General features: G+C 44.6%; 98 protein-coding genes (2 of these 98 cut by a window edge). 40 read left to right on the top strand and 58 right to left on the bottom strand.

Going from position 1 to position 115,343, the window contains the following annotated elements; all coding sequences use genetic code 11:
- From udk to AC0L6N_RS00715, 3 genes are all read left to right on the top strand, one after another.
- A protein-coding gene (gene udk, locus AC0L6N_RS00725) for a uridine kinase (protein ID WP_006992736.1) crosses the window boundary here: on the top strand, positions 1-330 show its 3' portion. 294 nt of this gene lie to the left of the window's left edge; 330 of the gene's 624 nt are visible here — the last part of the coding sequence; the start codon falls outside the window, past its left edge; the stop codon is at positions 328-330.
- 45 nt (positions 331-375) lie between these two features.
- The gene (locus AC0L6N_RS00720) at positions 376-1,584 is read left to right on the top strand and encodes a NupC/NupG family nucleoside CNT transporter (protein WP_006992735.1); all 1,209 of its coding nucleotides are present in this window, start codon (positions 376-378) and stop codon (positions 1,582-1,584) included.
- A gap of 66 nt (positions 1,585-1,650) precedes the next feature.
- Positions 1,651-2,490 (top strand): 2OG-Fe(II) oxygenase family protein, encoded by an 840-nt coding sequence (locus tag AC0L6N_RS00715; protein ID WP_473477983.1) that lies wholly within the window; start codon positions 1,651-1,653, stop codon positions 2,488-2,490.
- 62 nt (positions 2,491-2,552) lie between these two features.
- On the opposite strand, the gene AC0L6N_RS00710 is transcribed toward AC0L6N_RS00715, so the two are convergent.
- From AC0L6N_RS00710 to AC0L6N_RS00680, 7 genes are all read right to left on the bottom strand, one after another.
- Positions 2,553-3,731 carry a tetratricopeptide repeat protein gene (locus AC0L6N_RS00710; protein WP_473477981.1) on the bottom strand — a complete coding sequence of 393 codons (1,179 nt, stop codon included), beginning with the start codon at positions 3,729-3,731 and terminating at the stop codon, positions 2,553-2,555.
- A gap of 150 nt (positions 3,732-3,881) precedes the next feature.
- Positions 3,882-4,556: an exonuclease domain-containing protein gene (locus AC0L6N_RS00705; protein WP_011573442.1), complete on the bottom strand. Its 675-nt coding sequence runs from the start codon at positions 4,554-4,556 to the stop codon at positions 3,882-3,884.
- A 32-nt stretch (positions 4,557-4,588) separates the two neighbouring features.
- On the bottom strand, positions 4,589-6,424 hold the full coding sequence (locus AC0L6N_RS00700) for a DUF294 nucleotidyltransferase-like domain-containing protein (protein ID WP_473477978.1): 1,836 nt from the start codon (positions 6,422-6,424) through the stop codon (positions 4,589-4,591).
- Between the two features lie 228 nt (positions 6,425-6,652).
- Positions 6,653-8,470 carry a putative bifunctional diguanylate cyclase/phosphodiesterase gene (locus AC0L6N_RS00695; protein ID WP_473477976.1) on the bottom strand — a complete coding sequence of 606 codons (1,818 nt, stop codon included), beginning with the start codon at positions 8,468-8,470 and terminating at the stop codon, positions 6,653-6,655.
- Positions 8,471-8,511: 41 nt separating this feature from the next.
- Complete coding sequence (locus tag AC0L6N_RS00690; protein ID WP_473477973.1) at positions 8,512-9,654, bottom strand: FIST signal transduction protein; 1,143 nt, start codon at positions 9,652-9,654, stop codon at positions 8,512-8,514.
- Positions 9,655-9,850: 196 nt separating this feature from the next.
- Positions 9,851-11,572 (bottom strand): sodium:solute symporter family protein, encoded by a 1,722-nt coding sequence (locus AC0L6N_RS00685; RefSeq protein ID WP_011573438.1) that lies wholly within the window; start codon positions 11,570-11,572, stop codon positions 9,851-9,853.
- A 10-nt stretch (positions 11,573-11,582) separates the two neighbouring features.
- The gene (locus AC0L6N_RS00680) at positions 11,583-11,849 is read right to left on the bottom strand and encodes a DUF4212 domain-containing protein (RefSeq protein WP_006992727.1); all 267 of its coding nucleotides are present in this window, start codon (positions 11,847-11,849) and stop codon (positions 11,583-11,585) included.
- 181 nt (positions 11,850-12,030) lie between these two features.
- On the opposite strand from AC0L6N_RS00680, the gene AC0L6N_RS00675 reads away from it, so the two are divergent.
- Positions 12,031-15,468, top strand: coding sequence for a PAS domain-containing hybrid sensor histidine kinase/response regulator (locus tag AC0L6N_RS00675; RefSeq protein WP_473477970.1), 3,438 nt, complete (start codon positions 12,031-12,033; stop codon positions 15,466-15,468).
- Here the strand turns inward: AC0L6N_RS00675 and AC0L6N_RS00670 are convergent.
- On the bottom strand, positions 15,416-16,075 hold the full coding sequence (locus AC0L6N_RS00670; RefSeq protein ID WP_473477967.1) for a response regulator transcription factor: 660 nt from the start codon (positions 16,073-16,075) through the stop codon (positions 15,416-15,418). The genes AC0L6N_RS00675 and AC0L6N_RS00670 overlap by 53 nt on opposite strands.
- Before the next feature lie 19 nt (positions 16,076-16,094).
- Entirely contained in the window at positions 16,095-18,035 is a 1,941-nt protein-coding gene (gene acs, locus AC0L6N_RS00665; protein WP_473477964.1) for an acetate--CoA ligase, read from the bottom strand.
- Between the two features lie 316 nt (positions 18,036-18,351).
- Between acs and AC0L6N_RS00660 the strand changes: the two genes are divergently transcribed.
- From AC0L6N_RS00660 to AC0L6N_RS00635, 6 genes are all read left to right on the top strand, one after another.
- Positions 18,352-20,037 carry a methyl-accepting chemotaxis protein gene (locus tag AC0L6N_RS00660; protein ID WP_473477961.1) on the top strand — a complete coding sequence of 562 codons (1,686 nt, stop codon included), beginning with the start codon at positions 18,352-18,354 and terminating at the stop codon, positions 20,035-20,037.
- Positions 20,038-20,218: 181 nt separating this feature from the next.
- Entirely contained in the window at positions 20,219-21,385 is a 1,167-nt protein-coding gene (locus AC0L6N_RS00655; RefSeq protein ID WP_473477958.1) for a DcaP family trimeric outer membrane transporter, read from the top strand.
- A 245-nt stretch (positions 21,386-21,630) separates the two neighbouring features.
- Positions 21,631-22,338: a 5'-methylthioadenosine/adenosylhomocysteine nucleosidase gene (locus tag AC0L6N_RS00650; protein WP_473477956.1), complete on the top strand. Its 708-nt coding sequence runs from the start codon at positions 21,631-21,633 to the stop codon at positions 22,336-22,338.
- A gap of 12 nt (positions 22,339-22,350) precedes the next feature.
- Positions 22,351-23,316 (top strand): cobalamin biosynthesis protein CobD/CbiB, encoded by a 966-nt coding sequence (locus AC0L6N_RS00645; RefSeq protein ID WP_473477955.1) that lies wholly within the window; start codon positions 22,351-22,353, stop codon positions 23,314-23,316.
- Between the two features lie 180 nt (positions 23,317-23,496).
- On the top strand, positions 23,497-23,940 hold the full coding sequence (locus AC0L6N_RS00640) for a hypothetical protein (RefSeq protein WP_473477954.1): 444 nt from the start codon (positions 23,497-23,499) through the stop codon (positions 23,938-23,940).
- 81 nt (positions 23,941-24,021) lie between these two features.
- Positions 24,022-24,438: a DUF2721 domain-containing protein gene (locus AC0L6N_RS00635; RefSeq protein WP_011573428.1), complete on the top strand. Its 417-nt coding sequence runs from the start codon at positions 24,022-24,024 to the stop codon at positions 24,436-24,438.
- A 43-nt stretch (positions 24,439-24,481) separates the two neighbouring features.
- Here the strand turns inward: AC0L6N_RS00635 and tyrS are convergent, their stop codons facing one another.
- Entirely contained in the window at positions 24,482-25,681 is a 1,200-nt protein-coding gene (gene tyrS, locus AC0L6N_RS00630) for a tyrosine--tRNA ligase (RefSeq protein WP_011573427.1), read from the bottom strand.
- A 210-nt stretch (positions 25,682-25,891) separates the two neighbouring features.
- Between tyrS and AC0L6N_RS00625 the strand changes: the two genes are divergently transcribed.
- Together AC0L6N_RS00625 and AC0L6N_RS00620 are read left to right on the top strand one after the other, a co-directional pair.
- On the top strand, positions 25,892-27,190 hold the full coding sequence (locus AC0L6N_RS00625; protein ID WP_041714196.1) for a peptidoglycan DD-metalloendopeptidase family protein: 1,299 nt from the start codon (positions 25,892-25,894) through the stop codon (positions 27,188-27,190).
- Positions 27,191-27,416: 226 nt separating this feature from the next.
- Positions 27,417-27,914 carry an Lrp/AsnC family transcriptional regulator gene (locus AC0L6N_RS00620; RefSeq protein WP_473477953.1) on the top strand — a complete coding sequence of 166 codons (498 nt, stop codon included), beginning with the start codon at positions 27,417-27,419 and terminating at the stop codon, positions 27,912-27,914.
- Positions 27,915-27,931: 17 nt separating this feature from the next.
- Here the strand turns inward: AC0L6N_RS00620 and AC0L6N_RS00615 are convergent, their stop codons facing one another.
- The 4 genes from AC0L6N_RS00615 to AC0L6N_RS00600 form a co-directional block, all read right to left on the bottom strand.
- Entirely contained in the window at positions 27,932-29,050 is a 1,119-nt protein-coding gene (locus AC0L6N_RS00615) for a M14 family metallopeptidase (protein WP_473477951.1), read from the bottom strand.
- 8 nt (positions 29,051-29,058) lie between these two features.
- Positions 29,059-30,723 carry a carboxylesterase/lipase family protein gene (locus AC0L6N_RS00610; protein WP_473477949.1) on the bottom strand — a complete coding sequence of 555 codons (1,665 nt, stop codon included), beginning with the start codon at positions 30,721-30,723 and terminating at the stop codon, positions 29,059-29,061.
- A gap of 62 nt (positions 30,724-30,785) precedes the next feature.
- The gene (parC, locus tag AC0L6N_RS00605; protein ID WP_473477947.1) at positions 30,786-33,098 is read right to left on the bottom strand and encodes a DNA topoisomerase IV subunit A; all 2,313 of its coding nucleotides are present in this window, start codon (positions 33,096-33,098) and stop codon (positions 30,786-30,788) included.
- 82 nt (positions 33,099-33,180) lie between these two features.
- Positions 33,181-34,296 carry a PQQ-dependent sugar dehydrogenase gene (locus AC0L6N_RS00600; RefSeq protein WP_011573421.1) on the bottom strand — a complete coding sequence of 372 codons (1,116 nt, stop codon included), beginning with the start codon at positions 34,294-34,296 and terminating at the stop codon, positions 33,181-33,183.
- Positions 34,297-34,455: 159 nt separating this feature from the next.
- Here AC0L6N_RS00600 and AC0L6N_RS00595 point away from each other — a divergent pair, with 159 nt between their 5' ends.
- Positions 34,456-37,593 carry a hybrid sensor histidine kinase/response regulator gene (locus tag AC0L6N_RS00595; protein WP_473477944.1) on the top strand — a complete coding sequence of 1,046 codons (3,138 nt, stop codon included), beginning with the start codon at positions 34,456-34,458 and terminating at the stop codon, positions 37,591-37,593.
- 48 nt (positions 37,594-37,641) lie between these two features.
- Here AC0L6N_RS00595 and AC0L6N_RS00590 read toward each other — a convergent pair whose 3' ends face one another.
- Entirely contained in the window at positions 37,642-38,322 is a 681-nt protein-coding gene (locus AC0L6N_RS00590) for a DUF2982 domain-containing protein (protein WP_473477942.1), read from the bottom strand.
- A gap of 457 nt (positions 38,323-38,779) precedes the next feature.
- On the opposite strand from AC0L6N_RS00590, the gene AC0L6N_RS00585 reads away from it, so the two are divergent.
- The 4 genes from AC0L6N_RS00585 to AC0L6N_RS00570 all read left to right on the top strand — a co-directional run bounded on the left by AC0L6N_RS00585 (position 38,780) and on the right by AC0L6N_RS00570 (position 43,258).
- Positions 38,780-41,455 (top strand): reprolysin-like metallopeptidase, encoded by a 2,676-nt coding sequence (locus AC0L6N_RS00585; protein ID WP_473477940.1) that lies wholly within the window; start codon positions 38,780-38,782, stop codon positions 41,453-41,455.
- Positions 41,443-41,973 carry a hypothetical protein gene (locus AC0L6N_RS00580; RefSeq protein ID WP_473477937.1) on the top strand — a complete coding sequence of 177 codons (531 nt, stop codon included), beginning with the start codon at positions 41,443-41,445 and terminating at the stop codon, positions 41,971-41,973. Before AC0L6N_RS00585 ends, AC0L6N_RS00580 begins: the two co-directional genes overlap by 13 nt.
- Positions 41,974-42,281: 308 nt before the next feature.
- Complete coding sequence (locus tag AC0L6N_RS00575) at positions 42,282-42,737, top strand: hypothetical protein (protein WP_473477936.1); 456 nt, start codon at positions 42,282-42,284, stop codon at positions 42,735-42,737.
- Positions 42,738-42,919: 182 nt separating this feature from the next.
- Positions 42,920-43,258 carry an FKBP-type peptidyl-prolyl cis-trans isomerase gene (locus tag AC0L6N_RS00570; protein ID WP_473477934.1) on the top strand — a complete coding sequence of 113 codons (339 nt, stop codon included), beginning with the start codon at positions 42,920-42,922 and terminating at the stop codon, positions 43,256-43,258.
- 116 nt (positions 43,259-43,374) lie between these two features.
- Here the strand turns inward: AC0L6N_RS00570 and AC0L6N_RS00565 are convergent, their stop codons facing one another.
- Positions 43,375-43,968: a LysE family translocator gene (locus AC0L6N_RS00565; RefSeq protein WP_473477932.1), complete on the bottom strand. Its 594-nt coding sequence runs from the start codon at positions 43,966-43,968 to the stop codon at positions 43,375-43,377.
- A 117-nt stretch (positions 43,969-44,085) separates the two neighbouring features.
- On the opposite strand from AC0L6N_RS00565, the gene AC0L6N_RS00560 reads away from it, so the two are divergent.
- From AC0L6N_RS00560 to AC0L6N_RS00550, 3 genes are all read left to right on the top strand, one after another.
- Entirely contained in the window at positions 44,086-44,538 is a 453-nt protein-coding gene (locus AC0L6N_RS00560; RefSeq protein ID WP_011573413.1) for an Lrp/AsnC family transcriptional regulator, read from the top strand.
- 304 nt (positions 44,539-44,842) lie between these two features.
- Positions 44,843-45,904 carry a M12 family metallopeptidase gene (locus AC0L6N_RS00555; RefSeq protein WP_473477930.1) on the top strand — a complete coding sequence of 354 codons (1,062 nt, stop codon included), beginning with the start codon at positions 44,843-44,845 and terminating at the stop codon, positions 45,902-45,904.
- Between the two features lie 220 nt (positions 45,905-46,124).
- Positions 46,125-46,841 (top strand): SGNH/GDSL hydrolase family protein, encoded by a 717-nt coding sequence (locus AC0L6N_RS00550; protein WP_473477928.1) that lies wholly within the window; start codon positions 46,125-46,127, stop codon positions 46,839-46,841.
- Positions 46,842-46,901: 60 nt separating this feature from the next.
- Here the strand turns inward: AC0L6N_RS00550 and AC0L6N_RS00545 are convergent, their stop codons facing one another.
- Positions 46,902-47,414 (bottom strand): AAA family ATPase, encoded by a 513-nt coding sequence (locus tag AC0L6N_RS00545; protein WP_473477927.1) that lies wholly within the window; start codon positions 47,412-47,414, stop codon positions 46,902-46,904.
- Positions 47,415-47,561: 147 nt separating this feature from the next.
- Between AC0L6N_RS00545 and AC0L6N_RS00540 the strand changes: the two genes are divergently transcribed.
- From AC0L6N_RS00540 to AC0L6N_RS00530, 3 genes are read left to right on the top strand one after another with little or no spacing between them, the layout of a single operon-like run.
- Positions 47,562-48,566 carry an aspartate carbamoyltransferase gene (locus AC0L6N_RS00540; protein ID WP_473477924.1) on the top strand — a complete coding sequence of 335 codons (1,005 nt, stop codon included), beginning with the start codon at positions 47,562-47,564 and terminating at the stop codon, positions 48,564-48,566.
- A gap of 54 nt (positions 48,567-48,620) precedes the next feature.
- Positions 48,621-49,916 (top strand): glutamate-1-semialdehyde 2,1-aminomutase, encoded by a 1,296-nt coding sequence (gene hemL, locus AC0L6N_RS00535; RefSeq protein ID WP_473477921.1) that lies wholly within the window; start codon positions 48,621-48,623, stop codon positions 49,914-49,916.
- A 44-nt stretch (positions 49,917-49,960) separates the two neighbouring features.
- Positions 49,961-51,055, top strand: coding sequence for an adenylate/guanylate cyclase domain-containing protein (locus AC0L6N_RS00530; protein ID WP_473477919.1), 1,095 nt, complete (start codon positions 49,961-49,963; stop codon positions 51,053-51,055).
- Positions 51,056-51,419: 364 nt separating this feature from the next.
- On the opposite strand, the gene AC0L6N_RS00525 is transcribed toward AC0L6N_RS00530, so the two are convergent.
- From AC0L6N_RS00525 to AC0L6N_RS00515, 3 genes are all read right to left on the bottom strand, one after another.
- Positions 51,420-52,340, bottom strand: a complete 921-nt coding sequence (locus AC0L6N_RS00525; protein ID WP_011573407.1) for a Dyp-type peroxidase — start codon at positions 52,338-52,340, stop codon at positions 51,420-51,422.
- A gap of 262 nt (positions 52,341-52,602) precedes the next feature.
- Entirely contained in the window at positions 52,603-53,736 is a 1,134-nt protein-coding gene (locus tag AC0L6N_RS00520) for a hypothetical protein (RefSeq protein WP_473477917.1), read from the bottom strand.
- A gap of 88 nt (positions 53,737-53,824) precedes the next feature.
- On the bottom strand, positions 53,825-57,508 hold the full coding sequence (locus AC0L6N_RS00515) for a hypothetical protein (RefSeq protein WP_473477915.1): 3,684 nt from the start codon (positions 57,506-57,508) through the stop codon (positions 53,825-53,827).
- Positions 57,509-57,839: 331 nt separating this feature from the next.
- On the opposite strand from AC0L6N_RS00515, the gene AC0L6N_RS00510 reads away from it, so the two are divergent.
- Positions 57,840-61,001 (top strand): ligand-binding sensor domain-containing protein, encoded by a 3,162-nt coding sequence (locus AC0L6N_RS00510; protein WP_473477912.1) that lies wholly within the window; start codon positions 57,840-57,842, stop codon positions 60,999-61,001.
- A gap of 41 nt (positions 61,002-61,042) precedes the next feature.
- Positions 61,043-61,846 carry a response regulator gene (locus AC0L6N_RS00505; RefSeq protein ID WP_473477909.1) on the top strand — a complete coding sequence of 268 codons (804 nt, stop codon included), beginning with the start codon at positions 61,043-61,045 and terminating at the stop codon, positions 61,844-61,846.
- Between the two features lie 128 nt (positions 61,847-61,974).
- On the opposite strand, the gene AC0L6N_RS00500 is transcribed toward AC0L6N_RS00505, so the two are convergent.
- A complete protein-coding gene (locus AC0L6N_RS00500; RefSeq protein ID WP_011573406.1) occupies positions 61,975-63,243 on the bottom strand; it encodes an ammonium transporter in 1,269 nt (422 codons plus the stop codon).
- A gap of 20 nt (positions 63,244-63,263) precedes the next feature.
- Entirely contained in the window at positions 63,264-63,602 is a 339-nt protein-coding gene (glnK, locus tag AC0L6N_RS00495) for a P-II family nitrogen regulator (RefSeq protein ID WP_006992692.1), read from the bottom strand.
- A gap of 435 nt (positions 63,603-64,037) precedes the next feature.
- Between glnK and AC0L6N_RS00490 the strand changes: the two genes are divergently transcribed.
- Positions 64,038-64,904, top strand: coding sequence for a hypothetical protein (locus AC0L6N_RS00490; RefSeq protein ID WP_473481215.1), 867 nt, complete (start codon positions 64,038-64,040; stop codon positions 64,902-64,904).
- Positions 64,905-64,920: 16 nt separating this feature from the next.
- On the opposite strand, the gene mrcB is transcribed toward AC0L6N_RS00490, so the two are convergent.
- A complete protein-coding gene (gene mrcB, locus AC0L6N_RS00485) occupies positions 64,921-67,266 on the bottom strand; it encodes a penicillin-binding protein 1B (protein ID WP_473477907.1) in 2,346 nt (781 codons plus the stop codon).
- A gap of 129 nt (positions 67,267-67,395) precedes the next feature.
- Entirely contained in the window at positions 67,396-69,876 is a 2,481-nt protein-coding gene (gene hrpB / locus AC0L6N_RS00480) for an ATP-dependent helicase HrpB (RefSeq protein WP_473477905.1), read from the bottom strand.
- A 101-nt stretch (positions 69,877-69,977) separates the two neighbouring features.
- On the opposite strand from hrpB, the gene thpR reads away from it, so the two are divergent.
- Positions 69,978-70,508, top strand: coding sequence for an RNA 2',3'-cyclic phosphodiesterase (gene thpR / locus AC0L6N_RS00475; RefSeq protein ID WP_473477903.1), 531 nt, complete (start codon positions 69,978-69,980; stop codon positions 70,506-70,508).
- Positions 70,509-70,611: 103 nt separating this feature from the next.
- Positions 70,612-71,466 (top strand): formyltetrahydrofolate deformylase, encoded by an 855-nt coding sequence (purU, locus tag AC0L6N_RS00470; RefSeq protein ID WP_011573401.1) that lies wholly within the window; start codon positions 70,612-70,614, stop codon positions 71,464-71,466.
- Between the two features lie 41 nt (positions 71,467-71,507).
- Here purU and AC0L6N_RS00465 read toward each other — a convergent pair whose 3' ends face one another.
- Complete coding sequence (locus AC0L6N_RS00465) at positions 71,508-72,077, bottom strand: hypothetical protein (RefSeq protein ID WP_041713205.1); 570 nt, start codon at positions 72,075-72,077, stop codon at positions 71,508-71,510.
- Between the two features lie 284 nt (positions 72,078-72,361).
- On the opposite strand from AC0L6N_RS00465, the gene AC0L6N_RS00460 reads away from it, so the two are divergent.
- From AC0L6N_RS00460 to AC0L6N_RS00450, 3 genes are read left to right on the top strand one after another with little or no spacing between them, the layout of a single operon-like run.
- Entirely contained in the window at positions 72,362-73,630 is a 1,269-nt protein-coding gene (locus tag AC0L6N_RS00460; protein WP_473477899.1) for a hypothetical protein, read from the top strand.
- A 1-nt stretch (position 73,631) separates the two neighbouring features.
- A complete protein-coding gene (locus AC0L6N_RS00455; protein ID WP_473477895.1) occupies positions 73,632-74,060 on the top strand; it encodes a type 2 periplasmic-binding domain-containing protein in 429 nt (142 codons plus the stop codon).
- Between the two features lie 21 nt (positions 74,061-74,081).
- A complete protein-coding gene (locus AC0L6N_RS00450) occupies positions 74,082-74,660 on the top strand; it encodes a paraquat-inducible protein A (RefSeq protein WP_473477893.1) in 579 nt (192 codons plus the stop codon).
- 130 nt (positions 74,661-74,790) lie between these two features.
- Here the strand turns inward: AC0L6N_RS00450 and AC0L6N_RS00445 are convergent, their stop codons facing one another.
- Positions 74,791-76,287, bottom strand: a complete 1,497-nt coding sequence (locus AC0L6N_RS00445) for a catalase (RefSeq protein WP_473477891.1) — start codon at positions 76,285-76,287, stop codon at positions 74,791-74,793.
- 132 nt (positions 76,288-76,419) lie between these two features.
- Entirely contained in the window at positions 76,420-77,601 is a 1,182-nt protein-coding gene (locus AC0L6N_RS00440; protein ID WP_473477888.1) for a sensor domain-containing diguanylate cyclase, read from the bottom strand.
- Between the two features lie 243 nt (positions 77,602-77,844).
- Between AC0L6N_RS00440 and AC0L6N_RS00435 the strand changes: the two genes are divergently transcribed.
- Complete coding sequence (locus AC0L6N_RS00435; protein WP_473477886.1) at positions 77,845-79,533, top strand: S41 family peptidase; 1,689 nt, start codon at positions 77,845-77,847, stop codon at positions 79,531-79,533.
- Positions 79,534-79,635: 102 nt separating this feature from the next.
- On the opposite strand, the gene rpsQ is transcribed toward AC0L6N_RS00435, so the two are convergent.
- Genes rpsQ through rpsJ form a run of 11 tightly spaced genes read right to left on the bottom strand, consistent with a single transcriptional unit; the run spans position 79,636 to position 84,563 of the window.
- Positions 79,636-79,887 (bottom strand): 30S ribosomal protein S17, encoded by a 252-nt coding sequence (rpsQ, locus tag AC0L6N_RS00430; RefSeq protein WP_006992677.1) that lies wholly within the window; start codon positions 79,885-79,887, stop codon positions 79,636-79,638.
- The gene (rpmC, locus tag AC0L6N_RS00425) at positions 79,887-80,078 is read right to left on the bottom strand and encodes a 50S ribosomal protein L29 (RefSeq protein ID WP_006992676.1); all 192 of its coding nucleotides are present in this window, start codon (positions 80,076-80,078) and stop codon (positions 79,887-79,889) included. Before rpmC ends, rpsQ begins: the two co-directional genes overlap by 1 nt.
- Positions 80,078-80,488, bottom strand: coding sequence for a 50S ribosomal protein L16 (gene rplP / locus AC0L6N_RS00420; protein WP_006992675.1), 411 nt, complete (start codon positions 80,486-80,488; stop codon positions 80,078-80,080). The genes rpmC and rplP overlap by 1 nt, the downstream gene beginning before the upstream one ends.
- A 2-nt stretch (positions 80,489-80,490) precedes the next feature.
- Complete coding sequence (gene rpsC / locus AC0L6N_RS00415) at positions 80,491-81,189, bottom strand: 30S ribosomal protein S3 (protein ID WP_006992674.1); 699 nt, start codon at positions 81,187-81,189, stop codon at positions 80,491-80,493.
- A gap of 9 nt (positions 81,190-81,198) precedes the next feature.
- Complete coding sequence (rplV, locus tag AC0L6N_RS00410; RefSeq protein ID WP_006992673.1) at positions 81,199-81,531, bottom strand: 50S ribosomal protein L22; 333 nt, start codon at positions 81,529-81,531, stop codon at positions 81,199-81,201.
- Between the two features lie 10 nt (positions 81,532-81,541).
- Positions 81,542-81,817, bottom strand: coding sequence for a 30S ribosomal protein S19 (gene rpsS, locus AC0L6N_RS00405; RefSeq protein WP_011573392.1), 276 nt, complete (start codon positions 81,815-81,817; stop codon positions 81,542-81,544).
- 15 nt (positions 81,818-81,832) lie between these two features.
- Positions 81,833-82,657: a 50S ribosomal protein L2 gene (rplB, locus tag AC0L6N_RS00400; protein WP_006992671.1), complete on the bottom strand. Its 825-nt coding sequence runs from the start codon at positions 82,655-82,657 to the stop codon at positions 81,833-81,835.
- 14 nt (positions 82,658-82,671) lie between these two features.
- On the bottom strand, positions 82,672-82,974 hold the full coding sequence (rplW, locus tag AC0L6N_RS00395) for a 50S ribosomal protein L23 (RefSeq protein WP_006992670.1): 303 nt from the start codon (positions 82,972-82,974) through the stop codon (positions 82,672-82,674).
- Positions 82,971-83,576, bottom strand: coding sequence for a 50S ribosomal protein L4 (gene rplD / locus AC0L6N_RS00390; protein WP_006992669.1), 606 nt, complete (start codon positions 83,574-83,576; stop codon positions 82,971-82,973). Before rplD ends, rplW begins: the two co-directional genes overlap by 4 nt.
- A gap of 18 nt (positions 83,577-83,594) precedes the next feature.
- A complete protein-coding gene (gene rplC, locus AC0L6N_RS00385) occupies positions 83,595-84,233 on the bottom strand; it encodes a 50S ribosomal protein L3 (RefSeq protein WP_011573391.1) in 639 nt (212 codons plus the stop codon).
- An 18-nt stretch (positions 84,234-84,251) separates the two neighbouring features.
- Positions 84,252-84,563, bottom strand: a complete 312-nt coding sequence (rpsJ, locus tag AC0L6N_RS00380) for a 30S ribosomal protein S10 (protein ID WP_006992667.1) — start codon at positions 84,561-84,563, stop codon at positions 84,252-84,254.
- Positions 84,564-84,919: 356 nt separating this feature from the next.
- On the opposite strand from rpsJ, the gene AC0L6N_RS00375 reads away from it, so the two are divergent.
- From AC0L6N_RS00375 to AC0L6N_RS00355, 5 genes are all read left to right on the top strand, one after another.
- Positions 84,920-87,130: a GspE/PulE family protein gene (locus AC0L6N_RS00375; protein WP_473477879.1), complete on the top strand. Its 2,211-nt coding sequence runs from the start codon at positions 84,920-84,922 to the stop codon at positions 87,128-87,130.
- 154 nt (positions 87,131-87,284) lie between these two features.
- Entirely contained in the window at positions 87,285-90,626 is a 3,342-nt protein-coding gene (locus tag AC0L6N_RS00370) for an amidohydrolase family protein (protein ID WP_473477877.1), read from the top strand.
- A 146-nt stretch (positions 90,627-90,772) separates the two neighbouring features.
- Positions 90,773-91,795, top strand: coding sequence for a GGDEF domain-containing protein (locus tag AC0L6N_RS00365; protein WP_473477874.1), 1,023 nt, complete (start codon positions 90,773-90,775; stop codon positions 91,793-91,795).
- Between the two features lie 273 nt (positions 91,796-92,068).
- Positions 92,069-94,156 (top strand): elongation factor G, encoded by a 2,088-nt coding sequence (gene fusA / locus AC0L6N_RS00360; protein ID WP_011573387.1) that lies wholly within the window; start codon positions 92,069-92,071, stop codon positions 94,154-94,156.
- Positions 94,157-94,337: 181 nt separating this feature from the next.
- The gene (locus AC0L6N_RS00355) at positions 94,338-95,996 is read left to right on the top strand and encodes an amidohydrolase (RefSeq protein ID WP_473477872.1); all 1,659 of its coding nucleotides are present in this window, start codon (positions 94,338-94,340) and stop codon (positions 95,994-95,996) included.
- A 96-nt stretch (positions 95,997-96,092) separates the two neighbouring features.
- On the opposite strand, the gene AC0L6N_RS00350 is transcribed toward AC0L6N_RS00355, so the two are convergent.
- The 15 genes from AC0L6N_RS00350 to AC0L6N_RS00280 form a co-directional block, all read right to left on the bottom strand.
- Positions 96,093-96,971, bottom strand: a complete 879-nt coding sequence (locus AC0L6N_RS00350; protein ID WP_473481213.1) for an MBL fold metallo-hydrolase — start codon at positions 96,969-96,971, stop codon at positions 96,093-96,095.
- A gap of 78 nt (positions 96,972-97,049) precedes the next feature.
- On the bottom strand, positions 97,050-97,265 hold the full coding sequence (locus AC0L6N_RS00345) for a DUF1653 domain-containing protein (RefSeq protein ID WP_473477869.1): 216 nt from the start codon (positions 97,263-97,265) through the stop codon (positions 97,050-97,052).
- 123 nt (positions 97,266-97,388) lie between these two features.
- Positions 97,389-98,459, bottom strand: coding sequence for a DNA polymerase IV (dinB, locus tag AC0L6N_RS00340; protein ID WP_473477867.1), 1,071 nt, complete (start codon positions 98,457-98,459; stop codon positions 97,389-97,391).
- Positions 98,460-98,554: 95 nt separating this feature from the next.
- Positions 98,555-98,788, bottom strand: a complete 234-nt coding sequence (nqrM, locus tag AC0L6N_RS00335; RefSeq protein WP_011573382.1) for a (Na+)-NQR maturation NqrM — start codon at positions 98,786-98,788, stop codon at positions 98,555-98,557.
- 34 nt (positions 98,789-98,822) lie between these two features.
- Complete coding sequence (locus AC0L6N_RS00330; RefSeq protein WP_473477865.1) at positions 98,823-99,848, bottom strand: FAD:protein FMN transferase; 1,026 nt, start codon at positions 99,846-99,848, stop codon at positions 98,823-98,825.
- Between the two features lie 87 nt (positions 99,849-99,935).
- Positions 99,936-101,162 carry an NADH:ubiquinone reductase (Na(+)-transporting) subunit F gene (gene nqrF, locus AC0L6N_RS00325; protein WP_011573380.1) on the bottom strand — a complete coding sequence of 409 codons (1,227 nt, stop codon included), beginning with the start codon at positions 101,160-101,162 and terminating at the stop codon, positions 99,936-99,938.
- A 24-nt stretch (positions 101,163-101,186) separates the two neighbouring features.
- Complete coding sequence (gene nqrE / locus AC0L6N_RS00320; protein ID WP_006992654.1) at positions 101,187-101,795, bottom strand: NADH:ubiquinone reductase (Na(+)-transporting) subunit E; 609 nt, start codon at positions 101,793-101,795, stop codon at positions 101,187-101,189.
- A gap of 4 nt (positions 101,796-101,799) precedes the next feature.
- Positions 101,800-102,432, bottom strand: coding sequence for an NADH:ubiquinone reductase (Na(+)-transporting) subunit D (locus tag AC0L6N_RS00315; RefSeq protein WP_006992653.1), 633 nt, complete (start codon positions 102,430-102,432; stop codon positions 101,800-101,802).
- Between the two features lie 11 nt (positions 102,433-102,443).
- On the bottom strand, positions 102,444-103,205 hold the full coding sequence (locus AC0L6N_RS00310; RefSeq protein ID WP_011573379.1) for a Na(+)-translocating NADH-quinone reductase subunit C: 762 nt from the start codon (positions 103,203-103,205) through the stop codon (positions 102,444-102,446).
- Complete coding sequence (locus AC0L6N_RS00305) at positions 103,195-104,406, bottom strand: NADH:ubiquinone reductase (Na(+)-transporting) subunit B (RefSeq protein WP_011573378.1); 1,212 nt, start codon at positions 104,404-104,406, stop codon at positions 103,195-103,197. The genes AC0L6N_RS00310 and AC0L6N_RS00305 overlap by 11 nt, the downstream gene beginning before the upstream one ends.
- Positions 104,407-104,409: 3 nt before the next feature.
- On the bottom strand, positions 104,410-105,750 hold the full coding sequence (locus AC0L6N_RS00300; protein WP_473477861.1) for a Na(+)-translocating NADH-quinone reductase subunit A: 1,341 nt from the start codon (positions 105,748-105,750) through the stop codon (positions 104,410-104,412).
- Positions 105,751-106,227: 477 nt separating this feature from the next.
- Complete coding sequence (gene fabV, locus AC0L6N_RS00295; RefSeq protein ID WP_473477859.1) at positions 106,228-107,409, bottom strand: enoyl-ACP reductase FabV; 1,182 nt, start codon at positions 107,407-107,409, stop codon at positions 106,228-106,230.
- Positions 107,410-107,504: 95 nt separating this feature from the next.
- A complete protein-coding gene (locus tag AC0L6N_RS00290; protein ID WP_473477857.1) occupies positions 107,505-107,675 on the bottom strand; it encodes a YqaE/Pmp3 family membrane protein in 171 nt (56 codons plus the stop codon).
- Between the two features lie 97 nt (positions 107,676-107,772).
- A complete protein-coding gene (gene bolA, locus AC0L6N_RS00285) occupies positions 107,773-108,087 on the bottom strand; it encodes a transcriptional regulator BolA (RefSeq protein WP_473477854.1) in 315 nt (104 codons plus the stop codon).
- 45 nt (positions 108,088-108,132) lie between these two features.
- Entirely contained in the window at positions 108,133-108,765 is a 633-nt protein-coding gene (locus AC0L6N_RS00280) for an alpha-ketoglutarate-dependent dioxygenase AlkB family protein (RefSeq protein ID WP_473477852.1), read from the bottom strand.
- A gap of 25 nt (positions 108,766-108,790) precedes the next feature.
- On the opposite strand from AC0L6N_RS00280, the gene AC0L6N_RS00275 reads away from it, so the two are divergent.
- Positions 108,791-109,945, top strand: coding sequence for a methyltransferase (locus AC0L6N_RS00275; RefSeq protein ID WP_473477850.1), 1,155 nt, complete (start codon positions 108,791-108,793; stop codon positions 109,943-109,945).
- Positions 109,946-109,958: 13 nt separating this feature from the next.
- On the top strand, positions 109,959-110,555 hold the full coding sequence (locus AC0L6N_RS00270; protein ID WP_473477847.1) for a peptidylprolyl isomerase: 597 nt from the start codon (positions 109,959-109,961) through the stop codon (positions 110,553-110,555).
- Here the strand turns inward: AC0L6N_RS00270 and AC0L6N_RS00265 are convergent.
- From AC0L6N_RS00265 to efp, 5 genes are all read right to left on the bottom strand, one after another.
- Positions 110,541-111,071, bottom strand: a complete 531-nt coding sequence (locus AC0L6N_RS00265) for a GNAT family N-acetyltransferase (protein ID WP_473477845.1) — start codon at positions 111,069-111,071, stop codon at positions 110,541-110,543. The genes AC0L6N_RS00270 and AC0L6N_RS00265 overlap by 15 nt on opposite strands.
- Before the next feature lie 3 nt (positions 111,072-111,074).
- The gene (locus tag AC0L6N_RS00260) at positions 111,075-111,530 is read right to left on the bottom strand and encodes a hypothetical protein (protein WP_473477843.1); all 456 of its coding nucleotides are present in this window, start codon (positions 111,528-111,530) and stop codon (positions 111,075-111,077) included.
- Between the two features lie 67 nt (positions 111,531-111,597).
- On the bottom strand, positions 111,598-112,734 hold the full coding sequence (locus AC0L6N_RS00255; protein ID WP_473477840.1) for a GGDEF domain-containing protein: 1,137 nt from the start codon (positions 112,732-112,734) through the stop codon (positions 111,598-111,600).
- An 84-nt stretch (positions 112,735-112,818) separates the two neighbouring features.
- Positions 112,819-113,802: an elongation factor P--(R)-beta-lysine ligase gene (gene epmA / locus AC0L6N_RS00250; RefSeq protein ID WP_473477838.1), complete on the bottom strand. Its 984-nt coding sequence runs from the start codon at positions 113,800-113,802 to the stop codon at positions 112,819-112,821.
- A 68-nt stretch (positions 113,803-113,870) separates the two neighbouring features.
- Positions 113,871-114,440: an elongation factor P gene (gene efp, locus AC0L6N_RS00245; protein ID WP_006992639.1), complete on the bottom strand. Its 570-nt coding sequence runs from the start codon at positions 114,438-114,440 to the stop codon at positions 113,871-113,873.
- Between the two features lie 37 nt (positions 114,441-114,477).
- Here efp and epmB point away from each other — a divergent pair, with 37 nt between their 5' ends.
- Positions 114,478-115,343: the 5' portion of an EF-P beta-lysylation protein EpmB gene (epmB, locus tag AC0L6N_RS00240; protein ID WP_473477836.1), read on the top strand. The gene runs 160 nt beyond the window's last position; 866 of the gene's 1,026 nt are visible here — the first part of the coding sequence; the start codon lies at positions 114,478-114,480; its stop codon lies beyond the right edge, outside the window.

The following is a 115,343-nucleotide window of genomic DNA, read 5'->3' as shown; positions in this document are numbered from 1 at the left end:
CAAACCGAAAAGCTGATGTCAGCACCTGTTATCATCATTGAAGGGATCATGTTGCTAGCAAATCAAGAGCTTCAGCCTTTGTTTGATATTAAGATTTTCGTAGATACACCGCTAGACATTTGCTTATTGCGTCGAATGAAGCGAGATATAGCTGAACGAGGACGCACGTTAGATTCGGTTGCAAAACAATATGAATCAACCGTCAAGCCCATGTATCACCAGTTTATCGCGCCGAGTCGTTTTACTGCTGATGTTATTGTGACCCAGGGTGGAAAAAACCGTATTGCATTGGATGTCATTAAATCTCATATCCAGCAGACGCTACTTTAGCCATTAAAATAACGACGATATAAAAACAATAATTAAGGAGTTAGAATGGTCAGTTTGATTGGCATAGCTGTTCTGTTCATACTTGCGATTTTGCTCTCAGCGCATCGTAAGTCGATAAATTGGCGCACTGTGGGTGGCGCTTTTGCTATTCAGGCGATTATTGGTGCTTTGGTCCTGTACTTCCCCCCAGGGAAAGAATTTTTACTGGGCTTGACCGTCTATGTAAAAAATATAATTGAATATAGCCAACAAGGCATCGATTTCATTTTTGGTCAGTTAGGCAATAAATCACTTGGCTTTATCTTCGCCTTTAACGTGCTCCCTGTTATCGTTTTTTTCTCGTCCTTAATTACCGTGCTTTATCATCTTGGTGTGATGTCTTGGATCATTCGTCTGATCGGCGGGTTCTTGCAAATTGCCCTTAAGACAAGTCGTCCAGAGTCCATGTCTGCTGCTGCGAATATATTTGTAGGTCAAACCGAAGCCCCATTGGTCGTTAAGCCATTTATTCCTCATATGACACGCTCAGAGCTGTTTGCCATTATGGTCGGTGGGCTGGCGTCTATTGCTGGCTCAGTTATGGCTGGTTACGCCGGAATGGGTGTTGAAATTAAATATCTACTTGCGGCTAGCTTTATGGCGGCACCGGGCGGCCTGTTGATGGCAAAGATCATCATGCCTGAAACCCAAGAATTTAAAAACGAGTTGACTGAGGTCAACAACGAAGAAGACAAATACGCTAATATTTTTGATGCTGCAGCAAGCGGTGCAGCCTCGGGTATGCATCTCGCGTTGAATGTGGGCGCCATGTTACTTGCTTTCATTGCATTAATTGCACTATTAAATGGCCTTATTGGGTGGGCCGGTGGTCTTGTAGGGGTCGAGAACCTAAGCTTCGAAGTCATTCTTGGGTATGTGTTCCAGCCGCTCGCATGGGCACTTGGGGTACCTTGGGATGAGGCCAATCTCGCTGGTAGTTTTATCGGGCAAAAAATGGTGGTGAACGAATTTGTAGCTTACGTGGACTTTTTGAAATACCAAGCTGACTTATCGCCGGGCACCCAAGCTATTGTTATTTTCTCGTTGTGCGGCTTCGCTAACTTTTCATCCATCGCTATTTTAATGGGTGGCATTGGTGCATTAGCACCAGGGCGACGTAAAGAAATCGCGCAAATGGGCCTAAAAGCAGTGCTGGCCGCCACTCTCGCAAACTTAATGAGTGCCGCTCTAGCTGGCTTGTACCTCAGCTTATAGAAATTGAAAAAGGAATGACTGCCAAGGTGGGCAATCCATTCACACTTAAAGACAGGAAAGATTATTATGCAATTGCTCGCCGTCGATTACACAGCACCAGACGCGGACAAAAAGTTCGTTGAATCACTGCGCCAAACCGGCTTTGGAGTGCTAAAGAACCACCCTATCGAACAATCAACGGTAACCAGTATCTACGAAAACTGGCAGGCGTTTTTTAATTCTGATGACAAACTGCACTACGCGTTTGATAACCAAAGTCACGATGGCTTTTTTTCAACCAAGGTTTCAGAAACCGCCAAAGGGTTTAAAAAGAAAGATATCAAAGAGTACTTTCATTATTATCCTTGGGGGAAATGTCCTCCTGATTTAAAGCAAGAACTGCAAGACTATTATCAAGCAGCTAACAATCTAGCATCTGAGTTACTCGGTTGGGTTGAGAAATATTCACCGGCAGATGTTGCTGCACATTACAGCGAACCACTTTCTGGCATGGCAATAGACAGTGATCAAACACTACTTCGTGTTTTGCACTACCCGCCAATTACAGGAAGCGAAGAGCCGGATGCTATTCGTGCCGCCGCCCATGAAGACATCAACCTTTTAACGATACTTCCTTCAGCTAATGAGCCAGGATTACAAGTGAAAGGCACTGGTGACGAGTGGATTGATGTGCCCTGTGACTTCGGGACTTTGATTGTGAATATTGGTGATATGCTTCAAGAGGCATCCGGTGGCTACTTCCCATCGACGTCTCACCGGGTGATTAACCCTAAAGGTGCAGATCAAACTAAATCGCGAATTTCACTGCCCTTATTCTTACACCCTCGTCCAGAAGTGGTCTTGTCTGAACGTCACACAGCCAAAACCTATTTAGCAGAGAGATTGCGAGAATTAGGCGTAGCCTAGATATATCTATAGATACGCCAAAAACCTACTTCAATGTGAAGTAGGTTTTTTTTGGCCTAAAATTATATTGATGAACGAGAAAGAAGGTCCAGCTTCCCTTGGTATAACTCCTTCTCTTGCAGGTTTTTAGTGGTGCGTTTGGCCTTCTTCAAGTAGCGCTCACTTAGCGTCATTTGCCCCATAGCATGATATGTTCTGGCTAACGCAAAGAAGATTTCGTGGCGATCTTTATCAATCGCTAGTGCGCGATTAAAATGCGCTAGTGCTCCCTGTAAATCTCCTTGGTCAAACTCACGTCGGCCTAGATCGAGATGATAAAAGGGATTTCGCAGACGTTTACTTTCAACTCGCGCAAGGATCTCCTGAGCCTGCGTCATTTTATTAGAATAATTATATAAATATGCGAGATTTTCCCAAGCGGTCAAGTTATCAGGTGACGACGACAGCGCTTTCAAATACGCTCTTTCAGATAGAGCGTATCGCTCTGAAACTCGGTACAAAAAGCCTAAGTTCACTAACGCTGAATCGAAATTTGGTTCAACTTTCAGCGCCGCTGAGAAATACGCGTATGCTCGGTCTCTGTCATTGGATAAGAGGGCATCCGCGCCTTTGTTATTATAAAACATGGCAATGACTTGTTGTTTTGTTAGCTGCGTTTTTGGGAAGTGCTGTCTCAACGCTTGGGGGTCAAAATCAATTTGGTAACCGCGTTTGTAAAAATAAAAGGAATTAGCACTTCGCGACCTAGGTATTATCTGTAAGTTTATATGCCCATTTAGCAAGCTAATACCGTCTCTGCGAGTCCAATACTCCGGGATCTGTACATCTTGAAACCGAACGCTTAAATCAGCCTCATTGGCTAATGCGTAGGTCATAATTGACAAAGAAAGGCAATTTGCTGCTCGGTTGTGAAAGGTTTCATTGGCCGTCGTATTAGCATCGCCACGATAGAGTAAATCAAAACTTAAGCGCTTGAATATACTGCGCGCCAGTGTTTCCGTTCGTTCGATAGGATCGTCTATGTGCCCCACCGTGCGCTTTACATAGTTCCGCGCATCCTTGTCTAAACGGAAAATGTCTTTTTCAGATTCGATATAGACGTCTTTCGCCAAAGGAAAGGCATCATCATCTAAAATAGAGCCAGATACCTGTTGTACTGTCGGGGCGCTTTGGCAAGCCGTTAAACTAAACAATACTAGTAGCGTTAACCAGAATGAATGCTGCTTCGTAAGATAATTCACGATACTTCTCCTCTTTGCTTCTCCTTCAAATTTAGTTAAAAAGGCAGCATTAAGCTATAACAAAGAGAAAAAATAAGTAACAACTTATTAACAATCAATTAACGGGAAAGTATCTCCGTATTGTAATCTACGTCGTCCTGTATCACCCGCTCAATCAGTAGGCGCAGGAAAGACTTCAAGTGCATCAGTCACCATCAACGTCTTTAACGTATCGGTATTTTTCGGCGCAAATTTTTGGATTTGCGCAAACAGTAATTCCAAAGTCGCCATCGCATCGTCCAGAGCATTGTGTGCCGGTACCGCTGGCAAATTATAACGCGCGCGACACACGGGTAACACCACAGCATTTGGCGGGGGCGGACGTAAATTCTTAGTCAGTTGATACAGTCCAAAACGCAATGTGTCTAGCGTTACGACTGTGGGAAGAGGGATATTCAACTTTTTAAATACACCGTTTAACACCGTCATATCAAGATGGGTACAATGGAACACCCATACATGACTACTGGCAAATTGTTTTAGCGCCTCCAACGCGATACGCAACGGTTGCCCTTGGGCAATATGATCAGCGGTTAAACCGTGGATTACCGGGCTTTGATTTAACGAGGCTGTTGTTGATATCACCTGATAATAACAACTTTGCAGAGAAATCTGCTTGCCCTTACCCTCAACCCACCCTATCGATAGAATTTTAGTGTCATTCAAATCAAGGGACGTGAGCTCTAAATCAATACATAAAAAAGGAATGTCAGCCAGTGGCATGCCTAACCAAGCTTCTGGGATAGGTGGCTTAGGTGCAAACCACTTTTTTAGTTTTTTAAACATCAGTCTTTCTCTCTGGGCATACTCGGTTTGCGTTAACCTAAACCACCGGCAAATTTAAACACAGCGGCTTGCTGTGTTCTTCGGATAACGCGCATTGCCTCTTTCAATTGATATTTCTCGATAGACGACAAATCGCTGATCGAAACATAGTTGTCAGTCACCTTATTTTGAATTTGATGACGCCACCGTAGGCGATTAAGAAACAGCCATATATCGCGCAGATTTTTGACGTCTTTGCTCGATAACCCAGCATGTGACAGCAGCCCCTCTAATCGATGGGGAATGGACGGCATGGTTAAGCCATTGGCTAAGGAGTAGATTCTCACAAGGTTGTTGATAATCGCCACCCCACTATTTTTCATATCGATGCAATCTTTTTTAGGTAACCCTTTTTTATATACAAATTTCTGAAACATAGACAAAGGAACATGCCCATCACTGGCGTGACGCGTAAGCGCGGCAATAAACCTCGATTGTTTGAGTAACTCCTTACGCTCCACATGTAATTGGGAAAGCAAAAATCGATTTCCTGCCACTGCGCGTACATCAAGAAATATATTGCAGTTTAAAATAGCTTCTGGGCTCGGCTCCCGCACCCAACTTTGCGCTTGCTGAACAGCTTGCTTTATTGACAAACGCAATGCTGGGTTACTGGCCATAATATTTCCAGTGCACAATTTAATACCGCATTTATCTAGGCCCCTGCATACGTACTCAGCCATATCTGCAAAATAGGCAGATTGCTCAGGGCTCGGCTCTGTGGCGAACAGTAATCCGTTGTCTTGATCAGATCCCATGGTCTGGTCTTCTCGCGCTTGAGAGCCGTAAACAAGCCAGCAAAATTCCATCGGTGCTTCACCATGTTGTTGCTGATAAAAGCCAATGAGTTTTCGCGTCATAATATCCGTTGCCTGAGACAATACCTTGCCGGCAATATCAAAGTCGCCGAGACGTTTAGCGTGTTTCGAAAAATAATGTGGTAGTTGCCATGAAAGTCTTGTTAATTCGTACAAAGACGGCGCTTTTGTTAACTCGTTAATAACGAAAAGCACATTCCCTCTTTGATGACGTATCATATCGCTCGCCGTCAACATCCCAAGGGGAACTCCGCTGTTTTTGTCCACGACGGGTAAATGGTGCACATTGTGCTCGGTCATGACGCACAAGGCATCGAATAATGTCCGCTGATCGCTAATTTTCACTGGGTCTCGTGTCATTATTTCGCTAACCGCAAGGTTCACATCGGTTTGCTGCGCCACCACGCGATTTCGTATATCTCGGTCAGTTAGTATACCCACCAGTAATTGGTTATCCGTGATCACAAGAGAAGAAACGCCGCTTTTTGACATAACTTGCACCCCTTGCAAAATTGAGCTGTTGATATCCTCGCTCACAACCCCGTCAGAAATCACTTCACTTATCGGCTTGTAAAGCCACATAGATTTTGAGTCATCTACATGGTCACTATAAATTTGTTCAGAGGTATAATTTCGAAAGAAAACTTCAATACTTGGGTGGCTAGAAACACATTGGGCGAAACTTTTTTTCGGGATGCAATACACTAACCCTGGGCTATCGACAGTGACTGCTATTTTATTGGGCTGTTTTTGCCATAAGTTGTCACAGCCGAAATAATCCCCATCACTTACGTGGCGTTCTGATTCAGCGGAATCCTTAACTGAATACTGCCCACTGTAGATAAGAAATAATCCCCCTTGCTGCTGTTTCAGAATATTCGTTACATCTTCTTGGCTAAAGTAAGCGACCGTAATGGACTGCGCCAACCTATTCATTTCATGCTCATCAAGCACCTCAAAAGGAGCGGAATCGCGCAAAAACTCTAAGATGTGCTGAGGGATATGATTCATTGAAACTCCAAAATAAATAACTGATGGTGGCGCATTTCAATTCTACAAATCTATTGCAATGAAACGTTTTGCCGATACGCTGCGCAAACCTTGATTTGACCAAAGCAGGTCCTGTTTAACAAGAGAATTTCTTATACCAATTTCACGAAATAATTAATCACTCTGCGAAAATGTAAAAGGAACTAACCAAAGCGCTTTTTACTCGATGTATTCACTGTCGTGTAATGTTCAATTGGTCGACTCAAGCAAGTTGACAAACGCTTCCCTTGGTAAGGGTTTATAGAAATGAAACCCTTGAATAGCTGCAACATCCTTTTCATGAAAATAAGCGTGCTCTTGAGATGTTTCTAGGCCCTCTACAACACATTCTAATGAAAAGTGCTGAGAGATATAAATAATCGCCTCAACGATAACTTGGTTATCCGTGTTTTGATCTATTTTCGACACAAAACTACGATCTATTTTGACTGACTTTAGCGGCAACTGATGTAAATAAGAAAGCGACGAATAGCCGCTACCAAAATCGTCCAACATAAAAAACAGCTCATGCACAATTAACGCATTCATAATATAAATAGCGCTAGTAATGTTTTCCATCGCAACGCCTTCCGTTATTTCCAAGCGTAAATACGAATGGGGGAACGTGAATTCCTCAATTATCTCCAACACTTGAGCAACGAAGTGGGGTTGACTAAACTGTCGCGGGCTAATATTGATACTAATGTAGCGCAAATTTCCTTCAGAAAACCAATCAAGGTGCTGCGAAATCAATACACACGTCTGGCGCAAGACCCATTGACCGATTTCTACAATCAAACCGCATTCCTCTGCCACTGGAATGAATTCCTGAGGCCCAACCCAGCCTAGTTTTTCATCATGCCAGCGCAGCAATCCCTCTGCGGCCACTATCTCGCCTGCCACATTAACCATAGGCTGAAAATACAACTCGAATGCTTCTTCACGTAAAGCCACATGCAGACGCTGCTCTACCTCAGAGCGAAAAGTCGCCATGATTTGTAACTCGTGACGGTAAAATAAATAATCATTGCGACTAGTGTGTTTAATTTTGTACATGGCAATATCAGCGTGTTTTATAAGTTGCTTAGCTTGCTCAGCAATTGACTTATTGGCATTGAGCTCAGGTGATGGAAACAGGGCGATGCCGATACTAAAGCTGGTAAACACAGCGCAACGGGATAACTCAATACTATCCCGAGTGAGGCTAAGCATTTTATCCGCTACTTTGGTAGCCTTGCCAACTGCGCTCTGTTCCGTCGGCCCTATGTCGCCAAGTAGCAAGATAAATTCATCCCCGCCTACTCTGGCCAAGGTATCATCACGGCGGATACAGGCTTTTAATTTGCTTGTGATATTAATCAGCAATTCATCACCAACAGAATGCCCTAGAGTATCGTTTATTAACTTGAAACGGTCTAAGTCGATAAAAAACACGGCCCCATATTGACCATGCTGCTGAGCATTCGTCAGTAAACTTTGTAAGTTGATATTAAGCATTTTTCGGTTAGGTAAGCCAGTCAAAACGTCTTGATAAGTTTGCAATCTAAGCTGCTCTTCTACCGCTTTACGATTACTAATTTCATCCACCAAATTTTGATGCTCTAAGCAAGCTTGGCAACTCACAGCCAAGCGACCAAATAGGGGTATTAGCGCATTAAGAACGATGTCATCGATAGGCGTCCGTTTGCGTTCGAAACTGATTGCACCAAATTTAGGAATTTTAAACAGATAATAATAAGTATCACCGCGCTGACGGCAGACGCTTTGCACGTTGAGCTGGCTAAACTCGTACACCTGCTCGGTTAACCAGTCATTTGTATCATCTGGGCGATGATTATAGGGATAGCAGAGTATGTCTGAATCATTTCTTGAGCGCGGTGCTTCTTTAAATACTACTGCGCTGCGTAAACTCAGACGTTTTTTGGCTCTATCGAGAAATAGCTGAAGCATCTTATCTAGGTTGAGATCCAATCCGATGCTCATGGCAAGCTCGTGCTGAATAGAAATAATTTGTAAGGTGCGACTCATTTCACTCATTCACAGGCCCCAACTTAAATATAAAACGCCATTCATATCACATCCTGCCTGCTCGCTCGAGCTAAGGCAGCAACAGCCGTTTTATTATGTAAACTGAGAATCCCCCCGGCACCTAGCTCTATCTCGCCTAATACTAGCGCCCCAACGGTGCGGTACGGCGGTGCTATCTCTCGGTGAATCAAATCGAGTTCTGTGGCAAATTTATCTTGCAAAAACAACTGCCTACTAACGCAATCAAACAAAAAGCAATCCGTTACTTCATGCGTATCACTTAGTGTAGAAAGCGCTTGATTTACTGCGCCAGAAGCCGCAGCGATTAATTTTTCAGCATCTCCACACATGATGTACAGCATGGTGTTCTCAGGTATATCTCCTGCACAAACAAGCCCGCTGCCCTCCAGTTTAAGAGGATCACGAATAAGCACTTCATCGTCTAGCCTAGCCAACCCGAAAGGGAACGTTTTCGCTATGTCAAAAAATTCGTGCTTGTCGAAACTCAGCTTACTATGCTCCTGGACGACTCGCTCGTATAGCTGCGCAGCAGGCTCAAAATTTAACTCTAACACACAGTTATCATCAGTGCTGTTAGCCAGAAATGGGCCTGCAAGTATTTCCCAACCATGGCCCACTGACAAATCCCAATGAGTCGACATTTCGACTAAAATCATCGCATCTTGATGCATGCCGGCAGCACTAAAGAGGCAAGGTTGCGCCTTGAATTCAAGCGTTCCCGCTCCACCTCCAAAGACACTGCAATCTTCTGGTAGAAATCCCAGTACATGTTGCAGATAACCATCAATCTGCCTTGATAGCGCATCAGTCAATATCATTACGGAATTCACAGACTGAGACATATAAGCCATGTTTGACGACACTGGAGCACAAGTTGAAACACTCTCAATGACGCAAACACGAATATTGTTGCGCAAACCAACCACTAAAATACCGCGGGGCTCAAAGCGCGAGTCGAGGATAAGACCTGGAAATATCCCGCCGAAGATAGGCACATCTAATGTACCCACATATTGCTTAAAATCGTCTCCCCAAGAAGCCGCTTCTTCGCTGCACAGGATCATGATCCCCTTTGGCTGTGACAGCATCAATTCAGCAACACTATCGGCTAGTGCTTTAACCGTAACGTTTGAGGTAAATTGCACATCACTGAAAACTGCCATCCATATCCCTAACACCTCAACGAGATTGTTAAACGTTTGATATGCAGACAATAATAGCTAATAGCGTGCAAATTACCAGCAACGAAATTTTGTTATTTTTCTTTCTTGAGGCTCACATAAAAAAGCGCCCAACGAGGTGGGCGCTATTGTAGTAAAAGGCTATTTCATTCCTTTTTGAATGGTAGTTTTTAGCAAATTAATGTGCAGTTGCATCTCCAGCACCTTTAGGATAGCGAATATCCTCTACTAACTGTTGAATCTCTTGTGGCGCTTCCTCCGTCATTTTGAATACTAATAACGCCACGGCGAAGTTCACCAACATACCAATTGCACCTATTCCTTCAGGTGAAACGCCAAACCACCAGTTCTCTGACACATTCGCCGCAGGGTTAACAAACTTAAAGTAAATAATGTACGCTGCGGTAAAGCCAATCCCCGCTAACATGCCAGAAATCGCCCCTTTGTCATTCATACGCTTCATAAATATTCCCATTATGATGGCAGGGAAGAATGACGAAGCTGCTAAGCCGAATGCGAATGCGACCACCTGCGCGACAAATCCAGGGGGATTGACCCCAAAGTACCCCGCTATAACAATCGCTACGCCCGCAGCCAAGCGTGCATAAAACAGCTCTTTTTTGTCGGTTATGTTGGGCATTAGGTTGCGTTTAAGCAAATCGTGTGAGACCGATGTAGAGATAACCAATAACAGCCCGGCGGAGGTTGATAATGCGGCAGCAATACCACCTGCAGCGACCAACGCAATAACCCATGCCGGTAAATTGGCAATTTCAGGGTTGGCCATCACCATAATGTCACGATCTACTTGCATCTCGTTTCGCTCATCACCTGAGTAGAACATTTTACCGTCTTGGTTTTTGTCATCCCAGCTAATCAGCCCAGTTTTTTCCCAGTTAGTTATCCAGCTAGGAGCTTCGCTATATGGCGTGCCAGTGGGCGCTTGCTCGCTGACGGTTGGACCATTGATGGTCTCAATCATATTAACTCGCGCAAATGCGGCAATAGAAGGGGCTGTGGTATATAAAATAGCGATAAACAGTAAAGCCCAACCAGCACTCTTACGCGCATCACGTACTTTAGGTACGGTGAAGAAGCGCACTATTACATGGGGCAGACCTGCAGTACCGACCATGAGTGCTGCCGTGATGCAAAATACATCGAAGGTGCCCTTAGTACCGGAGGTGTACTCGTTGAATCCTAGTTGTGTCGAGAGACCATCTAGTTTTTCCAGCAGATACACCCCCGACCCATCGGCTAAACTCGCACCAAAGCCGGTTTGCGGCAGTACGTGCCCCGTGACCATGATGGAGATAAATACGGCGGGTACTAAGTAAGCGAAAATAAGCACGCAGTACTGCGCGACTTGAGTGTAAGTAATGCCTTTCATGCCACCTAGCACAGTATAGAAGAACACAATCGCCATACCAATCACAACACCCGTAACGATGTCGACTTCAAGGAAGCGGCTAAACACCACACCGACCCCACGCATCTGGCCTGCGACATATGTGAAGCAAACGAATATGGCACATACAACAGCCACTGTACGCGCGGTTTGTGAGTAGTAACGATCGCCGATGAAATCCGGAACCGTAAACTTCCCAAACTTACGTAAATATGGCGCTAAGCAAAGGGCTAATAGTACGTATCCGCCAGTCCAGCCGAGTAGATATACAGCCCCGTCGTAGCCCATAAATGAGATCAACCCAGCCATTGATATGAACGATGCTGCTGACATCCAATCAGCGGCTGTTGCCATGCCGTTTGCTATAGGGTGAACACCGCCACCAGCTACATAGAATTCTTGTGTTGACCCAGCTCGAGCCCAAATCGCAATAGCGATGTACAGAGCAAAAGAAGCTCCTACGATTAAAAATGTGAGTACTTGAACATCCATCTTAACGCTCCTATTCTTCGTCGACGCCGTAGCGCTTATCGAGTTGATTCATTTTGTACATGTAGATAAATATCAACGCGACAAATACGTAGATTGCTCCTTGCTGCGCAAACCAAAAGCCTAACTTAAAGCCGAACACTTGAATTTGGTCGAGTAAATCCACTAATAAAATTCCGAAACCAAAGGACACGACAAACCAAACAACTAGTAGTTTTGTCATAAGAGCGAGATTTTCCCGCCAGTATGCTTTTTTATCTTCTTCGTTTTTAAATGCCATCTTGTTTTTCATCCAAGGTTAATAAGATGTAAATAACTGTAGACTCATGTTTTACAAGACGGAATGAGACCATGGTCTTACGGGTTAATTAAATACAGCGACCTGTGCTACAGTCCTTATAAATCGCAGCCTCCGGTTGCAAAATAAGTTTTAATCTGCGTCACTGCTATTAGGAAAATGTATGGCTTTAGGTTGGATGGTATTAGCCATCGTCTATTTGATGGGATTGTTTTGGGTAGCCAAATGGGGAGACGGGAAGAGCCCTCTGGCCAAGCGTATTAGCTCACACCCTGCAATTTATTCGCTGGCACTGGCAATTTACTGTACCGCGTGGACTTTTTTTGGCTCTGTCGGCGAGGCATCAAGAGATACATGGGATTATTTGCCTATCTTTTTAGGCCCCATGTTGTTGTATTTGTTCGGGTATCGCTTCTTGCGCAAACTGATTGCGGTGAGTAAACGTCAGCACATTACCACGATTGCCGATTTCATTTCGTCTCGTTACGGTAAGCGTCAAACTATCGCCTTACTCGTCACCTTAATAGCGCTGTTAGCCATTATTCCGTATATCGCTTTGCAACTAAAAGCCGTTGGTTCAGCATTTTTAATGGTATCAGGCCAGACTCATGCGGAGCTAGTGGTGCTAGGCGCCACCACGTTTATTGCTTTGTTCTCTATCTATTTCGGTACTCAGCACACAGATGTGACTGAGTACCGGCGCGGGTTAATGGTAGCAATTTCCTTTGAGTCGGTGATTAAATTATGCGCTTTGATTGCCGTGGCTAGTTTTGGGTATCTAACATATTCACAACATTCCGATACTCCGTTACTGCAAGAGTTCACCACCCTTAACGCACTGGGCAATATATGGTCATTCTCATTTTTTGCACAAACCCTCATGGCCGCTGGCGCAGTAGTATGTCTGCCTCGCCAGTTTCACGTCGCTATTGTAGATAACTTAAAGCTCAGTCACTTAAAAACCGCTCGTTGGTTATTCCCACTGTACTTATTGTGTATCGCGATCCTGATCCCAATTATTTCTGCGGCAGGAGACGACATGTTCCGCTTAACCAGCCAAGAGCCAGATACATACGTGCTAGGCATGGCGATGAATAGCGGCAATATGTTGTTGCAAGTACTGGTATTTGTAGGTGGCCTATCTGCTGCCACAGCGATGATCATCGTCGCCACGTTAACCCTGAGCACCATGCTGACCAACGATGTAATTTTGCCGAATTTGTTAGCGGAGCATCGCGGCGCAGGTGTTCCGCCCAATTTCACTAAACGCATTCTGCTTATTCGCCGTTTGGTTATCGCTGCTATTTTGTCTTTAGCCTATTTGTATTATCAACAAATGACTGACAGTCGCACTCTTGCCTCTATTGGGCTGATCGCATTTTCTCTGGTCATACAGTTGTTACCCGCCATTGTCGGCGGTTTATATTGGAAGCGAGGCCATGCGCAAGGAGTTTACGCTGGTCTAATGGCTGGTATTGGCTCATGGATATTGTGGTTAATGCTGCCTTTGTTAAATGACGCAGGGCAAAACCTGATACTTAACGACACCATTAACGCCGTCGCCATTTATAGCTTGCTCGCCAACACCTTTGCTTATGTGTTGTTTTCCTATGTGGCAGATGTTCGTCTAATTGATCGCATTCAAGCGGAGGCCTTTGTCACCACCACGGATGACAAGTCAAAACACCACAACGCGCCTCGCACCCACACCACAGTTGAAGATTTACACACGTTATTAAGCACCTTCTTGGGGGAGAAACGGTGTAAACAATTGCTCAGTGATTACCAACAACGTAACGGCCACATTCTAAATCCAGCGGAGTCTGCCACTGAAGAGTTTGTGCTCTTTAGCGAACGAGCCCTTGGCGGCGTAATAGGCGCTTCTTCTGCAAAAGCGTTAGTCGACAGCGCTATAAGTGGTAAAAAGTTGAATTTCGAAGAAGTCGTTAACTTTTTTGACGATACCACCCAGGCAATCCAATTTAATATGAGCGCCTTGGTCGCCTCATTAGAAAGTCTCGAACAAGGAATAAGCGTGATTGACCGAGACTTAAATTTAGTCGCGTGGAACAAAAGCTACTTAGCGCTCTTTAGTTACCCAGCAAATATGATCCGCGTGGGCCGACCTGTAGAAGATCTTGTTCGATACAATGCTCAGCGTGGTGAGTGCGGTGCGGGGGAAGTAGAAATCTTAGTACAAAAGCGACTTGAGCATATGCGCAAAGGCACCAGCCATCGTTTTTTGCGGCAGCGCAGTGACGGCAGAACGTTAGAGATGATCGGTACCCCATTACCTGGAGGCGGATTTGTGACCAGTTTTAACGATGTAACAGAGCACATTGAAACCCAACACGCCCTAAAAGAAGCCAATATCGATTTAGAAAATCGAATACAAAAACGCAGTCAAGAAGTGCAAACCATTAATGCTGAGTTGCGTTTGGAAATACAGCGCCGGGCGGACGCTGAAACCCAATTGGTCAGTGCGCGTAAGGTAGCAGAGCAGGCTAACGCCAGTAAAACGCGCTTTTTGGCGCTTGCCAGTCACGACATTTTGCAGCCGTTAAATGCCGCTAAGTTATATCTTGGTGCGTTAGAAGAAGCTAAGCTAAATGACGATGCAAGGCAAACCGTTGGCAAACTATCCAATAGCATCCAGGCCAGTGAAGCACTCATCGCCACGCTGTTAGATATTGCGCGTATTGACCAAGGTGAGTTAAAGCCAGAATACAAAGCGATTAACGTACGCGATGTGCTACAACCGCTTATCGCTGAATTTGAACTCATTGCCGAACACAAAGGTTTGCAACTGCGTTCCCGGGTGGCTGATGTATGGGTAAAAACCGATCGTACATATCTTTATCGCATCATGCAGAACTTTGTTTCTAATGCCCTGAAATATACCCAGACTGGAGGCGTATTGGTCTCTGTTCGAACGAAGGGAGAAAATGTAGCGTTCGACGTTTTTGACACGGGCTCTGGCATTGCGCCAGATCAATTAGACAAGATATTCGGCGATTTTTATCGTATATCCGGCCATCAACAACAAGGCGTGGGATTAGGACTTGGCGTTGTACAAAGACTTGCCAGTATTCTGGATGCAAATTTAACGGTCGCTTCGCGTATCAACCGTGGAAGCCGTTTCAGCATTCAATTACCCTCCAGTCGGCCGATTGAAACAAACAGCCCAGTGCAAATAAATAAGGTGGGGTTTCATGACCTGAAAGTGCTTTGTGTCGACGATCAAAGTCAGAACCTTGATGCACTGCAATCGTTATTGGCGAAATGGAAAGTGGTTTCTCACTCTGAGCAAACCCCTAGCGCTGCGTTGGCATCCTTAGGGCATTTTGTACCAGATGTGATCTTAATGGATTTTCAGTTGAGCAGCGATATAGACGGGCTACAGCTTATTGAGCAGTTAAGAGAGCGTATCTGTGATATTCATGCCAATAATGTTCCAGCGATCTTGATTACCGCTAATATTGAACTTGAGTTAGTGCAACGCTGTAAAGAGCAAGGTTGTGGCTATTTGTCTAAACCTGTGAAGCCGGCTAAGTTGAGGGCGCTGCTGCAGGCGGCTCAAGCTGAAGTTGTGAGGCAATAAGCACGGCTTGAGTTCGATTATTGATGTGTAATTTCTTGAAGATAGCCGTCACGTGTGCTTTCACCGTGGCGGTTGCTATATCTAGGTTGTAAGCGATTTGCTTGTTTAATAAGCCATCTCGCATATAGCACAACACCTTATATTGCGCAGGTGTTAAACTGGCCACATTATCAGCCAGCTCAGCAAATTCATTGTCTAATTCCACTTCATCACTGGCATAACTCTCGGGTAACCAAATGTCACCTTCTAGCATACTGGTTACCGCATCAGCGATTTGTGAAGCCCCAGTGGTCTTAGGCACAAAACCTAAGGCGCCTAGATTAATCACTTTGGTGATAATCATCGGATCTTCTAAACCTGACACCACGGCCACTGGTAATTCAGGGAATAGCTTACGAATATGTATCAGACCAAACAAATCACCACTGCCTGGCATGTGTAAATCTAAGAGCAACAAATCAATGTCTTTATGCTCTTCTAATAAGGCTACTGTTTGCATTAAATCGGCTGCTTCAAGCAACGTTAAATCGCTGAACGACAGTGTTAAGGCTCCGCGTAAAGCATCCCTATACAAGGGATGATCATCTGCAACCAGTAGCGTTATCATAGATGGCTATTATCCATTTTTATCGGTTCAAACGTTGCTCTATTAGGGTATCAACCACACTTGGGTCAGCTAACGTAGACGTATCACCGAGTTGTTCATATTCATTGGCAGCAATTTTGCGCAAAATCCGGCGCATAATTTTACCAGAGCGTGTTTTCGGTAACCCTGAGGACCATTGTATCAAGTCTGGTGTCGCAATGGGGCTAAGTTCTTTACGTACCCAATTAGAAACCTCTTTTGTAAGCTCATCCGTTATCTCAACACCTTCATTGGGCATCAGATATACATAAATACCTTGGCCTTTCAAATCATGGGGGTAGCCTACCACCGCGGCTTCAGCTACCGCATTATGGGAAACCAGTGCACTTTCAATTTCAGCGGTGCCTAAGCGATGGCCCGACACATTGAGTACATCATCTACTCGCCCTGTGATCCAGAAGTAATCGTCCTCGTCGCGACGAGCACCATCACCGGTGCAATAAGTACCTGGGTAAGTGGTAAAATACGTTTGCACAAAACGTTCGTGATCGCCGTAAACGGTGCGCGCTTGACCTGGCCAACTATCGGTAATAATTAAATTGCCTTCAGTTGCGCCAGACAATTCATTGCCTTGGCCGTCTACCAATGCGGGCTGCACACCGAAAAATGGATGGCTAGCAGCGCCTGGCTTCATCGCTGTGACACTGGGGAGAGGTGTTAACATGGCAGCGCCCGTTTCAGTTTGCCACCATGTGTCCACAATCGGGCATCGTGACTGGCCAACAGTCGTATAATACCAATGCCATGCCTCTGGGTTAATGGGCTCACCCACTGAGCCAAGTAAGCGTAATGATTCGCCACTAATCCCCTCAGTGGGGAAATCACCGTGGGCCATTAATGCACGAATAGCAGTAGGCGCCGTGTAAAGGATATTCACCTTGTGCTTATCAACGATTTGGCCAATTCGGCGTACATCAGGGTAAGTAGGTACCCCTTCAAACATAACACTGGTCGCGCCGTTGGCAAGAGGGCCATATACGATATAACTGTGACCTGTCACCCAGCCAACATCGGCTGCACACCAGTAAATATCTCCTGGTTTATAATCAAAAACGTATTTATGGGTGATGGATGCCCATAGCAAGTAACCCCCGGTGGTGTGCACTACTCCTTTAGGCTGGCCGGTAGAGCCGGATGTATACAAGATAAAAAGCGGATCTTCTGCGTTCATTACCTCTGGCGGACAATCGGTAGAACAATCATCCGTTAAGTCATGCCACCAAACATCATCTTTACCCCAGCTCACGTGACTGCCGGTATGTTTGAATACGATAACTTGCTCCATGCTAGGGCAGTCATGTTCAGCCAATGCTGTATCCACATTGTCTTTTAATGGAATATGCTTACCAGCTCTTAGCCCTTCATCCGCGGTAATCAACACCTTCGCTTGACAATTATTCACTCTGTCGGCAATTGCGTTAGGCGAAAAGCCGCCGAAAATGACGGTGTGTACAGCGCCTATCCGCGCGCATGCAAGCATGGCATACACAGCCTGCGGGATCATAGGCATATAAATCGCAACTCTGTCGCCCTTGCCTACACCTAGCTTGCGCAAGCCGTTGGCGATTTTCGCGACTTCGTCATGTAAACGATGGTAAGTGATAATGTCGTGGCTATGAGGGTCGTCACCTTCCCAAATAAAGGCTGTTACGTGACCTCTTTTCGCTAAGTGACGGTCAATACAGTTGTATGCCACATTCAATTCGCCGTCTTCAAACCACTTGATACTTACATGATGAGCATCAAAAGACGTGTTTTTGATTTTGGTTGGGGTTTTGACCCAATCAAGTGATTTAGCTTGCTCAGCCCAGAATACTTCAGGTTGCTCTACTGATTCTGCGTACATGCGCGCGTAATCGGCTGGCGTAAGGTGGCTATGCTCTTTAGCGTGTGCTGGAACGGGATAAATTTGTTGCGACATAATGACTCCAAAAACTGAATACACAAATAAGAATACTGAGCACTGTACTCGTAAGCACACAAACCGGAATGAGACCTTGGTCTTATCCCTGCGTTACATATGAGTAATCAAAATAATACAATTGCCGACATCATTTAACAATTACCCTTGCTTTATTTCGTTATGCGAGCGCTTTAGGCTCAGCCCTCGTCACTTTGGGCATTTTACAGAAACATCACAATACAGATCCATGAGCTAAACTCTGTTTCAGCAAACAATCACTTCGCCATCGCTTTTGTCTTTCTAAAAAGCTTGTGCTCTACCCTAAGGTGCGCAAATGTTTAGTTATATATCCATTAAGAATCGCCTTCTGATCATCTCAATTGTTCCCTTGGTCAGTCTGGTATCAATCCTCTTGCTGATTATTATTTCACAGGTCACTGCGCTGACGGGGACCGTGGAAAAGTCCGCGCAAACTTTACTCATTGAGAGCAAAAAAGGGGAACTTAAAAACACCGTAGAATTAGCTTACAGCGCGGTAAAACCGATTTATCAAGAAGGTGGCGACAAACGCGAGGCTATTGAGATACTTAAGCGACTAACATTTGGTAAAGATGGATATATATTTGGTTATGATGATAAAGCAGTACGTCTATTTAACGGTGAAAATGAAGCAGGTATTGGCCAGAGTTATTATGACTTTAAGGACGTAAACGGGATCTATCTGATTAGAGATTTAATTGCTGCGGGTCGCAATAACAAATTTGCTCAAGGGAATGAATTTGTGACTTATCATTTTCCTCGATTGGGGGAAAATACGCCAGCCGCAAAACTGTCTTACGCTATTTACCTTCCAGAATGGAAAATGATGCTTGGTACTGGCTTGTACATCGACAGCATTGATGACCAAGTAAGCGTATTTTCGCAACACATTGATGAATCCCGCGCAACATTAATCACCTCAGTCACCCTAGTCTCAGGAATATTACTGCTGCTGTTACTGATGCTTGGACTGCTTTTAGTCCGCTCGATCCTTTCACCGTTAAACACCGTGACCCAATCGATAAAAGAGCTCTCTAGTGCTGAGGGAGACCTAACCCGTCGTCTAAATCTCAACGACAACCACGAGCTAGGTGAACTCGCGAGTCACTTAAATACCCTACTGAGCAAACTACAGACAATCATTGGTAATGTGCGCGATATCAGCTTACGAGTGAAACAAAATAGTGATGAGCTTGGCACGCAAACGCTTTCGATAAAGGATTTGAGTATTAAGCAACATAACGAAATTGACCAAGTCGCCAGCGCTACCTCACAGATGTCAGAAACAGCCCATCAAGTTTCTGTTAACGCTGATGCCGCCGCTTCAGCAGCATTAGAAGCGGATAACAATGGTCACCAAGCGATGCGAAGTGTCGAGCAAAGCTGTCACGAGATGTCGCTTTTACTCAATGAGTTGTCGGCCACGGAAGAAGTTGTCACACAAGTAGGTGATGACGTAGAAAACATCGGTGCTGTGCTATTAGTTATCGAAAGTATTGCAGGGCAAACAAACTTGCTGGCGCTGAACGCGGCTATTGAAGCCGCTAGAGCAGGAGAACAGGGCCGAGGCTTCGCAGTTGTGGCTGATGAAGTAAGGAACTTAGCCAGTAAAACACAAGGAAGCACCGAAGAAATACAAAATATGATCGCCAAGTTACAAAGTGGTTCGCGCGCTGCAGTGGTAGTGATGAGCGATAGCAAACAACGCAGCAATGAAACCGAAAAAAGCATTAGCACCACGGCCGTATCATTGGGCGAAATATCTAAATCAGTTGCCACAATGAATAATCTTAATGTTCAAATAGCCACCGCCGCCCGAGAACAAAGTATTGTAGGCAAAGAAATCAGTCAGCGTATTATTGATATATCAAACCAAACAACAGAGCTCAGTGGTATTGCGGTTAAAAATGGTAAAACTGCGGAAAGTTTGCGCCAAAAAACGGCCGAGCTAGAAGGGCTAGTCGGCCAGTTTAAAGTATAGCGATTGCGCCCGATTGAATTAATTCCATGATGGATTAAACAATAAATTGCGATAAGCAAACAAAAGTTAAACTCAAGTAAATATTGTTAAGACCTTGGTATCATAGACCATGAGCTTATAGCCGTTTTTTTGAACATGTCCCAGAGTAGGTAACGTAAATAGCGACTAAACGGACAGACAAATGAACATAAAACGCATATCACTCACAAGTTTAGCTTTAGCATGCTCCACCGTGTCATTTACTTCTCTTGCTAACCCGTTAGATAAAACCACATTTGGTTTCAGCGGTTACGTCAAAGCAGATGCCATGGTGAGTCAATACAGCGATGGAACATTACCCTCTGGTACTATTGGACGTGACTTCTACATCCCAAGTCTGACACCCACGGGCGGGGAAAAAGAAAGCGCCCAATTTGATGCCCATATTAAACAATCTCGCTTTCGCTTCACCACCAATACCCTATTGAGTAACAACGAAAAAATCACCGGTGTACTTGAATTTGATTTTCATACCACGCCAGATGGTAACGAGCGGATCAGTAATTCATATGAGCCCAGAATTCGCCATGCTTTTATCAAGTACAACAACTGGTTGATTGGCCAAACCTGGTCCACATTTCAAGACGTTAAAACCCTGCCTGAATCTTTAGATTTCATTGGGGTAACTGACGGCACCATTTTCGCGCGACAAACCATGGTGAGATACACCTCGGGAGCCTTTGAAGTTGCCTTAGAAAACCCGGAAACCACAGTGACACCTTTTGGCGGCAGTGGTCGTATTGTCGCTGATGACAACTCAGTGCCCGATTTAGCAGCGCGTTACACGTTAAATCAATCCTGGGGACATGTGTCATTTGCCGGCTTAGTGCGTCAACTCTCTTATGTCGAAAAGCAAAATGGCAGTGATATTGATACAGACGACGTTGGTTATGGCCTTAGCATCACCAGTAAGATTAATTTCGGTCAAGACGATGTGCGCGTGATGGCTAATATCGGCAGCGGACTGGGTCGGTATATCGCCTTAAATGCCGTTAACAGTGCAGTATTAGATGCGAATAATGAGCTCGATACTATCGATGTTCGTGGTTTCACGGTGGCTTATCGTCACTTTTGGGATCCTCAGTGGCGCAGTACCTTCAGCTACGCCATGTTCAGCGCAGATAACGATACTGACTTGACGGGCTTAGGTGTCATTAAGGAAACCTACAGTGCCAGAGCCAATATTCTTTACTCCCCATCACCTGAGCTAACCTTTGGCGCCGAATATGCCTACGCTAAGAAAACCCTTGAGTCAGATGAAGACGGCGATATGAGTCGCTTACAGTTTTCAGCAAAGTATGCATTTTAAACTTGGTTAAAACGGTTATTCACGTTTGAAAGAGAGGCAAATCCCAACTTGCCGCTTGCTTGCGCTACCTTAGAAGCTCTTTGTTAAGACAAATAGCCTCTAAGGATGGCGCTTTTTTACGTCACCTCCGCCCTATTCGTATTCATCTCTGGTGACTGTTTATCTTTGATTACAAATACCTCTAGTTTCATCTTGATGCCATCCGTAATAAACTGCGCTCATTATTCGAGTGAGAAGAACTACATATGAAAATTGCCATTTTAGGTGCCATGGATGAAGAGATTACCCTTCTGAAAGAATCAATTAGTGGGCTTGTTGAGCATCAACATGCGCATTTAACACTTTACACTGGCCAGTTACAGGGTGCCGACGTCGTCTTAGTTAAATGTGGCATTGGCAAAGTTGCGGCAGCAGTTGCCACGACCATAGTCGTGGATAAATTTGCTCCGGATTTCGTGGTCAACACCGGCTCAGCGGGTGGATTTGACCAAGCATTGAGCATAGGTGATATCGTGATCGCTAATGAAGTTGTACACCACGACGCCGACTTGACCCACTTTGGTTATGCTTTGGGCCAATGTGCTGGTATGCCAGAAACCTATTTATGTGATGCCGCACTAATTGAGGCGGCCGAGAAAGCCGCAATCACCTTAGGTGAAGCCAAGACTAAGCGCGGGCTAATTTGTACTGGTGATGCTTTTATCGGCAGCGACGAAGCAGCCGCTAAACTACGAACCGATTTCCCCGCTATCGCCGCGGCAGAAATGGAAGGCGTCGCGATAGGCCAAACCTGTCACTTGCTTAACGTGCCGTTTTTGGTGATCCGCTCTTTGTCAGATATTGCAGGCAAAGCTTCGACCGTATCCTTTCAAACATACTTAGAGCAGGCAGCAAAACACTCAGCCATGCTGGTGATGGAAATGCTCACCGTACTGCAAAACCAAACTAAATAAGTCACATAGACCTTGCCAAGCGATATCGATGTGTTCTTGCAATCACCCGCGCTGCAACCAATTTGGGTGCTGGGCGTGGTGATGTTAGTTGAAATGCTATTACATTGGCCTGAGCGCTATCACCCGCTTTTTTTTGCGAAACTCGTCGCCACAAGAATGGCTGACAAGGTGAACCCCTGTGCCGACAGGGCCCCGCTGCAATTGCGTATATCAGGGACATTAGCGCCATTGGTGTTAATAAGCCCAGTCGCAGTCATACTGGCTATTTTTATCAACATGGCTGAATTCCCGCTCTTCTTTGACGCCATGCTGCTTCTCGTCGCCTTGCAGTATCAGCATGTAATAACCCGTGGTAAAAAAGTGTACTCTGCTTTGCTATCTGGGAAGAAAACCCTTGCCAGACAGACTCTAAAACCTATGGTGCTGCGAGAAACTGAGCTTCTTTCAAGGTTGGGATTAGTGAAAGCCACCATTGAGAGTATGACTCTGCGTTTTCATCAACAGTATCTGTGTACTGCGATGTTGTTTCTTTTATTCGGGCCGGTTACGGCACTGTGTTATCGCCTCGTGTACGAATTTTCTCATTGCTGGAATACCAAACTCACTCAATTCACCTACTTCGGTCAACCTTCTGCCAAGACGCTTCTCGTTGTGCAGTGGGTTCCTCTGCGTTTAACCTCGTTTCTATTTACATTGATGGGCAGTGTCACCAGTGCCATTAGCGCGTGGCGCGCGCTTCCTCGTTCTAGCAGCGCCCATCAGGTATTACTCGCTTTGCACGGTGGGGCATTGGGTATAGAGCTCAGTGGCCCGGCTATTTATGAAAACACCAAAAAGCGCTCTATAAAGTGTGGCGGGAAACGCCAAGCTGACACCATCGATATAAAGCGTCTTTCCAACCACATTGTTTTATGCAAATTCGCTTTTTGGGTACTGTGCTTATGTATTGCCGTGGGCCTTTATCGCTTGCACCTTTAGGGAGGTTGATTTTAAGGCGAGTTTAGCCATTGAAAGTCATTGGCTACCAGTATTATCCTGCGCATTTTCGTATAACCAATTACCCTTACATGTTATATTCTCGCCTGATTAACGAGTCCTGCCATTTTATCAAATTGACGTTTTAATCGTTTTTTCGTGTAAACATAATTCGAGTTGTATATGACCCCAAAATTTTCGTATTCCACAGCATCAGGTAGTTATTCATTTGAGGTTTCAAGTAATGTCGTGATGTGCACGTTCAATGGTGCTTGCTGCGACCAAATTGCTCAGCGCTATCTTGCAACGTTGTGCAAAATTGTTAGCGATTTTAATGGGGAACCTTGGGCCTACCTAGGTAATGCTCAATTACATCTGGCCGCGACCCCGCAAGCAGAACAATACTTACTCGAATGCTTTGTTATGAGCGTAAAAAATAATTGCATTGGTGACGCCTATTGTTTGACGTCTGCTGTGGGCATATCTCAATTGAAGTCTATTCGGCAAAAAGCGGGGCTCACAGCCACCCTTGAAGAGCGCATGTTTGGCAGCCAGCAAAGCGCTTTATCCCAGTTAACCAAAGAATTGAAGCAATATAGCGCTGTCGATAACAGTCAAGAAAAGTAATTGCGTATTCACTCAGTGGGCGCAAAGGTAAACTGTGGCATAATCAATATAAATATTAGCGGCTAGACACACTTCCTTATTATGACCATCACTTTGACAACTCCAGCGATGCTCTTTCCGGCAATTTCGTTATTATTATTGGCTTATACCAATCGATTTTTGACGTTAGCCAGCACAATCCGAAATCTTGACCCCACGCAGGATCAAGAGAATACCCATGCCCAAATTAATAATTTGCGTACTCGTATTCAACTGATTAAACGCATGCAAGAATTTGGCGCCTTTAGCTTTTTTCTGTGTGTTTTATCCATGTTAGCGATTTACGCTGAATATCAAACGATAGGCAGTACTATTTTCGCAGGCAGCCTTGTATTGCTGCTTTATTCACTAGGTTTGTCGGTGAGGGAGATAAATATTTCGGTAGAAGCGCTAGACTTACATTTAAGTCACTTCAATCTAGATAGGAAAAAGCGTAAACCTTCTCGCGAAAAACCTTAAGAAAAGCGGTTCGCTCACCATATGAGCAAACCGCCTATTGGACTTAGCTTAGCGTCACTCGCGCAAATTTGCGTTTGCCCACTTGGAAAACGGCTTCTTGTAACGAGGTAAAAATCGCTTTTTGGTCTGCCACTTTTTCACCGTCCATTTTAACCGCGCCCTGTTTAATCATACGCATCGCTTCTGAAGTCGATGCCACTAAAGCAGCCTCTTTAAGCAAGTTGGCAACAGCCATACCTTCTGCACCTGCCTCAAAAGTGAATTCAGGCATCTCATCTGGGATGGCATTTTTCTGGAAGCGTTGGATAAATTCATGGTGAGCGGCTTCTGCAGCAGCATCATCGTGAAAACGCGCAATAATCTCCTTAGCCAGCGCAATTTTTATGTCTCTTGGGTTCGTGCCTCCAGCGACTTGCTCTTTATAAAGCGCAATTTCTTCAATGGCCTTAAAGCTAAGTAAATCATAGTAGCGCCACATCAAATCATCTGAAATCGACATGATTTTACCGAACATATCGCTTGGTGAATCGGTGATACCAATATAGTTTCCAAGGGACTTCGACATTTTCTGTACGCCGTCTAACCCTTCAAGCAACGGCATCATCAAAACAGTTTGTGGTCGTTGCCCCTGCCCTTTTTGCAATTCACGGCCCATCAATAAGTTGAAACGCTGATCTGTTCCGCCTAATTCAACATCAGACTCAAGGGCAACAGAATCCCAGCCTTGAACGAGCGGATACAAGAACTCATGAATAGCGATAGGTTGGCCGTTGGCATAGCGCTTTTTAAAATCATCTCGTTCTAACATACGTGCCACAGTTTGACTGGAGGCTAACTTGATCATACCAGAGGCCCCTAGGCCTTCCATCCACTCTGAATTAAAACGGATCGTGGTTTTAGCCGGATCAAGAATTTTGAATACCTGCTCTTTGTAGGTTTCAGCATTCGCTAGTACGTCTTCTCGGGTCAATGGCTTACGAGTAACATTTTTGCCTGTGGGATCACCTATCATTCCGGTGAAATCACCGATCAGAAAAATAACTTCGTGCCCAAGCTGCTGAAAAGACCGCAGTTTATTAATTAAAACCGTATGACCTAGGTGTAAGTCTGGCGCTGTAGGATCAAAGCCTGCTTTAATTTTTAACGGTTTGCCTTCTTTTAGCTTGGCAATCAGTTCTTCTTCCAACAATATTTCTTCAGCACCACGCTGAAGCTCAGCAAATGCGCTTTGCCAATCTGCCATTTTGAACCCTTATAAATATGATAATACGAATAAATTTAATCGATTATTTTACGTTGCAGCGTCTGCTATTGAAAGGGCGTATAAGGATTAATCAATGGATTCTTATACTCATATCATACTAAAGATGTACAAAAAACGACCTTCCTCTAGAAAATCCCGTTCAATCATTATATTCTGCACACTTAACAGTTGTATGAGTTGAATTTTCCTGTGGTAAAAAAAGCCTTTTCACAATTACCTAAAGCACATAAGTGGGCGGTTGCTTCCCTCGCGTCTATCGTGCTAATTCTTGCCCTATTCCCATCAGACCGTGCCAGTGCTTCCCGTAACACCGAGGCCGCTTTATTAGAGATCGGTAAACGCTACGAACTGCCTATTAGCACAGATCATTTATCGGTCAGCAGTGAAGAACACGTTAGCGATGACGTTGAATGGAACACTTATCAAGTTAAGCGCGGGGATACGCTGGCCAAGATTTTTAAGCGCGCCGGGCTGTCCGCTCGCGACACTTATAATGTGAGCAGCGCTGGCGAACTCGCTAAAATGCTTTTAAAGATCCGCCCTGGTCAACTCGTATCACTGCAAGTTGATGAAAACGGCTCATTTGCTGGCTTAAGTTATGCGTTTTCAAATACCGAAACCCTACTTATTCATCCTGATGAAAAAAATCAACTCACCGCTCGCGTGGACAAAAAGAAAGTCGATACCCGCTTGAACTACGCGCAAGGCGAGATTAACAGCAGTTTCTGGAATGCTGGTGTAAAAGCCCACCTATCTGAAAGTCAAATCATGAGCCTAGCGGCGATATTTGGCTGGGATATCGATTTTGCTTTAGAAATTCGCCAAGGTGACAATTTTAATGTTGTCTTTGAAGAAAAATACATAGACGGTGAATTCGTGGAATACGGCGATATTGTTTCAGCTGAATTTACCAACGGTGGCAACACCTTTACCGCTATCCGATACTCTGATGGCAATTACTACACCCCAGAAGGGCGTAGTATGCGTAAAAGTTTTTTACGCGCACCGGTTAGCTTTAAATACATCAGCTCTAGTTTCACAAAACGTCGCTTTCACCCAGTCCAAAAACGCTGGAAAGCCCACCGCGGCGTGGATTACGCAGCAAATCGCGGCACCCCCGTAATGGCCGCTGGCGATGGTAAGGTTATTCGCTCTTCATACGATAAGTACAATGGTAATCACGTTTTTATTCAACACGGTGAAAAGTACGTGACCAAATATTTGCACTTTACCAAGCGTAAAGTCAAAGTGGGACAAACTGTTAAGCAAGGCGATGTTATCGGCACTGTTGGCTCTACAGGGTTAGCTTCTGGCCCGCATTTACATTACGAATTTTTAGTGGATGGCGTACATCGCAACCCTAGAACCGTTTCTTTACCTAAAGCCCTCCCTATCGCCAAGAAAGAGCGCAGCGCATTCGAACTCGTGGCAAAAGAGCAACTTGAGTTACTGACTAATAGCAAGCGAATTATGTTGGCGATGAATTAGTAGTAGTGTATGTGCCTAGCTTTCATCTTGTCTGCTAGGCAACGTTAAAAATCAAATCGATAGGAGCCCATGCTTAAGCTATTTATTGGGCTAATGTAAGGCACCAGCATTGATGCTGCCCTTACCACACGTTCTGACACTCTTTTACCCAATTGACCTATGCGAAGCCTGATGCCTATTCACGTAGTGAAACTCGTCATTTACAGTACCTATCCATAGAGAGCATATGATGCCTAAGAAAAATAGCCGGCCCCTAGACAGCATAGATTTGGATATTCTTGCATCCTTGTACGAAGATGCTCGTACCACCAATAAAGAAATAGCTAAACGGGTGGGTTTAGCACCCTCATCTTGTCTTGAGCGTATCAAGCGCCTGCAAGCAGATGAGATCATTCAAGGCGCATCGTTACAGATAGATTTGAATGCCTTAGGCGGTCATATACAAGCGATGATTTCGATTCGATTGTCTGATCACAACCGTTTAGCGGTAGATGACTTTGTTACTGACTTATTACCTCAGCCCGAAGTGCTTAGCGTGTTTCACATGGGTGGCAACATCGATTTTTTATTGCACGTCACCGTGACTGACTCTAGTCATTTGCGAGATTTTGTATTTAACCAACTTACCGCTAGGCCTGAAGTGAACCATGTTGAAAGCGCGTTAGTTTACGAGCACAGATGTTCACAGCAATTACCTACTTTTTACCTCCAAGGTACGACCTAAAAGCGGCGGCTAATTGTTTAAAGTTCGAAGTAGTGAGTAAAGCACTTGTATAGCTGAGTACCACTCAATATCGAAGCTGAAGGAAAGTGCAAAATGGGGATAAGATCACATTGTGCCACTACCAATTCAGTGGCATTTTCTGTATCAAGTTCATCCACATTCAGTAATTTAGCTAGCGGCTGGCCTTTTTTCACAACGTCGCCCGGCTTGGCTAAATATTCCACCATACCGCCTTGTTGAGTATATAAAACTTTGTAGTTCTTCAAATAGGTGGCCACTCGGCGCATCGCTTCCGGGTGAATATCACTTTGTAATAAACAGCCTTTTCCATTGAGATAGGATAAAATGCTATTTGCATCGTACTCTCCCTCAGAAAAATTAATCACCTCTTGGCTACCCATTTCCAACGTGAATGCCTCAACCCCAAAGTCAACATCTTGCTGGCGCTTGTGACTAACCAAATCTTGCAACGTCCACCATGGGCAAAAAGTTGCTTCATCCAAGGCTCCAGCAAATTTATTTGGGATCAAGATGACATGAGGAATATTGAACAAACTTGCCGATTTTTGCGCATATTCAGGCACATAAATATGCCGCGTAGAAACAGGCCCATTATGTAAATCGAGTACAAAATCGGCGTCAAAGGCCAGTTGCTGTAACTTTAAATTCAGCCGTTGTGCTAGGCCGATACCCCACGGCTCTTCCAGTTTAGACGCCAGAATATGCTTAATTTGCTGACGAAAGCGCTGTTTAATTTGAGAGATAGACTCATCGTTTTGCACTGTTTGTGCGAAATCTTCAATCAAGCTCGCATCGTAAAAATACCCACGATTCCAATTCGTACCGTTGACAGGATCAAATCGCCCTAAGGTGTATTCCCCCGCCTTTATATTGGTGCCAACTGGGTTACAATTGGGCACCAGTATCACTTCGCCGCAAATAGGCATTTGTTTTAACAGTTGAATAAGGTGGTAGATCACCACATTTCCCTGCACTTCAGCACCGTGTATTGAGCTTTGAATGTACACTTTAGGGCCTGGCTTTTCGCCAATAAAGCGATACAGAGGCACGTTCATGTTTCGCCCAGACGCATTTTGCGCCACCACTATATAATCTTTCTTAAATTGATTGCTCACGGTCGAACTCACTGGGGTGTGCTGCTTTTTTCAATGATCCCTTTCAAACTGTCTTTTTCGAGTTGGGCTTTTTCAAAGAAATAGCGACGATGAAAAGCATGTCGCTCTTGCAGGTAACGAATGTCTTCCACCTTAGGCTGCGCCTTTAACACCATACGTTTATGCTGACTAAATTGTGGCCAATGAGGCAAAGCGTGATTGGCGTCGTCAGTCCCATTGGGCACACCTGTTTTAATAAAATGAGCAAAGTACTGCTGCATAATCTCTGAAACTTGATAATCCGCGTCTTGCCATTCGTATAATGGATTGGCATCTAAATTACCTAAGGCGTATTCAATTTCAGCAGAGTGCACAGCACCTCTTGGTTTATTCACAGGCAGAACGTTCTTTGCCCCAACCATGGCTGGGCGAATATGGTCATAAAAATAGTAAAAGCTTGGAGCTGTATTAGTCTTAACGTTTTGATAAGCCCAGTTGAAGGTTGCTATCCCCATGAAACGATCACTGGCCAGCGCCTGCGCAGATGCAATAACTTGCGCACTATTTTCGCCAGGATAGAGGCTTAGCACCTCCTTAAAATCATCTGGGTAAAGGCGTTTTATTTTATCAACATAATGCTCAACAGTGGGTGCCCCATCAACCATGATCTGCTGATAGCCGCCTTCTTGCGAGTTATCCCCAAGCAGCAAAGGCACTTTTGCTTGTGTCCCCTTGGCGAATAACGCATCAGGTGATTCAGGAAAGAAGGCGCCATCAATGTTTGGTTTAAAATAAATGAAACCGCCTTTAGTGACCTTATCTAACAAGGTTTGTGCAGGTATCTTTCTTAGCGCTGCAATGCGCGCTTCAGCAAGAACTACGTTTTGCTCAGGAGTATCTTTAAGTGCAGTCGTTGCCACTTTCTGACCGTACTGTTCGGCATCTTTGAGTGCTAACGGGTCAAGTGGTGGTCCAACAATCGAGCCGCTTTCACCAATTGCACCGGCGATATATGGTTTTGCCGAAGGTGCCACCATAAGCGCTGAAACGGAAATCGAGCCTGCAGACTCCCCTGCGATCGTTATACGCTTAGGATCGCCCCCGAACTGTTGAATATTCTCGGCCACCCATTTAAGTGCTGCTTGTTGGTCCATTAAGCCGTAATTACCCGAGCCGTGATAGTCTGTTTGTTTAGACAAACCTTCATGTGCGAAAAAGCCAAATACACCAAGCCGATAATTCGCTGTAACGACCACGATGCCTTTTTGTGCCATAGAGGCGCCGTCGTAACGCTTTTCATCGCCACTGCCTGCAATAAAGCCTCCGCCATGAAAGTACAGTAACACCGGCAATTTGGCGCTATCACTTGTGTTCGGTGTCCACACGTTAAGGTACAAGCTGTCTTCGCTAACCTCTTGTGAGCGAAACTGCATATCGCTATAGATGGGATTTTGCATTGGACGAGGGGCGAACTTTGTCGCGTCTCTGACACCTTGCCACGCACTAACCGGTTGAGGCGGCTGCCAGCGAAGCTCACCCACCGGCGGCGCAGCAAATGGGATCCCTTTAAATGAAAAGATCTGAGATTTATTGTTTTTTTGACCCGATAGCAAGCCATATTGGGTCGTGATTTGCTCTGCTATGGCGGCGAAAGAACTGATGAATAAAACGAAGGCGACTAAGGCGAATTGCATGAATATTCCTTTTATGAAATAACCATCGGCTATAGAAAAAACCTATAGCCGATCAAGCAGGATTATAGGGATGGCTCATTAGGTAACTCACCTGCATCGTCAGCTTGGTCGCTAACACCGGTACCCGCTTCAACTTCAATACCATCGACACGCTGTAAGCCTCTGGGGAGTTTGTTGCCGCGGCGTCCTCTCTCACCTTGATAGTGAGTTAAGTCGTCAGCGGTTAATGTCATACCGCGTTTGCCCGCCAATACTTTTATATTGGCACCTTGAGGGACGACAGCGAGCACCTTGACGAACTCTTCCCGAGCTTGTGATTTAGCCGAAGGGATGCTGATAATTTTATTCCCTTTACCTTTTCCTAGGCTGGGTAAGTCTCGTAACGGGAACATTAACATGCGCCCTTCATTGGAAATCGCTAAACACCAATCACTGGATAAGTCGTGCACTGCTTGAGGCGCGATGATTTTGGCGGCTTTGGGTAAAGAAATATAAGCTTTCCCAGCTCGGTTTTTACTGATCATGTCGGCAAATTTGCCGACAAATCCGTAGCCCGCATCAGAGGCAATCAGATATTGCTGCTCGTCTTGTCCCATTACCACGTGCTCAACGCTTTCCCCACTGACGATACTAAAACGTCCCGTTATGGGCTCACCTTGGCTTCGGGCTGAGGGCAGTAAATGGGCATCACAGGAAAAGGCCCGCCCGGAGGTATCCATAAATACGGCTTGCTGGTTACTTCGTCCTTTGCTGCTGGCGAGGTACTTATCCCCCGCCTTGTAACTTAAACCGGCCACGTCTACATCATGCCCTTTGGCGCAACGTGCCCAACCTTTTTCTGACAGTACAACGGTGACAGCTTCTGATGGAATAAGCTCTTTCTCACTCAAGGCTTTGGACTCAGAACGTTCAATAATCGGTGAGCGTCTATCATCACCGTACATTTCAGCTGCGGCTAAAATTTCTTTTTTGATCAGGGTCTTAAGACGGCGGTCAGACCCGAGGATAAGTTGCAGCTCGTCACGCTCTTTGGCCAATTCGTCTTGCTCACCTTTGATTTTCATTTCTTCAAGCTTGGCTAAATGACGTAGCTTTAACTCTAGAATAGCTTCCGCTTGAATGTCTGATAGCGAGAAGGTATCCATCAGGACAAGCTTTGGTTTGTCCTCGTAGCGAATGATACGAATAACTTCGTCAATATTTAGGAAGGCAATCATCAAGCCTTCTAAAATATGTAAGCGCGCCAATACCTTATCTAATCGATATTGCAGGCGTCTAACCACCGTGTCTTTTCTAAATATCAACCATTCAGACAAAATCATGCGCAAGTCTTTGACTTGCGGGCGACCATCTAGCCCAATCATATTGATATTGACGCGGTAATTTTTCTCTAAATCTGTGGTGGCAAACAGGTGCTGCATTAATTGCTCAACGTCGACGCGGTTTGAGCGCGGTGTGATCAATAAACGGGTTGGGTTTTCGTGATCCGACTCATCACGTAAATCACTGACCATAGGCAGTTTTTTTGCCTGCATCTGGGCCGCGATTTGTTCTAACACTTTGCCGCCAGAGGCTTGATGTGGCAACGCCGTGATAATAATATCGCCAGCTTCTTCATAATACACAGCGCGCATTTTAATTGAGCCACGACCGGTTTCATACATTTTACGAATGTCGCTTTGTGGGGTGATTATTTCAGCATCAGTGGGGTAATCAGGCCCTTGTACAAACTCCAATAATTCGTGCAATTCCGCTTTGCTATTATCCAATAAATGGGCACAGGCATTGGCCACTTCTCGTACATTATGTGGCGGAATATCAGTGGCCATACCGACCGCGATGCCGGTAATACCATTGAGCAAAATATGCGGTAAGCGTGCTGGCAATATTTTGGGCTCGTCTAACGTGCCATCAAAGTTAGGTTGCCAATCAACCGTACCTTGCCCAAGTTCGGTCAACAGCACTTCGCTAAACTTAGACAATCGAGATTCGGTATAGCGCATGGCAGCAAATGATTTAGGGTCGTCTGGCGCCCCCCAGTTTCCTTGCCCATCCACCAGCGGGTAGCGATAAGAGAATGGCTGCGCCATCAATACCATAGCCTCATAACAGGCAGAATCGCCGTGGGGATGAAATTTACCTAATACGTCCCCCACTGTACGCGCCGACTTTTTATACTTAGCATTGTTACTCAAGCCAAGTTCTGACATGGCGTACACAATACGCCGCTGCACTGGCTTTAATCCGTCGCCGATATGGGGCAAAGCCCGATCCATGATGACGTACATGGAATAATTGAGGTAAGACTCTTCGGTGAATTGACGCATCGGAAGCTGTTCGATACCGTCTTTATTGATAATGATTTCTTGACTCATAGTGTGCTATATCGGCCGCTGTTATTATTGTTGGGGAGCGAAAACCAACGTTTTCGCTCCCGCTTTAAACGTAAAAAGTGGATTACTTCTGGTAGGTTACCCTATAAATAACATTCGCGAAATCATCGGATACTAACAAGCTACCATCTGGCATGGTGAGCATAGCAACTGGGCGCCCCCACGATGTTTCATCCGCTTGCAACCAGCCTTCAATGAAGGGTTGATATTCAACAATTTCGTTATCTTTCAATATCGCTCGCATGACTTTGTAACCAGACTTTTTGCTCCGGTTCCATGATCCATGTTCAGCAACAAACAGATTGTTTTGGGCATCTGCTGGAAACATATCACCATGGTAAAAATGGATACCTAATGGCGCAACATGCGCGCCCAAATTCAATGCGGGTGCAACATAGTCTGCGGCATTTTTGTCTGTACCGAACTCTGGGTCGGCTATGGTGCCACCATGATAATAGGGGTAACCATAGTGAGCACCTATCTCGTCAACACGATTGATTTCACACGGTGGAATATCGTCTCCCATCATGTCGCGGCCATTATCGCTAAACCACATTTGGTTGGTTTGCGGGTGCCAATCAAACCCCACACTATTTCTTACCCCTTTTGCTACCCAAACTCGCTCTTTGGTTTTTAAGTTGTATTTTAAAATCGAGGCAAATTCAGGATTATCAAACTTCTCACCGCCATTGGTTTCACATATATTACATGGCGCGCCAACAGGAACGTATAACCAATCATCTGGCCCAAAATCAATGTTCTTCCAGCCATGGTGTTTTTTATCAGGCAAGCCATCAATGACCACTTCAGGCTCAGGTAATTCGCGAAAATTCTGCTCAATATTGGCGTATTTCAGAATTCGGCTGACCTCTGCCACATATAAGTCACCATCTTTGATGGTGAGCCCTGAGGGCATGGTTAAATCTTTGGCAATTTGCAGTACCTCGTCCACATTGCCGTCTTGGTCTTTATCCACAACAGCAGTTAAAAGCCCACTGTCTCGGCTACCAACAAATAAAATGCCGTTATCACTGAGCGCCATCTGGCGAGCATTTTTGACATCTGAGGCGTAGACTTCAATGCTGTACCCAGTAGGTAGAGAGAGCTTTTCTAACGGTAACGACTTAGCTATGCCAGCAAAACTGACAAAAGAAAGTAGAATCAAACGGCGAAGTATCATAGATTATTTCCAGTGATGGTAAGAACATAACAATTATAAAGATATCTATGTTAACTACAAAGATTGTCGCCAATTAGCAAAATATTTTCGACGGGCCTTTGGGTTAATTCTAGCTGTGCAGGAGACACTTTGAGGCTTCACGACTTTTTAAAACACCCTATGCAGCTTTGGCTGGCTCTATTGGTTTGCTTGATGGCCTTGGGGGGGGTATCAACTGGCAATGCCCAACAAGTCGAAAGTCTTGTGCAACTAATCTCTAAAGATCAGGAAGTTAGCCTGTCATCATCTATCAGCGTCATGCAAGAAGACGGCATTGAGCTCAGCGTGACACAAGCCCGAGACATGCTCTCCCAGTTTGTTTGGCACTCAGGCGGCAACCCCAATTATGGTTTTTCTGAACACGGTGTATGGCTATACACCACCTTGAGTAATGTGACTACCACAGACAAATGGGTGGTCAGTGTTGCGTTTTCGCAGCTTGATAATGTCGATATGTACCTGATGCAAGATGGGCAGATTCTTGCTTCGAGTTTTCAGGGCAAGCTAGGCATGAAAACTCACTATCGCTTACCTATGATGAAAGTCGAATTGCCCTATGCACAAACTGTTGAATTGTTTGTGCGCTTGCAGAGCCAGCATAGCAGTTTAGTTGCACCCATTAGCATCCAATCCAGTACTTCTCACGAAATGCAGAGCTTTTATGATAGCTTGTTGTGGGGGTTATTTTACGGTGGCTTGATTATTTTAGCCATATACAATTTGGTAGTCTATTTTGCTCTTCGTGAGTCTAGTTTATTGGCCTATGTTGGGTATATCTGCACAGTCATTGTTTGGCAATTCGTGTGGGGTGGGCACGCCAATATGATGCTCCCCCAAGCATTATCGCATTGGTTCGACACGCATACGGACATCATTTTTGTGCTGATTGGTATTGGCTCTGGGTTATTCACGATTGTGTTTTTAGAAGCCAAAGTTACGGCACCTAAAACACTCCCCTTCATTAAAGTCAGCATCGGGCTTTTAGCGTTAATGGGCTTATGCTCTATGGTGAATTTGTTTCCGCCCGTTTGGCAAAATGCCGCCGTGTATGTTGTCAGTATGCTGGCCATTAGTTGCTACACCTATGCTGGGTTCGAAAGCTACTCAAATCAGTTTTATGCTGCGCGCTATTTTATTTTCGCATGGAGTATTTTAGCCACATGCGCATTAATAGGTATGTTTAGCTTAGTGGATATGCTGCCCTCTAATTTTTTCACTACCTATTGTTTTCAGTTCGGTGTGTTCTTTGAATCCGCATTATTTTCACTGGCTTTGATGGACAAAAGCCGCCACCAACTTGAGATTGAAGTACAGCAAGCAACCAATGATTTACGTAACAATATTGAATTGGTGGAAGAACAAAACGTTCGACTAGATATTGCTCGTAAAGAGGCAGTGGCTGCGAGCAACGTTAAATCTCAGTTTCTGGCTAACATGAGCCACGAAATTAGAACTCCTCTCAATGCAATCCTCGGTTTTAGTAAAGAGTTGCAACAAGGCGATTTTTCTGCCGATAAACGCGACCAAATCAACATTATTAACGCTGCCGCTGACAACCTGATGACCATAGTTAACGACGTGCTGGATGTGTCGAAAATTGAAGCGGGTAAGCTCCAAATTAACAGTCATCCTTTTTCAATAAACGAGTTACTCGAAGAGATGATAGGCGTGATGGCCAAATCCGCTCATCTAAAAGGCCTTGAGTTTGTGTATGACATAGAGCCATTGCCACTCAAGCTGATAGGCGACAGCTATCGAATACGCCAGATTCTCAATAACTTGTTGGGCAACGCCCTGAAATTTACCGATACCGGACACATTGGTTTAGCGGCGTCTGGTAAAGTATTAGAGCACGGTATTTTTGAGTTAAACATTAAAATTGAAGACACGGGTATCGGTATAAGCCGAGAAGATAAGCGCAAACTATTTACCGCATTTTCGCAGGTTGATGATGCGCTCAATCGCTCTTACCAAGGCACTGGGCTAGGTTTGGTTATCTGTAAAGAGTTAGTCAAATTAATGCACGGGCAATTGTCGCTGCAAAGCTCCCCCGGTCAAGGCAGTACCTTTAATGTCACGGTTCGCATGAATATTTTAAACACCAAACCCAGTATTTCGCCAAAAAGCGACTGGCAAGATCAAACGGTATTGCTGTACGAGCCTTACCCCAACGCGCGCTTCACTGCCAGTAAATTACTCAAATCCCTGGGGGCAATTGTCACCAGTGTCGACTCAATTGCCTTTTTGCAAACCTGCACTAAAGCTTTTGATTGCATGATATTTTGCATACACCCACATAATCAAGCCGCCAATGAACAGGCCTTTTCTAGCGCGAGCAACATTGTAGCTAAACATAAGGTGTTATTGTGCTCAGGCGAGGACTCTTGTTGCCGCTTTTCTCAATTTACTGGGCAATTTACCCCTCAACTGCGCTTACCTCTGACCCCAGGTAAGCTGAAAGAAATTATGCACAAGCCCACGCATGCACCGGTTAATGAGTTGCAGAAGCGTTTGCAAGATTTACCTGCAGTTACCGTACTGGCGGTAGATGATATGGAAATGAATTTACGCTTGTTGAGCACGTGGCTTAAGCCATCACGCCTTGAGCTTAAACTCGCGTTCAGTGGTCAAGATGCAGTCAATTTATGCAAAGAAAGCGAATTTGATCTGATATTGATGGATGTGCAAATGCCCAATATGGATGGCTTACAAGCAACCAAACTAATTCGAGAAACGAAACTTAATTTCGGCACCCCCATTATTGCAGTAACGGCCCATGCGTTTAAGGAAGAACAGCAGCGCCTATTAAATAGTGGGATGGACGATTATTTGCCAAAACCTCTCGACCTTTCCGACCTAGTTGATTTGATTAATCGCTGGTGCCATCAAGGGGTGGAAGAAGACGAACACATTGAGGTGTTTAATTGGCCCTTGGCACTCAAACGCGCCAATCAAAATGCTGACGCTGCCAGAGATCTGTTCAACCAATTCATTAAGCAACTTCCTTCATTCGAAAGCAAATTTGAACGGCTACAGGCGCACCCTGAACACAATGAACTGCAACAAGTTGTGCATGCACTGCACGGTGTATGTTGCTATACAGGGGCGGTAGCGCTGCATAGCAGTTGTTCAGAATTAGAGAGCCAGTTGAAGCGAGAACAATTTGATAAGGTGCCCTCGACTTTGGCCAGACTGATTAACGATGTTAAAGCCCTGCTGAAACAAGAGAATGACATCAAACACAACATCAGGGACTAGTCATTTCCCCCCCTGATGACGTCAAAATGTTAGCCAATACTAAGCAGGTTATTTCTGTTGGTTCTGCACAAACTCCTGGCACTCACGCAATAGCGTAACGAACTCTTGCTCACTGCGGTCAAGCTCAGACACGTTGATATACAAGTCGTAACCTAATCGTTCACGCAACTTTGTCATTCGGTTAGCTAGCATGGCCTGTGTGCCAGTAAGCACAGTTCCATCGGGTAACTTATGTTTATCATCTTCTACAAGGTTAGCACTGAAACTCAGTCCTGAGGCACTGTCAGCTTTATCCCCTAATAACAGCAGAGAACGCTGTTCCATCAACAAATGAATCATCAACTTGATCGGTGTTGTGGTTAAAAAGGGCCGATAGTCTTTAAGTTTTATGCCCACCAAGCTCAAATCTTCAAGTGCTAAGTCTCGATGCGCGCGAGGGACGTCAATACGTTGGATATTGTGCCAACTCACATGCCATTGTCCTTTTCGATGCTGGTAACAAATAGAATCATGGGATAATTCTAAGCTGAAAATAGGCTCACGAAATTTAAACCAAGCAATCAACAGTGCCACTATTGAAGCACTCGTCACAAACACACCGGCTAAAAAGAATGCCTCGGGCAGCCAAGCGAAAATACCTGCAGCCACAAAAATGCCGGCAACACCGAATAAACTAGTGGTGAGAACATTACGTTTCGCAGAAGCGCGGATCTGTATTACATCTTGCATTTTGTTCCTTTATTTAACCCCAAAACCAGAAGTACATCACAGCCATGAGTATGCCCCAGAAAATGATATAGCGCATGCGCATACATTTTGGACAATCTGTTTTTAACATGCTGAACAAGGTGAATTTTGTCGGTCGCGTATCACGCTTTTCTGTTGGCATAAGCTTTATTGCTCGGGTCGATAGAATAGGGATATTCTACCTGATTCCCGTGTTGGTAAAATACGCTATTTGCTAATTCATACTCTGTTCAGCCAGTAAAACTCAAGATTTGTGATACAAGTTTCACGATTTATCACTAGAATAAGGCTCGTGTAACTGTTCAGGCTTAACCTTTTTGTTGGGTCGGTATCAAGTGAAGTAGAACAAGCAAGGATCAGACTGTTCTTTAATTTTAAGCTGGCCGCTTAGCTTAATCGGGACGCTTCCCGAAAGCAGTCAATTGTTCAAGGTTGTTTTATGCAGGTAGTAAACAAATACAATTTCAGTAAATTTGCCCAACGTATGTTACTTATCGCGGCCTCTGGCATCGGTGCACTTAGCGCAGGCACTGCTAGTGCTGAATCATTGTGGGTAGCTTCAGCCCAAGCTAAATTTAGCGCTGAGGACACCGCGCCAAAAGTGGCCGTCGTTAAAGGTAACTATCAGTCCCTTGCCAGCGACTCATTGCAACAACGTTTCTCAGATAAAACCGCCGCTATCACCTTAGCTCTGCCCTTGCCTGATGGCACCTACGCTGACTTTACACTCACGCCTTCTCGCGTGATGTCAGACGATTTAGCTGCACGCTACCCTCAGTTTATGTCCTATGACGCGGTACAAGTGAACGCTCCGCAAAATGTTGGCCGTTTCAGCCTGACTCATAAAGGGCTGACGGGTATATTTCGCCAAAATGGTCAGTGGGCGTTATTAAGCCCAGTTTACGAAAAAAACGATGAACAATATGTTAGCTATTATTACCTCGACTCTGACGGCAAAAGCCTGCTACCACAAGGTATGGATGATTCAATTAGCGCCCTTTCAGCGCAGAAAGAAGCCAACACCGATTTAATCACCGCTCAGAAAACCACAGGCGACACCCTAACCACCTACCGTTTAGCCTTCAGTGCAACCGGTGAATACACTCAAGCAGTAGGTGGAACAAAAGCCGACGCAGTGGCAGAAATGATCACTTTGGTCAACCGAGTGAATCAGATTTTACTGGTGGATACTGCCATACAATTTGAGTTGATTGATAACGAAGATATTATTTATACAGATGCCGCTACTGACCCCTTTACCAACAGTGATGCAAACGAAGATTTAGACACCAATCAACAAGTCATTGATGATGCTGTAGGCTCTAGCAATTACGATATAGGGCATTTACTTGCCACTAATCCAGGCGGGCTAGCGTTCGTTGGCGTAGTATGTTTGAGTACTCACAAAGCCAGAGGATATACAGGCAATACTTCTCCCCAAGGGGAGCGCTTCTATATTGATTTGGTGATCCATGAATTGGGCCACCAACTGGATGCGGAACACTCTTTTAACGCACAAGATTTTGACTCCTGTGACGAAGAACAGCGCAGTAGTTCGAGCGCATTTGAACCGGGCAGTGGCTCTACAATTATGTCCTACGCAGGTATATGCGGCACTCAGAATTTACAAAACACCAGTTCACCTTATTTCCACGCGGGCTCAGTAGAACAAATACGTGACTATGTTGAGACAGGACGAGGCCGACTTTGTGGCACCACAAGCAGTTTGAACAATGCTGCGCCACAAGTCTCTTTGACCTCAACAAATTACTCTATTCCAGCGAACACGCCGTTTATACTCGATGCACAAGCAACTGATGATGAAACACTAACCTATACCTGGGAGCAAATTGATGCCGGTGGCGACACGGGTGGAACGGCCACCGCCAGCGGCATGCGCAGCGATAATGGCGCGAATCCACTGTTTCGCTCGTACTCTGCAGTCAGTGAGAGCTATCGTTATTTCCCTGCTTTAGAGGATGTGTTAGAGAATACCGTTAGTTTTGGTGAGGCTTACCCTACAACCGATCGAGAACTAAACTTTCGCGTTACGGTAAAAGATAATAGAGGCGGCGTAGACACTGCTGATATTATGCTGAGTGTCACAAATACGGGCACCGCATTTGCGGTCACTCAACCCACAGCGACCAGTGTTTGGCAAGGTAATGCAGCTCAAACCATTGCCTGGAATACCGCCAGTACACAAAATGCACCGATTAGTTGCCCCTCGGTAGACATCACAGCAGATTTAGACGGTGATAATACTTTCGACAGTATTCTTATAAGCGACACCCCCAATGATGGCGAACAAGTGGTATTTTCACCAAACACCAACACCACCAACGCACGTATAAAAGTCAGTTGTGTAGACAACGTCTTTTACGCTGTAAACCCTGCCAACTTTGCGATTACCCAAGGAGGCTCAAATGTCGCCCCTGTCATTGATGGTCAGTCTGTATTAAGTCTCAATGAAGACGATACACTTACCCTGACGCTAACTGACTTACAAGTCACTGACCCAGACTCTAGCTACCCAGATAACTTCACCTTAGCATTGCAAGCAGGCAGTAATTACAGCATCGAAGATGGTGTAACCCTAGTACCTGATGCGAACTTTAGCGGCGAGCTGTCAGTCTCGATCACGGTCAATGATGGTATCGAAGACTCAAGTGCTTTCCCATTGGTCGTGAATGTTGCCCCAGTTAATGATGCCCCACAGGCAAGTGACGACAGCCAAACCGTTGAGCAGGATAGCGCAGCTACGCTTATCAGTGTGCTGGATAATGATACGGATATCGATGGTGACAACCTCAGCATCAGCGACATAAATTACACTGGCTCAGGGACTGTTAGCATCAGTGGCAACCAAGTACGTTATCAACCAGCTAGTGGGTTTTCGGGCAATGAAAGCCTGACTTACATTGTAAGTGATGGCATTGCCACCGACAGTGCAACCCTGACGATAACGGTTACAGCAACGCCTACGACTACTGCGCCAACGACTGGCAGTAGTTCTGGTGGCGGTGGCTCGTTTAGTTACCTGTGGCTTGGTTTAGTGAGCGTGATGATGTTCATAGGCAGGCGTTCACGTGAGTCAGCAAAATGCGCTTGTTAATTAAACGCCTATCAGTGCTTGGCCCTATCATGTTGATTGGGCTGACAAACCTCACTGCTTGCGCTTGTTTCGGCAGTGCTGATACGCCGGAACGTAGCCAAGCTGGGCATGCTCCCAGCCAGGTTCCGCCCGCAGCCAACATCGAAGTCAAGAATGCATCTGGCGTATCAACAGCTCAACCCCAGTCTCCTTCAAGCCTGAGTAATGCGAAAATGAATGTACATCCCCTGAGTTGGGTAACAGATGCAGTTCCGCTCAATGATGCCAAGCAGGCCATTCGCAATGGCGATCTACGATTATTAGCTTTCGCAGGGCGCGCTATATCCATACCTGGTGTTGATTTAGCCCTGCATCCTCTGGCTCGAATTCAGCAACATTGTGGCTATCGTACCTTAAAAGGCACTGGAGATACGCTGCGCGTCGGTGAGCGAACATCATTGCGTTCAAAAGCACATGACTACGCGGTGATCTATAACCAGAAAGTCATAGCAGCCTGCGTGTTACCGCAAAATACATAACCAATCGTGAAGCAATAAGCCTACCAAGGGACTTGCTTGGTAGCTCCCCATCTTCTCAAAAGTTGCTCAAAAACAGCTCAATTTTTCCCTAAAAATACAATGGCGCGTAAACTTTTTTGAAGCGCGACATATCATTTATACCACTGCGTGCTGTATGAGCAGCAAATATAGCCTCGCTGTATTCCTCCTCTTGTGAACGGTACTTTGATTTTAAGCGCCAATTCGTTAACTGATTCGCTTGCGTCTTTTCGGCGAACGTTAATACCAAGTCATCTCAGGGTGAGGTGATATTAAAAAGGACAAACAATATGAATAATATAAGAATGGCAGTATTTACTCGCATGTTGATAAGCAGCATGTTGGCGTTTGGTATTTCAACTACAGCAATTGCCCAAGAATCTAGCTACTCATATGGAACCGTATGGGAAGCCAATGGCATCAGAATTTTGCCGGGGCAATTTGAAAACTATATGGATCATTTAGCGGGAAGTTGGAAGGATGTTTACGAGTTCGCTAAAAAAGAAGGCCATGTGGTGGATTATCACGTGCTAGCAAACATCCATGCCCGAGAAGGTGAACCTGATCTTATTTTAGTCGTTGAATATAAAGACTATATCAAGACAGCAGAGTACGAAGCGTTTCAAAAGAAAGTGGACGAAATGATGTCAACCAATGAGCGCAAAGCAGATAAAGAGTTTGGCGAGCGAGAAACCATGCGTAAAACGCTCAGTTCCAGCCAATATCAGGAGTTAGATCTCAAGTAATCCACCAGCAACTAATCTGAAGTGAATAACTTGTTATGGCTAGTGAAGCTGGGCACGCTTGCTAGCCCCCTTCTTTTACATCCATTTTCCCTTTATTATTGATGACTAAACTGGCGATTGATTATTTCACTGACGCCGGTCTTTTTAAATCCCACTTATTTCATATAGAGCGAGTCATAAACGTGCAACAGGATGTAAAAATTGAAGATTTGGTCGAAGGTAGTGGAAAGGCAGCCGAGCGCGGTGCGCTTATCACGGCGCATTATCGCGGCTTCTTGGAAGATGGCACCGAGTTCGACTCATCCCATAAAAACAACGCACCTTTTCAGGTAGTGCTAAGCAATAAACGTGTGATACAAGGTTGGGTACTCGGCTTGAAAGGTATGAAAGAAGGTGGAAAACGTAAGCTTTGGGTACCTGCAGCTCTTGCCTATGGTGAACGTCAAATAGGTAACATGATCCCGCCCAATTCCGACTTGACGTTCGAAATTGAATTACTCGAAGTGTTGACCCGAGACTAATCTCTAGCATGATTTTGGCTAGTGCGAATCAATACCCTCACCTATTCCAATAAATCATTCCCCTCATTCCGTGGTTATTATTTACGGGAATTGGCGTGACTCTGTATTAGCCATGGTTATAAAAACACAGGATAAAGAGATAACACCAACAGCCCCGCCATGGTGAAGTTGAACGCCCTAAGGCGCTTGTTATCCGTTAAGAAGCCTTGTATTTTTTGGCCTAAAATTGTCCAGCCACTAATGCAGGGGAAATTCACCGCACCAAAAACACCTGAAACCATCACCACAGCTAACACACTTTTCGAGGGTGCATAGACGCTAATAGCCGTTAATGCCATCGTCCACGCTTTGGGGTTCACCCACTGAAACATCACCGCTTGAAAAAAGGTCATCGGCTTTGCATCAGTTGTATTGCTCTGTTTAGCGTTTGAAGCCGTGGCAATTTTATAGGCCAAGTAGAGTAAATAAGTAACACTCATCACTTTTAAAATTTGGTAGGTAACAGGAAACATATCAAATATTTGCATGATCCCTAACCCCACCAGCGCCACCATTAAGGTAAATCCCAGTGACACACCGAACATATGCGGCAGTGAACGCTTAACACCATAGTTGGCGCCTGATGCCATCAACATTAGGTTGTTCGGACCAGGTGTAATTGAGGACACAAGTGCAAACAGCATAAGCGCGGTGAGAATGTCAAACGTCATTGAATGTTGATCCCTGTTAGAGGTGGTTTTACCGAAAAGCTAAGTATGCAATTATAAAGAGCTATGATTGAAATTACTGCGCTATAAACAGCGGAAAACCATGCAAGAGCACAACAAATGAATCTAAAAGACAAATATAACGAAAGAATATTGCATGAACTTAGCCAGCAAGGGAGGATCGCCAATACAGAGCTTGCTGACAAAATTGGCCTATCTGCCTCGGCGTGTTTGCGCCGCGTGCAAGAACTCGAAAATAGCGGTGTGATTAAAGGCTATCGCGCTATTTTAGACAGCGAACTACTCGGTAACGGGTTTATTGCCTACGTTACGGTTGGCTTAGGAAAACATACCAAGGGCTCACAAGATGCTTTTGAGCAGGCGATCGCAAGCGCTGACGAGGTAAAAGAGTGCCATAATGTCACAGGCTCTTTCGAATACATTTTGCGCGTAGAAACAACCAATTTGAAAACCTACAAATCTTTCCACACTGATATTCTGGGCACTTTGCCTCAAGTCAGCACGATCACTACTCATGTTGTTATGGACTCGCCAAAAGATCAGCGCACCTAGTTTAATCGTTTCGATCACATTGGCGCAGATATGAGACCAACAGCGTCTAAAGTAGGCTTATCAAATAACGCTTAAATTGAGTTAAATTAATGGAAGGTTTTGACGCAATGTTCTAGGGTATTATTGTACGCTTACAAGCATGAGTAAGCGCATAGACTGGCGTTTGCGCAGTTTCGAAATACCCGCCTAAACCTAGTATGAAACAGTGCGTTTCTTTCATACACGACGCGTTTAACCTACTCGCTATTAGCTCTGCGTTATCGCGTCGGCCTGTGTGCTGTTTCTTTTCCAGAAGGATTTGAACATGAAAACATGTGAGCATAGTGCCCCCAGTATCTGTAACTTACCCTTGGTAGAACCCCGTAAACTAGACCCGAATATTGATAGGAATCGCGAATCTTTAGTGCGCTATATCGAAAAAAAATGGGTCAATCACACCGTGTTGCACTACTACTTTATGCAGAACCAAGCCCAACTAGCGGGGCAAGCCAACCAGCTGCAAGCGGTCAGAGAAGCCTTTGATGAATGGAAGAACCTAGGTATAGGCCTAGATTTTATTGAGGTTGCTGACTCAGCCCAAGCAGAATTTAGAATTGGGTTCGCCCCTGGCAGTTCGTGGTCATATGTGGGCAGAGACTGTATTGATCTGGTGCCAAATCACGAAGAGCAAACCATGAATTTTGGCTGGGACCTAACGACCCCTTACGGCCGTGACACAGCGCTACATGAAATTGGCCACGCCATGGGTTTCCCCCACGAACATCAAAACCACAAAGCAGGTATTGTTTGGGATGAAAACGCCGTTTATGCAAACTTTGCGGGCTCACCTAATTACTGGGATGATGCAACGACTTACCACAATATTATCCGAAAATTGTCACCACAAGATGCTACTGGTTCCCCTTGGGACCGAGATTCTATCATGCATTATCAATTTGATGCTGGCCTGATCCTTTCTCCTGCGGAGTATCAACAACAGCCCCTTATTCCTGCTCCTGGGTTGTCAGAAATGGACATACAAGAAGCGCTTAAGTTTTACCCAGACAATAGTGTTGCTCAATGGCCTGAACTAGCGCCCTTTCTATCCCAAAAGCTCGACATTACTCCCGGCCAGCAGTTGGACTTTACGATAGAGCCAAATATTAGCCGCACCTATAACATACAAACTTTCGGCACAATGGATACCGTCATTGTGCTGTTCGAAGATGACGATGGCGAGCCTATTTACTTAGCAGGGGATGACGATAGCGGCACAAATTATAATTCGAAAATAACCCTCAGATTGATTAACGGCCGCCGCTATTACTTACGTTTACGATTATACAGCGCAGGCGCATCCGGCGAAGGTGGTGTGATGCTCTGGTAAAAGGAATGTAGCCAGTTTTTTAACAGTTCATAACTGGCTAAATTCCTTGAGTGCAGCTATTTTTTACGGCCAATCTAGTCGCTTAATCATGCTTATTAAGCACTTGTCACCATCGCCTTATGCGACTAATTGACTACCTTTAAATGCCCCTATAAGGCTTGCTCCCAATGGCGTTGCTTTATAGGATGTCCACCGCCTATTGACTTAACATGGACGTGCTATGCTCTATCACCTTGCTTCTGTTTTTCTCGCTTTACTGTTCATCGTACAGGGGAAATACGTTAGGCGAGTAACGCCTAAATTACCCGAGCCGGAGGGATGTCGAGAAGGCACATTCGGCAGTGGCCCCCCGTTGTCGCTATTGATCATTGGCGACTCAGCCGCCGCTGGAGTCGGGGTTGAATTACAGCGATACGCCTTGGCGGGCAACATGTTAAATACTCTTGGGCCACATTACCAAGTTGCTTGGAAGCTCATGGCGAAAACGGGGGATACTTCCGCAGAATTACTGAAAAAAATCCAACACATTGAATCTACTCAAGCGTATGAAACGGTCGTTATCTCTATTGGCGTGAACGACGTAACTGGGCTTACATCGTCTCGTAAATGGTTAAGCAATCTTGCTTTCATCTCCCAAGCCTTACAGGATAAATTCGGCGCAAAGCGCGTACTTTTTTCAAGCCTGCCACCTATGCATTTATTTCCAGCTTTACCCCAGCCCTTGCGTTGGTGGTTGGGCGTTAGAGCCAAGCACTTAAATGATCTTGCAGAAAAATTCTGCCAAACCAATCCCCAATGTCATTTTGTCAGTGCCCCCTTCCCCATCGATCAGCGCTTTATCGCTGATGATGGCTTTCATCCTGGTGCCCTTGCCTATCAATTGTGGGGCGAATACTTGGCACGCGTATTACAAGAAAAACTCATTCGACATGCATGAGTAATATACGATAAAACATATATATTATCACCATACGTTACGTAATATGCCCTTCTATTGTCATTCCGCGCTATTTGCGACAATCCGTTTTTTATTACCTTGGTAAGCGTCAAACAGAGCTTTGTGCGCGCCTAATGAAAATGTATCGCTGCGGGCGGCGTAATCAGTGATCCAGTCGATCAACATCGGCAAATTTGCATCTTGCGCTTCTTTAGATGGGTATTTATGCGGCTCCCAAGGTCTGTTTCGGGCATTTTTAACGCAAGCTGCTATTGGTAAATCCATAAAAATTAACTCACTTGCATGGCCAGTAAGCTCGGCGAGTAGATCACTGTAACAGCCTTCGATAACCCAGTTTTCTTGGGTACGAATAAATGCGTTAATACTGCGCATAGAGTCAGCAACAGGTGCCCGCTCTGGTACTTCTGTAGGTAGCCAAGCCAGCGTATCTAGATCCAGATGCGCTATGTTCAATGTACTGGCTAAGTGCTTTGCCAAGGTAGATTTACCTGATCCAGAATTACCAAATATGATAATGCGTTTTGGCTCGCTAGCGTATGTACTCGTAGTCATCCTTGGAAGCCCGTTAAAATGATTGGCGATTAAAATTAATTTATCACGGCTTAATGACAAATTGACGATTCATTACAATAGATTTCGCCCTATTCATCATAAGTTTGATAAAATCCCCGCGGTTTTCTCAACATAGGCGCAGCGCAAATGAAATTCGAAGGTAGTCATATTCTTTCCGTTAATCAGTTCGACCGTGAATCGATAGAACGCGTATTCGATGTCGCTAATCAAATGGCGCCCTATGCAAAACGCCAAAAACGGACCACGGTACTTGATGGTGCGATCCTCGGAAATTTATTTTTCGAGCCTAGCACACGTACTAGAGTCAGTTTCGGTACCGCTTTTAACTTACTCGGTGGTGAGGTACGTGAAACCACTGGTATGAGTAACTCCGCGTTAGCCAAAGGCGAGTCTTTGTACGATACCGCTCGTGTACTCAGTGGCTACTCCGATATCATCACTATGCGCCACCCTGATTCAGGCTCAGTCGCTGAATTTGCCCAAGGTAGTCGTGTGCCAGTGATAAATGGTGGTGATGGCGCTAACGAGCACCCTACGCAAGCCCTTCTTGATTTATATACTATTCAAAAAGAACTGCTATACCATGGCGGCAACATTGACGGCCTGCATATCGCCATGATTGGTGATCTGAAATATGGCCGAACCGTACACTCGTTAAGTAAACTACTTTGTCTGTTCAAAAATATTCGCTTTACGCTTATTTCACCCAAAGAGCTGGCAATGCCGGATGCGATTCTAAGTGTCATTGAAAATGCGGGGCACAGCTACACTATCAATGAGACCTTAGAGGGTAACTTTGATGCGGATATCTGTTATCAAACCCGAGTGCAAGAAGAACGTTTTGGCTCACAAGAAGAGGCAAATTTGTACCGGGGGAAATTCCGCTTGAATCAGCAAATTTACACCAAGCACTTTCAATCTAAAACAGTGATTATGCATCCGTTACCGCGAGATTCACGCACGGAAGCCAATGAGTTAGACAACGATTTAAATATGAACCCAAATCTGGCCATCTTTCGCCAAACCGACAATGGCGTACTGGTAAGAATGGCGTTGTTTGCCTTGACCTTAGGGGTTGAAAATATCGTTAGCAAATTCGACAAAGAAGTGCATTGGTACAGCGGCCACTAGCGCCCTATTTATCCACTTAGCCATTTCACAAAGTAATAGAAGAAGATTAATAATATGCAAAAATCAGAACAACTTTTCGCCCGCGCTCAAAAGCACATTCCTGGTGGGGTTAACTCTCCCGTGCGCGCATTTAAAGCCGTTGGTGGCACTCCCCCTTTCATCGAAAAGGCAGATGGCCCTTATTTATACGACGCCGACGGCAAACAATACATTGATTACGTGCAGTCGTGGGGACCAATGGTACTAGGCCACAACAACCCCATTATTCGCCAAGCAGTGATTGATGCCGCGCAAAATGGTTTAAGTTTTGGTGCACCAACTGAGGCAGAGGTTACCATTGCTGATTTAGTCAGCGAATTGGTGCCATCTATGGAAATGCTACGCATGGTCAACTCAGGTACCGAAGCCACTATGAGCGCTATTCGCCTAGCTAGAGGGTATACCAAGCGTGATAAAATCCTTAAATTCGAGGGTTGTTATCACGGTCACGCCGATGCCCTGCTGGTAAAAGCAGGATCAGGCGCGTTGACTTTTGGTGTACCTAGCTCACCTGGTATTCCAGCTGACTTTGCTAAACACACTCTGACAATGGAATACAATAATATCGACTCGGTATTTCAAGCATTTGAGCAATACCCAGACGACATCGCCTGTATCATCGTGGAACCCGTTGCTGGAAATATGAATTGTATTCCCCCAGTCCACGGCTTCCTTCAAGGGTTGCGTGATGTGTGCGATAAATACGGCGCAGTGCTGATTTTTGATGAAGTCATGACCGGATTTCGCGTCGCGTTAGGCGGCGCACAAGCCAAATACAATATCGTGCCGGACTTAACGTGCCTCGGTAAAGTGATTGGCGGCGGCATGCCGGTAGGCGCTTTCGGTGGTAAACGCGACATCATGCAACACATCGCGCCTTCAGGCCCTGTGTATCAAGCGGGTACGCTATCTGGCAACCCAGTGGCGATGGCAGCAGGTTTAGCTGCCCTAAATCAAGTCAAACGCCCGGGCCTTTATGAAGAGTTAAGTGAAGCGACCAAAACCTTGGCAGAAGGCATAAAAGCCATCGCCAATGGACTGGGTATCCCCATGGCTGTTAACTATGCTGGCAGCATGTTTGGTCTGTTTTTCACTGATGTAGAGTGCGTCACGAACTACCAACAAGCGATTAACTGCAATACCAAGCAGTTTAATCATTTCTACCATGGCATGTTAGAAAACGGCGTTTATCTGGCACCTGCATCTTACGAAGCAGGCTTTGTATCGGCTCAGCATAGCCCTGAAATTATTCAGCAAACACTACAAATTGCTGAGAAGGTTCTGGCTGACGTAGCAAAAAAGTTCGGTTAATGTAGCTGTACCTAATCAATCGCTAGCGAAGCAATGTAAGTGTTATGTTGGAATTTATCTCTGAGTCCCTACTCGTTGTTTTGCTGGCGTTTTGTGTTGTTTGTTTGGTTGTCATCGCATTTTTACTGAAAAAGCTTAAAGCGTTAAGCCATGAAAAGATGTCTGATGTTACCCCAAAGCCTCGCGCGGTTAATCAGAAGTCTTTTGAGGAATTGCCCACCGAACGTTTCGAGCAACGAGCTGATGAAGCTTTGCGCCTGCGTCATACCTTTCAAAAATTTGTGCCAAAACAGTTTGTTGACCATTTTGCCAAACATGGGTCCAGCGTGCTTGAATTAGGCCACGCGGTGGAAGACGATGTAGCGATTTTGTTCTGTGACATTCGTGGCTTCACAGGTTTATCAGAAAATATGAGTCCGCAAGAACTGATGCGTTTTCTGAATTCATATTTCTTACGTATGAACGACCCCATTCATCTCAATGGCGGCTTTATCGACAAGTTTATCGGCGATGCCATCATGGCATTATTTGATCACCCTGATGGCTGCGACGAAGACAAAGCCAGAGATGCACTGTGTGCTGCCCTCGACTTGCGCCAAGCACTGAGTATATATAATCAACATAGACAAAACAGTGGTTATCCATCAATTGAAATCGGCATAGGCATTCACTTTGGTCCTGTGGTACTTGGCACCGTTGGCTCTGATGATCGCATGGACACCACCGTAATCGGTGATAGCGTTAACATCGCTTATCGTTTGGAGGCATTAGCCCCTATTTATCACTGCGATATCGTAGTGAGCGCACAAGCATTGCAACAAGCCGCACAGCCTGAACGTTTTAACGCTCGCTTGCTGGATTGGGTTAAAGTAAAAGGGCGAAGCAATGCCATTGAAATACACGAAGTGATTGCTCACTTACCCAAAGAGCTTCAGCAGCTAAAGTTAAGTAACATGGCACTTATCAAGCAAGGCCTAACGTATCGATTTGAGCGAAACTGGGCACAAGCCATTAATTGCTTTGAACAAGCTGCCACACTCTCACCAGATGATTACTTACCTAAACTGCACATCAGTCAATGCCAACAATTAGCCGAGCAAAAACTACTTGCCGACTGGGATGGAACCGTTCAGCTATAGTATTAAACGGCATTCATACCAATCCACATGAGTAAATGACCAACCAGAATTCATCCAAGGGATTTTAAACAAGGCGTCGGTGTACAGAATAGTTGTACCCTTTCAACTAATGAGAGTGCAAAAAAAAGGCAGCGGGGGCATTTCTTTTAAACAAGCTGAATAATGCGAGAAAGTAAAAAACAGGGCAACCAGAGTGTTGCCCCTAAAAGTCCACGGAACACATACATTTAGCCTACAAGGCGAAAGGATAATAGAAGGGTTTTATGACAAAGCCATGGCGGCTACGTTACGATATCGTGACAAGGTTAAGCCACCTTATTGACCACATTCTCGCAGGCGCTCTCGTTCTCTGACCGCCGTTTAATTAATTTGCGCGCTGCTTAATAAAGGTAAGCGATGGAGCAAAAAACGCAGCGCCAGTTTCAGCACTGGTATAATCCAAAAAGCGGTCATATTCACCGTTTTCATCATTCATGATCATATTGCGTAGCATATGCTCGAATGGCTTAGGACTGCGAGCACAACTGACAAAAAACAGCCCCTGCACATGCATATCTCCATAGGGCATGCTCTGGCGCAAAATCCGCATAGGTCGGCTTTCATTGTCTGTAATCTGGGTGCAATCGTAATGACTACGAGGTGATTTAAAGGCATCACTCAGGGGGCTGTTATCCGATTTTTTACGGCCCATTATGTATTCTTGATGATAGGCAGACAATTGCTCCCACTTAGCAATATTGTGACGGTACCTTTGCACATGTATGTAACTGCCACCAGCAAAGTCTGGATCGAGCTCCCCCACTAACGCGATATCTAACTTATGCATACCTTTGGGGTTGTCGTCGGCGTAAATAAATCCAGTTAAATCACGACCATCTAAATATCTGAATCCGCGTATATCTTCAATCAAATCCACATGGCTGCCAAGCAAACGCATGATTTCCATGGCAAGGGCATGGCAAATATCCGCCCTGTCAGCGCGAATTTGAATAAATAAATCACAAGGTGCGACAGGGGCACTGCGGTCATCGCAGTGCATATCAGGAAACGGCGCTAATTCGACAGGAATTAATCCCGGATAAACGTCGTGCCAATAGCTACTGCCTATGGCAACAACGCCGGTGACCATTGCCTCATAATGCTCTTCATCATAATGGGCAAATAAGTCGACAATTTGTGCGATCTTGATGCGCATGACTGAATCATCATCATCGTTCACATTGAGCAGTAAATACAGGGCATGCAAGCTTGCTTCAGCACAAATCCCTTTTTGTGGTTGTGGCATATATTTCTTAGTGTCAGTGTAGTTTTAGTCAAGCGCTGTATTCATCTAAGGGGGATACCCAATAAATATTAATACCCTCTTACATGGGGCTTGGCGCTACCGGCTAATATACGCGATTTTGCACCTTAGGCATAATCCACACATTAAGAACGCCCAATACCGCTAAGGAAATGGCCGAAACTTAGCCACTTTAGCCCTTGGATTATAAAAAGGTTACTCACTAAGCAAGCGTAGACTCTTCGCAGTTGTTAAATAATCAGACTCAGAATGTGCAATATAGTCTCACGCCTAGGTTAAGCTGATATGCACTTTCGGCTTTTAATTTGTCGAGGGCGAGGGTGATATCTAACCATTTTGTTTCAAGCATTACCTGCGGTGTTGCTCGCTCTACATCCACCAACATGGTTAAGCGGCTCTTTTCAGCAAAAGAAAAGCTCGCTCCTAGTAGATAAAATTCATCGTTACCTATCGTTTTTAACTGGCTGTGTATTCCAATAGTTTCCATTTGATAATCGACTCGCAGATTAACTCGTTTAGGTATGTAGTAGTCATGGCTACTGCTGGTTTCGATACCGCTGTACAAGGGCTTGAAACCTGTAATTCCACTGGCTTTAATGTATTGATTATCAGTATCAACCACGCCATCACTAAAGCCCGCGTCATCCAAAGTAAAATGCGAGTACAGGTCCTGCGCGTCAAGGCGTAACATAAGTTTGGATGTAACCTGCCACGCTAAGGCGATATCCAAGGTGTAGCCGGTTCCACTGTTATTCCAGCGCTCACCATTGATGTTGGGGCGTTTCAAAAAATTGTTGTCAGTGTAGTACTCGGTTAACTGACCGCTACCTTGTAATTCACCTTCGCTGTTTTGGGAAAGCACACCGCGTAATGTGGAATCACGCGCACCAGTAATCGCCCAGTAGCCCAGTTTAATATGACTGAAAAAATCATCATTCTGCCACTGGTAACCTAAGCGTAAGCCTTTCGCGCGACTTTCTCGAAGTGAGAGTGCAAGGTCGTACGTTTGCTGGGCGTCGGCCGGCAGGTCGGCTCGATCGGCATAAAAGGCGTAAGCGGTATCAGGATTTGTATCGACAAAATAATCGACTCGGTACGCGAGGTTAATACTCCAATTATTGATTATTATTTCGCTGCCCAGCTCATTTTGGCTAAACGCGAGATCCGCATCATGCTTAGGCTGAGTAAGCCACTCATCCTCGACCAATTGCTTGATTGGTAAGATATGACTGTAGGACTCACTCGTGAAATACGCGCTGACTTGGCTCGAGGGAGAAAACCTGTGAGATTGCTCTTGTGCAAGTGCATCACCGCAGCATATTGCTACACCAGTGCACGCCACCGGAATATATTTAAATATGTTTAGTTTTAGCATCATCTATTACGAAGGAATTAACTACGAAAGAAGCATGCCACTCACAAAGTGAATGACATGCTTTTAAAGGTTATGAAAATGAGTGAGGTAATTACAGGCTTTCTACTGTTTCATCAGCGTAAAGCACCATAATGACACCGTCTCTGTCAACGATCTCAGCAGCAACTTCTGCGTTTGAGCCCACAATAATTTGACCAAGACTCGCTTCGCCTTCGGCATCAGCCTGAGCTTGTACATTACTCAGTACTAAAGTCACATTTTCGTTGTTTTTGACGACGTAAGCATTTTCTTGCTCAGTGTTGGCGTTAACCGTGAACGAACGCTGAGTGTCCTCATCTGGGATTCGATACTGCACATCTAATGAGAACTGCCCTTCTTCACGTGCACTGCGTTGACCTTGTAATGTCAAGTCGAGTACGTAGTCGCCTAATATCACTCCTACAGACAAGGCCGCATTTATATCAAAATAGGTTTCATCGTCTTCTAACTTAGTTTTTGAGTCGGGCTCAGCAATAACGGCATCAAAACGGGTACTCGCTCCGGCTGCTAAAGTCGAGAGTTCTTCGGCATTTAAGCGAATGTTATAAACTCCTTGCTCAGCAACGCTATAATCATCAAAGCTGTATTGAAGCTCTGTAAACGAATCACCATCCTTGTACTCCATCAAACCGGAGAATACATCTAAGGCATTGCTTGCTGTTAGCGGGTCATAGCCGATAGTAATTTCATCAAAAAAACTATCCCATTGTTCGTTGGCAGAAAGATAATAATTAGAGCTCGGGTTTTCGACTATGTCATCCGTGCCATAGTCAATTAAATTACCTTCGCTATCAAAATACTCACCATAAAACACATTGACTGCATATCCATCAGCAATACCGTCACCGTCGTTGTCTCCTGGGATCAGAATCAAACGTTGAGCTTGACGATACTGCTGATAGAACGTCGCCTGCATATTCACCAATAGCAATGGTTTATCAAGGTTTCTAGCTGTTTTGTCGACACTAATGTGCTGCTTAAACACCTCGCCATTTTCATCTGTGGATAATATCGAAACCTCATGGTTCCCCGCTTCATCTTCAACATAACCTGTGGTCACCGTTAATTGATCGGCTAACGTAGCGGTCACCGTATTGGCATCGTCACTGACGTCAACGGCTAAGGCATCTTCAATACGTGCTTGATAAAGTATGCCGCTGAAAGACACATCCGCCCCAGGTGTGACTTGAGCTATATTTTCTTCTGTCCACAGCACAGCTACGTTGCCCAAATCAGGGAAATCAAATGTTGCCGGATAAGGACTGCCAATACGCATCTTAGTAAAACGTTCAGCAGCATTGCTCGCAACGTCCATCAAGTCACTAAATAGCCATCCAATGTGTGATAGCTCTTCAAAGCTATAATAAAATCCCACTGAGTTTGTCGTGCGCGATATCACAGCACCTTGAGCGTCAATGATCTCGCCCTCAGCGTTTAGCATCATGTCTCGGTTGATTTCAACATCTTGTGGGCCATCAGAGCTCAATTGCATTGAAAAGACTTCAAATCCCCCTACGCTGCCGTCATCGTTAAATGCAGGCACTATGGTTTGTGACCGAATTGAGTATCCGTCTTCCCCATACTTGTAGGTTTTTGTCATAAAGAAAGACTCGGAACGGTTACCGTTAAATCCCCCACTGCTGAGCACAGTTTCCTCATAACCATTACCGAAGAAATCTTCTGTTGGCTCACTCGGCACAAAAGTCCGTACTTCTTTATAGGCTCCTTCGCTGAAAGTGAGCACCTCAAATACCCGAGTGCTGATATAACCTGGGTGATCCGCTTCTGGTGGTACGATGGTTTTTAAGGTCAAACCATCTTCTGACACTTGAATGCCATACACATCATCTATTTCACGGCCAATATAAGTAAATTCAGGAGCTTGGTAACCATCAGCATTTGCCACATCAACCGTGAGTGAAGCACGAACCTCATCACCGCTAAGTGAGCTGAAGCTACCAGCTAAACTGAGCATCTCTGGCAGGGCGACAACTTCGGACTGAGGGACATACAAATTCCCATTGTTGACTTGATGGTCGTAATCTTCACTTAGACGAGCAATCTCTAGCGGCAGTAATCTAGCCGAGACTTGACCGCTAAATGTCACAGGGTCTGTTACCGTATCACTGGTTTTTTGCGCCAAGGTAACATCAAGGGCTAATTCCCCTGCAATGGGCATGACGTCCACATCTCGACCTTGCAAGTAATCTAGGCTTTCGGCAGCGTCTGCCAGTTCAAGCACTATTTGACTGCCTTGTGCTATCGAAAAACTCGCTTGGGAATTGTCCAATGTTCCGTCAATCGCCAGCGTCACCTTCGTGCCAGTTTCGTCTAATACAACGCTTGCATTGAGACTAACCACTTGCCCGTCCGGCGAAGATGCGTCAACGGCAAACAAATAGTTGGCTTCATCATAGGTAATATTGCCAACCACACCTTCAGCGTCGATAAGCTCGCTAATAGTAAAGACGGTTTGCGTTTCGCTCTCATCTTCTAGCGCTATGCTGAGTTGCGTGACAGCTTGAGCCACTTGACTGAGCAGCACAAAGTCATCCGCTTGGGCTTCAATCATTTGCCCTGCATCATCAAGTAAGGTTAGATATTCTTCACCTAACGTGGCGACCGCTGCATTTTCGTCACTTTGTAAATCAAACAAATTCGCCAATACGCGCACGTCATCAACCATGGCTTTGGCTTTGGCTACAGCATCACCTTGGGTGACTGTATCTGCCCCTACTGCTACGCGACCACTTTCACCGGCCAGTAGGTTATTATTCTGTTGTTCGTTTGCTAGTTTTACCTCCAACTGCGATAACGAGGTCAATAGCGCTTGGGTATCTGTTAATTCAGCGTTGTCGGCAACGTTCTGAGCAACCGTGTCGGCCGCAGATTGTGCACCCGATAATACATCGCTAATCGCCAATTCAAAATCGTCATCTTCATCTTGGCTATTAAGCAACTGACCATTGCCTTCAACCAGATCTATCGCAAGTGCCGCAAATTTTTCAGACATCACGTTTTCCGCACTACTCTCGCCGGCAAACAAAGCTTGAGCGATACCGGCGTTAATAAGCCCATAGCGTAATTCATTATCGTTATCTTCAGCGGCAACTTGTGCGCTGTCTTCAATTGAAGTAGGTGTTTGGCTAGTTAAACTGCCTTGAATACCGAAAGTATTGGCAATAATTGCGCTTTGTTCGCTGATGACCTCTGCGCTGATCGATTCTTGTTGCTCAACCAAGATGGTGGCTAAGTGGGTTAGCGCAGAAACATTAAGTTGCGTTTCTTCCCCTGAAGTCACATTGGTCACAGACGATAAAGTAAAATTTGGGTCTAGCGCAGTTAGATCAACCGTTTCGCCGAATTCTGCGCTGCCGCAGCCTGCTGGCGCATCACATACCATGGTGGTTGGTGCATCGCTGTCTACGGATAACTCAATTTTTATTGGCCCGCTGTAGTCAAGCACAGTAAAGGTATATATACCTTGAGCGTCGGTTTTAATTTCGCTGTCTTTAAGCTCATCATTGGTTAGCGGCACCGCTGCGCCATCAACATATTTGAATACCGTTACGAGCGCATTGGCTAATAAGCCTTTGATCGCTTGGCCATTAATGGTGGTTTCCACTGGGGCTGGGGCCTCAACAACCGGCGCATCGACCTTACTATCTGAGGAGCCGCCACAGGCGCTGAGCAATGCAGCTACAGATACCGAAACTAACGTTTTGTGTGCTTTCATACTTATCCTTAATCAACTTTGGGCTGTTTTTATTATCTTCCGCTGCTTTTAACCCCAAACCATCCCATAAGCGCTTCTCAAAATAGAATGGGGTAACTGCCAGTGGATTTTTACGTTTGAGCAAGTGTCAAAATGTAAATCGCTGGCCAGTATTGCATCGTTTTATGTGTCGCTAAAAAGTCACTAATAGTCAGAGAAACAAAGGGTTGTGAGCATTTAAAAGGCGGAAATAGTTGAATTAGCACAATAAAAGAGTGAATTTTAATAGTTTCTTAGGCAGCAGAAATTTTGCATACTTATCAGCTATAAGCTATTGATACATGGACGTTTAGTGCAGTTTTTTACTCTTTTACTTAGCCTAGTTTTGTACAGTTTTTCTGCGCAATCTATACAGCAAACCGAACAGCATGCGGTGCAGCGGGACTTTTACTTTGACAATGTTTCTCTGGAGCAAGGACTAAATCAAGCCTCCGTTTATAGCCTAGCCAATGACCAATATGGCTTTACCTGGATAGGTACTCAGGATGGTCTTCATCGCTTTGATGGCAATACCGTCACGTTAGTTGATCTTAGTCCAAGCTCTTTGCCAAAATATCGCTACATTCGAGACATCAAAGCCTTTTCTGAGCATCTTTTTGTAGCAACCCTTGATGGCTTAGTCGTGGTTAACCAACTCTCTGGTGAGATACGATACGCTGAGTTATCAGGCGCAGGGGTGTACTCCATCGCTCAGATAAAGGATACATATTGGTTAGGCACAGACCGAGGTATTTATGTACTGGACGATGCATTGCAAATTCAAGCATTTTATGGAGGACAGAGCTCACCTCAGGCCCTGCCAGCAAGCTTTTGCGATAATATTTCGCAGACCGATAAGTGTCATATGTTTGTGCGCAAGATTTTGTACGACCCAACGCAAGACAAGATTTGGTTGAGTGTCAATAACGCCCTATTCAGTTATAGCTCGAAGGAACAGCAATTTACGGCTCAGTTTTTTAGCGATAATCCTACGCAAAAAAATCACATACAAGACATGTTACTCGATAACGATAACAGGCTATGGTTGGGCACCGATAACGGCCTACACATAATCGACCAGTCTGGCGCTAGCCAACATATATATGCACAACCATACATAACTGATAGCTTGTCAGCCAATCGCATACTTACCTTGGCTATTGATAACGAAAACACCCTATGGGTCGGTACGCGCTCAGGGCTAAACTACCGTTCCCTCAATGCACCACAACCATTGCAAAAAGGCTGGACTAGTATATTCAACAATAATTTAAGCAACCATTCACTTCTTAGCAACACGGTTCGAAAGATATCTTTGGATGACTCAGGCCGCATTTGGATAGGAACAAACCGAGGTTTGTCGGTGACCAATTTACAACGTAAGCAAGTGGCTATTTACCGAGCAACAGACAGCCAAACATACAATAATTATATTTTGTCACTCACTGAACAAACGTCAGGCGCGCTTTGGGTGGGTACGCTTGCGGGCTTGTATAAATTTGACGGCGTCAGTGCGCAGCCAATTCCGGAATTAGCGAAAGTTGTGGTCTACGATACCTTACAAATTGACAATTTTTTGTGGGTTGCTGCGCGCAATAATCTTTATCAAATTGACTTGTTATCTCATAAAGTCATCCAGCATTTTGACGAAACAAACTCTCCTATCGGTGCTGCCTATAATTATAAATTAGCCGCAAAGGACGGTGTGTTGTGGGTCGGTTCAAGCGCAGGTTTGATCTCATTCGATATCACTGAGCGCAAGTGGCATGTGTGGGGTCCCAAACATACGCTTGGTAGAAAAGATATTTACACCCTCTCCATCAGCGAGAACACTATACTCATAGGCACCGGCAGTGGTCTAAGTACGTTTGAGATTAGCAGTCATCAATTTCGCCATTTCGATGAGCTAAACTCAGAGTTAAAGACAGACTGGGTATTCGATATTACCCCGAGGCACGATGATCAGTATTTTATTGCCACTGATGGTGGCGTGTACATATTTGATGCAAAGCACAATAAGTTTGAGTATCTGGGGATCACACAGGGCAATGCTTATTCGGTTTTGATTCAAACGGCTAACACAGAGCAACAAGACGAGACCCTGTGGGTAACTTCTAATAACGGTGTTTACCGATATTCCGTAAAAACAGGCTTAGCGCAGGTATTCAAAGAGGAGCATGGATTATCAAGCAACGAACATAATCTAAATGCAGCCTTACTTGATAGTCAAAACCGCTTGGTGTTGGGAACAATCAATGGTTTTGTTGTGTTTGAACCTGAAACCTTTATCAGTAATGAAGTTCCGTCTTATTCTCGGGTAATTTCAAGTGTTGATTATGCCGGTGATACCTATGGCCTCTGGGAAAAAGTACCACAGATAACCTCTCGTCCACTGTTTTTGACCACCGCTTTGGACCTCGATTGGACGGTTGAAAACTTCACTCTCACGTTTAATCAGCCTTATTTCGGCCTAGAAACCCCCAAAGCAACAAGCATTGATTACCGAAATACCAGCCTTAGCTTAAGCAGACTGGCAAACGGACAATTTGATATCCCCTTATCAGACAAGCCCGGTGACGTGCTAAGCGTGGCAAAGAAAGGCCACCCGCTGCTTTCTACTTTCGCCTATATCAGCTATTTAATTTTAGTGTCTTTGCTAGTCTTTTTAATACTCAAATGGCTATATGATCGCCGATATACCCGTATGCTGTTAAATAAAAATCATATGATTTTGGAGCAACACAAGCAAATTAAGCAACACTTGTCATTCAAGGAAAATTTGTATTTACAGATACAACACAGCTTTAAATCACCCGTATTTGCCAGTATCGGATTATCCAAGCAGATCGATAAACGTTTGCAGCAAGACTACCCACTGTCTGCAAGTGACATCGATAGCCTTAAGCGCAAAAACCATAAGCTACAAAGTGCCCTAACGGATACGTCTGAGCTAATCGATGAATTATTGCAATTGAGCAAACAAGGCTTTCAAGCGCCAGAACTGACCGACCAGCCGATACGACAAACGATGATGCAAACGATCGAACTTATTCAGCCTATTGCCCATGATACCAATGTTTTTGTTGAGGTAGACATTGCCCAGTCAGTGACAGAAGAACTAGTGTTGCATGCACCTGAGAAAGCACTTTTTCTGATTATTGAAAACATATTAACCAATGCCATAAAGTTTTCAGAGCGACAGGGAATTGTGAAACTATATGCCGATGTGAAAGAGCATATCCTGCGGATAAATGTTCGAGATCAAGGCTGTGGATTTGATGAGCAAGATTTAGATAAAATTTTTCAGCTACATTATCGCTCTGATAGTAACTCATACAAAAGTAGGGGGTCCGGTGTGGGATTAACCAATGTAAAGTCCTTGCTCGACCTGCTCAATGGTAGCATTGAATTTGTTACTCAAAACAACGAGAAAGGTACAAATGTGTGGGTCCATATACCCTTTGTTAGACCTTGAACAAGGCTATATGTTGATTATTTTTCACTTACGTTTTTTAAATGCAGTTACTAAGAATGTTAATCGATCACTATTTCACCGAGTTAAATAAACTAACCGAGAATAATCAAAAAGTGATGATCGTCGACGACGACAGCTCAATGACAGATTATCTCGAAGAGTTATGTTTAGATTTAGGTATCGAGCCCTTTGTCTATCACGATGCTCTAATAGCACTTGAGAATATGTCACTAGTAAGCCCATCGCTCATTATTGTCGATTGGCTTATGCAGCCTATGAACGGCTTAAATTTTATGCGAGCCGTACGAAGAAAATATTCTAAATCGGTCTTTATACTGTTTTTAACCGGCTCAGCCCAAGACGACACCCATAAAAAAGCCCTACAACATGGTGCAACCGTATTCTTAGAAAAAGCAGAGCGATACAGTGATATTTTGGAAGAGCAGATTAAAGCGCTTACCGGTGCCATACCCAATAATGAACACAGTGAACAAGTCCATTTAAGTGCCTTAGGTATGAATGAAAAAGAATTGACGGTATTGCTCGATTTCCATCAAGCGGCACAGAAGCGGATTAAATCGGGGGCTAAACTCAAAGATATATACTCCCTAATGACTCAGCCCAAAAATAAGTTAAACCTAATTCTGAGCAATTACTTCCAACTATCAAGCCAAGAATACATCATCAGTTATCGCTTATTTTTAGCATCTAAACTACTACACCAATTACCGTCTACCCAAGAGGTCGCTGACGTTTTGGGTTATTCCAACTCTGCGAATTTTAGTAATGCTTTTAAAGCAAAATATACTGTACCTCCGCTAAAATTTCTTAAAAATACCCTTTGATAAAAATAAAAAGCCTCGCTGAGCGAGGCTTTTTATTTTTGCATATATCCCCCGATTCAGGGGGTTTAGGTGAGTATTGTTATTATTATTGACCCACCTTTTGTGTGTTTTACTTATTTAAGCGTTGATTAACGGCCGCTGGTGAAGTCTGGATAGGCTTCTAATCCACATTCGCTAATATCAACACCTTCGAACTCTTCTTCTTCAGTCACTCTGATACCCATCACAGCTTTGAGGATTGCCCAAACAATCAAGCTAGCGAAGAATACCCATACGAAGATAGTCATAGCACCAACGAATTGACCAAGATAAGTCGCGCCATCATTCGTTGCAGGCACCACCATTACGCCGAAGAAACCTACTACACCGTGTACAGAGATAGCACCTACTGGATCATCAATTTTCAGCTTATCAAGGCTAATAATAGAGAACACTACAATCACACCACCAATAGCACCAATAATAGTTGCGCCCAATGCCGATGGTGTTGAAGGCTCAGCCGTAATGGCGACTAAGCCAGCCAATGCACCGTTAAGCACCATGGTTAAATCCGCTTTCTTAAACAAGATTTTAGCCAGGACTAAGGCCGCTACTGCGCCACCTGCTGCTGCTGCATTTGTGTTTAAAAACACCATAGCCACTGAGTTAGCATTAGCAATGTCGCCCAGTTTTAATACTGAACCACCGTTGAAACCGAACCAACCCATCCACAAAATAAACGTGCCCAATGTCGCCATAGGTAGGTTTGCACCTGGGATAGCGTTTACTTTGCCATCAGCAGTATATTTGCCTTTACGAGCACCCAGCAACAATACACCTGCAAGCGCTGCAGCTGCACCAGCCATGTGCACGATACCTGAACCTGCAAAATCAGAGAAACCAAAGTCATCGCCTAGGCTATATAGACCAAATACAGAGTTACCACCCCATGTCCAGCCACCTTCCATAGGATAGATGAATGCGGTCATTACAACGGCGAAAGCAAGGAAAGCCCAAAGTTTCATACGCTCAGCTACCGCGCCAGATACAATTGACATAGCAGTTGCTACGAATACAACTTGGAAGAAGAAATCTGATGCGCCCGAGTAAATCGAACCACCTTCAAAACCATCTTCACGACCAGCAAATTCGCCTAGAGTTTCTGTAACATCAACACTTTCGATGCCTGTTAAGAAGTAATCGCCGCCGTACATAATGGCGTAACCGCACACTAAGTACATAAGACAAGAAATCGCGAAAAGCGCGATATTTTTAGTGAGTATTTCGGTAGTGTTCTTTGAGCGAACTAAACCTGCTTCCAACATAGAGAAGCCAGCGGCCATCCACATTACGAGTGCGCCACACACTAGGAAATAAAACGTATCCATAGCGTATTGAAGGTGAAATGCTTGTTCCATTATTATTATCCTCTGTATCTCTAAATAGCTTCGCCGTCGGTCTCACCCGTACGAATTCGAACTGCGTGCTCTAAGTCATAAACAAAGACCTTGCCGTCACCGATTTTGCCGGTTTTAGCGGCGCCTACGATGGCCTCAACCAAACGTTCCACTTGGTCGTCTTGAACCGCGACCTCTAGCTTCACTTTTGGTAAGAAATCCACTTGATACTCCGCACCACGATATAGTTCAGTGTGACCTTTTTGACGCCCAAAACCTTTGACTTCGGTAACGGTTAACCCGTCAATCCCTATTTCAGAAATGGCTTCGCGCACATCATCTAGCTTGAATGGCTTGATGATCGCTGTGACTAGTTTCATATTGCTGCTCCCGATATTTATTATGATAATTGCGCTACGTTTGCAGAAGATAGAACAAGAGACATGCCATAAATTTTAAACTAATAAAATCATTAACTTACGTTGAAAAAGTATTAACTTAAGAACACACCCCGCACAAAACTGGTTCAATTTTGGTCAATTGCACCGAATTAGCGCACAAGGCCAGTATTAAATTTTGTATCATCACGTTTCAGTGAATAATCGCGGTTGAGTGGAAGTTGTTTGAACAGGGTATAAGCAGATATCGCGTGTAAGGAAATGGTGGTGCGTAGAATCAAACTAGGTCGAACGACACTGCGCCTTCCATCTTTACACTACCTTTACATAGCGGCTGCTGAACTTAACAGGCGATCTGTTACTCTACTCTGTTTTTAATCCATTAATGATCACGTGCTTATAACAGACCACTACCCAATGAAAGCGGATTTCAGCCCCAGCTTACCGCCAAGACCAAAAGCGAAAATGGGAACATTATGGATAATTTTAGTGTCTTTACTGTTACACGTTATTATTTTCGCGCTCATTGCCCGCACGCCAAACGAAATACCGAATTTCGAAACATCACAAGACAGTACGCCTCAAATTAAGCCTATTACTGCCCGGTTGATCTTTCCCACTATCAGCGTGCCCCCTGAACCCGCACCTGAGCCTGCGCCAGTCGATAAACCTGCGTTAGAGTCAGAGACGGTACCCGAGCCTAAAGCCGGTGCCCAACTCGAAGAGCCGGCAGTGGTAGAGCAAACCCCACCAGCGGTTGTGACGCCAGAACCTACGCCTACGCCGTTAGCTGAAATAGCGCCTGAGCCCACCCCAGAGCCTGAACCGACGCCAGAGGTAGCACCACCAGAAACGAAGAATGAAGCCAGTTTTATGCAGCAAGATCCCATGGCGCTTCCAGAAAGCAACAAGAGACCAAAGCTCGCTGAAGGGCAAGAACAAACTGTAGCGGATAAGGTTAAAGATCAACTTCACAGCTCTACCCAACAATCTATCGCGGATTTAGCAGCCGAAGAAGCCGCGCGTTATCGACGTGAGCAAACATCGCCAAGCTTGTTTGATAAGCCTGAACTAAGTCAGTTAACGGAAGACGAAAAGCTGGAAAAAGAAAACGAAGTATTGGCAGATTGCTCTAGTTACACCAACAAAGGCGTAGCAGTATTGTCAGGGTTGATGGGTGGCAATATTAAATGTACTAACACCAATGGTGCTGAATCGTTTATCCAAGACAGGCTGAATAAAACAGCCCATCTACCTGCCATGAAAGACAAAAAAAACAACTAACCTTGCGGGTCAACGCTTAGTTACCGAACAGCCTTTCCCATAGTGATTTCTTGAGTGGGCCTCGTACTTCCCCGTTGCAGGTTTTTGGCACAGGAGGAAGGGCGTCCAAAATCGCCGGAACACTAATGGTATTCGCACAACCTGGGCGGCTAAGCGCACCGCTTTGCTCTTCAAAATGGGCAATACCCAACCCTTTAGGATAGCGTCTGACGAATGACTTAGGTTGCTGCAGCTTCTGGTAACCAATAAATAACTGCATAGCACCACTGGCACCGCTCAAATTAATAGGTTCGTTGTTATCTTTCCCCATCCAACTGGTTACTAAAATATTATTATCAAATCCGCTGAACCAACTGTCACGATAATCATCTGTGGTGCCGGTTTTACCTGCCATATTGATATCGCCGAAGGTCTGTTTTATCTGTCTTGCCGTCCCTTCACGCGTCACTTTATGTAGTGCGTAGTTCAATAAGTAAGTAGCTTTATGATCTGCTCGCTGCTCCCCTCTTGCACTAAAACGCCATAATGGCTTGTTCTTCGGAGATAAAACGGCCGTTACCGCGTGCAAAGGAATGAATCGCCCATTGTTTGCGATGGTTTGATACATCTGATTGACTTGAATAGGAGATAAATTCACCGCCCCTAACGTCATTGCTGGATAGATATCCATCGGCTCGTTCACGCCTAAACGCTCCACGGTGGCAGCAATATCGTCTAGCCCGACTTCCATGCCCAGGTTTACCGTTGGAACATTCAAGGATTGTGTTAACGCTTCCACTAAACTGACTTGACCGCGGAATTTTTTATCGGCGTTTTTCGGCTCCCACATTTTTCCATAGGTACTTTTTAAGCTAATGGGTTCGTCTTTTAACGGAGTCGCCAAATTATATTGCGCCGCACGCTCTAATGCGGTCAAGTAAATGGCAGGTTTTATCAGTGAACCGATAGCTCTTTTGGCGTCGAGTGCCCGATTAAAGCCTTGAAATTGCGGATTAACGTCACCGACGATGGAGCGTACTTCACCGCTTTTAATATCCGTTACCACCATAGCTGCTTGCAAAGCGGTCAGTTTCATACGCTTTTGCTGGACTTTTACTCCCACTTTTAGGGCTTGTTCGGCTTTTCTCTGGGCCACAGAGTCCAAGGTCGTGAAGACTTTCAGACCAGACTCTCGCATGTTTGGGTCCGACAAAACCGTTTTTAATTCTCTGCGCACCATGCTCATAAAGGCAGGGTGCTTTCCAGAGGTTAAACTTGCCCCGGTTGCCAAATTAAGAGGTTGATTAATAGCGTATTCGTATTCGTTTCTTTGCAGTTCGTTGTTTTCAAATAAGATACGCAGTACCAAATTTCTACGCTCAATGACTCGCTCAGGATGACGTCTTGGATTGTAATAAGACGGCCCTTTTATGATACCAACCAAGGTCGCTATTTCCGCTACGTTTAATTCAGCAATCGGACGGTCGAAATAAAACAAGCTGGCTAAACCAAAACCATGTACACCTGTGTTGCCATTTTGACCGAGAAAAACTTCATTGAGATACGCTTCGATAATTTCATCTTTGCTGTAACGTGCGTCGATAATCAACGCCATTAATGCTTCTTTAGCTTTGCGTACTAGTGACTTTTCATTGGTTAAAAACAGATTTTTAACCAATTGCTGGGTCAAGGTGCTGCCGCCTTGAACCGCTCGCCCTGCGGATACATTGGCAATAAGTGCGCGTAATATAGAAAGCGGTGCAATACCATAATGTTTGTAAAAATCTTTATCTTCAACCAACACCAACGCCTTGATAAGGGACTGCGGTACGCCGTCTAAATTGACCAACATGCGATCTTCTCGCCCACTGCTCATTAGGCGAGTCACAAGCCAAGGCTCCAAGTAAACGTCATTTAAGGCTTGGTTATTATCTAAATTGCGTAAGCTTGCAACCCGGCCATTGGCCAGTGTTATATCCAGTGCGACTTCAGATTCTTTGCCATGAGGAAAATGAAAAGCACGACGTTGAATACGTACCCCTGTGGCCTTTAATTGATATTCTCCGGTATCGTCTGCGTGGCGTACTTTGCGATAACCCAGTAGTTCTAGTTCCTCAACTATCTCTTGAGTCGTTATCTCTTGTTTAAGCTCAAAATGCATTGGGCGCGCAAAAATTTGAGCAGGCACCTGCCACTTATTACCACTAAATTGCTTCACAATTTGTGCGTCTAAATACACTCCGTATGCAGCTACAACGGCGGTCAAAATAATGAGTAAGCGCCAGCAATTGCGCTTAAGCCACGCCCAAGGATGTAAACGCCTGAGCTTGGATGATGCCCCTGACTGGCTGGATTTAGACTTATTTTTAGCGGTTTTTTTCATAATATTTTGTAAATCACCTTAAATATCGCACCGTTACTCAAATCCCGTATTATTGAGATGAACAATGATATTTATCTGTTGATGGATAAGAGAAAAAGAGGGAGGTTCGCTCGCGCATATCCTAGCAGTTCACTGGGTATTGCTCATCTTCTTTTTTGTCTTACTGGTAGCTTGTGCATTAGCCGGATCGTCAGGCCAAAAATGCTTTTGGTAACGACCTTTCATTTCTTTTTGTACTTCTTTGTAACTGCCTTTCCAAAAACCGGCTAAATCTTGGGTCTGCTGCAGTGGGCGACCCGCCGGTGAGAGCAAAATCATTTGTATTTTTACTTTACCTCTAGCGACACTAGGGGTGTCCGCTAAACCATAAACTTCTTGCATCCTGACAGATAGAGACGCTCCACCTACAGCATCATACTGTACGCTAATACGACTGGTGCTTGGCACGGTTATTTTAGTGGGAAATAACTGATTGAGTGCCTGCTGCGAGGCGTAATCTAGTTGATTAAATAATAACGAATAAAAGTCTAATTTCGACAGTTGTTGCCAACTCAACACGTCATGCAAATATGGCATTAGCCAGTGATAAAGATTGCTTAAGAGCCCAGACTCACTGACATCCGGCCATTGCCCATCGGTTAAGTACTCTTTAGCCATCCGTAAACGATAGATAAGTTGCAATGCGGCGTCGTTAAAAGGCAGGCTCATCACGCCCCGCTCTTTAATTTGCTTATGCCATAAAGCAGTTATTTGCTCAACGCTCGGCTTAGCGCTGGGCATTTTCTTAAGCACAATTCGGCCCAATCGCTGCACAGATTGAGTTACGATGGCCGAGCGAGAGCTATCCCACTCGCAGCGCGTTTCAGAGTCGATAAGATGATTGAAATATTTGTCTATTTGCTGTCGACTAAGAGGCTCTGCTAGCATGATTTTAGCGTTGCTTTGCGCACTATTGGTGAGCATCATCTGCCCTATCGCTAACCATGATTGGCCTATTAGCGAGTCATGTTCACTGAGCTGAGCCCCCGTCCCATCAACAAGCCCGTAGCGACCTGAGTCACTTGCTTTAGCAATCCAGTGTGGGAAAGCAAAGCCAAGTAGTACACCTGTATCTTCTAAAGGCCAATGAGTGACATCACATGCTAGTTTTTTATGCCACTGGCGAATGGCTCGCCACAAAGGGTGACTTTTCTGTTGCTGTAATAGGGTCAGTCGATCGTAACAAAGGCTGCCAGCTTGAGCCCCAAGCGGATCCTTATCTTCTAACAGCGCCGCCAAAGCGCAGGCTAAACTTCGATGCCCTGCACTGAGCTCGCTGCTCTTGAGTAACATAGTCGCAATATGCGCCTGGCTGCCAAGCGAGTGAACCTCTTTGCCATGAGGAGTAACCTGAAAATTAGCATCGATGATTTGCAAGCCCATTAACACGCTGTGAGCTTGAGCAATTTGTGCATCACTTGGCATATCAATAAGCGCAAACTCAGAAATTTGCGCCCCCCAAACGCAGGCTTCAAGTAAGAAAGGAGATATGTCGCTAGTGAGGATCTCGGCTTGGCCGTGTTCAGCTAAACGTTGGTGTTGCTCTTTGCTCCACAATCTATAACACACTCCCGGCCCTAAACGCCCTGCACGGCCAGCGCGCTGAATAGCTGATGCTTTTGAAATCATCTGACTGCGCAACTGAGTAAGCCCTTTATTTAGCTGGTAAATCGCGCCTTTTTGCATACCGCTATCAACCACAACACTCACACCTTCAATGGTTAGGCTGGTTTCAGCAATATTGGTAGCGAGTATGATTTTACGTCGCCCTTGGGGGTCGGGTAGCAACGCAGCTTCTTGAGCCGCTAAGGTTTGTTGAGAGAACAAACAATGTATTTGGCAGCCTTTGGAAAGTGATTGGGCAAGTATTTTTTCACAACGACGAATTTCAGCTTGGCCGGGTAAAAAGACCAATATGTCTCCTTGATGCTCTGCGGCTGCGAATAACGTCAAACGTGCTGTTTTATCTACAATAGAGCCCGCAGTGGCATCTGGCCGGTAGTAGGTTTCAATAGGGTAACCTCTCCCCTCACAAGCGATAGAATCAGCGTCAGGCAACAGTTTTTCTAAGCTTGAAACGTCCAAGGTGGCTGACATCACCAATAAGCGCAAGTCGTCGCGTAAGGCGTCTTTCACTTCTAGGCACAATGCCAACGAAAAGTCGGCGTGCATGCTGCGCTCATGAAACTCGTCGAAAATAACCAGACTCACGCTCGATAATTCTGGGTCATTTTGCAACATGCGGGTCAGTATGCCCTCAGTAACAATCTCGAGACGGGTCGCCTTGCTAACACGGCTATCACCACGTATACGATATCCTACTGTTTGCCCTACTTCCTCCCCCAGTTGCTTGGCTAGATAGTGGGCGATATTTCGTGCGGCAATACGCCTTGGTTGCAACATAATGATTTTTCGTGTGGCAAACGTACTGTGCTGCAATAAAGCTAATGGCACACGGGTTGACTTGCCTGCGCCTGGCGGGGCAACCAGTATGACATCATTGTTGTTCAGGCCATCGTGCAGTGCCGGTAGGATATCTTCGACGGGTAATTGTGTGTTCACTGAAAACAAAGCGGTATCTCATGCAAATTAACGGGATAGGCCGAGCACTAGCGCCTTCGCTTAGTGTATCCTGTGGTGATTTTCATTGCAGAAGTTTTCAGGAGTATCCTATGCGCGCTTTTTTCGCTCTTACCCCACCTGGCACCACTAAGTTAGCCATAGAAACTTGGCGCGATAAAGCATTCCCGCAATTTTATAGTCCAGTCAAAGCGAGTAATTTTCACATTACCTTGGCCTTTTTAGGTAATATAAACGAATCGCAACTTGACTCTCTCAGTCAGTATATTGATGCGCACTTAAATACCCAATGCTTTTCACTCACCTTGGATTATGTTGGCTATTGGTCGAAACCCAAAGCGTTGTGGCTGGGTAACACTCAAGTTTCAAAAGAACAACTCGATTTGGTGGCATTACTACAAAAAGCGTCACCAGCGTGTGGCATTACCATGCAAAAGCGCGATTATATATCTCATTTAACGTTGGCTAGAAAATGCAGTGAAAATCCACCGGCTGCGTTAATAGAGCCTAATTTTGCATTTCAAGCAACCGAACTGACCTTATACGAATCGGCTTCAAGTGCACATGGCGTCACCTATCGGCCAATACTAACCTGGCCGTTTTCACCCAGTTTCTCCTTTTGAGCACAAAATAATACAATTTGAGCTAATCCATAACGATTCGCTATTTACCTTGCTTCGCTAGCAAGGTAAAACAGGTGCAAATTTTTGAAGTGATGATTTCCCCATGGAACAAACATTAAGACTGGTCATCGATTGTCCAGATCAAGTTGGCCTTGTCGCTAGCGTGAGCCAATTTTTAGCCCAACATAACGCGACAATCGTTGAAGCAAGCCATCATACTGATTTGCAAACAGGGCGCTTTTTTATGCGTCATGAGATTTCTACTGACTCATTAACCATGGATATTGAACAGATCCGCTTGGGTTTCGCTCCGATTGCGGAAAAATACTCAATGAATTGGAAATTAGTAGATTCGAGTAAGAAACCAAGAATGGCACTACTGGCCAGCCATGAATCCCACTGCTTAATGGATTTGTTACACCGCTGGCACAGCAAAGAGCTTAACTGTGAAATCCCCTGCATTATTGCCAACCACCCGCAGATGAAACAATTTGCTGACTGGCATAGCATTCCTTTTCATTGGATAGATTTTAAATCACTCGGTAAAGAAGCGGCATTCGCTCAAATCAGTCAATTAATTAAACAATACGATATTGATTTGACGGTCCTTGCGCGCTTTATGCAAATTCTACCTGACGCTTTGTGCAAAGAGTTAGCCGGGCGAGCGATTAATATTCATCACAGTTTCTTACCATCGTTTGCCGGTGCAAAACCTTATCAACAAGCCTATGACAGGGGGGTAAAGCTGATTGGTGCTACTTGCCATTATGTAACAAGTGACTTAGATGAAGGCCCTATCATCGAGCAGGAAGTAATGCGTATTAGTCATAGTGATTCAGCGCAAGATATGGTGCGTAAAGGCAAGAATTGTGAAAAAACAGCGTTAGCGAATGGCGTTCGCTATCATTTGGAAGACAGAGTGATTATTCATCATTCGAAAACCGTGGTATTTGCTTAAGTTAACAGTAACGCTGTCAGGCGGTCATTAGCTAAAGTTCGCTAGAAGTTCGCGACGTATACCAAATTAATCTGTTTGTCTGCTCGCCCTTGACCTGCCCACGCCTGACTAGCATCGTTTGCTTGCCAAAGGGCTCGGGATACAGCAACTTCTACGTACTGTTTCTCAGAGTCCAACATAAAGCGCGAGCTCAATAGCCATTGATTGCTCGCAGGAAGTTGAATATCAGCACCTTGAGAGGTTTCAAGGTTGGTGTCCATCTGGCGAACGTATCCTAAGCCTAAACTCACGCGATGATTCAAACGATAACGGGGTAAAATGGCCCATTGACGAGTGGTTGTTTTTTGATTGTGAGCGCCCCAACTCAGTTCACCTTTCACATATCCAATTTGAGTATCAATAGAAATACCCTCACCAAGTTCTTGATGAAATGTGAGTTGATAATCACGTTGATGACACCCATCGAATTTGATGCTTTTTTTATCGAAGTCTAATTCTGCACTTTGCGGTAAGGTTTGCTTTAACCATTGCAATGTTTGCTGCCAATTCAATTCTGTGGCGGCCCCCTGTGAGGCATAAACAATGGCTATAAAACAAATGATGATTCGCAATGGAGTGACTCTATCAAAAATACTCAGGATGTAACTGTAGCTCGCAAATCGCGGCAATGGGTATTGAAGTGCATTATTTAGTATTTTTTTTAATACCTAAAACACGTTATTGCCCGCTATACTAACGGTCTAACACGCTGCAAATAGGTATATCCACTGGCCATTTTGTTATCACTAAGACAAATTACCTAGATGATTCGCCAGACTATTATGTAATCATGTTATTTGAAGCTTTGGCATCAAGCCTATTACGGCCACCCTGAATTTAGAGAACATTATTAACCATGCCTAACTACACTACACTAGCTCGAAGCACGTTTACGTACTTACTACTCAGCATAGTCAGTATAGATATGGCACTCGCTGAAAGTGACATGATTAAATTCAATGGCTTCGCCACTTTGGGAGCTATTTATAATGACAGTGATGATTTGGGATTCCATACCAATTTTAAAACACCAGCCCGTAGCGGTTTTTCGTTCGCACCAGATTCGCTAATAGGTGCTCAAGCGAATATTAGCTTCGCCCCCCAATGGGATGCGATTGTGCAAGCCGTCTATAGAGACAAACAAGATTCTTCTGTACTCAATTATATTGATGTGGCCTTCTTACGATACAAGTTAGACAGTCGCTGGGAATTTCGTGCAGGTCGAATGAACACCGACATTTACTTTTTATCTGAATATAAATCAGTGGGATATGCTTACCTCTGGGCACGCCCACCTGCTGAGTTCTATAGCAAGGTCACATCCGTATCTCAGTTTGAAGGGGCTGATATCGCCTATAAGCACTCCCTAGGAAATGGCTTTTTACAGCTAAAAGCTGGATTTGGTGAGTCTGATGCCCGTATTGCTACTACGGGACGAGCATATGATATCGATTTTACTGATGTGTTAACCACTTCAGTTTCTTATCAGCAAGATAATTGGCAGCTAAGAGCTTCATATCTAAGTGCAGAAGTAGACAACTTTAGCGCAGATTTAAGCGCTTTCGATGCCGCAATCGCGCTGTTTCCACCAAGCGTTTGGCCAGGCGGCCCTGAATTACTTGATAGAGTAAGTTTCGAAAGCAAAGATCAACAATTTTTCGGTCTTGGGTATCAATATGATAACGACTTATGGTTAGTGCAAACTGAATTAGGATTCATTAAATCTGACTGGGAATTAGAGCGAGATTCTGTCTCTGGTTATCTCAGTATAGGGTATCAACCTGAGGGTATTACTTATTTCGTGACCGTGTCCGCCATCGAGCCAACAAAAGATAATGTGGATGACGGTGTAGGTGAAATATCCCCATTTGCTCCTGCCGAAGTCGTGGCAACCATCCAGTCATTTGGTCCTAGCATAACAAACTTATTTAATCAGAATAGGACCAAACAACATACGTTTAGCTTAGGTACAAAATGGCAACTATCAGCGTCCTTAATTGCGAAATTTCAGATGGATTACAGCGTTATTGCTGACGATGGGTTCGGCATATGGAAAGTTAATGTTCAACCAGATTCGGGGGAGAGCGTCACAGTGACGAGCCTTAACCTGAATTGGGTATTTTAGCATGGGTGCTCTCATCACTCGTTTTTTTAGTATTGTTGCACTGATTGTCGTTTCTCACTCAAGCCTCGCCTTGGTGGTTGTAGTCGGGAAAGGTAATACCCTTGATTCGTTGAGTAAAACGCAGGTCATTGATATCTACATGGGTCGATATAATACCTTCCCAAACGGTGTAGTAGCAAAACCGTTAGATCGCACTACTGGCAGTAATGAAAAGCAGCAGTTTTATCAATTATTAGTCAATAAAAGTGAAGAGAAGATTAATGCTTATTGGGCTCGCCTTCTGTTCTCAGGCCGCGCAAGTCCACCGAGTAATTTTCCTTCAAATGATGAAATGCTTGATGAGCTTCGTCGCTCAGATAAAGCGATTGGGTATGTTCTAGAATCAGAGGTGGATGATTCGTTAAAAGTCGTTTATCGTTTCGAAGAGTAGCGCTACATACGAGACGATTTTTTGAAAAAGCACCTATCATTCGCCCTGAACATCATGGCTATCGCACTTTTTATTCCAGGCATTACCCTGCCCATGTTCGCATTAAGCATGGAAATGACCGCACTGTTAAATACTGCAGGCATGACATCCAATCTTATCGACAAAGAATTATCTATTTTGAGCATGGTGCATGAACTTTGGGACAGTGAACGTTTTTTAGTTGCCGCTCTGATTTTCTTATTCTCAGTGTGTATTCCAATTTTAAAGACCACTTTGATGAGCATCATGTATTTTACTCGTAACCATAATTTGGCTCGCCAAGTAACGCAATTTGTGGCAACTATTGGTAAGTGGTCAATGGCTGATGTGTTCGTAGTTGCGGTCTTTTTAGCTATTTTATCCACCAATCATGCAGATACCTTGTCCCAAGAAACTCTCAATTTATTTGGCTTCACCATAGGTATTGATATCAGTACCCAAACCCTATCAGCCGCGGGTGACGGCTTTTTCTATTTTGTCGGCTATTGCTTAATATCATTGCTGGCCAGTCATATAGCCACATCGCCCTATACACTGCAACGCGTCGAAATCGATGTATAAAAACTAAAAAGGCCGCTAATGCGACCTTTTATACCAATCCGCATTAATAAGTGTCCGCCTCAGAATGCGTCCAGCGGTTTTGATTAAGGCGTCGCTATGGCGTAATGGTATTAAAAGCTAACGACTTACACTATCTAACAGGTGTGTCATCGGTAACCGGTACTGCATTTGTGTCACTGTCTAGATTTTCATTCGCTAAACGCACACCTCTTGCATATTCTGGATGCACTTTTTCTAACACTGCATACCAACGCTCTTTCACCGAGGAGGAACAAGGCCCCATCGCTGCCGCGTAATTGTCGTATAAGCGCTGCTTTTGCGCATCATCAAACATTTCATACAAAGCCCTAGGCTGAACATAATCGGCATCACTCTCTTGTTGTTCGTAGCGAGCGGCGTCTCCGTCAATACGCAACGGCGGCTCTTCAACGCTAGCATCAGCGACGGGTCCATTATGTTGATTTGGCTCATAGTAGGCGTCTGGATTACCAAAGTCATTGGTGAAAAAACGCATTGAACCGTCCTTATGATAATGCTGTATGTTAGATGCCTTAGCCGCATTGGCCGGTAAAGCTTCGTAATGCGTCCCTAAGCGGTAACGATGAGCATCTGCGTATGAGAAAACGCGCGCTTGTAGCATCTTGTCTGGGCTATAGCCAATTCCAGGTACTACATTTGATGGACTGTAAGCTGCATTTTCAACCATCTGAAAATAGTTCTCAGGATTTTCATTCATTTCCAGCTCACCCACTTCAATGAGCGGGAAGTCAGCGTGAGGCCAAATTTTTGTGATGTCAAAAGGGTTGAAAGGTTGATTCTCTGCTTCTAACTCGGGCATAACCTGAATGTACATGGTCCATTTAGGGAAATTTCCTTCCTCTATCGCGTTATACAAGTCTTCTTGATAAGCCTCTCGGGTTTTGCCCGTTAACGCTTCTGCTTCAGCATTGGTGTAATGCTTATGGCCTTGCTGTGTTTTAAAGTGAAATTTAACCCAGTGGCGCTCAGCATCTTTATTCCACATGCTAAAAGTGTGGCTACCATAACCGTTCATGTACATCGGATTAACTGGGATCCCACGATCTGACATAAGAATAGTCACTTGATGCACGCATTCTGGCTGGGCCGCCCAGAAGTCGAACATGGCTTCAGGAGAGCGTAAATTTGTTTTTGGGTGGCGCTTTTGGGTGCGGATAAAGTCAGGAAACTTGAAACCGTCTCTTATAAAGAATACTGGGGTATTGTTACCCACCATATCCCAATTACCTTCTTCGGTATAAAACTTGAGACTAAAGCCACGTACATCACGTTCTGTATCTGCCGCGCCGGACTCTCCTGCCACTGTAGACCAACGGCTTAACACTTCAGTGGTCTTGCCTACGCTGGAGAATAATTTCGCACAAGAATATTGGCTAATATCATGGGTAACAGTAAATTTGCCTTTCAAGCCCCAGCCTTTGGCGTGAACTGCGCGTTCAGGAATACGTTCACGGTTCTGATGAGCTAGTTTTTCAATCAGTTGATAATCAGTGAGCAGCAGCGGTCCGCGTTCGCCTGCCGACCTTGAAGTACTATTTGAGGGAACTGGTGCACCAGCACTGGTGGTTAATCTTGGTTTATCTGACATACGCTTCTCTCCATTGCTTCAATTATCAAATCTACGCTTACATAGTTTCAGTAGATCGTTATCAAGAATTGTAGCAGTGCCATACAAGAAAGTGTCATGAACAAACTAGATGGGATTAATCATGGTACTCAATCAGCCCACGCAAACTCGCCCGTGCTTTAGACTAGAATGAAGAGTTAATGCGTGAAATGCCCGAGTGATAATCGGCTGCAAGACGCTATCGTCAACGTCAAGTTCACTAATACCAATGCTCACCGACGGAATAACCTCCCTTAACTGCGCATTGCTTTTTAGCTGCTCAAAGTACGAGCTAATTTTATTCGCTAAACACATGGCCTGTTTGGCTGACGTTTTTGGTAACAAAAGAACAAATTTTTCATCTTCTATTTGACCAAGATAGTCAGAGTCGCGACACACAGTTGAGATTGATTTTGCAACTTGGTTCAATACTTCATCCGCGGTGTCCCGACCGTAATTGGTGAGTATTTGTGGGAAGCGGTCGATATCAAACGCGAGAACACTCATTGACTCGTTGTGGCGTCGTGCTGTGGCGATAAGCTTGCGTGCCGATAACTCTAGCGCATTGAGATTAAAAACTGGCGTTTCTTGCCCAGAATCCCCCCCCAAGGATTTTGCGGCTAATTCGATGTGAGCGTGCTTGTTAAAGTTAAACATCATCAGACATAAACCGAGAAGTAAGATAGCTATCGTCATCCAAAACACCACTCGTTGAACGGACCTCAAGGCATCAATTCGCTTGTTATCCTGGATCTCATATTGCCGCGTGACATCCTCAAGTTTCTGTAATAATGGTGTATACGCCATCTCCATCAATGCCTTAGCATCTAACTTCGCCCCATTCTGAATTTTCTCTAGATTCAAAGCGAAGTAGAGTTGATCACCAAATATAGTTAATTGTTCGGTAACATTATTATCAGCAGTGAAATAAAGCGCTTGTAGCTCAGCAGACAAAGGGGACGCTTGGCCTTTTTCTAATGCGCTGAAATGAGGCTCTGTTAAATGCTGATGGTTGACCTGCATTTCTCCTAAAGCCTGCAAACTGGTTTGTTTGGCTGCAATATCTTCACTGTATAGGTAAGCTGAAGCAAATAAACTCGCTCTTTGAAGCAACATGCGTTGCTGCCCGCTGATATTGACTTCGTGGGTGATCTTTGCTTGCGCTTGAATGACTCTATCTAATGTTAAAAAAACAAACACAGCAAGTAATACACCGAGTAATAAGTATACCGTACTGGATATTGCGGCGCCTCGTGCATAACCCGGTGGATAATGTGAAGAGCGATTTGTAGTCATACTTTTGTGCCTCCAAGGCATAGTGAAACGCTCAGTCGAATTTACTGCGGTGATAGAGGTTAAGTCATAGTTTTAGTGTGTTAAGTGGCAAAATTTTAGTCTGCAAAGAGCGTTTTAAACATTGGACTTTAGGTTATTCGACAAAAGTGCAAGAACGCTTGTAACAATCTATTTTGATTTAATTCGGTACTTAAAATCGCACTTTAATTTAGCGCCGGGATCAACACACTAAAATCGAAATGGATGAATAAATTTGCCTCCACAAACAATTTGTCGCGTAATAACGTTAGATTTATAAAAAGTGAGTTTTTCGTGAATTTAAAATTGCTGTGCCAACTTACATTAATAAATGTAAGTGTATTCTTAATGTCTTGCGGTGGGGGAAATGGAGGTGCAAGCTCGAGCTCTTCAACCCCCACTGTGCCTTCCTCTGAAGCACGCTGGGTATCCGGGGTCTACGAAGACGAGTCTCTATTTAAAGATAGCTGCGCCATCCCTAGAAGCGGAGTCAGCAGCGTAACGGGGGAAGCTTTTACCGATGCTGCTGGTGATGCTCTTGATGAAAAGCTTTGGCTTCGCTCTTGGACCAATAACACTTACCTTTGGTATGACGAAGTCGACGACAATAATCCGGCTGATTTCTCAACTTCAAAATACTTCGAGCAACTGAAAACAGATTTTCGGTCCGACGCGGGATCATTTAAAGACAACTTTCACTTTTCTCAAAACACAGATGAGTATTTAACCCGCACTCAACGAGGCCTGTCCTTTGGTTACGGTATCAGTTGGGAGTTTATTCAAGCGAGCGCGCCAAGACGCATTATTGTGCGCTACACACAACCTGGCTCTCCTGCAGAAAACACTGGGATTGAACGTGGTGATGAGTTGATTGCAATAAACACAATCGATTTTATTAACACTGAGAATAATGATGACGTTGATGTAATCAACGAGGCGCTCTTTCCTTCAAGCGCAGGGCAAGTGTTTCAGTTTACCTTGCAAAAGAAAAGTGGAGTTCAGCGCGACTACTCATTAACACCCAGTAATGTTGAACTTTCGCCCGTACGAAACTCGACGGTATTATCAACAGAGATAGGTTCTGTCGGTTACGTTCAGTTTGATAGCCATATTCAGAGCGCACAGGGTCCTTTGATATCCGCTTTTAATCTATTTAGCCAAAACAATGTGCAAGCCCTCATACTGGACTTGCGCTATAACGGCGGTGGCTTGCTGTCTATGGCCTCACAATTGGCATTTATGGTCACAGGAGAACAGCAAACAGATGGCCTCATCTTTGATGAACTCAAGTTCAATGATAAGCATCCGACTTTTGATCCAGTCACAGGCAGGCGACTTCAACCAACCCCATTTTATAACCGCGAAATAGATTATGAACGGAATGTGTTTACGTCAAATGCCCTACCCAGCTTGGGCTTAAATACGATATATATACTGACCAGTGGTGCAACCTGTTCAGCAAGCGAAGCGGTTATAAACGGTTTAAGAGGCATCGATGTTGAGGTGGTGATAATTGGCGATACAACATGCGGCAAACCCTACGGCTTTTATCCTACAGATAACTGTGGCACCACCTACTTCACAATACAGTTTCAAGGCAGTAATCAAAAAGGCTTTGGCGAATATTCAGACGGCTTTATTCCTACCCCTAACCCCATATTTGAAGCTGATGTGCAAGGCTGCTTAGTGGAAGATGACTTTAGTCACGCATTAGGCTCTACTGATGAACGCATGCTCAGCGCAGCGGTGAATCACTTACAAACTGGCCAATGCCCAGTACAAGCTAAAGCGAAAATACCCGTAGCCCAATTTCCTGTCAGTCAAGGTCCGAGCATTCAAACCTCTGTTAGTATTCTCGATGCCATCATGCTTGAAAATGCCCTTAACCAACCTATTGGTGAGCCACAAAAGTAAATCCTGCGTGAATAGGATCCTTGCAAAAATATTATAAGAACACAGAAACAAAAAAAGCGCGACTCTTACGAGGCGCGCCTTTTAAATTGTATCTAAAACTGATTAAGCTTTAGTAACGATATCTACCAACATCCAGTTTTTGGACTTAGACATAGGACGACATTCACGTACTGTTACTACGTCGCCTGTGTTGCATTGGTTAGTCTCGTCATGAGCGTGTAGCTTAGTAGTACGCTTAATGAACTTACCATAAATAGGGTGTTTCACTTTACGCTCTACTGCAACAGTAATGGTTTTATCCATTTTGTTGCTGACCACACGACCTTGTACTGTACGACTTGATTGTTCAGTCATTATGCAGCAGCCTTTTGAGTCAGAATGGTTTTAACACGCGCAATACTGCGACGTACTTTACGAATTTGGTCAGTTTTTTCAAGCTGGCCAGTACTCGCTTGCATACGTAGGTTGAATTGTTCACGAAGCAAGTTTAATAGCTCAGTGTTCAATTCTTCTACGCTTTTATCTTTCAGTTCTGTGGCTTTCATTACATCACCGTCCGAGTTACAAAGGTGGTTTTAAACGGCAGTTTTGACGCGGCCAATTCAAACGCTTCGCGAGCTACTGACTCTGGAACACCTTCCATTTCATATAGAACACGACCTGGTTGAATTTGGCAAACCCAGTATTCAACGTTACCTTTACCTTTACCTTGACGCACTTCAAGAGGCTTCTCAGTAATTGGCTTGTCAGGGAAAACTCGAATCCAAATTTTACCTTGACGCTTAACGGCACGTGTCATAGCACGACGAGCTGCTTCGATTTGGCGAGCAGTCATACGACCACGGCCAACGGATTTTAGTCCGAACGTTCCAAAACTCACACTGTCACCAGCGGCATAGCCACGGTTACGACCTTTGTGCATTTTACGGAACTTCATACGTTTAGGTTGTAACATAATTAGCCCTCACGCTTAGGTGAACGGCCTTTCTTCTTAGGCTGAGCTGGTTGCTCTTGCGTAAGAGGCAATCCGCCCAATACTTCACCTTTGAAGATCCAGACCTTCACGCCAATGATACCGTAAGTCGTGTTAGCTTCTGATGTTGCATAGTCGATGTCAGCACGGAAAGTGTGTAATGGAACACGACCTTCACGATACCACTCGGCACGCGCAATCTCAGCACCGCCTAAACGGCCACTTACTTGAACTTTAATACCTTTGGCACCAATTCTCATCGCGTTCTGTACTGCGCGCTTCATAGCACGACGGAACATTACACGACGCTCTAACTGACTAGCAATGCTGTCAGCAACCAGTTGACCGTCTAATTCAGGCTTGCGTACTTCAGCGATGTTAATCTGAGCTGGCACGCCGGCCAACTTAGATACATGCTTACGTAGCTTCTCAACGTCTTCACCTTTCTTACCGATTACAACGCCAGGACGAGCAGTGTGAATAGTCACACGGATGCTTTTCGCTGGACGCTCAATAACGATCTTAGAAAGAGAAGCAGTCTTAAGTGCCTTTGTCAGATACTGACGTACCTGATGATCATTAAACAAGTTATCTGCATAATCTGCAGTATTAGCGTACCAGGTAGATGTCCATGGTTTGCTGATACCCAGGCGTATGCCTGTAGGATGTACCTTCTGTCCCATTATCTTCTCCTAGTTATCAGCCACAACAACAGTGATGTGACTGCTACGCTTAAATATACGATCAGCACGGCCTTTGGCTCTTGGCTTGATACGCTTCATAGTTGGGCCTTCATCAACGAAAACTTTTGAGACAGTCAATTCATCGATGTCTGCGCCTTCGTTATGTTCAGCGTTCGCAATTGCTGACTCTAATACTTTTTTGATTAGATCGGCACTTTTCTTAGGGCTATAAGCCAAAAGTTCAAGTGCTTTTTCAACATGTAAACCGCGAATTTGATCTGCAACCAAGCGTGCCTTTTGAGCCGAGGTACGGGCATGGCGATGTGTAGCTAATGCTTCCATATTTTATCCCCTATCTCTTAGCTTTCTTATCCGCGACATGGCCGCGGTAAGTACGCGTTGGTGCAAATTCGCCCAACTTATGGCCGACCATTTCGTCACTGACGAAAACTGGAACGTGCTGGCGACCGTTATGGACCGCAATGGTCAACCCAATCATATCTGGGATGATCATAGAACGACGAGACCAAGTTTTGATTGGTTTCTTGTCGTTCTTTTCCACTGCAGCCTCAACCTTCTTCAGCAAGTGTAGGTCTATAAATGGACCCTTCTTGAGAGAACGTGGCATGGTGAATCCTCGCTGTTACTTATTACGACGACGTACGATAAGTTTATCGGTACGCTTGTTACTACGGGTTTTCTTACCCTTAGTTGGAACACCCCAAGGTGATACTGGGTGACGGCCGCCTGATGTGCGTCCTTCACCACCACCGTGTGGGTGATCTACTGGGTTCATGGCAACACCACGAACTGTTGGGCGGATACCGCGCCATCTGTTCGCACCGGCTTTACCAAGTGAACGTAGCATGTGTTCTGCATTACCGATTTCACCAATAGTGGCACGGCAGTCTGCTAATACTCGACGAACTTCACCAGAACGTAAACGAAGAGTTACATAACCCTCGGCACGCGCTAGGATTTGAGCGTACTGACCAGCAGAACGAGCAATTTGTGCACCTTTACCAGGCTTCATCTCAATAGCGTGTACCGTAGTACCTACTGGGATGTTACGCATTGGTAAAGAGTTACCAGCTTTGATCGCAGCGTCTGAACCAGATTGAATCTGATCACCTGCTTTAGCGCCCTTAGGTGCCAAGATATAGCGACGTTCGCCGTCTGCGTACAACACCAAACAGATGTTTGCAGAACGGTTAGGATCATATTCTAAACGCTCAATTTTAGCTGGAATGCCGTCTTTGTTGCGTTTGAAATCTATAACACGATAGTGTTGCTTGTGGCCACCACCAACGTGACGTACTGTGATACGTCCGTTATTATTACGGCCACCAGATTTGCTGTTCTTTTCAAGCAAAGGAGCGTAAGGAGCGCCTTTGTGTAGATCAGGGTTAACAACCTGAACTACGTGACGACGACCAGCAGAAGTCGGCTTAGCTTTCAATAATGGCATGTCTAGTCCCCTTCTTAGCCTTCGCTGCCAGCAAAGTCGATGTCTTGACCTTCTTTAAGCACAACGTAAGCTTTTTTCCAGTCTTTACGCTTGCCGAAAGATGCACCGTGACGCTTGGTTTTACCCTTTACGTTAACAGTACGAACAGAATTAACTTCAACTTCGAACAATTTTTCAACTGCCGCTTTGATTTCTTCTTTGTTCGCATCTTTAAGCACTTTGAAAACAACAGTGTTGTTAACTTCAGCTGCAAGCGTTGCTTTTTCAGAAACATGTGGTGCTAAAACCACTTTTAAAAGACGTTCTTCGTTAATCATGCTAACGCCTCCTCTAATGCTTTCACTGCATCAGCAGTTATCAACACTTTTTCGAATGCGATCAGGCTGACTGGGTCAATGCCTTGTACATCACGTACGTCAACTTTGTATAAGTTGCGAGCTGCTAAGAACAAGTTCTCATCAACTTCAGACGTTACGATTAGTACATCACTTAGCTCAAGGCCATTTAACTTAGAAAGTAATTCCTTAGTTTTAGGCGCTTCAACTGAAAACTTTTCAACCACGATTAAACGTTCTTGACGTACCAATTCAGACAGGATGCTTTGAATCGCACCACGGTACATCTTCTTGTTAACCTTTTGGCTGTGATCCTGTGGCTTAGCAGCGAATGTTACACCACCAGAACGCCAGATAGGACTACGGATAGTACCAGCACGGGCACGACCTGTTCCTTTTTGACGCCAAGGTTTGGCACCACCACCACGAACTTCAGAGCGTGTTTTTTGTGCTTTAGAACCCTGACGGGCGCCTGCACCGAATGCAACTACTACTTGATGTACTAGTGCTTCGTTAAATTCACGTCCAAAGGTTGCTTCGGATACTTCAAGAGCGCTTTGCGCATCTTTCAATACTAATTCCATCACTTAACTCCCCAGACGTTACGCTTTAACTGCAGCTTTGATGATGACGTCGCCACCTGGCGCTCCAGGAACATTGCCTCTTACTAGAAGAAGGTTGTTCTCTGCGTCAACACGTACTACATCCAAAGACTGAACTGTCACACGTTTATTTCCCATCTGACCGGCCATTTTTTTGCCTTTGAAGACTTTACCTGGTGATTGGTTTTGGCCAATTGAACCAGGAGCACGGTGAGACAATGAGTTACCATGTGAATTACGTTGGTGGCTAAAGTTCCAGCGCTTAATAGCACCTTGGAAACCTTTACCTTTAGAAGTTCCTGCAACGTCAACCATTTTGGTTTCAGCAAAGATTTCAACAGTGATTTCACTGCCAACTTCTATGCCTTCGCCTTCGTTGCCGTCTAAACGGAATTCCCATAAACCACGACCAGCTTCCACGCCAGCTTTAGCAAAATGACCTGCTGCTGCTTTATTTACGCGGTTCGCTTTTTTGTCGCCAGCGGTTACTTGAAGCGCTGTATACCCGTCGGTTTCATCAGTACGTAACTGAGTAACACGGTTCGGGGTGGCTTCTATAACAGTCACTGGTATTGATACGCCGTCTTCAGTGAAGATGCGTGTCATACCAACTTTACGACCGATAAGACCAATCGCCATTGTTAAAACCCTCTCTTGTTAGCCCAGGCTGATTTGAACATCAACACCGGCAGCCAAGTCCAATCTCATCAAGGCATCTACTGTTTTATCAGTAGGCTCGATGATATCCACCAAACGCTTATGTGTACGAATTTCATACTGATCACGCGCATCTTTGTTTACGTGAGGTGAAGTAAGTATTGTATAACGCTCTTTACGGGTAGGTAGAGGAATAGGTCCACTAACCTGAGCACCGGTACGCTTCGCAGTTTCAACGATTTCAGCCGTAGACTGATCGATCAACTTGTGATCAAACGCTTTCAAACGAATACGAATTCTTTGATTTGGCATCGATTAAGCTCCAATCGAAAGAACAAAAAAAACCATCCTCGACTACCTTTTTACTTTAGGTAGGGGGATGAATGAAAAACTGCTAACCCAAAATTAGGGTCCTGTATTTAATGACGTTCGGCCGAGGCCTAAGTCAAAACCATTGCCCTTCTGGACAAGTGGGCGCGAAGTATACCTGTATCGCTTATTTTTGCAACAACCAATTGTAAAATAATAGAGATTACCTACCCATTACTTTTAAATACCTACCACGTTCAACTTTTTCCCATGAATGTAAAACAAGTGTTATCCCATTATTCACTCGGCTATAGTGTGACGATAAGTATAAATAAAAAACAAATTTGACGCAGGCTTCTATGGAACATCAATCGGCTTTACAAGAACTTAAGCAACTATTAGCTAACGCCCCTTCTTTAATCAGTGCTTACGACAAATTAGAGCCATTGTTACTATCATTATTTAATGTTCAACGCATGAGTATCTTTCAGCGCAGAATGCAGCACCAAGATCTTGTTGCCCGCTTTAAAACAGGCAATGAGATACAAGAAATTAAAGTCCCCATTAGCCCGCAGTCGATTGCGGGTTACGTAGCATTAAGTCAAAAGCCACTGATTGTTAATGACCCCTATAGCAGTGAAGAGCTATCTGCGATACATCCACGGCTAAAATTCGCTGATAAATTCGATAAAAGCTCTACCTTCAAAACACAGAACCTTATTTGCATACCTATTTTAAACGCAGGTGTGTTGATGGGTATTATGCAAATCATCAATAGAAACGATGGTGTCTTTCAATCGGCCGACTTAGCGTTAGCCGATAAAGTCGCACAGGCTTTAGGCAATAAGTTTCGCTATGAGCTTGGTGGAACTAGCCAGCCGTTCGATTATCTAGTCCATAGAAACGTAATAGATGAAGACACATTGGCGAAGTATGTGCACACTAATCCTGATCACGCCCACCTCGTTCAACGATTGATGACGGAAAAGCGCATACCAGAAGACGAGATGGGTATCGCGCTGTCAGTGCATTATCAAGTCCCTTACATCGGTTATAAACCGGACCGATTTCATCTATATCAAAGCGACAGCAAATTAAATTTATCATATCTGAAACGTAACTTTGTTGCGGTGATCACCGATGCCAGTGAAAAACCCACTGTGCTAATGGCGCAGCCCAGTAATGCCAATTTACTGATGGAAATTGAGAGTGCATTAGGCATTGATAGCTATGGGATCTCGGTCGCACTGCCTAACACCGTTTTACAATACTTAGGTGAAGCAAGCGGTGGTGGCGCTGGTCCTGGCGCCATGAACGAGATCCTAGATGAAATAGAAACCAGTGGTCAAGAAGCCGATGAGCAAGCTGATGATATGTCTGACGATGCACCTGCTGTAGTGCGCCTGGTCAGCCGTATTTTGCATGATGCCAAGCGACTCGATGCATCTGATATTCATATAGATGCAGAGAAAAATGCCCCAACAAGAGTTCGTATGCGCATTGACGGAGTGTGCCGCGATATCACCCAAGTGCCTGCTTCGCATCACAATGCCGTAATTGCCCGCATCAAAATCATGTCTAATTTGAACATCGCCGAGAAGCGCCTACCTCAAGATGGCAAGCTCGCCTTTAAATTATCAGGGCAAATTATCGAAGTGCGCGTGGCGACGATTCCCACTGTGGCCGGGGAAGGTGTTGTTATGCGTATTCTTGCTACCGGCGGCGCACTGCCTATGGAGAAAATGAATCTATCACCAGCTAATAACCAAAGCATATTACGCATGATTGAAAAGCCCCATGGCATTTTGCTGGTCGTTGGCCCAACAGGCTCAGGTAAAACCACCACTCTACACGCTGTGCTAGGCCACATTAATACCCCTGATAAAAAAATATGGACAGCTGAAGACCCCGTCGAAATCACACAAGCAGGCTTGCAGCAAGTCCAAGTAAGTCCTCGCATCGGATTTACCTTTGCCAGCGCCCTACGCGCTTTTTTACGGGCAGACCCAGACATCATATTAATTGGTGAAATGCGTGACAAAGAGACCGCCCATGCCGGCGTCGAAGCGTCGCTTACAGGGCATTTAGTGTTCTCTACTTTGCACACCAATTCCGCCCCTGAAACCATTACTCGTCTGTTAGATTTGGGCATCGACCCCGTTAACTTTTCTGATGCCTGCATCGGTATTTTGGCCCAGCGCTTGGTGCGTACCTTGTGTAAAAACTGCAAAGAAGCGACCCCAGCATCAGACACTGATGTAGAGTTTATCACGCGCCAGTACGGTGCGGACTACGTATCCGAGCTTAGCCTCCAGCCGACCTTGATGCTGCATAAACCCAAAGGCTGCGATAGATGTGGTAACACAGGCTATAAAGGTAGAACCGGAGTTCATGAATTACTCAGCATGACACCCGCACTGCGCTCAATGGTATATAAGGAAGCACCTGTCAGCCAACTTAAAGCGCAGGCCATGGAAGATGGTATGCGCACCTTGATTCAAGATGGCATTTTAAAAGTGCTAAAAGGGGATACTGATATTGCACAAATTCAAATGCTAGCGGGTGTATAAAAAATTCATCACCTGTGAACTTAAGTTCACAATTTAGCTATTTTGGCCAAATTAAAAGTACTGAGGAAGATAGTCTTCGGTACAGATGTTTTGTATATTTTTCGCTTTCTAATAGTCGACTTTTTATAATAATTAAGCTCTCAGGGAATCACACATGTATAAGAATCTTATCAACGTCGCGCTATTTAGCACGATGCTAAGCTTAAGCGCTGACGCATTCAGTCGCGTTGAGCTTGAAGAAGTTAAGCAAAATGCTCTCACAGAAGAAAGCAGCGAAGCAGAATGGGACGTATTGAATCCCCCCTTTAACTTAAACGAAATCACCATTGACACTGATGAAACGACTTGGTCTAGTCTTGATGTTTCGCCAAATGGTGAGAAATTTGTTTTTGATATGCTAGGCGATCTATATGTCAGCTCTATCGCTGGCGGCGAGGCCACCTCGTTAACGCAAGATTTCGCATGGAATATCCAACCTACGTTCAGCCCTGATGGCAAAAAAATAGCGTTTATATCCGATCGCGGTGGCATGTCGAACGTTTGGGTGATGAACAGTGACGGCAGTAATTTAGTGCAAGTAACCAAGGAGAAGAACAACTTAATTCATTCTCCTAAATGGAGCCCTGACGGCCAATATATAGTGGCGAATAAAGGAATAATGTCTAGCCGCAGTATTCCGGCAGGCGAAATCTGGCTATACCACCACTCTGGCGGTGATGGCATGGTGCTTAAGAAACGTGTGCATGGCAACCCAGATCAAAAGAACATAGCGGACCCGGCTTTCTCCCCCGATGGGAAATACCTGTATTACACCCAAGATGTATCACCCGGTAGCACCTTTGATTATAACCGTGACCCCCTAAAATCTATCTTCGCCATTACTCGTTACGATATGAACACAGGCGAAGAAGAACGGTACATCAGCGGCACTGGGGGAGCTGTTGTTCCTACCCCCTCTCCAGACGGTCAGCAGATTGCTTTCATACGCAGAGTCAAAGAAAAAACCGGGCTGTTTGTTAAAGATATTGCCACGGGTGTTGAATCCCTTCTCTACTTAAAACTTGAACGTGACATGCAAGAAGGGTTCGGCTCAGAAGGGTATTTTCCTTACTTTGATTGGATGCCCAATTCAAAACGTATCGTGTTTTGGACCGGTGGAAAATTTCACTCAATTGATGTAAAAACGCAAGCAGTTAAAGACATTCCTGTGTCAGTAAAAGCAACCGTAAAATACGCAGATGCAGTGCGTTTTGACGTTGATGTAGCCCCCGAAAAATTTGCGGTAAAAATGGCGCGCTGGGCGCAGAAATCCCCTAATGGGCAAAACATCGTTTTTCAGGCGCTTGGTAAGCTTTATATTAAAGAGATCAAAAGTGGTAAAGTGAAACGCCTTACTCGGCAGAACGATCATGACGAGTACTATCCTCGCTACTCTCACGACGGTAAAAAAATTGTTTTCACCACATGGAACGATAAAGACTTAGGCAGTGTGCGCACTGTATCCGCTTCCGGTCGTTCAGAAAAAGTAATCAGCAAAGAGCCTGGGCACTTTATCGAGCCAAGCTTCTCTACTGACGACAAACTGATTACCTACAATAAGAAAACTGGCGGCTATTTATTGGCCCCAGAATACTCTGTGGAACCTGGAATCTATACCGCTACGGTAAAGGGTGAAAAACACAGGCGTGTCGCCAAAAACGGTAGCGCGCCACATTTCGCTGGTGACAACAGCCGGGTGTATTTTACCGAGTCTGTATCTGGCAGTGATTACCCTGAACAACAGTTAGTCAGTGTTGACCTCAATGGCGAAGATAAACGTGAACATTTATACGGTGGTGACAAAATCGCTGAGTATCGCTTATCCCCAGATAAAAAATGGATTGCCTTCGTATACCAATATAAAGCGTACGTTGCACCTTTCACCGAGATAGGCCAAAAACAAGATATTGGCCCCAAAAGTACCACCATTCCTATTAAGCAACTCTCGGATCGCGCAGGAGAATATCTGACTTGGCGCAGCGACAGCCAAGCGGTTAGTTGGTATCACGCAGCGACTTACTATGAGCGCGAGTTAAAAGAAGCATTTGCATTCGTACCCGGCGCAGCCGAAGATTTACCTGACCCTGTTACTGAGGGCATGTCACTCTCATTTGAGCAGAAAACCGATAAGCCCTCAGGTTATAAAGCACTTGTGGGCGGTACAGTTGTCACTATGCGTGACGCCAATAACCAACAAGAAATCATTGAAGATGCTGTGGTTGTTATCAAGGACAATAAGATTGTTGAAGTAGGCAAACGTGAAGACATTACTATTCCCAACAATGCGCTTAAAATTGACACCACTGGCAAAACAATTCTACCAGGCTTGATTGATGCTCACGCTCATGGCTCACAAGGCAGTAACGAGATTATCCCAGAGCAAAACTGGAACATGTACTCAGCTCTCGCCTTTGGTGTGACGACTATCCATGACCCATCAAATGACACCTCAGAAATTTTTGCTGCCAGCGAATTGCAAAAAGCTGGCAAACGCGTTGCCCCTCGCACCTACTCTACCGGTACCATTATTTATGGTGCGGAAGCCCTAGGCTATAAGGCGATTATTAATAGCTATGAGGATGCACTGACTCACTTGCGTCGCCTTAAAGATGCCGGAGCGATTTCAGTTAAAAGTTATAACCAACCTCGACGCGACCAACGCCAGCAAATATTAGCCGCGGCCCGGGAACTAAACCTGATGGTGGTGCCAGAAGGTGGCGGTAAATATCAGCAAAATATCTCTATGTTAGTAGATGGTCATACAGGGCTCGAGCATTCCCTTCCAATAGCGAAAGGCTATCAAGACTTGACCGCATTGTGGGCGGAAACTGAGTTTGGTTACACCCCAACGTTCGTAGTGTCCTATGGCGGCCTAATGGGTGAAGAGTATTGGTATGACCGCACAGAGGTATGGAAAAACGAAAGACTTCTGCGCTACACACCTAGCTTTCTGTTAGATAGGCGCGCCATTCGTCGCCCTACCGCCCCAGATAATCAATACAACCACGTATTTGTTGCACAATACGCTAAAACATTACGTGATAAAGGCGTAAGCGTACATATCGGCGCTCACGGGCAACGTGAAGGCTTAGCTGCGCACTGGGAGCTTTGGCTAATGACGCAAGGTGGTTTCACACCATGGGAAGCACTGCGAGGAGGCACTATTGATGGCGCCACGCACCTAGGCATGGGCAAGCAACTAGGAAGTATTGAAGCAGGCAAGTTAGCGGATATGATGATTATCGACGGCGACGTATTAACGGATATTCGTCGCAGCGAATATGTAACTTATACCGTAATCAACGGCCGTATATATGATGCAGCGACCATGAACGAAGTGGGCAGAAAAACCAAGCGCCCTGCTTTCTTCTTTGAAAATAACAATACACTCTTTATGCCTGAGGCAACACAACAGAGTATTCAACAAAAATCAGAGAAGCATCACTGGGTTCACTAAACCCTATGCACGGATAAGACGGTGGTTTATCTCCTAAATCACTGTCTTTTTTTACTCTTTCATTAATTCAGAACGCAATGACATTTTCTGGACGTTATATGACAGTCTGGTAAGCTTGAAAAATAATCGGTTTACGAGCGACCTGTGTGAAAAATCACGATTTAGAGAATTCATTTAAACATCTAAAAAACACCATCCCTTTATTGCTTAAGCATAAGATTCCTGCCGTGCCGCTCAACTATGCCCTGTGGTACACCTATGCAAGTAATGAATCTGAATCCCTTAATGAAACTCTTGATCATGCTTTGCAGCGCAATTTACCCATATCAGATTCAAAGACCCGAGACTTATATCGCAAACATGTAGCAGATGAACAAGATGTAGATGTGTGGGAGCTTCGTCACTCTCTTGAAAGCATGGTGATTGAACTGTCTCAATCTGTGCAAGATACCCGCAGTGAAACGCGTAACTTTAAAAGTACCATGGATACCTGCATGGACGACTTAGCGAAAGTAGAGCGAGAAGGTTTGAGTATGGAAGAGGTCATGGACTTAGTCCGGACCTTGGTCAGTCAAACCAAACAAATTCGTGGAAGTACTTTATCTTTTAGCACCGCACTTAATGATGCAGAAAGAGAAATTACGCGATTAAGAAATCAACTTGAACAAAGCCAACAAGCAGCCTTATATGACGCTTTGACTGGCCTGTGCAATCGTAGATACTTTGACGAAGAGTTAGCAGCACATGCTATGCGACCAAACATGTGCCTAATATTGGCTGACTTAGATCATTTTAAAAAGATTAATGACACTCATGGGCATGTCATGGGGGATTTAGTTTTAAAAGCCAGCGCTAAAAAACTTCAAGCTGCATGCAGAGAAGGGGCGCAAGCATTTCGCTTTGGTGGTGAAGAGTTCGCCATTATTGTTCCCAATAGTAAGCTCAGCGTTGCCAGACAAATAGCCGAAACCATGCGCAGATCTATCGAAAAAATTGGGGTTAGAGATAAACGTACATCCCAAGTACTCGGAGGAATAAGTGCTTCATTTGGTATTGCCGAAATGAAAACCGGGATGAATCCCTTGGCGCTTATTGAGGCTGCGGATAAACAGCTATATGAAGCAAAGAACTTAGGTCGAAATCGTGTAATGCCCATGTCTAACGGTTAATTGTTGTTTTCTCCATTCAGAAATTGTGCTGATTCCTTATATTCACGAGAATATTAAAATGACCTAACGTAGCCAATTTACCTGCCTAATAAATAAACAAAACACCACTTTATTCGCTGTCTTAAACCATGTAAAATCCGCGCATTCTTTTAAACGGCCGCCCAAATTCCGTAAAAAAGTGAATATTTAGATTTTTCTAAAAAGAAAATCGGCATCCTGCGGAAATATCTTGTATAATCCCGCGCAATTTTTACTCAGACTGAAGTTGAAGAAATGAAAGATTTAGCACGTTACAGAAACATCGGTATTTTCGCCCACGTTGATGCGGGTAAAACTACCACAACAGAACGAATTTTGAAGCTTACCGGTCAAATACACAAAACCGGTGAAGTACATGATGGTGAATCTACCACTGACTTCATGGAACAAGAAGCTGAGCGCGGTATCACTATCCAATCAGCTGCGGTTAGTTGTTTTTGGAAAGACCACCGTTTCAACGTTATCGATACTCCTGGGCACGTTGACTTCACTGTTGAAGTTTACCGCTCACTTAAAGTACTTGATGGCGGCATCGGTGTTTTCTGTGGTTCTGGTGGTGTTGAGCCTCAGTCAGAAACTAACTGGCGTTATGCGAATGACTCAGAAGTTGCACGTATTATCTTCGTAAACAAGTTGGACCGTATGGGTGCTGACTTCTACCGCGTAGTTGACCAAACCAAAAAAGTACTTGGTGCTAATCCACTCGTTATGGTTCTACCTATCGGTATCGAAGATGACTTCGTTGGTGTGGTTGACCTTCTTACTCGCAAAGCATTCATTTGGGATGACACTGGTCTTCCTGAAAACTACGAAATCACAGATGTTCCTGCGGACATGGTTGATAAAGTAGAAGAATACCGTGAAATGTTGATCGAAACTGCTGTTGAGCAAGACGATGACCTAATGATGGCTTACATGGACGGCGAAGAGCCTTCTATGGAAGACATTAAACGTTGTATCCGTAAAGGTACGCGTACTATGGACTTCTTCCCGACTTACTGTGGTTCTGCATTCAAAAACAAAGGTGTTCAAAATATTCTTGATGCTGTTGTTGATTACCTACCTAGTCCTACAGAAGTTGACCCTCAACCTCTTACAGACGAAGAAGGTGAGCCGAATGGTAAGTACGCAATTGTTTCACCAGATGAAACATTTAAAGCGTTAGCGTTCAAAATTACAGATGACCGTTTTGGTGCTCTTACTTTCGTACGTATCTATTCTGGTACGCTTAAGAAAGGCGACACCATACTTAATGCTGCAACAGGTAAAACTGAACGTATTGGTCGTATGTGTGAAATGCAAGCCGATGACCGTAATGAGTTAACTAGCGCTCAAGCTGGTGACATCATCGCAATCGTTGGTATGAAGAGTAACGTTCAAACAGGTCACACTTTATGTGATCCTAAAGATCCAATCATCCTAGAAGCGATGGTATTCCCTGAACCAGTAATCTCTATCTCTGTTACACCTAAAGATAAAGGTTCAACTGAGAAGATGGGTCTAGCTATCGGTAAAATGGTTGCAGAAGATCCTACATTCCGTGTTGAAACTGACCAAGATTCAGGTGAAACAATCCTATCTGGTATGGGCGAGCTTCACTTGGACATCAAAGTAGATATTCTGAAGCGTACTTACGGTGTTGAATTAGAAGTCGGTGAGCCTCAAGTTGCATACCGTGAAACGATCACTCAAGAAGTTGAAGATTCTTACACTCATAAGAAACAATCTGGTGGTTCTGGTCAGTTCGGTAAAATCGATTATCGTATCAAGCCTGGTGAACCTAATAGTGGTTTCACATTCAGCTCAGTGGTTGTGGGTGGTAATGTACCAAAAGAATTCTTCCCTGCTATCGAAAAAGGTTTTGCAAGCATGATGGAGTCTGGTGTTCTTGCTGGCTTCCCTGTGTTAGATGTTGAGGTTGAGCTTTATGACGGTGGATTCCACGCAGTGGATTCATCAGCAGTTGCATTTGAAATCGCTGCTAAAGGCGCATTCCGTCAATCAATCCCTAAAGCGGGTCCTCAGTTGATTGAACCTATCATGAAAGTTGACGTGTTCACGCCAGACGACCATGTTGGTGATGTTATCGGTGACTTGAACCGTCGTCGCGGTATGATCAAAGATCAAGAAGCAGGCGTTACTGGTGTTCGCGTTAAGGCTGATATCCCTCTTTCAGAAATGTTTGGTTATATCGGTTCATTGCGTACAATGACGTCAGGTCGTGGTCAGTTCTCTATGGAGTTCTCACACTACTCACCTTGTCCGAACAACGTCGCTGAAAAAGTAATTGCTGATACTAAAGAGCGTAACGCTAAGAAGTAATCATTAATTACCGGTAAACTTAAGGCCCTGCTTGTGAAAACAAGCGGGGCTTTTTTGTATCTACATGTCACTCATTTATTACTTTCTTATAGACCTCCTAATAATTTGCATAGTTGCTAACTTTAGGCCAACGTTTGTTCTTAGATTATAGACGCATCAACTTTAAGCGAAGGTCATCACAATGAAACATTCAGTCTTGATATTGTTAGGTTATTTGTTAAGTACAGCCACATTAGCCGCACCAACACACTTAACTAATGTGCATGGTTACACCCTTAGCGATAAAGGGGAGATGGTGACGTTTACCGATATGGTTTTCGATGGCGGCAGAGTGTTAGCTATTGGCGGCACGAGCTTAAAAAATACCTATCCTGATGCTGATATGATTGATGGAAAAAAGCGCGTATTACTGCCGGGCCTTATCGATGCCCATGGGCACATACTGGGTTTGGGGGAAACTCTACTCGCAGTAGATGTCAGAGATATTCCTAGTGCAAAAGCCTCCGCGCAAAAAGTGCGAGATTACGCTCAGCAAAACCCTGATTTAACATGGATATTGGGCGGTGGCTGGAACCAAGTACTTTGGGCCGATAACGCATTTCCAACCTCTGAGATGCTTGACGAATATATTCAAGACCGTCCCGTGTGGATAAGCCGAATAGATGGACACGCTGGCTGGGCGAATAGCAAAGCATTGCAGATAGCGGGAGTCACCAAAGATTCACTAGACCCACCAGGCGGCCAAATTGTCAGGGATAAAAACGGTGTGCCTACTGGTGTACTAATTGATAACGCCATGAACATGCTAGTGGAAAAAATCCCTCAAGATACCGAACAAGATTTGCAGCGCAAACTTGATGCTGCCGCAGCGCATTTGCTCTCACTGGGGATCACCAGCACGCACGATGCCGGTATTAATTATGCTACCTACCAATATTACATTAAGCGCAGTCAGCAACTCGATTTGAACATGCGCATATACGCCATGCTTGCAGCAACAGATCCTAAGCTTGCAGACATGCTCAACGCAGGTCCAATACACGACCAATACGATTACTTGTCAATCCGCAGCGTCAAAGTATACGGTGATGGTGCGCTTGGTAGCCGCGGTGCAGCCATGCTCTCTGGATATTCAGACGACCATGAAAACATTGGGCTATTACTCACCCCTATAAAGCAGCTCAAGCCATTATTTGATTTAATCATAGGCAATGGCTTTCAGCTTAATATTCATGAAATAGGTGACCGCGGTAATAGACTCGCGCTGGATCAATTCGAAGAGACTTTTTCGCGTATCAAAGGGCAGCATTTGCGTAATCGTGTAGAGCATGCACAAGTTATCGATGTGACAGACATACCTAGATTCAAAACCCTTGGAATAATTCCGTCCATGCAGCCTACACACGCCACAAGTGATATGAACATGGCCCAAGACCGAATTGGTGAAGCGCGTTTAAAAGGCGCCTATGCTTGGCAAACTTTCGAAGAACAGGGATCTATTGTTCCTTTTGGCTCTGATTTTCCTGTTGAATTGGCCAACCCATTTTTCGGCTTACACGCTGCAGTAACAAGACAGAATAGAAACAACCAGCCTGAGGCCGGTTGGATTAAAGAAGAAGCAGTAACAGTCGAGCAGGCTTTTAAAGGATTCACTTACAGCGGAGCCTATGCGGCTCACCAAGAAAATAGCATAGGTACTTTGTCATCTGGTAAGTGGGCTGATTTTATCTTAGTCGACCAGGATATATTCACTATTAGCCCACAGGATATATGGAAAACCAAAGTACTTGAAACCTGGGTTGGTGGTGTAAAACGCTATGATAGCGCCCTGAATGACTAAGCTGATGCCGTGCTTTTAGCACAGCGGTTCGCACTGCTTGTAGCATAAAAGCCAATACCTCCGACGCTTGCACCGCCAGAGGCCTATCCATAGCGACTATTGGCCGTTATAGAGTGTGGTGATCCACTTTTCTTCAGTGATGAAGTTCCACGCCCAGTCTTGCCATTTATCATCAAGACCTTCTTCGATAAGCGAGTCTAGGCTAGCGCCTTTAGATTTTCTATCCGAAACATAGTTAGCGGTTTGCTGCATCATCTCAAGTGACGCTTGATAAGCTTTCTTATCGGCTAACTCACCATGTCCAGGCATGACCTTAGTATCGTTGTTTATCATGTCGATCACGGTGGAAACGTTACTAATGTATCCTTTAACCGTGCCGCCACCGGCCAAGTCGATGTAAGGGAAACGCCCCTGAAAGAATAAATCTCCCGCGTGCAATACATTCGCCTGTTCAAACCAAACAACACTGTCGCTATCGGTGTGGCCTGCAGGAAGATGTAGCACCTTGATGGTATCGCCATTGAAGTGAAACGTCAGCCCCTGCTCATAGGTCACAACGGGTAAGGCTGCGTGTTTATGACCGTCTTCGGCGGCTAAGCGTTTACGCACATTATCATGAGCAAAAATAGTGCTTCCCTGTACTTCTTTAAAATAGGCGTTGGAACCTGTGTGATCACCATGATAATGGGTATTGATTACGTATTTCATTGGCTGCTTGGCAATATCGCCAATCGCGAGCGCAATTTTGTCAGCCAAGGGAGCGAACTGATCGTCAATAATCAAAATACCGTCATCCCCAGCCGACACACCGATATTACCTCCTGCACCAGTGAGCATGTATGTTGAGCCACTCACCGCTTGGGTGCTAATATGTACATCGGCGAACCTATCATCAGCAGCGCTTAATATCGTGCTACCAAATAACGTTAGTGTTGCCATTGCAAAACGTAGTGCATTCACTTTTGATTTAAACATCATGTTTCCCATTATTATTGGTTGTTCATACATGAACGAAGATAGGGTAATTTACGTTCACCTAATCGGTAAGGACCATTATTCACTGTCTATAAATCTAAAACGTGGCACAGTTTGACCATTCACTTCGACCGTTTCTTCAAACATGGACAAAGGGCGGACCCAAAGGCCCCGCTCTCCATACATAGGCCGATACACTACTAATTCTGAATCGTCTTCCGAATGCGTAGCGACCCCAATAACTTCATAATCGTTACCCTTGTAGTGACGATATTTTCCTACTGCAATGCTCATACTACTCCCTAAATACGTGTTTTATTCACTCAGTATACAGTTGCCTGTAGCAAGGTGTAAAAAGATACAAAGTCTATTGGTAGCGAAAGTTAGCAAAACAGAAGAATGAAAGATGGAGAAGTACTAGCGGTTTTGCTCATGCTCAAAGTTAAACACCATTTGTTGCACGTCAGCAGTTTCGGGTAAGCCAACGGATAATCCCACTAAGCGAATTCCCCTGGTGCCACGCCGCTCTAACGCTTCACTTAGCAGTGTTTTGAAATAGGTTTTATCGAGCACTTGGTGGCGATGCTCCACTGTGGTCTGTTGAAAATCATTGAATTTTAGTTTTACGCCCTGACTTTGTATCACTAGCTTAGGGCTTGCGGCCTCCAAACGGCTCAGCAGTTTAGGGTACAGGCTTTCCAGCATAGCCAAGCATTCTTCATCAGTGGTGATGTCTTGGGCGAGAGTGCGCTCTACACCAACAGACTTGCGCTTACGACTAACAGACAGCTCGCGCTCATCAATACCATGACTACGATCCCAAATGACAGGCCCAAATTTTCCAAACGCTTTTACGAATGCATCGAGTGGATAATCTCGCACGTCTTGGCAGGTAAAGAGTCCCATATTATTGAGTTTCTGTAGCGTGACTTTGCCAACACCGGGGATTTTCCCCAGTGCCAATGTTTTCACAAACGCATCTTGGGTATCTGGTGTGATCACGCAGATCCCATTAGGCTTATTTTCGTCACTGGCAATTTTAGCCACAAACTTACAAGGTGCTACACCGGCAGAAGCGGTCAGTTGGGTTTCTTCGAAAATTGCTCGGCGGATATCCTGTGCAATTAAGGTGGCACTGCCCGAAAAAAGCTCACTGTCGGTTACATCCAGATATGCTTCATCTAGGGATAGTGGTTCGATTTTATCCGTGTAGCGTAAAAAAATCTTGCGGATTTGCTGAGATATCTCGCTATAAAGAGCCATGCGGCCAGGAACGAGAACCAGATCAGGACAGAGCTTACGCGCATAGGCCGTAGCCATAGCGGATCGAACGCCATACTTGCGTGCCACATAGTTACAGGTCGAAATAACGCCACGGCGGTCAGCACTCCCCCCAATCGCAAGGGGGATGTCGCGATATTGAGGGTTATCGCGCATTTCGACTGCGGCATAGTAGCAGTCCATATCGATGTGTATGATCTTACGCATCTGACAAACAACTGTATTTAAAAACAGTTATTTTGCGCGATTGTCCGCCAGAGTCAATGTAAATCTCACTGGCGGGAATTTTCTGACGACACAGCTTAAAGAATTTGGTTTTGCTTCCACTCATTCAGCTTCGCTTGACGCGCTTCTTCTCGCTCTAAGCGGGCTTTTTTGCGATCGCATGGCTCTGGGCAATCACAGGCTTTATCGATACCCAAGGCGCCTAAACCACCGCAACTACCTGCTATCGCTTTACGCTGTACTAAATAGCCGAGAGACATAGCGACTGCTACGACTAGAAAAAATACGAATGCTAAGATAAAAGTACTCAAAATATCACTCCGAATTGGTCATTTTCGATAATTACTATTGGCGATTAATGAAGGGTTCAAATTTTGGCGTAGTATACTCTTTAAACTCGCCGTTTTCTTGTGTGATCATTAATACCGCTAAATCATTCTGTAACGCCACGTTAAAGGCTTCTTCCTTACCCATTACGATCAGCGCTGTCGCTAACCCGTCTGCCGTCATTGAGGACGAATGCACCACAGTCACCGCGACTAGATTGTGCGTGATAGGTACGCCTGTACGTGGGTCTATTAAGTGGGAATATCGCACACCATCTTCTTCAAAGTAGTTGCGATAATCTCCTGAGGTTGCAATTGCGTTTGTTCCTATCGAAATGATTTCTTGCACCGCACGCTCAACCGAGACAGGTTTTTCAACAGCTATACGCCATTCTCTGCCAGTTGCTTTATGCCCTGAGACACGCATTTCGCCGCCAACCTCTACCAGGTAATCATGCAGACCCTTTTCATCCAATAACTCGGCCACGACATCGACACCATAGCCCTTGGCAATAGTAGACAGGTCAACATACAAATCAATTTCAGACTTTTGCGCGCCGTTATCAAGTAAGGTCAATTTATCTAATCCGGTACGAGCTTTGACTTCTGCCACAGTTTGTTTACTGGGGCGTTTCTCAGGTTTCGCATCAGGACCAAAGCCCCAAAGGTTCACCAATGGCCCTACGGTCACATCAAGTACGCCATGACTTAACTCGCCCAAGCGCTTCGCTTCCTGCATTACCTTCAACGTTTCTGAAGATAACGCAAAGGGTGCTTCACTCTTCCACTGGTTGAATCGTGACAGTTCTGAATTGGGGTCGTAAGTCGACATCAATTCATTTACTTTCACCAATGCAGCATCGATGTCGTTATGTAATTTTTGTTCATTTATATTATTTCTATTAACGAACTTCACATTGTAAGTCGTGCCCATGGTATGGCCCGCTAAATGTGTTTCTGTTGGCGCTTGACTGCAACTGCATAGCAGCCATATCCATAAGATTAAACCGAGGAATTTAGCCTTCCCGCTGTCACCCTTTATCATTTTTTCACCTAAATAAAAAAAGGGACCGAAGTCCCTTATTTACATGTGTTGTTAACTCGGTTTTGTTCACTATCGAGTGATAGCTAATTAACCACCGAAGTCATCAAGCATGATGTTTTCATCTTCAACACCTAAGTCTTTCAGCATACTAATAACAGCTGCGTTCATCATAGGAGGACCACACATATAGAACTCACAGTCTTCTGGAGCTGGATGATCTTTAAGATAGTTTTCCAACAATACTTGGTGGATAAAGCCTGTCATACCTTCCCAGTTATCTTCTGGTTGTGGATCAGACAAAGCAACATGCCACTTAAAGTTGTCGTTTTCCTTCTGCAACATATCGAAATCTTCTACGTAGAACATTTCGCGTAATGAACGCGCGCCATACCAGAACGAAATTTTACGATCTGTTTTAAGACGACGAAGTTGATCGAAGATATGCGAACGCATTGGCGCCATACCAGCACCACCACCGATAAATACCATCTCAGCGTCGGTCTTCTTAGCGAAGAACTCACCAAATGGGCCAGAAATAGTGGCTTTGTCGCCTTCTTTCAAGCTCCATATATAAGATGACATTTTACCTGCAGGTAAAGACAAGTTGTTTGGCGGTGGTGAAGCCACACGCACGTTCAACATGATAATACCTTCTTCTTCTGGGTAGTTAGCCATTGAATATGCACGAATCGTTTCGTCATCCACTTTTGATTCAATATCAAAGAAGCCAAAACGTTCCCAGTCACCACGATATTCTTCAGGAACATCGAAGTCTTTATATTTAACATGGTGAGGTGGAGCTTCAATTTGAATATAACCACCGGCACGGAAAGGCACACTTTCACCATTAGGAATTTTAAGTTTAAGCTCTTTAATGAAGGTCGCTTTGTTATCATTAGAGATAACTTCACAATCCCACTTCTTGATACCAAAAATCTCTTCAGGTAGCTCGATGTCCATGTCCTGCTTAATAGAAACCTGACACGATAAACGGCAACCTTCTTTCGCTTCACGCTTGCTTATGTGGTCAAGCTCAGTCGGTAAAATTTCACCGCCGCCTGCTTTAATGTCTACCCGACATTGACCACAAGAGCCACCGCCACCACAAGCTGACGATACGAATATGCCTGAGTTTGCTAAGGCACCTAATAACTTATCACCAGGCTGAGCAGTGATTGCTTTGTCTGGATCACCATTGATAGAAATGGTCACTTCGCCTTCTGGCACTAACTTGGATTTGGCAAACATAATGATCAAAACCAAAGCTAGAACGATGGCAATAAACATTCCTACGCCAAGATAAATGTCTAACATCTAAATACTCCTATTCGGTTTCGATTAAATTGATACGCCAGAAAATGACTGGAAGCCCAACGCCATTAATCCTGCAATCATAAATACGGAACCTAAACCACGCACGCCTTCTGGCATATCTGCATACTTAAGTTTCTCACGCACTGCCGCAAGTAATGTGATCGCTAATGCCCAACCTGCACCACTACCCGCACCGTAGAAGATACTTTCGGTGAAGGTGTAATCACGCTGAACAGCGAATGCTACGCCACCAAAAATTGCACAGTTAACAGTGATCAAAGGTAAGAAAATACCTAACGCGTTGTATAGCGCAGGGAAAAACTTATCTAGCGTCATTTCAAGAATTTGAACCAAAGCAGCGATTACACCAATGAAAGTCAAAAAGCTTAAGAAGCTCAGATCGGTGTCAGGAAAGCCAGCCCAACCTAGTGCACCAGGCGCAAGAATGTTGGCATAAACAAGTTGGTTTACAGGTACAGAAATCGTCAATACTACGATAACCGCAACACCCAGACCCATCGCCGTTTTTACTTTCTTTGATACTGCCAAGAAAGTACACATACCCAAGAAATAGAACAACGCCATGTTTTCTAGGAAGATAGAACGGATAAATAAACTAAGATATTGTTCCACGAAATTACTCCTTAGGCTCTACTTGTTCAGGCTTAATAGTTCTGATGAACCAAATTAAACCACCGATTAAGAAGAACGAGCTGAAAGGTAAAATCAATAAACCATTACCTTGATACCAACCGCCATTTTGAATGAGTGGTAAAATTTCGAAACCGAGAATAGTACCGAAACCGAACAACTCTTTAATAGTACCGATAACAATCAATACAAACGAGTAGCCTAAGCCGTTACCAATCCCGTCAAGGAAACTGATAAATGGCGGGCTTTTCATAGCAAAGGCTTCAGCTCGACCCATTACGATACAGTTGGTGATAATTAAGCCAACGAATACCGACAGCTGTTTGGATATCTCGTAAGAATAAGCTTTCAGGATTTGATCCACTACGATTACCAATGACGCAATAATCGTCATCTGCACGATAATACGTACTGATGAAGGTATCTGTGAACGGATCATAGAGATAAACAAGTTAGAGAATGCCGTTACTGCAGTAAGAGCAAGTGACATTACTAATGCCGTTTCTAACTTAGTGGTTACCGCCAATGCTGAACATACGCCCAGTATTTGCAGTGCTATTGGGTTATTGTCTAGGATTGGCCCAAACAATACCTTTTTCATTTCTTTAGTATCAGCCATTGTCTAGTCTCTCACGATTTCCATGGTTGGTTTTTAAGGTAAGGACCGAAGCCATTCTCACCCAGCCAGTAATCAAGTGTATTTTGTACGCCATTACTGGTTAACGTCGCACCTGACAAAGCATCAACTTCATAAGGGTCATTCGCTTTTGCGCCCTTGGTCACATCAATAGCCACTTCGCCATTTTTATACAATTTCTTACCGTCCCACTTCGCTTTCCATTCAGGGTTCTGAACTTCACCGCCAAGACCAGGCGTTTCTTGCTGATCGTAATACACTAGCTCACGAACGGTATTACCGTCAGAGTCAACCGCTAACATGGCATACATTAAGTTCCATAAGCCACTGCCGTTGATAGGCAACACGATACGTGTTACTTCGCCGTCAGGATTAGAAATTAAATACACACTAGCAACGTTAGGGCGACGTAAAATCCCAGCGGTATCAGGCACAGGCTTGATACTTTCTTCAGGGTCACGCGCTGCTTTATACATATCATAGCCAGCTTCCTTCTCAACGTACTGGCCCGTTGCTAAATCAACGAACTTTTCTTGTACACGATCTGCATAGGTCGCTGCGATTTGCTCTTTACTCTGTCCGGCTTCAAGTAAGCCGGCAGATTCTAAGATATTAGTTTGCTTATCTAGCTTCGCATTTGCTTGTTGTTGTGAACGTAGGCTAACCGCCGCCGTTGATACAATAACCGAACAAACTAAACATACGGCGATAACAACGCCGACCGTTTTGCCTAATGTTTCTTTTTTAGCCGACACGTGCCATCCTCCGTTTAATATTGCTTTGAGCGACGAAATAATCGAATAGTGGAGCCCATAAATTGGCAAACAAGATTGCCAACATCATACCTTCAGGGAAAGCAGGGTTGAGTACACGAATCAATACACACATTAAACCGATTAAGAAACCGTAAGCCCATTTAGCGCTATTTGTGAATGATGCTGAAACAGGATCGGTCGCCATAAAGAACATACCAAAGGCGAATCCACCGGTCACTACGTGCCAGTACCAAGGCATAGCAAACATAGCATTTGTGTCACTGCCAATAACGTTAAGCAAAGTACTGAATACCGCCCCGCCTAGCAGCACACCTAACACGATACGCCATGAAGCAATACGCATATAAATAATGAACAAGCCACCCAGCAAGATAGCCAGTGACGATACTTCACCGACAGAACCTTGAATATTTCCGAAGAATGCATCCCACCAATCAGCATTCAAAGACCAATCGGTAACATTGCCAGCAGCCGCTTGGCTTAACCAAGTCGCCCCTGAGAAACCGTCGGCAGCCGTCCAAATTGCATCGCCTGAAATTTGTGCAGGATAAGCAAAATATAGGAACGCACGACCAGAAAGCGCAGGGTTTAAGAAGTTACGGCCTGTGCCACCAAAGACTTCTTTCGCAATCACCACACCAAAGGTAATACCTAGCGCCACCTGCCATAAAGGGATTGTTGCAGGCAAGGTTAATGCGAAAAGTACTGAGGTAACAAAGAAGCCTTCGTTAACTTCGTGCTTACGCACAGAAGCAAACAGTACTTCCCAGAAGCCGCCCACAATAAAGGTTACGGCGTAGATAGGTAGGAAAAAGCACGCACCATAAAGGAACATGGCTAATCCACCGGTAGACTCAAGGCCAATTTGACCGCCAAGCGCAGTAAATAAAGCCGCTTGCCACATATCAGGCAATGACGCGCCACCGTTTAGAATAACGTTATGAGCTTGCTGACCTATGTTGTACATACCGTAGAACATTGCAGGGAACGTAGCAGCCCATACCATGATCATAATACGTTTTAAGTCGATGCTGTCACGCACGTGAGTGCCAGCTTTGTTAACTTTACCAGGGGTGTAAAAAATGGTCGCTGCTGCTTCGTAAAGCGCATACCATTTTTCGTACTTACCACCTGCTTCAAAGTTAGGTTCAATTTTCTCTAAATATGCTTTTAAACCCATGAGTTAACCCTCTTTCTCAATCTTGTCTAGACTGTCACGCAAGATCGGCCCGTAATTATATTTACCAGGGCAAACATAGGTACAAAGCGCTAAATCTTCTTCGTCTAACTCTAAACAACCTAATGTTTGAGCACTGTCAGTGTCACCAGAAATCAAATCACGCAACAATAATGTTGGTAAAATATCTAACGGCATAACACGCTCATAGTTACCAATTGGCACCATAGAACGGTCTGAACCATTAGTGGTGGTTGTCATATTGAATAATTTCTTAGGGCTAAAATGTGCAAGGTATGCACGGGTCACAGAGTGCTGATTGGCACCTGGCTTAATCCAACCTAGGAATTCTTTTTCACGACCTTCACTAAGAAGTGAAAGCTGAACATGATAACGACCCACATAACCATGAACGCCATGGGCGTTATTACCTTGTAAAACCGAGCCTGAAATTGTGCGAACTTCGCCTTCAGTGGTTTCACCCGAGGTCAACTCACTGACACTTGCACCTAACACGGTTTTAATTAAACGCGGATTCTTAGCAGCGGGGCCGCCTAGGGCAATAACACGCTCGTTATTCAACTTACCTGTTGTAAATAACACACCAACCGCAATCACATCTTGGTAGTTGATATGCCAAACTTTCTTAGCCGCACCAACAGTATCTAGGTGATGAATATGCGTGCCCACTAAACCTGCAGGATGTGGTCCGGCAAATTCGTTCACGTCAACTTTCACGTCCCCTACTGGAATATCAGCACCGGGCGCTTTACTCACAAATACCTTACCTTCAGTTAAACGCGAGATAACACGTAAACCATTGATAAAATCTGCACTACGCGGGGCAATAATAACGGCAGGATCGCCAGCTAATGGATTAGTATCCATCGCGCTAACGAATATGGAGTGAGGTTTGCTGTCAAGAGCAGGGGTTTTGCTATAAGGACGCGTACGCAGTGCAGTCCATAATCCAGATTCCACTAGATTGTGTTGCACTTTGTCGGCCGCTATAGATGACAGTTCAGATTCGGCATATTTGTCGAATTCTACTGCGTCATCACCTTCAACTTGAATAACCACTGACTGCAAAACACGTTTTGCGCCACGGTTAACTTCGATGACACTACCAGAAGCAGGTGCTGTGAACTTCACACCTGGATTCTTTTTGTCTTCGAAAAGCATCTGGCCTTTCTGCACTTTATCGCCAACCTGAACATGCATGGTTGGACGCATTCCAATGTACTCTTCACCTAGCACAGCAACCTTAGTAATCGCTGGACCGTCATGAATCTTTTGTTCTGGCGCTCCCGTAATCGGAAGATCTAACCCTTTCTTGATTTTAATCATACGCAATAGCACTACTCTAAAGTCAATACACATCACGGTTAGCCTTTCAGCTACATGCCACCCAAGTAAGCAACTTGTTGACAAAAAACCTATTCGTGATGAGTATTTTTGATGTTATTTTGTAAATGTAATCGCTTAAATAACTAACTGACGAAGTCACGTTTATTAGTTTAATTAACCGCTGTGTTTTCTCGTACTCTTTTGCAGAGATTCTGTGGATATGAATTTCCCACTTAATCTAACTCCGGAATTTTAACATTATCCCTACCGGTTCTGCCATGCCAAATGTGCTTAAGCACAATTTTTTTAGTGTATTTTATCGTCATTATCCGCTTCTTATCCACACAGAGCCACATTGCAACAAGTTGTTTACATTCATCATTGCGGAGCATGCGAATAACTCTTATTTGCATCTATTTCCTAGACATAAAAAAACCGCCTTATTGAGGCGGTTTTTTATACCAATATAGTAGACGATTAATCCCAATCGGCTAACGTATTTTGTTCTTTCTCGTAATCGACACCTTCGACATCAAAACCGAAAAGCTTTAAGAACTCATGATGATAACCGGCGTAATCACTTAGCTCATGAAAGTTTTCTTGTGTAACTTGATCCCACAACGCTTTGATCTTAGCTTGCGTAGCCTCATTTGTTTCTTTGCCATCCATACGCAAACGGCCTTGCTCATCTAACGCGGGAGATTGTGCAAATAAACGTTCTGTGAACAAGCCTTTGATTTGTTCGATACACCCTTCGTGCGTGCCCTCTTCCTTCATCACCTTATAAATAAGAGAAATATACAAAGGCATAACAGGAATAGCTGAACTTGCTTGGGTAACAAGTGCTTTCAATGAAGATACATAGGCTTCAATGTGCTTTTCTTGGTTCTTGCTAACGATGGCTGCCGCTGCACGATCTAAATCTTCTTTCGCTTTGCCAATAGTTGCTTGCCCGTAAATCGGCCAAGTTAGCTCTTTGCCAATATAGGTATATGCTGTGGTTTTACAGCCATCGGCAAGTAGGTCTGCTTCTGCTAAGGCATCTAACCATAACTCCCAATCTTCACCGCCCATGACTTTGATCGTTTGTGCAATTTCATCTTCATTAGCAGGTTCAAGAGAAATGTCATGGATTCGGTCTTTGTCCGTATCATAGGTTTTAGTGGTATAAGCTTGTCCCACAGGTTTCAAGGTAGACTTATATACTTCTCCCGTTTCGGGATCTGTGCGACGTGGAGACGCTAAACTGTATATCACCAAATCAACCTGACCCATCTCACGTTTGATGGTCTCAATTGCTTGCGCTTTTATCTCTTTAGAAAACGCATCGCCGTTTATGGTTTGGGCAAAAAGCCCTTTCTCTTTCGCTTCGTTATGAAAAGCAGCGGTGTTATACCAACCTGCAGTTGCCGTTTTACGTTCACTCGGCGCCTTTTCAAAACAGACACCCAGAGTGTTCGCGCCATAACCAAAAGCTGACACAATGCGTGAGGCCAATCCATAACCGGTTGAAGAACCAATCACTAATACATTTTTAGGTCCGCTTCCAAGATCCCCCTGAGAGGAGACATATTCAATTTGTTGAGCAACACTTGCTGCGCAACCTTCAGGGTGAGCATTTGTACAAATAAAGCCACGGATCTTTGGCTTAATAACCATATTCATTTTTCCTATAAAAAAAGCGGCGTCCATTGTAAATGCCCAGAGTAATTAAACAACTCTGAGCAGATCGAACACCGACACATTAATGGCGGTTATTTATTTTTCAAAACAAGCCATACCGCGTGGATTACGCCAGGCAGTACACCAAAAAGAGTGAGTAAGATATTTAAGAAAAAATGTGCGCTCAGGCCTACTTGGAGCAACGCCCCCAAAGGAGGTATAAAAATAGCCAAGAGCAAATTAAGTGGATTGACTTTTTGCATAATAACGAGCCTTATAATTTATTATTTTAATGCGATATAGCTTTATAACCATACATGAACATTAAAAATTCGTCATATTTTCCATTATTTCACGCCTTTATGATTTAGAACCACCAAGACAATTTGGTGAATCAGGCGATTGCTGCTGCAACGTATTCCATTCTTCTTGGGTGTAAGTGTGAATAGCTAACGCATGAATATTATTAGCTAGCTCGTCGGCCAAAATTTGATTCACCGCACGGTGGCGACCAATCAAGCGTTTGCCGCCAAACTCATCGCTGACAATAACGACCTTAAAGTGGCTTTCAGCGCCCTCTGGTACATTGTGCATGAAGCTTTCATTAACGACCTCTAAATGAACAGGGCTAAATCCGGCTTGTAATTTACGCTCGATTGATTGTTGTATTGTCATTTTTTGCCCTTTGTCCGGCTTTGCCGAAGGAGTAAGTGAATTTCGTTAGCGGCGCAAATTTGGTGTGACCAAACGAAATGTTAGATTAATACGTGGTGCCAGCGACTTTGTCGTTTTAGCTAAACTATGCAGCCAATTTGCTTGGGAATTGCCAGCCATAACGAACAAACTGCCGTGCTCCAAAGGCAGCCTGTGTCTTTGCCCACTCGTTCGATGCTTTAAATCAAAATTTCGCACCTGCCCCAAACTCAAAGATGCAATAACCGGTCGAGTACCTAACTCAGGTTCGTCATCGCTATGCCAAGCCATACTATCTTGACCGTCACGATAACAATTAGCCAATACAGAGTTAAAAACGGTTTCACAGGCTTTTTCACACTGTACTTTCAGGGAATACAGTTCTTCGGTCCAAGGTATAGGTGGCAAATCGAGGCCTGAATACTGGTATAGCGCATCGTTATCACCGTACCACGCCTGCAAGCGTGGGATTTTAACCTGTTTACCGTACATTTTGATATCATCTTGTCGCCAAGCTAATGACTCAAGAAGCCGCTGGTAATAATTATCCGCTTCTTGAGTGGACAAGAAATGTTGAAAATAGCGAAAGTCTCCGTCTGGTAAAGGCAGTATTTCAGCCTCATCAGAAGAAGCTGACGGGAATAAACTAGATTGTTGCAAACCAACCTCGATATATAAGAATTAAATGAAAACAGAACTTACGCTTTTAAATCATAGCTACCAATTATTGAGATATCCTGCTGAAAACCAACACGTCAGCTGGCAAGCATGGGATTCAGCTGATGAATACTTAATGGAATACGTGGCGCAGAATATCACGGATCTTAATGGGCTTAGTGTCCATATATACAATGATGACTTTGGTGCGTTAGGCGTTTGGTTTGCAACACATAGCGCCCCCCTATGGATAAGCGACTCTTTTGTCGCACATAAGGCTCTGGCCTTAAACCTTGAACGCAACCACCTCTCCATTGACAGTGTTAACGCTCAGAACAGTCTGTATAAAGCCAATCAAATGGCTGATCTGGTTTTAATTAAAGTCCCTAAAACCCTCGCTTTATTAGAACAGCAGCTCATTGATTTACAATCGTCAGTTACCCCTGAAACACGCATCATTGCAGCGGGCAAAGCCAATGCCATTCAAAAATCAACGCTGGCATTGTTTGAAAAGCACCTAGGGCTAACCACGACATCTTTGGCTAAGAAAAAGTCTCGCTTGATATTTTGTCAATACGACGGCGTTAAGCAAAGTGTTAGCCCCTATCCCACAAAATGGAAAACCGACAACACACAATTTATAATGAGCAACCTTGCAAACGTTTTCTCCCGCCAACACTTAGATATAGGCGCGCGGGTATTACTTGCCCATCTGCCAGATGCTAATCACAAGTGCATTGTCGATCTAGGTTGCGGTAACGGGGTGTTAGGCCTACATGTATTGCACAAATCACCGGACGCTCATGTCATTTTTGTAGACGAGTCTTTTATGGCCATTGCTTCTGCAAAAATGAATATCGAGCAAAACATGCCAGACAAACTCGATCAGTGTGAGTTTATTGTGAGTAACTGTTTAGACGAGTGCCTATCATCAGGCGAAAATGAGGCGACAGTTGATATCGTTCTATGTAACCCCCCTTTTCATCAACAAAATACCATTACCGATCATATCGCCCTGCAAATGTTCAAAGACAGTAAGCGTATTCTTAAACATGCTGGGGAGTTGCGCGTTGTTGGCAATCGGCATTTAGATTATCCACAAACGATTAAGCGCCTTTTCGGTCACTACAAGGTACTTGCAAGTGACCGAAAATTCAGTATTTTGTCAGCAATTAAAAAGTAATTAGGAGGCCATTATGTTGCGCGCCCTGTGTATCAGCATTTTTATTATCAGTATATCTGCCGTTGCTAAGCCAAAGGACGATGGCAGCCAAATTCAAGCCGATAATTTTTATCCTAGGGTAAAAATTGAGACCTCCATGGGTGACATTACAGTTGAACTCGACCGCTCAAAAGCACCTATCGCGGTAAATAACTTTTTACGTTACGTAGATAAACGCAGTTACGAAGACACTATTTTTCACCGAATAGTGGCTAATTTTGTGGTTCAAGGCGGAGGGTACGATGTAGATTTTGCCGAGAAGCCGTCGTTTCCAGATATAATCAATGAATCAGGCAATGGTTTGAAAAATGAAATGTACACCATTGCCATGGCACGCCAGAAAGACCCGCACTCTTCGAATCGGCAGTTTTTCTTTAATTTGAATGACAACGTCAGTCTCGATCCAGGTCGTAACTGGGGCTATACCGTTTTTGGTTATGTAGTAGAAGGCACAGATATTCTCGATGCCATATCACTGGTCGAAACAGACTATGACACGACTTGGGGTTGGGCTGACGTGCCTGTTGAGCCCGTACTGATTAAACGCGTAAGTGTGTTACCGCCCGTCTAACGCTTTTAAAAATAAGTGACTAGCTTCGCCTTGTGGTTCAAACCCAATTTGTTTCACAAGCGCGAAGCCAAGCTTATTTAGCAGTGCTATAGAGGGGGCGTTATCCAGTGCGGTCACCGCCGCGATTTGAGTTAATCCCAGTGCATCTTGTGCATGCTTCAATGTGGCTTTAGCGGCTTCATATCCGAAACCTTGACCATGAAACTCAGCGCAAAATGCAAAGCCAATATCAGGCCATTCCAATGTTTCCCTCTTCAACAAACCGCACATTCCCACAGGCACGTTATCCGCTGAGCGTTCAACTAGGTTGAGACAATAGCCATGCTGCTCATACATGGTTAATGGTCCGGTTTGAATATAATGTTTGGCGTCATCCAGAGTGTGAATGTTTCTATCTCCTATGTACTTTATCCAGCTTGGTTCATTTACCAACCCCAGTATGAATTCCGCATCATCGTCAGTTAACAGGCGCATGGTTAGCCTAGCTGTTTTGAGGTTTGGGTACTTTAGTGGCATGGGTTAGTTACCCTTAAAAGCAGCGAAATAAAATACTAGCGTGACAAGCAACATCAACACGTAATGCATGGCTACTGTTGGGCGAAGTGCAGATTTGATGTACTCAACTAGCAGGCCGACTCCACCAGGCCGTGAAGATAACCATCGGCGGTTAAACTGCATGGGAGCAGTATCAGGAAGCATTAGCTCTGCATCTTGAGCTAGCATTAATTCAGTTTCTAACAGGCGTGTTTCTATGCGTCCTTGGAATGTCTTCCAAATGGCTTCTTGCACCCAAAAAAGTAGAATAATGGCAACAGCTAATATCTCAGTAGCAGCTAACAGTAACACCGCCACCACCAAGGCCGTGCCGACTAATTTAATAGCCACAGCCACTTTTTCATAGCTATCATACTGATTTTGCAGAGTAATCCACTCTTGCTGATAGGCATTTCGGATATCACTATTAGTAGGTTGCACAAGAATTAATCTTAAGAAGGGATCACATAACCACATGGTATGGATTTAGTAGAGCGGAAGCAATGCGCTATTCCGTGGATTCAGCTCCCATACCGTACCCAAAAAAAGCCACCTGATTTTTACCTCGCTTCTTAGAGGTGTACATCATCTTATCCGCTTGTTGCATAAAATCACCCAAAGGCTGCCCTACATATTGCGCATAACCAATGCTCACGGTGACTTTGTGGCTAGCGCGACCAAATTTTGTTCTATCAACTGATTGGCAAATACGATCTGCGATTTCCCGAGACTGCTCCGCGCATGCTTCTACTAACAAGATAACGAATTCGTCACCACCGTAACGACACACCACATCCCCTGCCCGTAACTGCTGAGCAATAAGCTGCGAAATTTCGATTAACACTTCGTCCCCAACCAAATGCCCGTCATTGTCGTTAATTTTTTTGAAATCATCCACATCGACAACTAATAGGCTCAATGGATGTTGATAACGCAAACTACGCGCGGTTTCCACTTCCAATTTATTGCTAAAATAGCGCCTATTATTTAACTTGGTCAGGGGATCTTGTACTGCCAACTCCCCCAATAAGCTGTTTTTTTCATGCAATTCCTGCAGCATTTCAAATTGATCGACGCGAGTGCGCTCAGCCAGACGCGCAATAAAAAAGGCAATCAACATGGTTGTAAAGCAAGTCAGAATCGGTGACGAAGCTTCCTCCAAAGGTAGCATTTTTAGCATACCTGCGCTAACAACAAGCCAACACGCAAACAACAAAGCATAAAGAAATATCAAATGCCCTTGAACCAACATCGCGATGACCATCATTCCCATAATGAAGGGGACAGGTCCATGGCCTTGCACGCTGGTGTATATCGAGAGCACCGTAGCGACAAAAGCGAGAAACGCAGGGTACATGAGCTCTAGCAGCCCGGTCCGCCAAGAAATGTTGTTATTAGCTCGTGCAGATGGAAGCAAAAGTAAATTCACTAGGGCGTACAATACATTGCATAAATAAACGGCTAAATAAGGCATCATGTCAGGGCTATACGCCCCAGTCCCCAAACGAAGATGATGCAACAGATGCACACCAAAGCCGATTAAAGCGACGATAGAAAAATACCAAACGAGGGTTAAGTTACTTTTAATGGATGCTTGCTGGTAGGCTACAGCTAGATGCGCGGAGGGCTTGGGTACTATCTGCATATGAGTTCTGTTATACGTCTATACGGCTTCCTTTAAATAACTATAGTCGACATATACGGTTTTCGAGTGGGTGAAAGCAGAAATTTATGCATTCTGATAATTAAACGCCAGTACATGCTGAATATCTGACTTTTCTAATGCCAACATGACAAGTCGATCCACCCCAACGGCCACCCCTGAACAGTCTGGCAAGCCGGCATCAAGCGCATCTAAGAAGAGCTCATCGATAGGTACAGTAGATAAGCCTGCTGATTTTCGTTGTTGGTTGTCTCGCTCAAATCGTTGACGCTGCTCTGGGGCATTGGCCAATTCATGAAAGCCATTCGCCAGCTCTAATCCTTTATAGTAGAGCTCAAAACGCTCAGCGACACGCTCATCTTGCACACTTACCCGCGCTAACGCGGCTTGACTTGCAGGAAAATCGAAAATAAAGCATGGGGATTTGTTAGCAATATGAGGCTCTACTTCGTGGCTAAACAGCAGCTGCAAAATGGTATCTTTGTCTTGCTCGTCTCGGCATATATGCTCGTATCCCAACTCACATCCCTTCGTTTGTAATGCCGACAACGGAGCGCTTAGAGGGTCAGTAGCCAAATATTGGATAAAAGCGTCTTGATAACTCATACGCTTTGCAGGCAAGCAGCCCACCACAGATTGCATCAACTCATCAAGTTCATCCATTAACTGATTATGATCAAACCCAGGGCGATACCACTCCAGCATAGTAAATTCGGGATTATGGTGTTTGCCTGCCTCTTCGTTGCGAAACGCTTTGGCAATTTGAAAAATCGCACCACTGCCGGCACATAATAGTCGCTTCATGGCATATTCAGGAGAGGTCTGCAGGTACAATGTTCGCTGCTGTGGTGACATAGGATCAACAAATTGCGTGTCAAACACGCGCATATGAACATCGCTGACTGTTGCATTACTAAGGCTGGGCGTTTCTACTTCCCACACATCTCGTTGTGCAAAGAACTGACGAATATTAGTGATGATAGCCGCTCTTTGCTTAAGTGTGGCCACGTCAGCAGTGGGTTGCCAACAAGGGCTGGGCTCAGGTTTCATACAAACTCCTTGAATAGCAGGCATAAAAAAGCTCACATGAACGTGAGCTTTTCATCGATATCAGTTAATTACTTCTGTGCGCGTGATGCGTATTCGCCACTGCGCGTATCAACTTTAACCACTTCACCCGTTTGTACGAATAAAGGTACACGTACCACTGCGCCAGTGGTTAATGTAGCGGGTTTGCCGCCGGTGCCAGCCGTATCGCCTTTAAGACCTGGATCAGTTTCGGTGATTTCAAGTTCAACAAAGTTAGGAGGAGTCACAACAATCGGTGTACCATTCCACAAGGTAATCGTGCAGCTGTCATTTTCGACTAACCATTTAACTGAATCGCCAACGGCTTTATCGTCAGCTGCGATTTGCTCAAATGATTCATTATTCATAAAATGCCAGAATTCACCGTCGGTATACAAATATGACAGCTCCATATCCATGACATCGGCAGCTTCGAATGACTCACCTGATTTAAAGGTTTTTTCCAACGTTTTACCTGAGATAAGCTTCTTTAGCTTAACGCGGTTAAAGGCTTGGCCCTTACCAGGTTTAACATATTCGTTCTCAAGAATGTTGCAAGGTTCGCCGTCGAGCATAATTTTAACGCCGCCTTTGAACTCATTAGTGCTGATATTAGCCATGCTTCCTCGTAATCAATTAACTGTGTAGAGTATCTAGTTGACACAAATAATACCTAAAAAACTCATTGCTGTAGAGAATAACTGGCAAAAAGAACTCTCGAATGCATTTTCCGATCCTGTCGCTTTGCTCAAATACCTAGATTTAGATCCCACTGAGTTTATCGACGATATCGCTGCACGTCGCTTATTTCCTATGCGCGTACCTCTCCCGTTCGCAGCGAGAATAAAAAAAGGTGACCCGAACGACGCACTTTTCAAGCAAGTATTTCCAAGCGAAAAAGAATTTCTGATAGACCCTAATTACGTACTGGACCCGCTACAAGAACAGCAAAATGAAAAACCTGGCGTATTACACAAGTATAAAAGTCGTGTACTCCTGCTAGTCCGCGGTGGTTGTGCCGTCAATTGCCGCTACTGTTTTCGTCGCCACTTCCCCTATTCCGATAACCACTTAAATAAACATGAGTGGCAAGAAACACTCGACTATATAAAGCAAGACAGCAACATTAACGAAGTCATTTATTCTGGCGGCGACCCTTTGATGGCCAAAGATGACTTTTTAGCATGGTTAACCGATGAAATAGCTGAAATAACGCATATCAAACGCATCAGAATTCACACTCGATTGCCTGTCGTTATCCCTGCTCGTATTACGCCCCAGCTGATAGAGTGGTTTACTAAAACCCGGCTCAAACCTGTGATGGTGCTGCACATTAACCACCCGCAAGAAATCGACTTCGCGTTACAAGAAGTATTGCAAAAATTAACAAAGGCGGGGGTAACCTTACTTAATCAAGGCGTGCTGCTAAAAGACATTAACGACAGTGCGGATGTGCAGGTCGCGTTAAGTGAAAGACTATTTGATGCTGGTGTGATGCCTTATTACCTACACGTAATGGACAA

The organism is Paraglaciecola sp. G1-13, from assembly GCF_055809255.1.
The sequence above is the reverse complement of the archived record's forward strand: the minus strand, read 5'-3'. Positions and strand labels throughout refer to the sequence as shown.

Excerpts from the sequence above, each read along its gene's own strand:
- AC0L6N_RS00720 (WP_006992735.1), top strand. The coding sequence starts at position 376 with ATGGTCAGTTTGATTGGCATAGCTGTTCTGTTCATACTTGCGATTTTG.
- AC0L6N_RS00715 (WP_473477983.1), top strand. The coding sequence starts at position 1,651 with ATGCAATTGCTCGCCGTCGATTACACAGCACCAGACGCGGACAAAAAG.
- AC0L6N_RS00705 (WP_011573442.1), bottom strand. The coding sequence starts at position 4,556 with ATGTTTAAAAAACTAAAAAAGTGGTTTGCACCTAAGCCACCTATCCCA.
- AC0L6N_RS00700 (WP_473477978.1), bottom strand. The coding sequence starts at position 6,424 with ATGAATCATATCCCTCAGCACATCTTAGAGTTTTTGCGCGATTCCGCT.
- AC0L6N_RS00695 (WP_473477976.1), bottom strand. The coding sequence starts at position 8,470 with ATGAGTCGCACCTTACAAATTATTTCTATTCAGCACGAGCTTGCCATG.
- AC0L6N_RS00690 (WP_473477973.1), bottom strand. The coding sequence starts at position 9,654 with ATGGCAGTTTTCAGTGATGTGCAATTTACCTCAAACGTTACGGTTAAA.
- AC0L6N_RS00685 (WP_011573438.1), bottom strand. The coding sequence starts at position 11,572 with ATGGATGTTCAAGTACTCACATTTTTAATCGTAGGAGCTTCTTTTGCT.
- AC0L6N_RS00680 (WP_006992727.1), bottom strand. The coding sequence starts at position 11,849 with ATGGCATTTAAAAACGAAGAAGATAAAAAAGCATACTGGCGGGAAAAT.
- AC0L6N_RS00675 (WP_473477970.1), top strand. The coding sequence starts at position 12,031 with ATGGCTTTAGGTTGGATGGTATTAGCCATCGTCTATTTGATGGGATTG.
- AC0L6N_RS00670 (WP_473477967.1), bottom strand. The coding sequence starts at position 16,075 with ATGATAACGCTACTGGTTGCAGATGATCATCCCTTGTATAGGGATGCT.
- acs (WP_473477964.1), bottom strand. The coding sequence starts at position 18,035 with ATGTCGCAACAAATTTATCCCGTTCCAGCACACGCTAAAGAGCATAGC.
- AC0L6N_RS00660 (WP_473477961.1), top strand. The coding sequence starts at position 18,352 with ATGTTTAGTTATATATCCATTAAGAATCGCCTTCTGATCATCTCAATT.
- AC0L6N_RS00655 (WP_473477958.1), top strand. The coding sequence starts at position 20,219 with ATGAACATAAAACGCATATCACTCACAAGTTTAGCTTTAGCATGCTCC.
- AC0L6N_RS00650 (WP_473477956.1), top strand. The coding sequence starts at position 21,631 with ATGAAAATTGCCATTTTAGGTGCCATGGATGAAGAGATTACCCTTCTG.
- AC0L6N_RS00640 (WP_473477954.1), top strand. The coding sequence starts at position 23,497 with ATGACCCCAAAATTTTCGTATTCCACAGCATCAGGTAGTTATTCATTT.
- AC0L6N_RS00635 (WP_011573428.1), top strand. The coding sequence starts at position 24,022 with ATGACCATCACTTTGACAACTCCAGCGATGCTCTTTCCGGCAATTTCG.
- tyrS (WP_011573427.1), bottom strand. The coding sequence starts at position 25,681 with ATGGCAGATTGGCAAAGCGCATTTGCTGAGCTTCAGCGTGGTGCTGAA.
- AC0L6N_RS00620 (WP_473477953.1), top strand. The coding sequence starts at position 27,417 with ATGATGCCTAAGAAAAATAGCCGGCCCCTAGACAGCATAGATTTGGAT.
- AC0L6N_RS00610 (WP_473477949.1), bottom strand. The coding sequence starts at position 30,723 with ATGCAATTCGCCTTAGTCGCCTTCGTTTTATTCATCAGTTCTTTCGCC.
- parC (WP_473477947.1), bottom strand. The coding sequence starts at position 33,098 with ATGAGTCAAGAAATCATTATCAATAAAGACGGTATCGAACAGCTTCCG.
- AC0L6N_RS00600 (WP_011573421.1), bottom strand. The coding sequence starts at position 34,296 with ATGATACTTCGCCGTTTGATTCTACTTTCTTTTGTCAGTTTTGCTGGC.
- AC0L6N_RS00595 (WP_473477944.1), top strand. The coding sequence starts at position 34,456 with ATGCAGCTTTGGCTGGCTCTATTGGTTTGCTTGATGGCCTTGGGGGGG.
- AC0L6N_RS00590 (WP_473477942.1), bottom strand. The coding sequence starts at position 38,322 with ATGCAAGATGTAATACAGATCCGCGCTTCTGCGAAACGTAATGTTCTC.
- AC0L6N_RS00585 (WP_473477940.1), top strand. The coding sequence starts at position 38,780 with ATGCAGGTAGTAAACAAATACAATTTCAGTAAATTTGCCCAACGTATG.
- AC0L6N_RS00580 (WP_473477937.1), top strand. The coding sequence starts at position 41,443 with ATGCGCTTGTTAATTAAACGCCTATCAGTGCTTGGCCCTATCATGTTG.
- AC0L6N_RS00575 (WP_473477936.1), top strand. The coding sequence starts at position 42,282 with ATGAATAATATAAGAATGGCAGTATTTACTCGCATGTTGATAAGCAGC.
- AC0L6N_RS00565 (WP_473477932.1), bottom strand. The coding sequence starts at position 43,968 with ATGACGTTTGACATTCTCACCGCGCTTATGCTGTTTGCACTTGTGTCC.
- AC0L6N_RS00560 (WP_011573413.1), top strand. The coding sequence starts at position 44,086 with ATGAATCTAAAAGACAAATATAACGAAAGAATATTGCATGAACTTAGC.
- AC0L6N_RS00555 (WP_473477930.1), top strand. The coding sequence starts at position 44,843 with ATGAAAACATGTGAGCATAGTGCCCCCAGTATCTGTAACTTACCCTTG.
- AC0L6N_RS00550 (WP_473477928.1), top strand. The coding sequence starts at position 46,125 with ATGCTCTATCACCTTGCTTCTGTTTTTCTCGCTTTACTGTTCATCGTA.
- AC0L6N_RS00545 (WP_473477927.1), bottom strand. The coding sequence starts at position 47,414 with ATGACTACGAGTACATACGCTAGCGAGCCAAAACGCATTATCATATTT.
- AC0L6N_RS00540 (WP_473477924.1), top strand. The coding sequence starts at position 47,562 with ATGAAATTCGAAGGTAGTCATATTCTTTCCGTTAATCAGTTCGACCGT.
- hemL (WP_473477921.1), top strand. The coding sequence starts at position 48,621 with ATGCAAAAATCAGAACAACTTTTCGCCCGCGCTCAAAAGCACATTCCT.
- AC0L6N_RS00530 (WP_473477919.1), top strand. The coding sequence starts at position 49,961 with ATGTTGGAATTTATCTCTGAGTCCCTACTCGTTGTTTTGCTGGCGTTT.
- AC0L6N_RS00525 (WP_011573407.1), bottom strand. The coding sequence starts at position 52,340 with ATGCCACAACCACAAAAAGGGATTTGTGCTGAAGCAAGCTTGCATGCC.
- AC0L6N_RS00520 (WP_473477917.1), bottom strand. The coding sequence starts at position 53,736 with ATGATGCTAAAACTAAACATATTTAAATATATTCCGGTGGCGTGCACT.
- AC0L6N_RS00515 (WP_473477915.1), bottom strand. The coding sequence starts at position 57,508 with ATGAAAGCACACAAAACGTTAGTTTCGGTATCTGTAGCTGCATTGCTC.
- AC0L6N_RS00505 (WP_473477909.1), top strand. The coding sequence starts at position 61,043 with ATGCAGTTACTAAGAATGTTAATCGATCACTATTTCACCGAGTTAAAT.
- AC0L6N_RS00500 (WP_011573406.1), bottom strand. The coding sequence starts at position 63,243 with ATGGAACAAGCATTTCACCTTCAATACGCTATGGATACGTTTTATTTC.
- glnK (WP_006992692.1), bottom strand. The coding sequence starts at position 63,602 with ATGAAACTAGTCACAGCGATCATCAAGCCATTCAAGCTAGATGATGTG.
- AC0L6N_RS00490 (WP_473481215.1), top strand. The coding sequence starts at position 64,038 with ATGAAAGCGGATTTCAGCCCCAGCTTACCGCCAAGACCAAAAGCGAAA.
- mrcB (WP_473477907.1), bottom strand. The coding sequence starts at position 67,266 with ATGAAAAAAACCGCTAAAAATAAGTCTAAATCCAGCCAGTCAGGGGCA.
- thpR (WP_473477903.1), top strand. The coding sequence starts at position 69,978 with ATGCGCGCTTTTTTCGCTCTTACCCCACCTGGCACCACTAAGTTAGCC.
- purU (WP_011573401.1), top strand. The coding sequence starts at position 70,612 with ATGGAACAAACATTAAGACTGGTCATCGATTGTCCAGATCAAGTTGGC.
- AC0L6N_RS00460 (WP_473477899.1), top strand. The coding sequence starts at position 72,362 with ATGCCTAACTACACTACACTAGCTCGAAGCACGTTTACGTACTTACTA.
- AC0L6N_RS00455 (WP_473477895.1), top strand. The coding sequence starts at position 73,632 with ATGGGTGCTCTCATCACTCGTTTTTTTAGTATTGTTGCACTGATTGTC.
- AC0L6N_RS00445 (WP_473477891.1), bottom strand. The coding sequence starts at position 76,287 with ATGTCAGATAAACCAAGATTAACCACCAGTGCTGGTGCACCAGTTCCC.
- AC0L6N_RS00440 (WP_473477888.1), bottom strand. The coding sequence starts at position 77,601 with ATGACTACAAATCGCTCTTCACATTATCCACCGGGTTATGCACGAGGC.
- AC0L6N_RS00435 (WP_473477886.1), top strand. The coding sequence starts at position 77,845 with ATGAATAAATTTGCCTCCACAAACAATTTGTCGCGTAATAACGTTAGA.
- rpsQ (WP_006992677.1), bottom strand. The coding sequence starts at position 79,887 with ATGACTGAACAATCAAGTCGTACAGTACAAGGTCGTGTGGTCAGCAAC.
- rpmC (WP_006992676.1), bottom strand. The coding sequence starts at position 80,078 with ATGAAAGCCACAGAACTGAAAGATAAAAGCGTAGAAGAATTGAACACT.
- rplP (WP_006992675.1), bottom strand. The coding sequence starts at position 80,488 with ATGTTACAACCTAAACGTATGAAGTTCCGTAAAATGCACAAAGGTCGT.
- rpsC (WP_006992674.1), bottom strand. The coding sequence starts at position 81,189 with ATGGGACAGAAGGTACATCCTACAGGCATACGCCTGGGTATCAGCAAA.
- rplV (WP_006992673.1), bottom strand. The coding sequence starts at position 81,531 with ATGGAAGCATTAGCTACACATCGCCATGCCCGTACCTCGGCTCAAAAG.
- rpsS (WP_011573392.1), bottom strand. The coding sequence starts at position 81,817 with ATGCCACGTTCTCTCAAGAAGGGTCCATTTATAGACCTACACTTGCTG.
- rplB (WP_006992671.1), bottom strand. The coding sequence starts at position 82,657 with ATGCCATTATTGAAAGCTAAGCCGACTTCTGCTGGTCGTCGTCACGTA.
- rplW (WP_006992670.1), bottom strand. The coding sequence starts at position 82,974 with ATGATTAACGAAGAACGTCTTTTAAAAGTGGTTTTAGCACCACATGTT.
- rplD (WP_006992669.1), bottom strand. The coding sequence starts at position 83,576 with ATGGAATTAGTATTGAAAGATGCGCAAAGCGCTCTTGAAGTATCCGAA.
- rplC (WP_011573391.1), bottom strand. The coding sequence starts at position 84,233 with ATGGCGATTGGTCTTATCGGTCGTAAAGTTGGTATGACACGCATCTTC.
- rpsJ (WP_006992667.1), bottom strand. The coding sequence starts at position 84,563 with ATGCCAAATCAAAGAATTCGTATTCGTTTGAAAGCGTTTGATCACAAG.
- AC0L6N_RS00375 (WP_473477879.1), top strand. The coding sequence starts at position 84,920 with ATGGAACATCAATCGGCTTTACAAGAACTTAAGCAACTATTAGCTAAC.
- AC0L6N_RS00370 (WP_473477877.1), top strand. The coding sequence starts at position 87,285 with ATGTATAAGAATCTTATCAACGTCGCGCTATTTAGCACGATGCTAAGC.
- fusA (WP_011573387.1), top strand. The coding sequence starts at position 92,069 with ATGAAAGATTTAGCACGTTACAGAAACATCGGTATTTTCGCCCACGTT.
- AC0L6N_RS00355 (WP_473477872.1), top strand. The coding sequence starts at position 94,338 with ATGAAACATTCAGTCTTGATATTGTTAGGTTATTTGTTAAGTACAGCC.
- AC0L6N_RS00350 (WP_473481213.1), bottom strand. The coding sequence starts at position 96,971 with ATGTTTAAATCAAAAGTGAATGCACTACGTTTTGCAATGGCAACACTA.
- AC0L6N_RS00345 (WP_473477869.1), bottom strand. The coding sequence starts at position 97,265 with ATGAGCATTGCAGTAGGAAAATATCGTCACTACAAGGGTAACGATTAT.
- dinB (WP_473477867.1), bottom strand. The coding sequence starts at position 98,459 with ATGCGTAAGATCATACACATCGATATGGACTGCTACTATGCCGCAGTC.
- AC0L6N_RS00330 (WP_473477865.1), bottom strand. The coding sequence starts at position 99,848 with ATGATAAAGGGTGACAGCGGGAAGGCTAAATTCCTCGGTTTAATCTTA.
- nqrF (WP_011573380.1), bottom strand. The coding sequence starts at position 101,162 with ATGTTAGACATTTATCTTGGCGTAGGAATGTTTATTGCCATCGTTCTA.
- AC0L6N_RS00315 (WP_006992653.1), bottom strand. The coding sequence starts at position 102,432 with ATGGCTGATACTAAAGAAATGAAAAAGGTATTGTTTGGGCCAATCCTA.
- AC0L6N_RS00305 (WP_011573378.1), bottom strand. The coding sequence starts at position 104,406 with ATGGGTTTAAAAGCATATTTAGAGAAAATTGAACCTAACTTTGAAGCA.
- AC0L6N_RS00300 (WP_473477861.1), bottom strand. The coding sequence starts at position 105,750 with ATGATTAAAATCAAGAAAGGGTTAGATCTTCCGATTACGGGAGCGCCA.
- fabV (WP_473477859.1), bottom strand. The coding sequence starts at position 107,409 with ATGGTTATTAAGCCAAAGATCCGTGGCTTTATTTGTACAAATGCTCAC.
- AC0L6N_RS00290 (WP_473477857.1), bottom strand. The coding sequence starts at position 107,675 with ATGCAAAAAGTCAATCCACTTAATTTGCTCTTGGCTATTTTTATACCT.
- bolA (WP_473477854.1), bottom strand. The coding sequence starts at position 108,087 with ATGACAATACAACAATCAATCGAGCGTAAATTACAAGCCGGATTTAGC.
- AC0L6N_RS00275 (WP_473477850.1), top strand. The coding sequence starts at position 108,791 with ATGAAAACAGAACTTACGCTTTTAAATCATAGCTACCAATTATTGAGA.
- AC0L6N_RS00270 (WP_473477847.1), top strand. The coding sequence starts at position 109,959 with ATGTTGCGCGCCCTGTGTATCAGCATTTTTATTATCAGTATATCTGCC.
- AC0L6N_RS00265 (WP_473477845.1), bottom strand. The coding sequence starts at position 111,071 with ATGCCACTAAAGTACCCAAACCTCAAAACAGCTAGGCTAACCATGCGC.
- AC0L6N_RS00255 (WP_473477840.1), bottom strand. The coding sequence starts at position 112,734 with ATGCAGATAGTACCCAAGCCCTCCGCGCATCTAGCTGTAGCCTACCAG.
- epmA (WP_473477838.1), bottom strand. The coding sequence starts at position 113,802 with ATGAAACCTGAGCCCAGCCCTTGTTGGCAACCCACTGCTGACGTGGCC.
- efp (WP_006992639.1), bottom strand. The coding sequence starts at position 114,440 with ATGGCTAATATCAGCACTAATGAGTTCAAAGGCGGCGTTAAAATTATG.